General features: G+C 61.9%; 83 protein-coding genes and 2 pseudogenes (1 of these 85 running past the window's edge). 41 read left to right on the forward strand and 44 right to left on the reverse strand.

Features of this window, described 5'->3' with window-relative positions; genetic code table 11:
• From NTA49_RS14800 to NTA49_RS14835, 8 genes are all read left to right on the forward strand, one after another.
• Positions 1-391: the end of a sugar ABC transporter substrate-binding protein gene (locus tag NTA49_RS14800; RefSeq protein WP_258295578.1), read on the forward strand. Its footprint begins 557 nt before the window's first position; the window shows 391 of its 948 coding nt (coding positions 558-948); its start codon lies off the left edge, out of view; its stop codon occupies positions 389-391.
• A gap of 88 nt (positions 392-479) precedes the next feature.
• Positions 480-1,277 (forward strand): SDR family NAD(P)-dependent oxidoreductase, encoded by a 798-nt coding sequence (locus NTA49_RS14805; protein ID WP_258295579.1) that lies wholly within the window; start codon positions 480-482, stop codon positions 1,275-1,277.
• A gap of 64 nt (positions 1,278-1,341) precedes the next feature.
• A complete protein-coding gene (locus NTA49_RS14810) occupies positions 1,342-2,316 on the forward strand; it encodes an ABC transporter permease (protein WP_258295580.1) in 975 nt (324 codons plus the stop codon).
• Positions 2,317-2,329: 13 nt separating this feature from the next.
• Entirely contained in the window at positions 2,330-3,331 is a 1,002-nt protein-coding gene (locus tag NTA49_RS14815) for an ABC transporter permease (RefSeq protein ID WP_258295581.1), read from the forward strand.
• Positions 3,328-4,839 (forward strand): sugar ABC transporter ATP-binding protein, encoded by a 1,512-nt coding sequence (locus NTA49_RS14820; protein ID WP_258295582.1) that lies wholly within the window; start codon positions 3,328-3,330, stop codon positions 4,837-4,839. The genes NTA49_RS14815 and NTA49_RS14820 overlap by 4 nt, the downstream gene beginning before the upstream one ends.
• A 59-nt stretch (positions 4,840-4,898) precedes the next feature.
• Positions 4,899-5,759: a fumarylacetoacetate hydrolase family protein gene (locus NTA49_RS14825; RefSeq protein ID WP_258295583.1), complete on the forward strand. Its 861-nt coding sequence runs from the start codon at positions 4,899-4,901 to the stop codon at positions 5,757-5,759.
• 377 nt (positions 5,760-6,136) lie between these two features.
• The gene (locus NTA49_RS14830; RefSeq protein ID WP_258295584.1) at positions 6,137-7,051 is read left to right on the forward strand and encodes a ketopantoate reductase family protein; all 915 of its coding nucleotides are present in this window, start codon (positions 6,137-6,139) and stop codon (positions 7,049-7,051) included.
• Between the two features lie 749 nt (positions 7,052-7,800).
• Positions 7,801-9,483, forward strand: a complete 1,683-nt coding sequence (locus tag NTA49_RS14835) for a Na/Pi cotransporter family protein (RefSeq protein ID WP_258295585.1) — start codon at positions 7,801-7,803, stop codon at positions 9,481-9,483.
• 98 nt (positions 9,484-9,581) lie between these two features.
• Here the strand turns inward: NTA49_RS14835 and NTA49_RS14840 are convergent.
• Positions 9,582-9,800: pseudogene (locus NTA49_RS14840) on the reverse strand (transposase domain-containing protein); the annotation flags it as partial.
• Between the two features lie 543 nt (positions 9,801-10,343).
• Between NTA49_RS14840 and NTA49_RS14845 the strand changes: the two are divergent.
• Both NTA49_RS14845 and NTA49_RS14850 read left to right on the forward strand, forming a co-directional pair.
• The gene (locus NTA49_RS14845) at positions 10,344-10,886 is read left to right on the forward strand and encodes a CHAP domain-containing protein (protein WP_258295587.1); all 543 of its coding nucleotides are present in this window, start codon (positions 10,344-10,346) and stop codon (positions 10,884-10,886) included.
• Positions 10,887-11,151: 265 nt separating this feature from the next.
• Positions 11,152-11,931, forward strand: coding sequence for a C45 family autoproteolytic acyltransferase/hydolase (locus NTA49_RS14850; protein ID WP_258295588.1), 780 nt, complete (start codon positions 11,152-11,154; stop codon positions 11,929-11,931).
• A 24-nt stretch (positions 11,932-11,955) separates the two neighbouring features.
• Here NTA49_RS14850 and NTA49_RS14855 read toward each other — a convergent pair whose 3' ends face one another.
• From NTA49_RS14855 to NTA49_RS14865, 3 genes are all read right to left on the reverse strand, one after another.
• Positions 11,956-13,203 carry a multidrug effflux MFS transporter gene (locus tag NTA49_RS14855; RefSeq protein WP_258295589.1) on the reverse strand — a complete coding sequence of 416 codons (1,248 nt, stop codon included), beginning with the start codon at positions 13,201-13,203 and terminating at the stop codon, positions 11,956-11,958.
• Positions 13,204-13,220: 17 nt separating this feature from the next.
• The gene (locus tag NTA49_RS14860; protein WP_258295590.1) at positions 13,221-13,721 is read right to left on the reverse strand and encodes a MarR family winged helix-turn-helix transcriptional regulator; all 501 of its coding nucleotides are present in this window, start codon (positions 13,719-13,721) and stop codon (positions 13,221-13,223) included.
• A gap of 144 nt (positions 13,722-13,865) precedes the next feature.
• Positions 13,866-15,017: an ROK family transcriptional regulator gene (locus NTA49_RS14865; protein ID WP_258295591.1), complete on the reverse strand. Its 1,152-nt coding sequence runs from the start codon at positions 15,015-15,017 to the stop codon at positions 13,866-13,868.
• A 143-nt stretch (positions 15,018-15,160) separates the two neighbouring features.
• Between NTA49_RS14865 and NTA49_RS14870 the strand changes: the two genes are divergently transcribed.
• The gene (locus NTA49_RS14870; protein WP_258295592.1) at positions 15,161-16,123 is read left to right on the forward strand and encodes a carbohydrate kinase family protein; all 963 of its coding nucleotides are present in this window, start codon (positions 15,161-15,163) and stop codon (positions 16,121-16,123) included.
• On the opposite strand, the gene NTA49_RS14875 is transcribed toward NTA49_RS14870, so the two are convergent.
• From NTA49_RS14875 to NTA49_RS14885, 3 genes are all read right to left on the reverse strand, one after another.
• Entirely contained in the window at positions 16,120-17,394 is a 1,275-nt protein-coding gene (locus tag NTA49_RS14875) for a flavin-dependent oxidoreductase (protein WP_258295593.1), read from the reverse strand. The genes NTA49_RS14870 and NTA49_RS14875 overlap by 4 nt on opposite strands.
• Positions 17,391-18,569 (reverse strand): cytochrome P450, encoded by a 1,179-nt coding sequence (locus NTA49_RS14880; protein WP_258295594.1) that lies wholly within the window; start codon positions 18,567-18,569, stop codon positions 17,391-17,393. The genes NTA49_RS14875 and NTA49_RS14880 overlap by 4 nt, the downstream gene beginning before the upstream one ends.
• Positions 18,570-18,653: 84 nt before the next feature.
• Positions 18,654-19,541: an amidohydrolase family protein gene (locus NTA49_RS14885; RefSeq protein WP_258295595.1), complete on the reverse strand. Its 888-nt coding sequence runs from the start codon at positions 19,539-19,541 to the stop codon at positions 18,654-18,656.
• A gap of 112 nt (positions 19,542-19,653) precedes the next feature.
• On the opposite strand from NTA49_RS14885, the gene NTA49_RS14890 reads away from it, so the two are divergent.
• The 4 genes from NTA49_RS14890 (at position 19,654) to NTA49_RS14905 (ending at position 23,442) form a co-directional block, all read left to right on the forward strand.
• Positions 19,654-20,442, forward strand: a complete 789-nt coding sequence (locus NTA49_RS14890; protein ID WP_258295596.1) for a crotonase/enoyl-CoA hydratase family protein — start codon at positions 19,654-19,656, stop codon at positions 20,440-20,442.
• Positions 20,443-20,487: 45 nt separating this feature from the next.
• Entirely contained in the window at positions 20,488-21,516 is a 1,029-nt protein-coding gene (locus tag NTA49_RS14895; protein WP_258295597.1) for a TRAP transporter substrate-binding protein, read from the forward strand.
• Positions 21,517-21,577: 61 nt separating this feature from the next.
• The gene (locus tag NTA49_RS14900) at positions 21,578-22,111 is read left to right on the forward strand and encodes a TRAP transporter small permease (RefSeq protein ID WP_258295598.1); all 534 of its coding nucleotides are present in this window, start codon (positions 21,578-21,580) and stop codon (positions 22,109-22,111) included.
• On the forward strand, positions 22,108-23,442 hold the full coding sequence (locus tag NTA49_RS14905; protein ID WP_258295599.1) for a TRAP transporter large permease: 1,335 nt from the start codon (positions 22,108-22,110) through the stop codon (positions 23,440-23,442). Before NTA49_RS14900 ends, NTA49_RS14905 begins: the two co-directional genes overlap by 4 nt.
• Positions 23,443-23,489: 47 nt before the next feature.
• On the opposite strand, the gene NTA49_RS14910 is transcribed toward NTA49_RS14905, so the two are convergent.
• The 3 genes from NTA49_RS14910 to NTA49_RS14920 are packed head-to-tail and all read right to left on the reverse strand — an operon-like array spanning position 23,490 to position 26,514.
• Positions 23,490-25,259: a feruloyl-CoA synthase gene (locus tag NTA49_RS14910; protein ID WP_258295600.1), complete on the reverse strand. Its 1,770-nt coding sequence runs from the start codon at positions 25,257-25,259 to the stop codon at positions 23,490-23,492.
• A gap of 12 nt (positions 25,260-25,271) precedes the next feature.
• Entirely contained in the window at positions 25,272-26,039 is a 768-nt protein-coding gene (locus NTA49_RS14915) for an SDR family NAD(P)-dependent oxidoreductase (RefSeq protein WP_258295601.1), read from the reverse strand.
• Positions 26,040-26,043: 4 nt separating this feature from the next.
• Positions 26,044-26,514, reverse strand: coding sequence for a MarR family winged helix-turn-helix transcriptional regulator (locus tag NTA49_RS14920; RefSeq protein ID WP_258295602.1), 471 nt, complete (start codon positions 26,512-26,514; stop codon positions 26,044-26,046).
• Between the two features lie 95 nt (positions 26,515-26,609).
• Here NTA49_RS14920 and NTA49_RS14925 point away from each other — a divergent pair, with 95 nt between their 5' ends.
• Positions 26,610-27,074 (forward strand): DUF3237 domain-containing protein, encoded by a 465-nt coding sequence (locus NTA49_RS14925; protein ID WP_258295603.1) that lies wholly within the window; start codon positions 26,610-26,612, stop codon positions 27,072-27,074.
• Here the strand turns inward: NTA49_RS14925 and NTA49_RS14930 are convergent.
• The gene (locus NTA49_RS14930) at positions 27,071-27,547 is read right to left on the reverse strand and encodes an SH3 domain-containing protein (protein WP_258295604.1); all 477 of its coding nucleotides are present in this window, start codon (positions 27,545-27,547) and stop codon (positions 27,071-27,073) included. The two genes, NTA49_RS14925 and NTA49_RS14930, sit on opposite strands and share 4 nt — an antisense overlap.
• Before the next feature lie 152 nt (positions 27,548-27,699).
• On the opposite strand from NTA49_RS14930, the gene NTA49_RS14935 reads away from it, so the two are divergent.
• From NTA49_RS14935 to NTA49_RS14945, 3 genes are read left to right on the forward strand one after another with little or no spacing between them, the layout of a single operon-like run.
• The gene (locus tag NTA49_RS14935) at positions 27,700-28,686 is read left to right on the forward strand and encodes a 2-hydroxyacid dehydrogenase (RefSeq protein ID WP_258295605.1); all 987 of its coding nucleotides are present in this window, start codon (positions 27,700-27,702) and stop codon (positions 28,684-28,686) included.
• 20 nt (positions 28,687-28,706) lie between these two features.
• The gene (gene ggt, locus NTA49_RS14940; protein WP_258295606.1) at positions 28,707-30,488 is read left to right on the forward strand and encodes a gamma-glutamyltransferase; all 1,782 of its coding nucleotides are present in this window, start codon (positions 28,707-28,709) and stop codon (positions 30,486-30,488) included.
• A 2-nt stretch (positions 30,489-30,490) separates the two neighbouring features.
• Positions 30,491-31,894, forward strand: coding sequence for an FAD-binding oxidoreductase (locus tag NTA49_RS14945; protein ID WP_258295607.1), 1,404 nt, complete (start codon positions 30,491-30,493; stop codon positions 31,892-31,894).
• On the opposite strand, the gene NTA49_RS14950 is transcribed toward NTA49_RS14945, so the two are convergent.
• The 4 genes from NTA49_RS14950 to NTA49_RS14965 all read right to left on the reverse strand — a co-directional run bounded on the left by NTA49_RS14950 (position 31,895) and on the right by NTA49_RS14965 (position 35,369).
• Positions 31,895-32,686 carry a glycoside hydrolase family 25 protein gene (locus NTA49_RS14950; RefSeq protein ID WP_258295608.1) on the reverse strand — a complete coding sequence of 264 codons (792 nt, stop codon included), beginning with the start codon at positions 32,684-32,686 and terminating at the stop codon, positions 31,895-31,897.
• 19 nt (positions 32,687-32,705) lie between these two features.
• Positions 32,706-33,770, reverse strand: a complete 1,065-nt coding sequence (locus tag NTA49_RS14955) for an NAD(P)/FAD-dependent oxidoreductase (RefSeq protein ID WP_258295609.1) — start codon at positions 33,768-33,770, stop codon at positions 32,706-32,708.
• On the reverse strand, positions 33,767-34,699 hold the full coding sequence (locus tag NTA49_RS14960; protein ID WP_258295610.1) for an aldo/keto reductase: 933 nt from the start codon (positions 34,697-34,699) through the stop codon (positions 33,767-33,769). The genes NTA49_RS14955 and NTA49_RS14960 overlap by 4 nt, the downstream gene beginning before the upstream one ends.
• Positions 34,700-34,760: 61 nt before the next feature.
• Positions 34,761-35,369, reverse strand: coding sequence for a glutathione S-transferase family protein (locus NTA49_RS14965; protein WP_258295611.1), 609 nt, complete (start codon positions 35,367-35,369; stop codon positions 34,761-34,763).
• Between the two features lie 202 nt (positions 35,370-35,571).
• On the opposite strand from NTA49_RS14965, the gene NTA49_RS14970 reads away from it, so the two are divergent.
• On the forward strand, positions 35,572-36,261 hold the full coding sequence (locus tag NTA49_RS14970; RefSeq protein WP_258295612.1) for a ZinT family metal-binding protein: 690 nt from the start codon (positions 35,572-35,574) through the stop codon (positions 36,259-36,261).
• Between the two features lie 73 nt (positions 36,262-36,334).
• Here the strand turns inward: NTA49_RS14970 and NTA49_RS14975 are convergent, their stop codons facing one another.
• The 7 genes from NTA49_RS14975 to xdhA form a co-directional block, all read right to left on the reverse strand.
• On the reverse strand, positions 36,335-37,408 hold the full coding sequence (locus NTA49_RS14975; protein ID WP_258295613.1) for a BMP family ABC transporter substrate-binding protein: 1,074 nt from the start codon (positions 37,406-37,408) through the stop codon (positions 36,335-36,337).
• 28 nt (positions 37,409-37,436) lie between these two features.
• Positions 37,437-38,357 carry an ABC transporter permease gene (locus NTA49_RS14980; RefSeq protein WP_258295614.1) on the reverse strand — a complete coding sequence of 307 codons (921 nt, stop codon included), beginning with the start codon at positions 38,355-38,357 and terminating at the stop codon, positions 37,437-37,439.
• Positions 38,357-39,439, reverse strand: a complete 1,083-nt coding sequence (locus NTA49_RS14985) for an ABC transporter permease (RefSeq protein WP_258295615.1) — start codon at positions 39,437-39,439, stop codon at positions 38,357-38,359. The genes NTA49_RS14980 and NTA49_RS14985 overlap by 1 nt, the downstream gene beginning before the upstream one ends.
• 69 nt (positions 39,440-39,508) lie before the next feature.
• Positions 39,509-41,023, reverse strand: a complete 1,515-nt coding sequence (locus NTA49_RS14990) for an ABC transporter ATP-binding protein (RefSeq protein WP_258295616.1) — start codon at positions 41,021-41,023, stop codon at positions 39,509-39,511.
• Positions 41,020-41,970 (reverse strand): xanthine dehydrogenase accessory protein XdhC, encoded by a 951-nt coding sequence (xdhC, locus tag NTA49_RS14995; protein WP_258295617.1) that lies wholly within the window; start codon positions 41,968-41,970, stop codon positions 41,020-41,022. Before xdhC ends, NTA49_RS14990 begins: the two co-directional genes overlap by 4 nt.
• Positions 41,967-44,264: a xanthine dehydrogenase molybdopterin binding subunit gene (gene xdhB / locus NTA49_RS15000; protein WP_258295618.1), complete on the reverse strand. Its 2,298-nt coding sequence runs from the start codon at positions 44,262-44,264 to the stop codon at positions 41,967-41,969. Before xdhB ends, xdhC begins: the two co-directional genes overlap by 4 nt.
• Complete coding sequence (gene xdhA, locus NTA49_RS15005; RefSeq protein WP_258295619.1) at positions 44,261-45,664, reverse strand: xanthine dehydrogenase small subunit; 1,404 nt, start codon at positions 45,662-45,664, stop codon at positions 44,261-44,263. The genes xdhB and xdhA overlap by 4 nt, the downstream gene beginning before the upstream one ends.
• Positions 45,665-45,874: 210 nt before the next feature.
• Between xdhA and dnaE the strand changes: the two genes are divergently transcribed.
• Positions 45,875-49,390: a DNA polymerase III subunit alpha gene (gene dnaE, locus NTA49_RS15010; protein WP_258295620.1), complete on the forward strand. Its 3,516-nt coding sequence runs from the start codon at positions 45,875-45,877 to the stop codon at positions 49,388-49,390.
• 104 nt (positions 49,391-49,494) lie between these two features.
• A complete protein-coding gene (locus NTA49_RS15015; RefSeq protein WP_258295621.1) occupies positions 49,495-50,361 on the forward strand; it encodes a hypothetical protein in 867 nt (288 codons plus the stop codon).
• 75 nt (positions 50,362-50,436) lie between these two features.
• On the opposite strand, the gene NTA49_RS15020 is transcribed toward NTA49_RS15015, so the two are convergent.
• Positions 50,437-50,631 (reverse strand): SlyX family protein, encoded by a 195-nt coding sequence (locus NTA49_RS15020; protein ID WP_258295622.1) that lies wholly within the window; start codon positions 50,629-50,631, stop codon positions 50,437-50,439.
• A 133-nt stretch (positions 50,632-50,764) separates the two neighbouring features.
• Between NTA49_RS15020 and hisS the strand changes: the two genes are divergently transcribed.
• The 3 genes from hisS to hisG are packed head-to-tail and all read left to right on the forward strand — an operon-like array spanning position 50,765 to position 54,038.
• A complete protein-coding gene (hisS, locus tag NTA49_RS15025) occupies positions 50,765-52,276 on the forward strand; it encodes a histidine--tRNA ligase (RefSeq protein WP_258295623.1) in 1,512 nt (503 codons plus the stop codon).
• Positions 52,273-53,355, forward strand: coding sequence for an ATP phosphoribosyltransferase regulatory subunit (locus NTA49_RS15030; RefSeq protein ID WP_258295624.1), 1,083 nt, complete (start codon positions 52,273-52,275; stop codon positions 53,353-53,355). The genes hisS and NTA49_RS15030 overlap by 4 nt, the downstream gene beginning before the upstream one ends.
• Positions 53,352-54,038: an ATP phosphoribosyltransferase gene (gene hisG / locus NTA49_RS15035; protein WP_258295625.1), complete on the forward strand. Its 687-nt coding sequence runs from the start codon at positions 53,352-53,354 to the stop codon at positions 54,036-54,038. The genes NTA49_RS15030 and hisG overlap by 4 nt, the downstream gene beginning before the upstream one ends.
• A 65-nt stretch (positions 54,039-54,103) precedes the next feature.
• On the opposite strand, the gene NTA49_RS15040 is transcribed toward hisG, so the two are convergent.
• Positions 54,104-54,538, reverse strand: a complete 435-nt coding sequence (locus NTA49_RS15040) for a DUF1489 family protein (RefSeq protein ID WP_258295626.1) — start codon at positions 54,536-54,538, stop codon at positions 54,104-54,106.
• A 130-nt stretch (positions 54,539-54,668) separates the two neighbouring features.
• On the opposite strand from NTA49_RS15040, the gene NTA49_RS15045 reads away from it, so the two are divergent.
• The 4 genes from NTA49_RS15045 (at position 54,669) to NTA49_RS15060 (ending at position 59,867) form a co-directional block, all read left to right on the forward strand.
• Complete coding sequence (locus NTA49_RS15045; RefSeq protein ID WP_258295627.1) at positions 54,669-56,963, forward strand: adenosylcobalamin-dependent ribonucleoside-diphosphate reductase; 2,295 nt, start codon at positions 54,669-54,671, stop codon at positions 56,961-56,963.
• A gap of 321 nt (positions 56,964-57,284) precedes the next feature.
• Complete coding sequence (locus NTA49_RS15050) at positions 57,285-58,334, forward strand: AAA family ATPase (protein ID WP_258295628.1); 1,050 nt, start codon at positions 57,285-57,287, stop codon at positions 58,332-58,334.
• A 91-nt stretch (positions 58,335-58,425) separates the two neighbouring features.
• Complete coding sequence (locus NTA49_RS15055) at positions 58,426-58,869, forward strand: DUF6634 family protein (protein WP_258295629.1); 444 nt, start codon at positions 58,426-58,428, stop codon at positions 58,867-58,869.
• Positions 58,870-58,979: 110 nt separating this feature from the next.
• A complete protein-coding gene (locus NTA49_RS15060) occupies positions 58,980-59,867 on the forward strand; it encodes a metallophosphoesterase (RefSeq protein WP_258295630.1) in 888 nt (295 codons plus the stop codon).
• Here NTA49_RS15060 and NTA49_RS15065 read toward each other — a convergent pair.
• Together NTA49_RS15065 and NTA49_RS15070 are read right to left on the reverse strand one after the other, a co-directional pair.
• Entirely contained in the window at positions 59,806-60,465 is a 660-nt protein-coding gene (locus tag NTA49_RS15065) for a class I SAM-dependent methyltransferase (RefSeq protein ID WP_332844294.1), read from the reverse strand. The genes NTA49_RS15060 and NTA49_RS15065 overlap by 62 nt on opposite strands.
• Positions 60,466-60,833: 368 nt before the next feature.
• Entirely contained in the window at positions 60,834-61,754 is a 921-nt protein-coding gene (locus NTA49_RS15070) for a LysR substrate-binding domain-containing protein (RefSeq protein ID WP_258295631.1), read from the reverse strand.
• A gap of 172 nt (positions 61,755-61,926) precedes the next feature.
• Here NTA49_RS15070 and NTA49_RS15075 point away from each other — a divergent pair, with 172 nt between their 5' ends.
• The 3 genes from NTA49_RS15075 (at position 61,927) to NTA49_RS15085 (ending at position 63,501) form a co-directional block, all read left to right on the forward strand.
• Positions 61,927-62,142, forward strand: a complete 216-nt coding sequence (locus tag NTA49_RS15075) for a hypothetical protein (RefSeq protein WP_258295632.1) — start codon at positions 61,927-61,929, stop codon at positions 62,140-62,142.
• A gap of 18 nt (positions 62,143-62,160) precedes the next feature.
• The gene (locus tag NTA49_RS15080) at positions 62,161-63,087 is read left to right on the forward strand and encodes a PhzF family phenazine biosynthesis protein (RefSeq protein ID WP_258295633.1); all 927 of its coding nucleotides are present in this window, start codon (positions 62,161-62,163) and stop codon (positions 63,085-63,087) included.
• 96 nt (positions 63,088-63,183) lie between these two features.
• Positions 63,184-63,501 (forward strand): hypothetical protein, encoded by a 318-nt coding sequence (locus tag NTA49_RS15085; protein WP_258295634.1) that lies wholly within the window; start codon positions 63,184-63,186, stop codon positions 63,499-63,501.
• A 1-nt stretch (position 63,502) separates the two neighbouring features.
• Here NTA49_RS15085 and NTA49_RS15090 read toward each other — a convergent pair whose 3' ends face one another.
• The 3 genes from NTA49_RS15090 to NTA49_RS15100 all read right to left on the reverse strand — a co-directional run bounded on the left by NTA49_RS15090 (position 63,503) and on the right by NTA49_RS15100 (position 65,170).
• Positions 63,503-63,820, reverse strand: coding sequence for a hypothetical protein (locus tag NTA49_RS15090; RefSeq protein ID WP_258295635.1), 318 nt, complete (start codon positions 63,818-63,820; stop codon positions 63,503-63,505).
• Positions 63,821-63,901: 81 nt separating this feature from the next.
• Positions 63,902-64,327: a carboxymuconolactone decarboxylase family protein gene (locus NTA49_RS15095; protein ID WP_258295636.1), complete on the reverse strand. Its 426-nt coding sequence runs from the start codon at positions 64,325-64,327 to the stop codon at positions 63,902-63,904.
• Positions 64,328-64,549: 222 nt separating this feature from the next.
• Positions 64,550-65,170: a TetR/AcrR family transcriptional regulator gene (locus tag NTA49_RS15100; RefSeq protein ID WP_258295637.1), complete on the reverse strand. Its 621-nt coding sequence runs from the start codon at positions 65,168-65,170 to the stop codon at positions 64,550-64,552.
• Positions 65,171-65,392: 222 nt separating this feature from the next.
• Between NTA49_RS15100 and NTA49_RS15105 the strand changes: the two genes are divergently transcribed.
• From NTA49_RS15105 to NTA49_RS15125, 5 genes are all read left to right on the forward strand, one after another.
• Positions 65,393-65,590, forward strand: a complete 198-nt coding sequence (locus NTA49_RS15105) for a hypothetical protein (RefSeq protein WP_258295638.1) — start codon at positions 65,393-65,395, stop codon at positions 65,588-65,590.
• Between the two features lie 10 nt (positions 65,591-65,600).
• Positions 65,601-66,548 (forward strand): homocysteine S-methyltransferase family protein, encoded by a 948-nt coding sequence (locus tag NTA49_RS15110; RefSeq protein ID WP_258295639.1) that lies wholly within the window; start codon positions 65,601-65,603, stop codon positions 66,546-66,548.
• Entirely contained in the window at positions 66,545-67,738 is a 1,194-nt protein-coding gene (locus tag NTA49_RS15115) for an aminotransferase class V-fold PLP-dependent enzyme (protein ID WP_258295640.1), read from the forward strand. The genes NTA49_RS15110 and NTA49_RS15115 overlap by 4 nt, the downstream gene beginning before the upstream one ends.
• Positions 67,739-67,784: 46 nt before the next feature.
• Positions 67,785-68,105: a hypothetical protein gene (locus NTA49_RS15120; protein WP_258295641.1), complete on the forward strand. Its 321-nt coding sequence runs from the start codon at positions 67,785-67,787 to the stop codon at positions 68,103-68,105.
• 87 nt (positions 68,106-68,192) lie between these two features.
• Positions 68,193-68,765 (forward strand): sensor histidine kinase, encoded by a 573-nt coding sequence (locus NTA49_RS15125; protein ID WP_258295642.1) that lies wholly within the window; start codon positions 68,193-68,195, stop codon positions 68,763-68,765.
• A 551-nt stretch (positions 68,766-69,316) separates the two neighbouring features.
• Here the strand turns inward: NTA49_RS15125 and NTA49_RS15130 are convergent.
• The 4 genes from NTA49_RS15130 to NTA49_RS15145 are packed head-to-tail and all read right to left on the reverse strand — an operon-like array spanning position 69,317 to position 73,108.
• On the reverse strand, positions 69,317-70,252 hold the full coding sequence (locus NTA49_RS15130; RefSeq protein WP_258295643.1) for an ornithine cyclodeaminase family protein: 936 nt from the start codon (positions 70,250-70,252) through the stop codon (positions 69,317-69,319).
• Positions 70,252-70,764 carry a TRAP transporter small permease gene (locus tag NTA49_RS15135; RefSeq protein WP_258295644.1) on the reverse strand — a complete coding sequence of 171 codons (513 nt, stop codon included), beginning with the start codon at positions 70,762-70,764 and terminating at the stop codon, positions 70,252-70,254. Before NTA49_RS15135 ends, NTA49_RS15130 begins: the two co-directional genes overlap by 1 nt.
• Before the next feature lie 3 nt (positions 70,765-70,767).
• Positions 70,768-71,760, reverse strand: coding sequence for a TRAP transporter substrate-binding protein (locus NTA49_RS15140; protein WP_258295645.1), 993 nt, complete (start codon positions 71,758-71,760; stop codon positions 70,768-70,770).
• Between the two features lie 28 nt (positions 71,761-71,788).
• Complete coding sequence (locus NTA49_RS15145; protein ID WP_258295646.1) at positions 71,789-73,108, reverse strand: TRAP transporter large permease; 1,320 nt, start codon at positions 73,106-73,108, stop codon at positions 71,789-71,791.
• 75 nt (positions 73,109-73,183) lie between these two features.
• Here NTA49_RS15145 and NTA49_RS15150 point away from each other — a divergent pair, with 75 nt between their 5' ends.
• Both NTA49_RS15150 and NTA49_RS15155 read left to right on the forward strand, forming a co-directional pair.
• The gene (locus NTA49_RS15150) at positions 73,184-73,816 is read left to right on the forward strand and encodes a helix-turn-helix domain-containing protein (RefSeq protein WP_258295647.1); all 633 of its coding nucleotides are present in this window, start codon (positions 73,184-73,186) and stop codon (positions 73,814-73,816) included.
• 2 nt (positions 73,817-73,818) lie between these two features.
• Positions 73,819-75,243, forward strand: coding sequence for an amidase (locus NTA49_RS15155; protein WP_258295648.1), 1,425 nt, complete (start codon positions 73,819-73,821; stop codon positions 75,241-75,243).
• Between the two features lie 234 nt (positions 75,244-75,477).
• Here the strand turns inward: NTA49_RS15155 and NTA49_RS15160 are convergent, their stop codons facing one another.
• Together NTA49_RS15160 and NTA49_RS15165 are read right to left on the reverse strand one after the other, a co-directional pair.
• Positions 75,478-75,900: a VOC family protein gene (locus NTA49_RS15160; RefSeq protein ID WP_258295649.1), complete on the reverse strand. Its 423-nt coding sequence runs from the start codon at positions 75,898-75,900 to the stop codon at positions 75,478-75,480.
• Positions 75,901-76,285: 385 nt separating this feature from the next.
• The gene (locus tag NTA49_RS15165; RefSeq protein ID WP_258295650.1) at positions 76,286-76,963 is read right to left on the reverse strand and encodes an FMN-dependent NADH-azoreductase; all 678 of its coding nucleotides are present in this window, start codon (positions 76,961-76,963) and stop codon (positions 76,286-76,288) included.
• 123 nt (positions 76,964-77,086) lie between these two features.
• On the opposite strand from NTA49_RS15165, the gene NTA49_RS15170 reads away from it, so the two are divergent.
• Positions 77,087-77,965: a LysR family transcriptional regulator gene (locus NTA49_RS15170; protein WP_258295651.1), complete on the forward strand. Its 879-nt coding sequence runs from the start codon at positions 77,087-77,089 to the stop codon at positions 77,963-77,965.
• A 1-nt stretch (position 77,966) separates the two neighbouring features.
• Here NTA49_RS15170 and NTA49_RS15175 read toward each other — a convergent pair whose 3' ends face one another.
• The 7 genes from NTA49_RS15175 to NTA49_RS15205 all read right to left on the reverse strand — a co-directional run bounded on the left by NTA49_RS15175 (position 77,967) and on the right by NTA49_RS15205 (position 83,887).
• Positions 77,967-78,662, reverse strand: a complete 696-nt coding sequence (locus tag NTA49_RS15175) for an urea carboxylase-associated family protein (protein WP_258295652.1) — start codon at positions 78,660-78,662, stop codon at positions 77,967-77,969.
• Positions 78,659-79,558, reverse strand: a complete 900-nt coding sequence (locus NTA49_RS15180) for a polysaccharide deacetylase family protein (protein ID WP_258295653.1) — start codon at positions 79,556-79,558, stop codon at positions 78,659-78,661. The genes NTA49_RS15175 and NTA49_RS15180 overlap by 4 nt, the downstream gene beginning before the upstream one ends.
• The gene (locus tag NTA49_RS15185) at positions 79,555-80,799 is read right to left on the reverse strand and encodes an amidase family protein (protein ID WP_332844295.1); all 1,245 of its coding nucleotides are present in this window, start codon (positions 80,797-80,799) and stop codon (positions 79,555-79,557) included. The genes NTA49_RS15180 and NTA49_RS15185 overlap by 4 nt, the downstream gene beginning before the upstream one ends.
• Positions 80,800-81,625: 826 nt before the next feature.
• On the reverse strand, positions 81,626-82,024 hold the full coding sequence (locus NTA49_RS15190; RefSeq protein ID WP_258295654.1) for a hypothetical protein: 399 nt from the start codon (positions 82,022-82,024) through the stop codon (positions 81,626-81,628).
• Positions 82,014-82,364, reverse strand: coding sequence for a hypothetical protein (locus NTA49_RS15195; protein ID WP_258295655.1), 351 nt, complete (start codon positions 82,362-82,364; stop codon positions 82,014-82,016). Before NTA49_RS15195 ends, NTA49_RS15190 begins: the two co-directional genes overlap by 11 nt.
• A gap of 252 nt (positions 82,365-82,616) precedes the next feature.
• On the reverse strand, positions 82,617-83,114 hold the full coding sequence (locus tag NTA49_RS15200) for a hypothetical protein (RefSeq protein WP_258295656.1): 498 nt from the start codon (positions 83,112-83,114) through the stop codon (positions 82,617-82,619).
• A 380-nt stretch (positions 83,115-83,494) separates the two neighbouring features.
• Positions 83,495-83,887 (reverse strand): hypothetical protein, encoded by a 393-nt coding sequence (locus NTA49_RS15205; protein ID WP_258295657.1) that lies wholly within the window; start codon positions 83,885-83,887, stop codon positions 83,495-83,497.
• A 355-nt stretch (positions 83,888-84,242) separates the two neighbouring features.
• On the opposite strand from NTA49_RS15205, the gene NTA49_RS15210 reads away from it, so the two are divergent.
• Positions 84,243-84,863: a hypothetical protein gene (locus NTA49_RS15210; protein WP_258295658.1), complete on the forward strand. Its 621-nt coding sequence runs from the start codon at positions 84,243-84,245 to the stop codon at positions 84,861-84,863.
• A 143-nt stretch (positions 84,864-85,006) separates the two neighbouring features.
• On the opposite strand, the gene NTA49_RS15215 is transcribed toward NTA49_RS15210, so the two are convergent.
• Positions 85,007-86,094, reverse strand: a protein-coding gene (locus NTA49_RS15215; RefSeq protein ID WP_258295659.1) for an IS3 family transposase whose coding sequence is annotated in 2 segments (ribosomal slippage) — positions 85,007-85,833 and positions 85,833-86,094 — 1,089 coding nt in all. Because the reading frame shifts where the segments join, the coding sequence is not laid out codon by codon here.
• 33 nt (positions 86,095-86,127) lie between these two features.
• Positions 86,128-86,475: pseudogene (locus NTA49_RS15220) on the reverse strand (transposase); the annotation flags it as partial.
• Positions 86,476-86,875 lie beyond the last annotated feature (400 nt).

Below are 86,875 nucleotides of genomic sequence, written 5' to 3' on the forward strand. Positions count from 1 at the left end.
GGACGTGTCGATCGTCGACACCCAGCCGGGCGACTGGAACCGCGAGAAATCGCAGCAGGTGATGGAAGCGTTCCTGGTCAAATATGACGACATCGATGGTGTCTATTCGGGCGATGACAACATGGGTGTCGGTGCACTGAACGCAGCCAAGGCTGCGGGGCGCGAAGGCATCATCTTTGTCGGCGCGACCAACTTTGCAGTCGGCTACGAGGCCATGGCCGCCGGTGACTACTGGGGTTCAATCTACCAATCCCCCGTAGACGATGCCGAAGCGGCCCTGAAAACCGCCACCGACATCCTCGAAGGCAAGGAACTGCCGTTCCTGAACTACTTCGACACGCCGAAGATAACCCAAGACAACATGGGCGATTATACCAAGCCTGTGTTCTAAAGGGTTCCTCCCCGTCCGGGGCGCTGCACAACTGCGCAGGCGCCCCGGATGCACTTTGTTTTTTAAAATCATTCCGGGAGTAAGTGACGTGGGACGTCTTCAGCAGAGAGCCTGCATCGTAACCGGTGCCGCACAGGGAATTGGCCGCGCCGTCGGTGAAGCGCTGCTCGATCAGGGGGCCAGGGTCTGCTTTGCCGACCTGAACGGCGAGAAGGTGGCGCAGGTCGCTGATGCCAACCGCAGCCGGTTGAACGGCGACAACGCTGCCGTCACCTCGTGTCAGGTCGACGTCACCGACCGCGAACAGGTCCGCGCGATGATCGCGCACACCGTCGAGAAGTTCGGCAGGCTGGATGTAAAATTCAACAACGCCGGTGTGAACAAGCCGATGAACTTCATGGACGTAACCGAGGACAACTGGCACTTCATCATGGATGTCAACGGCCTTGGCTGCATGATCGGCATACAGGAGGCCGCCCGCCAGATGATCGCGCAAGGTGGTGGCGGCAAGATCATCAACACAGCGTCGGTCGCAAGCAGGCAGGGGTACGACAATGTCGCCCCCTACTGTGCATCGAAATTCGCGGTCGTCTCGCTGACCCAATCGGCGGCGCGAAACCTTGCAAAGCATGATATCACGGTGACTGGGTTCGCTCCGGGCGTGGTGGCGACCGAGATGTGGGAACAGGTGGACAAGGATCTGATGGAGATCGGGGCTGCCGAGCGTCCCGGACAGGCCATGGAGGAATTCGCAGCCGAAATCCTGAAGGGCAGGGTTGCGACTTTACACGACATTACCGGAACGACGACGTTTCTGGCATCACCAGACAGCGACTACATGACCGGCCAGATCATCATGATCGACGGCGGAATGGTCCTGGTCTGAGGATACGATCGGTAGGTTTCCTGCCGTGTGCGCCGATGCAGGCTAATGCCTTTGGGAGGGGACCATGGCAGATATTACCAGACAGCAGATCGGGAGCCTTCTGGCGAAACAGGGCATCCTGATCGCCTTCGTGGCGTTTCTGATCGGCTTTACCATCGCCAACCCCAAGTTTCTGACCCCCGACAACGTCCTGAGCGTGATCCGCTCGTCGGCAATCCTAGGGGTGATGGCGCTGGGCGTGACGTTCGTCGTCATCAGCGGAAACCTGGATCTGTCGGTGGGGTCGATGATGTCCTTCTCCACCATCGTCGTGCTGGACCTGCATGACAAGATAGGGCCCGCGCTGGCCATACCCGCAATGTTCGCGATGACCTTGGCCCTGGGTGCGCTGATCGGGTTTCTGGTGGGGTATCTCAAGCTTAATTCCCTGATCGTGACGCTTGGCATGTTGTCCGCGATCCACGGTCTGACGCTGACCTATTCGGGCGGCAAGAACATGGATATCGTCGACAAGGAAGGCACCTGGTTCAGCGTATTCGGTCAGGGCACCGCGCTGGGCCTGCCGATACCGATCTTGATGTTCATCGGGGTTGCGGCCCTGTTGGGCCTGATCCTGAGCAGGACCAGTTTCGGGCGCAAGGTCTACGCGGTGGGCGGGAATGGCACCGCGGCGACATTTTCAGGCATCCCACGGGCGCGCACCGTGTTCATGTGCTACCTGATTTCAGCCGCCTGTGTGGCAACGGCGGGTCTTATCCAGGCCAGCCGCTCGTTGGGGTCGCAAAACACTGTGGGGCAGGGGCTCGAGCTTGAAGTGCTCGCCGCTGTCATCCTGGGCGGTGCGTCGCTTCTGGGTGGTTCCGGGACTATCTTCAAGACCGTGATCGGCGTTCTGATCCTTGGGTTCATCCAGAACGGGCTGCTGCTGATCGGGTTGCAATTTTACGTCCAGTTCATCGTGACATGGGTGATCATCATCCTTGCCGTCTGGCTCGACATCGCGGCCAAGCGCGGCAAGCTCTGGTCGCCGATCGCGTGAGGGAGAAAACATCATGAAACCGGGTACCCTGTCGACCGCACTTAAAAGCGGCGCAATCTGGGGCTTCATCATATTGGAGCTGATCTTCTTCAGCGTCGCGGGCGAGTTCCTGTCCCTGTCGGACAAGGCCTTCATGGACTGGGACAACATGCTGTTGTTGCTGAAACAATCGGCCCCCATCGGTATCATCGCGATGGGCATGACCATCGTCATGGTCAACGGCAACATTGATCTCAGCGTCGGTGCCACCTTCGCCATCGCCGCGATCGTCCTTCTGGACAGCATGACCTGGCCCATCTTCGCGGGCTTGGGCGACTGGGTGATACCGGTCGCGTGGTTGCTTGCACTTGTGGTGGGCACGCTTTTGGGCGCGCTGAACGGTCTGATCGTCTGGAAGACCGGAGTGGACGCATTCATCGTGACGCTGGGGGCCATGCTGGGGTATCGCGGCATCGTGTTCATGTTCAACGGCGAGCAGCCTACAAGCCACCTGAACTGGACGCTGGTCGATTTTGCCGAAGCCGAGTTACTCGGCCTCGCGACGGCGTCGTGGTTCCTGCTGGCGGCGACCCTCGTGATCTGGTTCGTGATGGCCAAGACCGTACATGGTCGCAACGCCTATGCCATCGGCGACAACCGTGAGGCGGCGGTGAACGCGGGCATCCGCGTGGGGCCGCACATGATGATCAACTTTGCCATAATAGGCTTTCTCGCGGCCCTGTCGGCGGTGGTCTTTTATTCCGAGAGTGGGTCGGTGAACCCCAATGACGGTCAGTTGTACGAGCTGTGGGTGATCACCGCCGTCGTGCTTGGCGGCACCAAGATCACGGGCGGTGCAGGCAATGTCATCGGCACCTTCGGCGGCGTCATCGCGATCCAGCTGCTGCGCAAGGGGCTGGGCCACATCGGAGCCGATACATCGACCGTGAACCTTGTCATCGGTCTGATCCTTGTCGCGGTGCTGGTTCTGGACAGACAGCTGAATATGAAGGGCAAAGAGGAGTTGAAGGTATGACGGATGCAAAACCTGTCCTGCGCCTTGAGAATATCGTCAAGACGTTTCCGGGGGTGCGCGCGCTCGACGGTGTCTCTTTCTCGGTGATGCCGGGCGAGGTTCACGCCCTGATGGGCGAGAACGGTGCCGGCAAATCCACGCTGATGAAGGTGCTCGGCGGCATTCACCAACCCGACGGCGGCACGATCTTCATGGGCGACGATGCGGTGGTGATGGCCGGTCCGCTCGAGGCAAAGGCAAAGGGCATCGTCTTCATCCACCAGGAACTGAGCCTGGCCGAAGAGCTGAGCGTGGCCGAAAATATCTATCTTGGCGAATTGCCCACGAAAAGTCTGGGCCGTGTGGACTGGACCCGATTGTCCGACCAGACCAACGCGATCCTGCAAAAGCTGAACGTGGGCTTTGACGCCAACACGCGGGTGGGGGATCTCTCCATCGCCAATCAGCAGATGGTCGAAATCGCGCGTGCGCTGACGGTCGACGCCAAGGCGGTGATCTTCGACGAGCCCACGGCGTCGCTGACGGATTCGGAAAAAGTGGTGCTGTTCGACGTGATCGCTGACCTGCAGGCGACGAATGTGGGCATCATCTACATCTCGCACCGGATGGAGGAGATTTTCAAGATCACCGACCGCATCACGGTTCTGCGCGATGGCCAGTATCAGGGCACCGTCGAGACCGCCGACAGCACCGAAGAGTCCGTCACCCAGATGATGATCGGCCGCACGCTTGATCTTAGCCGCAACGCATCGCATCACGCGCTTGGCGATGTGGCACTGGAAGTGCGCGGGCTCAGCTGCGGCAAGCACTACCGCGATGTCAGTTTCGAGGTGCGCAGAGGCGAGGTCGTGGGCTTTTACGGTCTTGTCGGTGCCGGACGGACCGAGATTGCCGAAACACTCTTTGGCCTGCGCGACCCGTCTGCGGGCCAAATATTGCTGGACGGTGAAGTGGTCCGGATCAATTCGCCCGCCGATGCGATCGCGCGGGGCATCTCGCTGGTGCCAGAAGACCGAAAAGGGCAGGGGCTGGTCCTGGGCATGAACTGTCGCGACAACATGACCTTGCCCCAGATCGACAGGCTCAAGGCAGGCCCCTTCGTGGCCCAGGGCGCCGAGATGGAAATCTTCGACAAGTATCACAAGCAACTCGATATCCGCACGCCGGGCTGGAAGCAGCGGGTCGGCAACCTGTCGGGCGGCAACCAGCAAAAGATCGTCATCGGCAAATGGCTGTCGATGCACCCAAAGGTGCTGATCGTGGACGAGCCCACGCGCGGAATCGACGTGGGCAGCAAATCCGAAATCCACAAGCTGCTGCGCGAACTGGCGGCCCAGGGCTATGCCGTGATGGTCATCAGCTCCGAAATGCCCGAGGTCCTGCATGTCTCAGACCGCATCGTCGCGATGTACTCGGGCCGCGTCATGCGCACCTTCAGTTCCGAGGACGTGACCGAAGACAACCTGATCCAGGCGATTTCGGGCATGACATCCGAACAGGTGGCCTGACGCAGGCAGGGCTTGCGGGAACAGCTGCCACACCCCTTCGACAGACCAAGGAAATTGCTATGAAACTACTTCGCCATGGTGCCCCCGGAGCCGAAAAACCCGGTATGCTTGATGCGTCAGGCCGCGTGCGAGACCTCTCGCATATGGTGGATGACATTGGCGGTGCGGCGTTGCTGCCCGAAGCTCTGGAAAAGCTGCGAGATATTGATGTGGATACGCTACCCCTTGTTGATGGCATTCCGCAGGACGACCTGCGCCTTGGCGCTTGCGTGGCGGGCATCGGCAAATTCATCTGCATCGGCTTGAACTACGCCGACCATGCCGAAGAGGCCGGGATGCCGATCCCGCCCGAGCCGGTGATTTTCAACAAGTGGACCTCGTCCGTCGTCGGTCCGAACGATCCGATCCAGATTCCGAAAGAGTCGGAAAAAACCGATTGGGAGGTCGAACTAGGCGTCGTGATCGGCAAGCCCGGCGTGTACATCGACGAGGCAGATGCCATGCGCCATGTCGCAGGCTTTTGCGTCATAAATGATGTCTCAGAGCGCGAGTTCCAGATCGAGCGTGCCGGAACCTGGGACAAGGGCAAGGGCTGCGACACCTTTGGACCGACTGGCCCTTGGCTCGTTACCCCTGACGAGTTGGCCGATATCGACAATCTTGAGATGTGGCTGGATGTCGACGGCGAACGGCAGCAATCGGGCTCTACCGCTACGATGATCTACAAGGTGCCGCATCTGATCGCCTATTGCAGTCGCTTCATGAGCCTTCAGTCGGGAGATGTCATTTCGACAGGCACACCACCCGGCGTAGGCATGGGGCAGTCCCCGCAGCGCTACTTGAAGGGGGGAGAGACGGTGAGCTTGGGTATCGCAGGTTTGGGTCGGCAGTCGGCATCGGTGCTGCCGCGCAATTGTTGAAGGCCCTCTGAGTTAACTCAGACTACGGGAAGCGACCCGAGATACTTGGTAACCGCTCGATTGAGACCGCAGAATATTTTTGAAGCATAGGTGCGATCAAGATGATCGCCATCCCGGTGAGGCGAGATGTCCGCAGTGGCTCGCCAGCTGACTTAGTCACCCCCAGGCGCCGGGCCGACCTTCTTTGCAGGTGTCTAATAACTACGTGTGTCCCGCTAACATCGACATCGGGACAGATCGTCACTACGCTTCTCTTGCGTTTATTTGGATCGCTTCGGATCCTTTCGGAGCGGTGTTTTGCGGTTGAGCAGATACTGACGCTCAGCAACTTTGTGCAAAAGCGTTAAGATCGGGAGAATGAAATGCGAATTGCTACGATGGCCACAGGAGGAATCGGTGGGTTTCTTGCGGTCAAGCTTGCGAACAGCGGACATCAAGTTGCTACCATCGCCCGCGGGAACCATCTGGCCGAGATCATTAAAAATGGCCTGATCTTGGAGGGCACATCCGGCATTGAGGTCGCCCAGCCTTGGATTGCGACCGACGACACCTCGAAAGTTGGTGAAGTCGACGCAATCATCTTCGGCGTGAAGGGAGACGCATTGGAGACAGCGGCGCGCGCATGCCTGCCCATGTTGACTGCTGACACTGTGGTCGTGCCGTTATTGAACGGAGTGGAAGCCTCCGACAGATTGATCAATATTCTGCCTGAGAGGAATGTTGCAAACGGCGTGGCTCAAATTTCGACCACAATTGCATCTCCCGGTGTCATCAAGAAAATCGGGGATTTCGATGTATTTACTTTCGCGGAGCGTGACAGCAAACCTTCAGAAAGGATTGCCAACTTACAGCAGGCGATCAAGGACGCCGGTTCTTCGGCACCAGCGACAGAGGACATCGAGAGAGATGTTTGGTCGAAGTTTGTCTTTTTCTCTGCCGTATCTGGTTTGACTGCTGCAGGCCGGTGCACCATGGGGGACATCTTGTCCACACCAGAACTCAGTGTCCTATTTCGGCGTGTTGTGTCGGAGACCGCCGATATCGGGCGCGCATTGGGCATCTCTCTGGGGTCGGATATTGAAAGTCGGATTTGGGAGGCGGCAAGCGCGTTACCGAAGAGCATGCGTGCGTCTACCGCTATCGACCTGGAAAACCGTCGACCTCTCGAAATTGAATGGGTATCAGGCGCTGCGGCCAGGCTGGCGAAAAAGGCCGGGACAACAGCGGCGATCAACGAGGCACTCTACGCGCTCCTTTTGCCTTATAAACACGGGGGCAATAGCTCGGCTTAATCGTCGTCTCACCGCTGCGGATATCCTGTCGAGCGAGCACTTCTATAGCGACTTGACCCAAAGTCCTGACTTCGCTCCGGCAATCTGGTAGGGAGCGGTTCCGAAAGGATCGGCAGACGTTCCAGCGAATAAAAAAGAAGGCGCCTTCGCAAATGGTTCCAAATCGGCACACCGCTCGAGGTTTAAGAACACCCTCAGACCTTTTTTGCGGCGCAGTTCATCGGCAGTCCGTCGATGAATGTGCTGGACGGCGAGTTGCAAGATGGCAGCCTTCGTATTGGCAATTCGGCATTGCAAACTCGAACAGTTGCATCGGGCAAGTTCAATGTTGGCATCAGACCTGAATACGTCACGACTGATCCAGAGGGCCCGCTTTACATCGTGCAGATGGGTGAGCCCCTGGGGGCCAATACGCTCTTGCATGGTCGCTCGAGGAAAGCTCGGAGGCCTTCACCATCAGCCTTCCCGGCGTCCACCATGCCAAGCCTGGTGAGGTATTCGCCTTTCGCGTCGACCCCAAGAAGTTACATTTTTCTGACCCGAATACCGGTGCACGCATTGGCTGAATAGCCTGATTTTCCATTACTGCGTGCAGTAACCTTGAGGTGTGAGTGTCCGCATGACCCAAAAGATTTCTCGCGAGTTGCTGCGCAAGATGCTTTGCTTCGGTGGTGAGGAACCCTTATAGATCATCTTTGGTTTTGTCATCTTTGAGTTTGTGGATGCTACTCCAACAAAGGATCAGTGGCTTGGCCGATAGCAACATCATTCTGTTCTTCCTTCACATCGCCGGTGCCTCCGCCCTGTTGATCTGGTCGGTGCGCTTGGTGCGCACCGGCGTCGAGCGCGCCTTTTCCGTGCAACTGCGCAAATGGCTCAGACGGTCCTCCGACAACCGGATCGTCGCGACCGCCACCGGCCTCATTTCGGCTGTGCTGCTGCAAAGCTCGACCGCGGTCGCGATCATGACCTCGAATTTCGTGGCAGCAGGCAGCATCGCGGCGGTGGTCGGCCTTGCCATGCTTCTCGGCGCGGATATCGGCTCTGCCGTGGTGGTGCAGGTCTTGCTGGCACGACAGGATTTCCTGGTGCCCCTGCTGTTGCTCTTCGGCGTCGGCCTGTTCCTGAAGGGCGAACAAAGGAAAGTCCGACAATCGGGTCGCATCCTGATCGGGCTTGCGCTGATCTTCGTCTCCCTCGACATGATCCGTGCCGCAACCACGCCGTTGATGGACGACGCGGGCACCGCCAGCGTCATGGCCTATCTGGGGCAGGACGTAATCACCGCCTTCGTGATCGGTGCCGGCTTCGCGTGGATCGTGCATTCCAGCGTAGCCGCAATCCTGCTGTTCGTCACGCTGGTCGCACAAGGGCTGATGCCGCAATCCGCCGCCGTCGCCTTGGTGTTGGGCGCAAATCTGGGGGGCGCGCTGATCGCCTATGTCCTGACGCTTTCGGCGGCCGTGGACGCGCGCCGCATGATTATGGCAAACCTCGTCCTGCGCGGCGGCGGTGCGGCGCTGACCCTTTTTGTCCTGGACGTGACCCAGACGCCGCTCACGTGGCTCGGCGGCAGCGAGGCCACCCAGGTGATTAACATGCACCTCGTCTTCAACGTGGCGCTGACGCTTCTGGCCGTGCCGGTCCTCGGCCCGATCGTGCGGCTAATATCCCTTTTCGTCAAACCCGCCCACGATCCCGGTGGCAGTCTTGGCAGGGCGAGCGCCCTCGACCCCGCGTCGCTGCAAACACCCGAGCGCGCGCAGATCTGCGCCACCCGCGAGATCATGCACATGGGGGAAATCATCGAGGCGATGCTGCGCGCCATCAACGCGCTCTACCTGAAATGGGATGACGCCACGGCCCGCGGCATCGCCGACAACCACCAGCAGGTGCGCAAGATGCACTTCGAGGTCAAGCTCTTCCTTGCCGAACTGGCACGCAACGGCGCGGGCGAGGTCAACGGGCGAAAGACCATGGAGCTGTCGAACATCTCCGTCAATTTCGAAGCGGCCTCGGACATGATCGCGCGCAGCATGGTCGACCTTGCCAAGCGTCTCGACCGTGGCTCGGTCCGCTTTTCCAGTGACGGGCAAAAGGAAATCGCCGATTTCCACGACCGTGTGCTGGCAAACGTGCAACTGGCGCTGCACGTCGTCATGACGCAGAATCCAGATGAGGCGCGCGAGCTTGTCGCCGAAAAGGAAGATATCCGCGGGCTCGAACAGGATCTTCAGCGCAAGCACCTGACACGGCTGCGCGACGGGCTGGCCGAAAGCATCGCGACCAGCAACATCCACCAAGAAACGCTTCGGGCGCTGAAACAGATCAACACCTCGTTTTCGATGGTCGCCCATCCAATTCTTGAGGAAACAGGTGACCTGCTGGAAAGCCGCCTGACCAATGCGGGCGAAAACGGGTCAGCCCCATAGCGATGCGGCCGGAATCGTCACGCTAAGTTTTTTTAAGGCTGCGAGGGTTCACAGTGCGGGTGGTGGTGCGTAAACAGTGTCTGAACAGTACCTGGACTTCAGTTTGACGATTGGAAATTCCTGGCAAGCAACTCGTCGATGCGTTGTTGTGGATGTCCGGCCGCGATGGCGTCGAGCGAAGCCTTGAGATAGGCGAACGGTTCGCCGTTTTTGATCTTGGCGGTCTCAATCAGGGATGCGACGCGGCCCCAGGCTTTGCCATCCTCGTCATGATCGGCGAACGATGCGTTTTTTCTGTTCAAAGCAATCGGCCTGATCGCTTGCAGGGGAAGGCAGTTCATACATGCTCCCCTGAAAAGTCCGCGATTTCTGGTTAGTCGAGTTGAATGTCAGCTATCTATCACGCTGCACGCCGATGCCGCACATGTTTGCAAAGATCGGCATCTGAGGCGCCATACAGGATGTGATACAAAACTAAATTTTGCACTTCCTTCGCTTGACGCCATATTCTAATATTTCCTTCATAAATAAAATATATCAATAACTTAACTCAAGATTCTATCATCCCAGCCACTTTCTTCTTGAAACAGCCTGTACCGCTTCGGTCGACTGTGCGCGCAGCGTGCTGCCTTCACCGGTTCGATTCTGGCGGCGTGCGATGACGGCTGCGTGCTAACCCAAAGCTGACCATAGGCGACCACCGGTGTGGGCCGCTGGCTGTAATTGCCCATAAAATGCAATTTGTTAGCGCCGGTTCAGACCCGCCGCACCCGCCTGTGCAGAACTCCGCCTATGCGATTTGCCAGAATTGAAAACCCGCGCTAATGAAAACGGACGCAACGGGGCAGGCAATTCAAAAAATGTATAAAAGCATGGTTCGCGGGTATTCCGGGCTGGTGTTGGGTTTGGGTATGTTGGTTTCCGGCTGTGCCCAGCAGCCCGCTGAGACGGGCAACTTTATCGACGAAGGCCGGATGCAGTTCGCACTGCACGAGGTAGCGGCAAAGCACCAAAGCGGAACCCGCGTGTGGTGTGTGCCCTTTGCCCGTGATCTGAGCGGCATCGAGATTTACGGCAACGCGAACCAGTGGTGGGAAAAGGCCAAGGGCGCCTACCATCGCAGTCAGGCGCCTGCGACCGGCTCGGTTCTGGCGTTCAAATCGACGTCGAAAAACCCGATGGGCCATGTGGCGGTTGTGTCCGGTGTTCTGTCAGAGCGGGTCATTCAACTGGATCACGCCAACTGGACGAAAAACCGTGTCAGCACCAAGATGGTTGCGATGGACGTCTCGCCCAAGAACGATTGGTCGGCCGTGCGCCTTGAGAGTGCTCCGGGCAATCTGGGCGCGACCTATCCGACGCACGGATTTATCTATCCGGTGCAACATCTCGCGGCCAATTAGGCAGCTCTGTCGGTTCTTAGAGCCGCACTGTACACCAGTCAGTCTGACTGTCGATGATTGTTCTCTTACCCGCTTGGCGCCAAACCGGCGCGGTATTGGGCAGCCTGCTATGTCGGCTGCTGTTGGACGCGTTCGCCCCGAGGGTAAGCCCTTGCGGATTCTTAGGTTTCCCTGATCCCGCTTATGGTCCCATAAGTTTGTCCCTGGAACGCGAAGCCCTCGATAAGACCCATCAAAGCGGACAGCGAAGATAACACTTAGCAACTTGAATGATAGTTTGCTCACAGCTCCGCCCCAGGCGTGCAGCCTGATCGTTCAGTCGGTGGAGGGCGGGCATGTGCTGACGCAGAACATGGACCTTCCCGCACATATGGTGGGATCGCAAATGGCGCTGCGCCTCGGCGGTGACGGTATGACGCCAACCGTCGTGCTCAGCGCTGCCGGGATGATCGGGCTGACCGGTGCCACTGCGGCGGGCCTGGCGGTTGGGGTCAACACGCTGTTGATGCTGAACCACGCGGCGGACGGCCTGCCCGTGGCCTTTGCGATGCGCCACACCCTTGGCGCGCGCGACCGGGCAGAGGGCCACGCGCGTCTGTCCGCGGTCACCCATGCCAGCGGCCAGCATTATGCGCTTGCCACCCGGTCGGGCGCAACATCGCTGGAATGTTCCGCGAGCTTTTGTGCAGAGGTGCCGGTGCCCGACAGCGGCAGGCTGTTGCACAGCAATCATCCGCTGGTCAGCACGGACATAGATGCCTCCGCGCAGGCGCGACTGGGTGCGGGCGGGTTCAACGAAAGTTCGACGTCCCGGCTGGACTGGCTGGAGGCTCATCAAGGCGACATCGCGACTGCCGACGACGTTCAGGCGCTGTTCGACGATCCGCAAGCGCCGATCTGCATGCGTCCCGAGACCAACGGGGGATCAAGCACGTTCGCGACGGTTCTATACGCGATGACAGACCGGCCCAGTGTCCGCATGCGGCAGGGCGGTGCGGACAATGCGGCTTGGCAGGCGTTTGATTTGCCGGATGGCGGGCTCTGATATGGTGTCGATGCGTATCGTCGCCTAACGGTCCGGCGCTGCCAGTGCAGGCTCCGCAGAAACGGCGGGGCCAGACGCCGGATCCGGTGCAAGCTGCTCAGGCTCGAGCGGCGGCAGGCGTCGGTAGAGTGCATAGCACACGCACGCCACCGTCCCCATCACCGGTATCAAAAGGCCCATCGCGAACAACGTGTCGCCGATCAGCGCGCCGATGCTGCCGACCACCAGGCCCGATCCCATCTGGATGAACCCCAGCAGGGACGACGCCGCACCTGCCATCTTGCCGAACGGGGCAAGCGCTGCGGTCGACATGGCGGGCATGACAAAGGCGATGCCAAAGGAATAGACCGCAACAGGCAGCATCACGTGCAAAAAGCTGGGCGGCCAGATCAGCAAGGTCGCGACACCGGCACTGCCTGCGGCGATGAATACAAGGCCCGGCAGCACCAGCCGTTCGGACCCATAGGTCGTCATCAGCCGACGCACCAGCAGCGAGCCCAGAAAGAACGCGCCCGATTGCGCCAGCATTGACAGGCCGAACTGCGAGGGCGAAAGCCCGACATCCTGCATCAGGATGAACGGCAGAAAGGTCGCCTGCGCGTAGATCGCACCCAGGGCGCCGCCGATCACGAAGGCTGCGGTCAGAAAGCGGATGTTGGTCAGCAGCATCCGGTAAGACCCCGCCAGCGCGCGGATATTCAGACGGCTGGGATCGCGGACCACGGTTTCCTTCATGGCAAAGATCGTCACGCCGATCACGAATATCCCGATCGCTGCCATCAGCACAAAGATCGACCGCCAGCCAAAGACAGGCAGCATCAGCCCGCCGATGGTGGGCGACAGGGCCGGCCCCAGCGCCAGGATGATCCCGATCAGGTTCATGATCCGCGACGATTGTTCGCCGGTGAACAGATCGCGCACCAAGGCACGCGAAATCGCGACGCCGACCGAGGCGCCCACCCCTTGGGCGAAACGGGCAAGGATGAGCACCTCGACCGAGGGGGCCAGCATCGCCAGCACGCTTGCCGCGCAATAAAGCAACATGAACGCGATGGTGACTGGCCGCCGCCCCAAGGCATCCGACAGGGGCCCCGCGATCAACTGGGCAAAGGCGAAGCCGCCGAAATACAAGGTCAGCGTCAGTTTGACGACGGACTCACTGCTTTCGAAATGGCGCACCAATTCTGTCATCGCGGGCGTATAAAGCGCCATTGACACCGGACCGATGGCGACAAGAAGCGCGCCAAGATAGCCGACCCGGCGTTCGCTCATGACAGGGGCGCCTGTGGTCATGACGCAGCTTCGAGGCGTGATGCGGCCCGTTCGGTTGCAAGATTTGCGCGAATGGCAAGTGCTGCGGATTTGAACGCAACCACCTGATCGTCGCTCAGTCCGGCCTGTGCCAGTGTGCGCACCTGCCGACCTGCAATGGCGATGCGGTCCAGCAGTTCCTGCGCTGCGTCGGTCAGTGTCACGATCTTGGCGCGGCGGTCGGCCGGGTCAGGGGCGCGTGCGACCAGTCCGGCCTTTTCCAGCGTGTCCAGAAATCCGGTAACGCTCATCGGGGTCAGGCCCAAGTTCTCTGCCAGCACGTGCTGACGGGTGGCGCCACAACGCGCCATGTGCACCAATACCCGCGCTTCCGAAGTGGTGATCGGCACATTGGCCCTCTCGATTTCCCGCTCGAACGTCGCGCGCATCAACCGCGCCATGTCAGAGATCAGAAATCCTAGGCTGTCGGGGTCAATGCCATAGGGCGCGACTGTCTTGCTGTCGATAAAGGTCGTCATAACAATCCATTCTTTTTTATAAGATGGGCATACTATAAGTCTTACTTACTATTTAGCAGTCCAAGGTCAATGGGGGATGCAGGCCTTGTGAACTGCATCGGTGGTTGGTGAACGTGTATAACTCAAACAATTTCGCCTGTCGCATCAGGGCGGAGTGTCGATGCAAAAGCCAGCCTGAAATGGCAATATGCCGCTTCCCGTGACTCTCGCGGTGCTGCCTGCCGTGCCGGGCACGATGATGATGCGGTCCAGCCCGCGCACGTCCAGCCGCGCGATGGCCTGTTGCAGCGCAGTCAGCAACCGGTCCTTGAGCGGGGCCGCAAGGCTGGTGTCTATGACGATGGCCTGTGGGGCCAGGAAAGCCTGCGCGCTGACGCAGGCCGTGGCGATATTGTCGGCAGCGATGGCAAGCCATTCGTCGAAAACGGCTTCGGTCGCGGCATCAAGCGGGGCCGCGTCAAAATAGGCATCGGACGACAGGCCCGCCTCTGCCGTGCGCGCCTCGAGCATGTGCAGCGATGCGGTGTCGATCATCTGTTGCGCGGGCCCCGGTGCGGTGCGCACCGCAGGCAGGCTGCCGATGGCGCCCGCGTGCCCGCCACCGGTGAAGAGGCGCCCGCCCAGAGCGACGCCGCCGCCGATGAATGTGCCGACGTAGATATAGGCAAAACTGTCGTAGCCCTCAGGGTTGCCGGTCTCAAGTTCTGCCAGGCACGCAGATGCCGCGTCGTTCAGCACCATGGTCGGCACATCGAAATGTGCCGCGATCTCGGCGCGCAGATCGGTGTCGCGCCAATCGGCCATCGCACCTGCGGGCGCGCCGATGGTTTCTTCCCAATCGGCCAGCTGATCGGGCAGGGCCAGCCCGATGCCGGTCAGGCGCGCGCGCTGTACGGGCGTCATGGCGTCCATCAACGTTCCGATACCGCCCGTGATCTTGCCGCGCAGATCGTCCACCAGCGGAAAGGCATAGCGGTGGGCTACGCGGTCCAGGATCCGATAGTCGAAGGTCATGCTGACCACCTCGAGCGAGCGCCGCCCGACCTTGACGCCGATGGACATCGCGCCATCCGGGTTCAGCGCATAGGGGGTCGAGGGCTGCCCGATGCGCCCGCGCACCGTGTCGCCCGCACTCAGGAACCCCTGCGCCACCAGACGGTTCACGATGACCGTGGCAGACTGTGCCGAAAGACCCGACGCGCGGGTCAGTTCGGCCTTGCTCATCTGCCCGGCCTTGCGGATCAGATGGAGAAACAACCGATCGTTGTAAGGCCTGGGGCTGGTGTCAGCAGTCATTGCGCGGGTCCTTCGCTTGTGTGCGCCAAATGGCCAAAGTTGGGGACGCAAGTCAATAAATAAATCAAGTTGATTTAATTGTTGACATCTGGGGCGATTCTGCTGCTTTTCGGGGTCACGCAGTTTGACGAGGGATGTCCCAGATGCCGACCACAGCCAAAATCGCCATCGGCGGTGAAAACCTGATCGACTTTGTCCAAACCGGAGAGGAAGACGGTGCGCCCCTGTTCGATGCCAATCCCGGCGGCTCTCCGTTCAATGTGGCGGTGGGGCTGGCGCGCCAAGAGGTGCAGACCCATTACGTGACGCCGATTTCCACCGATGCGCTGGGCGATACGCTGGCCGAGCGGCTGACTGCATCCGGTGCGACTGTCGCGGCCCCGCGCAGCGCGGCACCCACGTCACGTGCGGTTGTGACGCTCGAGCAGGGCATACCGGCCTATGCCTTTCACCGGGACGGCACCGCCGAGCGGCAGGTGACTGAAAGCAGCCTGTGGGACAGCATTCCCGCGGATGTGTCGGCGCTGCATTGCGGCGGGCTGGCGCTGGTCGACGGTGTGGATGCGGATGCCTGGACTGCGGTGCTGGTGCAGGCGGCGACGCGGGGCATTTTCATTTCCTTCGATCCCAATGTACGTGCCTCGCTGATCCATGATCCTGCAGCCTACACGAAGCGGGTGGAGCGTGTCCTGCAGGTGGCGCACCTGGTCAAGCTCAGCGACGAGGATCTGCGCTGGCTCTATCCCGACAGGCCCGAGGCCGAGGCGGTCGCGGCGCTGCGTGCGGCGACCTCTGCGGGTCTGGTGGTGCTGACGCGGGGCCCTCTGGATACGTCGGCCTATGCGCGCGCGGCGCAGTCCACCGTGCCCGTGCCGAAGGTGACGCGGTTGGTCGACACAGTCGGCGCGGGCGACACGTTCATGGCGACGCTGCTGGCGGCACTGGCAGATCGCTCTGCTCTGTCGGCGGAGGTGCTGGACGGCATGGATCAGAGCGATCTGACGGCCCTGTTGACCCGCGCGGGGCAAGCGGCGGCGCTGAACTGCGAGCGGTCGGGGTGCAACCCGCCGTCGCGGTCAGAACTGGACGCAGCGCTGGCAGGCTAGACCCGTGCGCCTGGTGCTATGGTCGGCGGTGCCGCGTTCAGGGTCTCGATCGCGAACCCTGCTGCGGCCTTGTACTTGGCCATAAAGTCTTGTCGCTCAGCAGGCGGAATGACCGCGTCGATGTCGTTATAGACGCCCCCCGAGCGTTCGTTGAGCATGTTCAGCAGCCCGAAGGGCCCTGCGCCCCGGTTGCGCAGGATCAGGTCAGACACCGGCCCGCACAGTTGCGCGTCATAAGCCGCCAATGCCTGCGGTGTCACGCCATGCGCCAGGAATGCCGCCCCCAGCGTGCGCGCGTCGATCACCGCCTGGCTCGCGCCGTTCGATCCGGTGGGATACATCGCGTGCGCCGCGTCCCCCATCAGCGCCACTGGGCCATCGACCCATGTGGGCACCGGATCGCGGTCGATCATCGGGTTTTCGAAGGCGATATCAGACCCACGGATCAGCGCGGGCACGTCCAGCCAGTCATAGACCCAGTCGTCGAAGTGATGGGCAAAGTCGCTGATCGGCACCTCGCGGAACCAGCCGATATCGGCGCGTTTGCTTGGATCGTCCATCGTGACCTCGGCGATCCAGTTGATGAGCGCCAGCCCGGTGTCGGGATCGGGGTGCGAGATCGGATAGATCACCATGCGCTGACGGTGCGTGCCCAGACCCACGAAGGACGATCCCGTGCGGATCGGTTTCGCCAGCGTCGTGCCGCGCCACATCACCGCCCCGCCCCAGTGGATCGGCGGCTGGTCGGGGTGCATCTGTGCGCGCACGCGACTGTGGATGCCATCCGCACCGATGAGCAGCGTGCCATCCTCGCGCGACATGCTGCCGTCGGCGTGTTCGATTTGTGCCGTCACGGTGCCGTCCGGCTTGTGCTCGTAGCCAGTGACCCGCGCGCCCAGCCTTATCGCGTCCTTGCCAGCGCGGTCCTGAAACACCTGCGCCAGCAGCATGTGGAACGCGCCGCGGTGCATCGCGTATTGCGGCCAGTTGTACCCAGCCTCAAGCCCGCGGCTTTCGGCATGGATGTCCTGACCGTTCAGGCCCACCATCGCCCATTCGCGGGCAGGGACACCGACGCGGTCCAGATCATCCGCCGTAAGCCCCATGTCGAACAGCTCGCGCACCGCATTAGGCTGGATGTTGATACCCACGCCCAAGGGCCGCAGGCTGCTCACGCTTTCAAACACCGTGCAGGGCACGCCGATCTGGTGCAGGGTCAGCGCCAGTGCCAGCCCGCCGATGCCGCCGCCTGCGATCAGAACGCGGGTCAATTCAGCAGCACCGGGATCTGAATAGGTCCGCGAAAGCCGAATCCGCGCCAGATCACATCGTCGGTGTCGGGAATGCTCATGTTGGGGAAACGGTCGAACAGCAGTGGCAGCATCACTTGGCCCACCGCACGGCGCGCCACGTGAGTGCCCTGGCAGAAGTGCGGGCCATTGCCGAAGGCCTGATGCTGGTTCTTGTCGCGGTAGACGATAAAGTCCTCACCGTTCTCATAGAGTTCCTCGTCGCGACAAGCGCTGGCCTGAATGGTCATCACCGTGTCGCCCTTCGGGATGTGACAGCCGCGAATTTCGGTGTCTTCCAGCACCAGACGGGCCGAGACCTGAATGGGGGCGACCCAGCGCACGCCTTCCTCGAACGACTTGTCCCAGTCGGCGTTGCGCTTGACCTCTTCCAGCTGGTCGGGGTTTGTCAGAAGTCCGTAGAGGATGGTGTTCAGCGCGTCGCGCGGCTCGTTGATGCCGCCGCCGATGGCGATCTTGATGTTGGAATAGATTTGGCTCATCTCGATCGGATCGTCCGCGTTCAACATCACCGACATCGCTGAATTGTTCGGCTCGGCGCGGTGGCGGTCCTGCAGGCTGTCCATCAGCGCGTTCATCTCGGCGTTGGCCTGGTCCGAGATGGCAAAGGGCTCGTCTTTCCAGCCGAAGTTGCCCGCGCCGTTGATCAGGGCCTGCGACCAGTGCTGCATCTGGTCGTCCGTCGCCTCGTCCAGACCCAAAAGCACCGCCAGACCGCGCGCGGCATAGGGGCCGGAGAGAGCCGGGAACAGATCCACGATCTCGCCACGGGGCAGGCGGGCCACGTAGTCCTCGGCGATCTGCTTATAGCGCGGCATCCAGTCGTTCATGATGACCTTGGGTGCAAAGGCCGGTGCCATCGCCATACGCTCGCGTTTGTGCGCCTCGCCGTCCTTGCGCATCAGCGTGTGCGCCTGAAATGCCCGCTTCATCGGCGTGTTGGGGTCATTCGAGCTGAAGATCTCGGGCGTGTCCTTGACGTATTTGGTGTCCTCGGCGCGGGTCAGCAGGGTGCGGCCCACGGATTTGACGCGCAGCACGGGGGCTTCGGCGCGCAGGCGGCGATAGATCGGATAGGGGTCGCGATCCAGCTGGTCGAGGGTGATCGTCTCGTCGAGGGGGGCAAGGGCGCTCATGCGGTGTTCCCCCGACGTGCCAGTGCCGTTTCGTTCATTGCCATCTGTGGTTCCTCCCAAAACCTGCACCGATGTGCATTGCCGTCAGACGCTTTCGCCCAGCAGGCGCAGCGCGTTTTCCTTCAGGATCAGCGGGCGCACCTCGTCTTTGAACGGGGCTGCCTCGAAATCCGCAAGCCAGCGGTCGGGCGTGATCGCGGGCCAGTCCGATCCGAAGAGCATCTTCTTTTTCAGGATCGAGTTGGCGTAGCGGATAAATGTTTCAGGGAAGTATTTTGGCGACCAGCCTGACATGTCGTAATAAACGTTGGGTTTGTGCTGGGCGACGGCCAGACCTTCCTCGGTCCAGGGAAAGGACGGGTGCGCCAGGATGATCTTCATGTCGGGGAAGTCCACCGCCACATCGTCCAGATACATCGGGTTGGAATACTTCAGCCGCATGCCCATGCCGCCGCGCATGCCCGAGCCAACGCCCGTCTGGCCGGTGTGAAAGAGGGTAATCACGCCCTCTTCGGCACACGCCTCCAGTACGGTGTAACAGGCCTCGCGGTCATTGGGGTAAAAGCCCTGCATGGTTGGGTGAAACTTGAACCCGCGCACCCCGAAATCCCGGACCAGCCGACGCACTTCGCGTGCGCCCGCGCGGCCCTTGTGCGGATCGACCGAGGCGAAGGGGATCAGGATATCGTCGTTTTCGGCGCAGATGCCTGCGACCTCTTCGTTGGAATAGCGGCGAAAGCCCGTCTCGCGCTCGGCATCCACCGGAAAGATCACCGCCGCGATGTTGCGCTCGCGGTAATAATTGGCCGTGTCCTGAACCGTGGGCAGCATGCCCTTGGCGCCTGCCGGGTTCTTGAAATAGGCGGCCATGCCTGCCTGAAACTCGTTATAACCATCGTCACGGTGGTCGCAGCAGGGTTCCTCTGCGTGGGTGTGAAAGTCGATCGCGCGAACGGATGCAAAATCTACCAAGAATCAATCCTCCCTCGGGGCCTGTGCAAAGCGTATCATGAAAAACGCTATGCTGTGTAACAATTACAGTCTATAACACTTTTGACAATTTACGACAGGGAGGGGGATTCTCGTGGCCGACGGAACAGCCAAGACAGATGTGACCCGCATCGAGATCGAAGACGATATCGCAACCATCATCTTTGACCGCCCTGAAAAGCGCAACGCCATGAACGACGCGCTGGTGGCCGCCCTCGACACTTTCTTCGCGCATCCGCCCGAAGGCGTGCGCGCGGTGATCCTCTATGGCGAGGGCGGGCATTTCTGTTCGGGGCTGGACCTGTCCGAGCATGAACACCGCAACCCAGAAGAGACGGTCTATCATTCGCGTAATTGGCACCGTGTGGCCGATCTGATCGAATACGGCGGCCTGCCGGTGATCGCGGCGATGACCGGTGCCGTGATCGGCGGGGGCCTTGAGATCGCCACCTCGGCGCATGTGCGCATCGCGGAACCTTCGGTGCGGTTTCAACTGCCCGAGGGGCGGCGCGGTATCTTTGTCGGCGGCGGTGCTACCGTGCGCGTGGGCCGGATCATCGGTGCCGACCGGATGCGCGAGATGATGCTGACGGGCCGCAACTATGGCGCCGAAGACGGCCTGCGTCTGGGGCTTGCGCATTATTCCGTGGGCGAGGGCGAGGCGCTGCCGCTGGCCAAAAAGCTGGCGCGCGAGGTGGCGGACAATGCGCCCTTCTCGAATTACCTGATGATTCAGGCCATCGGGCGGATCGGGGATATGTCCCGCTCTGACGGTCTGTTCACCGAAAGCCTGTCCGCCGCGATGTCGCAGACATCGGCAGGCGCGCAGGAAGGTCTGCGTGCGTTCCTGGAGAAACGCCCGCCAGATTTCCACAAGAAATAAGCCGGGAAAAACCGGTTCAGCGATCATCTTTAGGGAGGAAACAAGATGAACAAACGGACACTACTGATCGGCGCTGCTGCGGCAGTCGTCATGTTACCGGGACTGGCCTTCGCGCAAGAAATTACGTTGCGCCTGCACCAGTTTCTGCCCCCGGTCGCCACCGTGCCTGCCAAGATCCTCAAGCCCTGGGGCGAAGAGATCACGGCCGCATCGGATGGCCGTATCGAGATCCAGCATTTTGACGCGATGGCACTGGGCGGGCGTCCGCCCGAACTGCTTGACCAGGCGCGCGATGGTGTGGTCGATCTGGCGATGACCGTGGTGGGCTATACCCCCGGACGCTATCCGCGCACCGAAGTGTTTGAACTACCGTTCATGATGAAAGACCCCGTCGGCACGTCGCTTGCGTTCTGGGAAATGGTCGAAAGCGACTTTCAGCAAAGCGAGTATCAGGATGTGAAAGTCCTTGGTGCCTGGGTGCATGGCCCCGGTGTGATTCACACCAAGGACCCGATGACCAAGCTGGAAGACATGCAGGGCAAGACCCTGCGCGGTCCGACCCGTGTGATTAACGATATGCTCTCCGAGCTGGGTGCCACACCCGTCGGCATGCCGCTGCCCGCCATTCCCGAGGCGCTGTCGAAGGGCGTCGTGAACGGCACCGTGATCCCGTGGGAAGTGACCCCGTCGATCCGTCTGGCGGAATTGGTCAGCCATCACGCCGAATTTTCCGGTGAAGAGGCGCTTTATACCGCGACCATCGTCCTGGTGATGAACCAGGCCAAATACGACGCGCTGCCGGACGACCTGAAAGCAATCCTGGACGAGAAATCTGGCGCCGCCCTGTCCACATTCGCAGCCGAGGTGATGTTTGAATACGACAAGCCCGGACGCGACATCGCGGTCGAGGCGGGCAACACGATCACCGTGCTGGACGAAGCCGAAGTGGCCCGCTGGAAGGATGCAGCACAGCCCGTCATCGCGCGCTGGGTCGCCGAGATGGACGCCAAGGGCATCGACGGTCAGGCTCTGATCGACCAGGCCGAGGGTCTGATCGACAAACACTCCAACTGAGGTTGAGCGCGGCGTGTCCCGTCAACGGGGCACGCCGGTCGCCGCCTGCGGGGCAGCATCAATGTATATGACAGCTTATAGAATAGCCGACGCACTGGCGCGGTGGATGGCGGTGCTGGCGGGGCTGGTCCTGCTGGTGGTCGTCGGTCTGACCTGTGTCTCCATCGCGGGGCGGGCGCTCTTGCCGCTCAACATCGGGGTCGGCCCGATCAAGGGCATCTATGACCTGACCGAGATCGGCGTTGGTGCCGCGATCTTCGGCTTTCTGCCGTGGTGCCAATTGCAGCGTAGCCATGCCGCTGTCGATCTGTTCAAGCCCGCTTACGGCACCACGCTGAACCGCGTACTGGACGTGATCGTCGATCTGGGGATGCTGGCCGTGGCCGTGCTGATCGCGTGGCGGCTGTATCTGGGGATGGCCGACAAGATGCGCTACGGAGAGACGACATTCATCATGCAACTGCCAGTCTGGTGGGGCTATGCCGCCAGCCTCGTCGGAGCCTTGGGCTTTGCCCTTGTCGCCCTGTTCTGCCTCACACGATCGCTGCGCGGGTTGACCGGACGTGACGATCCAACCGAGGAACTTGGCGCATGAGCAACTTCGAAATGGCCCTGTGGTCCTTCCCGGTGCTGCTGATTCTGATCTTTATCCGCATCCCGATCGCGCTGGCGATGCTGGCAGTGGGCTTTGGCGGGTCCTATATGGTCATCGGGTCGCCGATGATGATGATGAACCAACTCAAGACGCTGACCTATGGCACCTTCTCCAACTATTCCTATTCGATCATACCGCTGTTCCTGTTGATGGGGCAGTTCGCGACCCTGTCGGGCATGTCTGCATCGCTGTTTCGTGCCGCAGAGAGCTTTCTGGGCCATCGGCGCGGCGGTGTCGCAATGTCGGCGATCGGCGCCTGCGCAGGCTTCGGCGCGATTTGCGGGTCGTCGCTGGCGACGGCGGCCACGATGGGGCAGGTGGCCCTGCCCGAACTGCGCCGCTACGGCTACCCCGGATCGCTGTCCACCGGCGCGCTGGCGGCGGGAGGCACCTTGGGCATTCTGATCCCGCCCTCAGTCATACTAGTGATTTACGCGATCCTGGCCGAGCAGAACATTGAAAAGCTGTTCGTCGCTGCCCTGATCCCCGGCATCCTTGCGGCTGCGGGCTATATGATTGCCATTTCGATCTGGGTGCGTATGTCGCCGAATGCCGCAACTGTGCGCCCGCGCGTGCCGTGGGCGGAACGGATGGCCGCGCTGGGCAAGGTCTGGCCGGTGCTGACGATCTTTCTGGTGGTCGTGGGCGGTATCTATCTGGGCATCTTCACCCCGACCGAAGCGGCCGCCGTCGGTGCGGCAGGCACCGGGTTGATCAGCGTCGCGTCGGGGCAGATGTCCTGGGACAAGCTGAAACAGGCGATCCTGTCCACGGCATCGTCAACCGCGATGATCTTCCTGATCATCCTGGGCGCAGGGCTCTACAACAGCTTTCTCGCACTGACGCAACTGCCGCAACTGTCGTCCATCTGGGTGGCCGAGCAGGGGCTGAATCCTTGGCTGGTGCTGACGGCGGTGCTGGTGATGTACCTGGTCTTTGGCTGCATCATGGATTCGCTGTCGATGGTGCTGCTGACGGTGCCGATCATCTATCCGATCATGGTGGTGCTGGATTTCGGCATGTCGCCCAGCGATTTCGGCCTGTGGTTCGGCATTCTGGTGCTGATCGTGGTCGAGGTCGGGCTGATCACGCCGCCGGTTGGGATGAACCTGTTCATCATCAACTCGATGGCGCGCGATATTCCTATCGGGCAGACCTATCGCGGGGCCATGCCCTTCGTGTTGACCGACGTGATCCGCGTCGTGATCCTGACAGCGTTTCCGGCGGTCACCCTGTCGCTGGTCTGGCTGATCGACTATCTGGTGCCCTAGAACGCAAAACGCCGCGCCTTTGAGATGGCGCGGCGTTTTGGCTTTTTTCAGGCGATGATCACACCGTCTTCACCAGCGTAAAGCCGCGAAATCAACGCGGTCCGTCCCGCACGCAAGGCGCGCTGGTTGAGCGATCCCTTTTCGGTGATCTCACCCGCGTCGAGGCCCGGCGGCGTGTTCAGCACCACGGCGCGCCGGATGCGGCTGGCTGAGCCTGTGGCGTTGGACGCCGCCACGCGCAACCTGTCCTGCAACAGCGCGCTCAGATCGTCAGCATTCATCGCGGCAGCCTTGTCCGACAGCCAGAGCAAGGCACCCAGTTGCGCCTGATCCTCGCCGACGATCACTGCGTCGCGGATCAACCCGTCCATCGCATCGACCAGCGCCGCACGCACCGCACCGACGGCGACCCAGGTGCCTGTCGTCAGCTTGAAGTTCTCGGCCAGTCGCCCGTCGAAAAAGAACCCCTTCGAGAAATCATCGGGGTCGGCGGGGCGCAGGGCGTCGCCAAGGCAATAGAACCCTTCGTCATCGAAGACTTCGGCTGATTTGGCCACATCGCCGTAGTACCCCGGCATGATGCTGGGGCCTTTCAGGCGCGCCTCAAGTTTGCCCGCGTTGGGCACAAGCTTCAGCGTCAGACCGCGCGCGGGAACGCCGACGTTGCCGGACCGGTCCTGCACATCGGTGATTGCGAGCGCGAAGGGCGCGGTTTCCGTGGCCCCAAGGCCCGTGGCGAGCAAGACATCGCGCCCCGTGACCTTACGGCCGATGGCAGACAGGCGGTCCCATGTGCGCTGCGACATGCTGGCCCCGGCGTAGAACAGCATCCCCAGATCTGCAAAGAAGGTCCGCGCAAGGTGGTCGTCCGTCTCCAGCGCCTCGACCAGCATGTCGTAGCCGACAGGCACGTTAAAGTACCACGTGCACGAGATGTCGCGCAGATTGCGCAATGTCTCGGCGAACTTGCCGCCTGCCGGGCGGCCATCGTCGATATAGTAGGTGCCGCCGTTGGTCAGGACCAGATAGCTGACCTTGTTGCCTGCAGCGGTGTGGTTCCACGGGGCCCAGTCCAGCACCACGGGCGGCTGGTCGGTCAGGAACCGGTAGCAATCGCGCACCATCGCCTGACTGGAGCAGATCATCGCGTTGGTGTTGATCACGGCCTTTGGCGCGCCGGTAGAGCCTGAGGTAAAAAGGTATTTGGCCACCGTGTCAGGTGTCAGCGCCGCGCGGGCGGCATCAGCATCGTCGGGGGCATGGTCCAGCAGCGTGTCGAAAGACAAGGCACCCTCCGCCGGGTCGCGCGCATTGATCACCGCGCGCCCGTCGGCGGCGATTGCGGCCACAGCCCTGGCATAGGCCGCACCATCGTCGGCAAAGACAGCACCGGGGTTCAGCAGGGCCGCGATCTCGCGAATCTTGCCATGGTCTTCGGACACCAGAGAATAGGCGGTGGCCAGCGGCGCATAGGGCACTCCGACATAGACTGCCGCCAACCCCAGCAGGGCGTGCTCCAAGCTGTTTTCCGACAGGATCAGCAAAGGCCGGTCGTGACCAAGCCCAAGGTCCAGCAAGGCGGCCCCCAGCCTGCGCGCCTTGTCGCGCGCTTGGGCGTAGGACACCCGCTGCCAGTCGCCACCATCCTTGCGGCGGGCGATCCAGGTGCGGTCGGGCGCGACCGACGCCCAATGGTCCAGGTAATCGGCCAGCAGCTGCGGATGCGTCGGCAGCGGCTCTTGCTGGCGCATCAGGATCGTGCCGTCGGCGCGGGTTTCATAGTCGAAGGTCGGGGCCCAGAAACGCGGCGGGTTCATGGCCTGCGCCCCTTACCGGGGTGCCATGCGGATCGCGCCATCCAGGCGGATGACCTCGCCGTTCAGCATCGGGTTGTCGAGGATGTGGCACACAAGCTTGGCATATTCCGACGGGTGGCCCAGCCGCGATGGGAACGGCACTTGCTTGCCCAGCGATGCCTGTACGTCCTGCGGCAGCCCTTCCAACAGCGGGGTCATGAACAGACCGGGGGCGATGGTGCAGACGCGCACGCCCTTGTCGGCCAGATCGCGCGCCATCGGCAGGGTCATGCCGACGATGCCGCCCTTGGACGCGGCATATGCCACTTGCCCAACCTGCCCGTCATAGGCCGCGACCGACGCCGTGTTGACGATCACACCGCGTGCGCCGTCGGGCTCTGTCGGGTCAGAGGCCACCATGCGCGCTGCGACCTGGCTTGCGCAGTTGAACGAGCCGATGAGATTGACGCGGATGGTCTTGTCGAACAGCGCCGGATCGTGTGCCTCGCCGCGCGATACGGTCTTTGCGGCAGGGCCGATGCCCGCGCAGTTGACCAGAACACGTGGCGTGCCCAGCCCGGCTACGACCGCATCCAGACCTGCGGCGACGCTGGCCGGATCGGACACGTCGACGCTGTGGAACATGCCGCCCAATTCGGCGGCTAGCGCATCGCCTGCGTCCTTGTTCAGATCGAACAGGGCGACTTTCATGCCGATGTCGGCCAGTGCGCGCGCGGTCGCAGCCCCCAGTCCCGATGCGCCGCCTGTCACGATGGCGACGTTGTCCTTGTACATGCTCATTTGATCACTCTCCCGTTTCCCTGATCTTTTTCAGCAAATGTAAAAGCTGGTCGCGCTCCCCTGCGTCCAGCGTTTGCAGCATTCTGTCTTCGTGCGCGTGAACCAATGTCAGCGCTGCCTCATAGGCCTGTACGCCCGCATCGGTCGGCGACAGCGCCTGAACCCGACGGTCCTGCGGCACGGCCACGCGGCGCAGATAGCCGCGCCCTTCCAGCTCGTCTACGATGGCCACCAGCCCCGAACGCTCGATCCCGAGCCGTCGTGCCAGATCGCTTTGGGTCAGGTTCGGGGTCTCGACCACAAAAGTCAGCGCCGAGAACACCCGCGGGCTCAGCCCGTGCTCGCCCATGACCGCGCGATAGTCGTTCTGCAAGATTACATAGGCCCGCTTGAGATTGTATCCCACCAGCGATTCCAGTGCCATTTCGGAAGGCTCTGCCTCCGTGGCGAGGGCTTTTCGTGGCATCCCTGTCATGGCATCCTCCTGGCGTGTTGGCAGCGCTGACCGATATGGACAACTCGCAGATCGTTTACTAGGTTAACAATTATCGAATGCGGGAGGCGCTGTCCATGAAATTACTGCAACCGAAGCTTGAGCACGTCTGCACGCTGGATGTCGAACTGGGTCCGATCCGCGAGATGGGTCAGGGTCGCGCAGGGGCGCGGCGCATCATTCCGATCATCGGTGGCACCGTGACGGGCGCACGGCTGAACGGCAAGATCATGAATGTCGGCGCCGACTGGCAGACGATCTTTGGCAGTGGCATGGCCGAGCTGGACACGCGCTATGCGATGGAAACCGACGACGGGGCGGTGATCGAGATCATCAACTACGGATACCGCGACGGGCCCCCCGAGGTTCTGGCGGCGCTTGGCCGGGGCGAGGCGGTGCCGCCTGAAGACTACTACATGCGCACCCATGCGCGCCTGGAAACCGGCGATGCGCGCTATGACTGGGTGAACCGCACGCTGTTCGTGGGCACCGGCGCGCGCAACGCGGCGTCGGTCAGGGTTGCGCTTTACGCGCTGCGCTAGTCGCGGATTTCGTCGGGGGCCACGCCCCACAGCCGCGATTTGGGTGCCCAGCCGCGATAGCCCCCGGCCGTCAGCCAGCACCATTCCAGACTGCATTCGCCCAGTCGCGCGATTACGCCGTTTTCCAACACGGCCGAAGTCGGTGCTTCGGGGTCGGGGCGGGCGTGCAGGGCCAGCATGTCCTGTTCCACGATCACGGTGCGCGTGCCTGACAGCAGCGAATAATGCACCCAGCCGCCCAGACCATCTCGATCTTCGACGCGCCGCCAGTGGCCGTGCTCTGCGGTGACCTGCAAGGGCATGTCGCGGCGTTTGAACACCCAGTCGATCCGGTGCGTCAGCGAGGGCCCGCGCCGCACGTTGCCTTCGACGGCCTTCATCGACACAAAGCGCGGCACCGGCAGGTTGGTGACCTGCCCTCTTGCCGCTGCATCATCTGTCGCCTGCGCACCGCTGCCGATGATCAGCGGCATCAGGAAAGCTGCACAGACCAAACCCGTTTGAATTCTTTTCAGGAATCCTGCCATTGCTGCCTCATATAGTGGGCGCGGGTTCTTGTGCCTCGCGCTCTCATCGGCCACCATAGCGCGGCGCGATACTGTGCGCCAAGTCCGGGAGGTGCCGAATGGCAAAGGAACGTCTGAGTGTTGTCGTTACGCGACGGTTGCCAGAAGCGGTCGAAGCGCGGCTGAGCGAACTTTTTGACACCACATTGCGTGAAGACGACACGCCGATGACACGTGACGAGCTGTCCAAGGCGATGAAATCTGCGGATGTTCTGGTGCCGACCATCACCGACGAGATCGATGCCTCGCTGATCACGCAGGCGGGCGAACGGCTGAAGCTGATCGCGAACTATGGTGCCGGTGTGGACAATATCGACGTGGCCACTGCCCGCCAGCGCGGCGTTCTGGTGTCAAACACGCCCGGCGTGCTGACGGATGACACTGCCGACATGACGATGGGGTTGATTCTGGCCGTGACGCGGCGGATGCCCGAGGGGCTGGCGGCGATGCAGTCGGGCACATGGGAGGGCTGGGCCCCCACCGCGTTCCTGGGCGGGCGCATCGCGGGCCGTCGTCTGGGCATTCTGGGCATGGGCCGCATCGGTCAGGCCGTGGCGCGCCGTGCCGCTGCCTTCGGGATGCAGGTGCATTACCACAACCGCCGTCGTCTGCGCACCGAGATCGAAGATACCCTCCGGGCGACCTACTGGGACAGTCTGGACCAGATGGTCGCGCGCGTGGATGTGCTGTGCATCAACTGCCCCTCGACGCCGTCGACCTTTCATCTGATGAACGCGCGGCGTTTGAAGCTTATGAAGAAAGATGCCGTGCTGGTGAACACCTCACGCGGGGAAGTGGTGGACGAGAACGCCATGACGCGGATGCTGCGGGCCGGTGACATCGCCGGTGCGGGGCTGGACGTCTACGAGAACGGCACTGACATCAACCCGCGCCTGCGCGAGCTGCCCAATGTGGTGCTGTTGCCGCACATGGGGTCGGCGACGCTGGAGAGCCGGTTGGAGATGGGTGAAAAGGTCATCATCAACATCAAGACCTTCGACGATGGCCACCGTCCGCCGGATCAGGTCGTGCCGTCGATGCTCTGACGGATCTCGAGGGGGGACAGATGCACAAGACACTGACATTGATCGCCGTGATGGCGGCGGGGTCTGCGCTGGCTCAGCAAGCCGCCGACAGCGTACAACCCGAGGCCGCGACCACAGGTGGCTTTGCCGCCATGTCGCCGCAGGTGGCGGCAGCCTTGCAAGCCAAGGACGCAGGCCTGCCCGTGACGGGAAAGACCTGGATGGTGGCTGCAGCCAACCCGCACGCGGTTCAGGCAGGTGCGGATGTGCTGGCTGCGGGCGGCACGGCTGCGGATGCACTGGTGGCGGTGCAAACGGTTCTGGGTCTGGTTGAGCCGCAAAGCTCGGGACTGGGCGGCGGGGCGTTTCTGGTCTGGTACGATGCAAAGAGCGGGCAGTTGACCACGCTGGATGGGCGCGAAACAGCACCCTTGGCCGCAACACCAACCCGGTTTCAGGATGACAAGGGAGAGCCCGTGCAATTCTACGATGCGGTCGTCGGCGGTCTGTCGGTCGGCGTGCCCGGCACGCCCGCGCTGCTGGCGTCTGCGCATGACACGTGGGGCAACCGTGACTGGGCCACGCTGTTGCAGCCCGCGATCACATTGGCACAGGACGGCTTTGACGTCTCGCCCCGACTGGCAGGTCTGGTCGCCGCCGACGCCGAACGTCTGGCGCGGTTCGAGAGCACCGCAAGCTATTTCCTGCCCGACGGCCAGCCGTTGCAGGCAGGCGCGCGGCTGACTAACCTCGGCTATGCCGACACGTTGCAGATGCTCGCGCAGGATCCGTCGGCGTTCTATACCGGCGAGATTGCCCAGGACATCATCGACACAGTGAACGGTGCCGTGCCTGCGGGCGGGTTGCTGACGCCGCTGGATTTCAGCCTCTATTCAACCCGCGAACGTCCTGCTGTCTGTGCGCCGTTTCGCGGGCACGATATCTGCGGCATGGGCCCGCCTTCATCCGGTGCGCTGACCGTGGGGCAAATCCTGGGCATGCTTGACAGCTATGATCTTGAAGCGCTCGGCCCCGCCGATCCGCAGGCATGGCGGCTGATCGGGGATGCCTCGCGTCTGGCCTTTGCGGACCGCGGGCGGTACATGGCAGACAGCGATTTTGTCCCGATGCCGACCAAGGGGCTGGTCGATCCCGCCTATCTGGCCGACCGGGCCAAATTGCTGGCGGGCGACGATGCATTGCCCGAGGTGAGCCCCGGAACGCCCGCTTGGGATCATGCGATGCTCTGGGCTGATGACGAGAGCATCGAGTTGCCCTCGACCTCGCATATCTCGATCGCGGACAGCTATGGCAATGTGGCGTCGATGACGACGACGATCGAAAACGGCTTTGGCTCGCGGTTGATGGTGCGGGGGTTCCTGCTGAACAACGAACTGACCGATTTCAGCTTTCGCACCCATGCCGACGGCGTTCCAATCGCCAACCGGCTTGAGCCGGGCAAGCGGCCACGCTCTTCGATGGCGCCGACCATCGTGATGAGGGACGGCGCCCCCGTTCTGGCCATCGGCAGCCCCGGCGGCAGCCGCATCATCGGCTACGTGGCGCAGGCGATTGTCGCGCATCTGGCCTGGGGCATGGATGTGCAACAGGCCGTCGCGATGCCCCATGCGGTGAACCGCTTTGGCAACTATGATCTTGAGGCAGGGACCGCCGCCGCCGACCTGCAAGGGCCGCTTGAGGCCATGGGCTTCGAGGTCGAGACGCGCGATTTGAACTCGGGCCTGCATGCAATTGAAATCGGCGATGGCCTGCAAGGTGGCGCAGATCCGCGCCGCGAAGGCATCGCGTTAGGGGACGACTAGACATGGTGCAAGCGATTGATTTGCCGCGCAATGACAGCGGCATCGAAACCGTCATGGGTGTTCTGAAACAGCAATTCGGCGACCGGTTCCAGACCAGCGCCGCGCTGCGCGAACAGCACGGGCACACAACGACCTGGATCAAGAACCAGATGCCCGATGGCGTCGTCTTTGCGCAGTCGACCCAAGAGGTGTCTGACATCGTCAAGGTTTGCGCGGCGCACAAGGTGCCGGTCATCGCCTTCGGCACCGGCACCTCGCTTGAGGGGCACGTGAATGCGCCTGCGGGCGGGATTTCCATCGATCTGATGCAGATGAACAAGATCATCGACGTTCATGCCGAAGATCTGGACTGCGTGATCCAGCCCGGCGTGACGCGCGAGGATCTGAACATGCATCTGCGCGATCAGGGCCTGTTCTTTCCGATCGACCCCGGTGCCAATGCGTCGCTGGGTGGCATGGCGGCGACGCGGGCCTCGGGCACCAACGCGGTGCGCTATGGCACGATGAAGGACAATGTGCTGGCGCTTGAGGCGGTGATGGCCGACGGGCGGGTCATACGCACTGCTCAGCGGGCCAAGAAATCATCGGCAGGCTATGACCTCACACGCCTTTTAATCGGGTCTGAGGGCACATTGGGCATCATCACCGAAATCACCCTCAAATTGCAGGGCATCCCCGAGGCGATCAGCTCGGCGCGCTGTTCGTTCCCATCGGTGGATGCCGCCTGCCGGACCGTGATGCAGGTAATCCAGTTCGGCATCCCTGTGGCGCGGATCGAACTGCTGGACGCTTTGCAGGTCAAGGCATGCAACGCCTATTCCGGGCTGGACCTTCCGGAAACGCCGCTGCTGCTGCTCGAGTTCCACGGCTCGGACGCGGGCGTGGTCGAGCAGGCCGAGACCTTCGGCACGATTGCCGACGAGTTCGGCGGCACAGGCTATACCGCGACCACCAGCACCGAAGAGCGCAACGCGCTGTGGAAGGCGCGGCACAACGCCTATTGGGCATCGCTGGGTCTGCGTCCCGGTGCCAAGGGGATATCGACCGACGTTTGCGTGCCGATTTCACGGCTGGCCGAAATCGTCGGTGCCACGCAGGACAAGCTGGCCGGGCTGAGCTTGATGGCGCCCATCGTGGGTCATGTGGGCGACGGCAATTTCCATTCGCTGGTGCTGGTCGATGAAGACAGCCCCGAAGAGATGAAGAAAGCGGCGGGCTTTGTCAGCTGGCTGGCCGAGAAGGCCATCGAGATGGACGGCACGTGCACCGGCGAACACGGGATCGGGCAGGGCAAGATGGCCTATCTGGTCAAGGAACTGGGCGACGCGACCGAGGTCATGATCGCGATCAAACGCGCGCTTGACCCCGACAACATCCTGAACCCCGGCAAGGTCGTTACCGTCTGATCACAGCTTGTGGGCGGCCAGCCAGGTCACCCATTGCTGACGGCTTCCGTTAAAGACGTTCAGGTCCACCTTGCCGACGATGCCGGGAATGATGCCGGTGGCCGAATACTGCCAGAACCGCCAGCGCTGGCCCGGATAGGCCTCGGAGACACTTATGGCGGTCGAGCGCAGCCAGAAATCATAGCCGCGCAAGGCGCTCAGATCGTTTTCCTCAAAGAACTTTGGCGTGGTGTAGATGATCGGGCGCATGCCGTAGTGCGCTTCGACGATTTTGATCCAGCGGCGCATCTGCGCGCGCACCTCGCGTGCGGGCGGACGGATATGGGCGCAGGTGGGCGAAAACGGGTTCCATTCCATGTCGAGCACGGGCGGCAGCATCCCCGGCGTGCGCGGCACGTTGCGGATGAACCAGCGCGCCTGATCTTCGGGCGAGGTGCAGAAGTAATAGAAGTGATAGGCCCCGCGTTCGACGCCTGCGCGGCCTGCGTCGCGCCAGTGACCGCCAAAGGCGGGGTCCAGCAGGTCGCCGCCTTCGGTCGCCTTGAGAAAGGCGAAGTTCACGCCGTTTCGCCGCGCCTCGTTCCAGTTGATCGACGTCTGGAAACGGGCGGCATCAATGCCCTGCACCGGATAGTTCTGCGGCGCGCGACCGCGAAATTCGACCGGGTGCACATCGGCAAAGTTGGGCGCAAAGATCACGCCGTCGGGTGCGGGCGGCGGTCCGGATCGCGGCGCGCCGCAGGCGGCCAGTGCCATCAGACTCAGAAGGGCAATGCGGCGGGTCAGGGACATGGTGCGGCCTCCGAAAGGCTTAGCGGTGAAAGCGGGCAGGCGACAGGGACGCGACGGTTTCCGCGTCGATCTGCGGCTGTTGTCCCGTGATCAGATCAGCCAGCAGTTGCGAGGCGGCGGGCGCTGTCTGAAAGCCATAGCCGCCCTGACCCGCGCACCAGACAAAAGCGGGGTTCACCGGATCGCGACCCAGCACCAGCGTGCGGTCGGGCGCAAAGCTGCGCAACCCTGCCCATGATGCCTCAAGCCGTGTGACCTCGGGTGTGACGTGCTGGCTGTAGCGGTCCAGCCCCTCGGCCAGCACCATGTCGTCGGGCCAGGCATCGTGGGGCGTGGTCGCGTGTTCCTCGGCGGGCGAGACCAGCAGCGATCCGGCGTCGGGCTTGGCGTACCATGTCTCGTTTACGCCGAAGAAGATCGGCCAGCGGCTGACGTCATGGCCATCGGGCGCAGGGATGCGCGCCATTGACCGGCGAAACGGCGTCAGGCCGATGGGCGTGATACCGGCCAGCTTGGCTATGTTATCGGCCCAGGCACCGGCTGCGTTTATCAACGTCGCGGCGTGGTGCGTTTCTCCGCCTGCAGTGACGGTCCATTCGCCATCCGCAAAGGCGATCTTGGATACGGGTGCCTTGGTCAGCACCTGTCCACCGTTGGCGCGCACCTGCTTGGCAAAGTCCTGGATCATCCGGTCGGTGTCGATGTCATAGGCTTCTTCGTGATAAGCGGCACGGGTGATCTGGTCGTTAAGGATCGGCACGATAGCGTGGGCCTCTTCCACCGAAATCTCGGGACATTTCAACTTGGCCGCATCCGTCTCGAACCCGGCATCCTCACCCGCCCGCGCCACCAGCATGAAACCGCGCGGACTGAGATAGGGCTGATGATAAGCGGCGCTGGCATTGTTCAGCGCCACGACAGAGGGCAGGCCATAATTCTTCTCGAACAGCGCCGCCGAGCGGCCCGAGGCGTGATAGCCAAGCGCCTCTTCGCTTTCCAGAACCTTCACCGTGCCATGTGCCGACAGCCGCGCTGCGGCGGAAATACCTGCGATGCCGCCGCCGATGATGATGAAGTCGCTCATCGGTCGTCCAGCCGGTCTGTGGCGGGGGGCGGCGTCTGCGACAGCGCGGTGATCCGGTCATAGAGGTCCGGTGTCATGTCGAAACCTTCTGCCGCCAGAGACGGCTGCAATTGTTCTACGCTACGGGCTGAAATGATCGGATGCGGACGCGCGGGATGTGCCGCCGCCCAGGCCACGGCCAGCGTGGCGGGATCTACACTCATCTCGGCTGCCAGTGCAGCCAGATCGCGCGCGGTTTCGTGCATCCACGGCACGCCGTAGCGCGTCGCATAACGCGCGTCCGTGCTCAGCCTGCCGGTGCCGCCAGAGGCATATTTGCCAGTCAGCAAGCCGCCGCCCAGCGGCGAATAGGGCACCACCGCGATGTGTTGGTCGACACACATCGGAATGATCTCGACCTCGGCCTGACGTTTTACCAGATTGTACATCGGCTGGATCACGTCAATGCGGGTCTCAAAGCGGGCGGCGATGGCCTGCGCCTTCATCACCTGCCACGCGGCAAAGTTCGACACGCCGATATAGCGGATTGCCCCCTGCGCCTGCAGATGCGCCAGCGTGTCGATGGTTTCTTCCAGCGGCGTGTCAGGGTCGAAGCGGTGGATATACAGCAGATCGACCGTGTCCAGTTGCAGCCGTTTGCGCGAGACATCGAACTGTTCGAGGATGTTGACCCGGCTGGCTCCGCCCGCATAGGCGACCTTGGTGGCGATCAGCAGGCTGTCGCGCTCGGTGGCGACCATGTCCGCCAGCAGGGTCTCTGACTGGCCTTCGGTATAGACATATGCGGTGTCGAAGTGGGTGATGCCCGCGCCGCGGCAGGCGCCGAACATGGCGCGCGACGCGTCCGCATCAGCGGTGCCGCCGAATTGCATCGCGCCAAAGGTCAGGCGGCTGGCCGGGGTGCCATCAGGCGAGGTAAGTTGTTTCATGGCGCAAAGGTGGCACGCCCGCGACAGCGGTGCAATGCCGGCTTTCGCCCGCGCTGCCGCTTCAGTCGGCCCCCGGCGCGGTGGCCCGCTGATAGGCCGGGCGTGCATGGATACGTTCGACAAAATCGGCCAGCCGCGGGAAATCCTTGGCCCGGCCCTGCATCATCGCGATCTCTGCGGGAAAGCTCAGCATGATGTCGGCGGCGGACAAATCGTCCAGCACGAAGTGGCCCGAGGGGCGCAGAACATCGTTCATATAGCCGTAGTGCGCATCCAGTTGCTGATGGATGCGCGGGTGCAGCGGGGCACCGGCCTCGCCCAGACGACCGACATAGAGGTTCAGCAGGATGGGTGTCATCGCCGAGCCTTCGGCAAAGTGCATCAACTCAAGATGCTGCACATAGGCCGGATCGTCGCGTGGCGGCACCATCGCGGGCGCGTGACGAGCGCAGATCAACTCGACGATTGCGGCACTTTCGGTAATCAGACGGCCGTCCATCTCGATCATCGGGGATTTTCCAAGGGGGTGAATCGCGGTTAGTTCCGGCGGCGCAAGGTTGGTCTTGGCATCGCGTTTGTAGTGTTTGACCGTGTAGTCCGCGCACGCCTCTTCCAGCAGCCACAGGATACGATGAGAGCGGGACCGGTTGAGGTGATGCAATGTGATCATGGGGCCACGTTGGCATGGCCGCTGCGCGTTGAAAACCTGTTCCGTGGCACCGTGACGTCAGGAGAGTTGTAAGGTGACGTGCCCAACCGGGGCATCCGACATCGCGACACAGGATTAAGTTTTACCTTTTTCACAATTTAATATGTTATAACTTAACACATAATGACATAGGGTGCCGCATCATCATGAAAGAGGAAAACTGATGCAAATTTCAATCACCGCCCAACTCACCGCCCAAATCGCCGCTGTCGCACTCGGGGCGCTTGTTCTGTGCGCGCCGCAGGCGCAGGCCGATACCAAGGCGCATTCGCATGACCATGGGGCGGAACCGCAAAGCCATGCGCATGCCCACAATGACGATGATATCTATCGCGGCCTTTTCGATGACAGCCAGATCGCACCGCGCACGCTGGCGGATTGGCAGGGCGACTGGCAGTCGGTCTATCCGCTGTTGCAGGACGGCACGCTTGATCCCGTGATGGCGCAAAAGGCCGAGGCGGGGGAGAAATCAGCCGCCGAGTATCGGGCCACATATGAGACAGGGTATCAAACTGAAGTTGATCGCATCGTGATCGAGGGCAAGACCGTAACCTTTACCCAAGGTGGAAGCAGTTATGGCGGTGCTTATGAAACCGATGGCTACGAAATCCTGACTTACAAGGCGGGCAATCGCGGCGTGCGCTACATCTTCGAAAAGGTCTCGGGCGATGCACTGGCGCCTGATGTGATCCAGTTCAGCGACCATGCCATCGCCCCACAGTCGGCAGGGCACTATCATCTGTATTGGGGTGATGATCGTGCGGCCCTGCTGGACGAGGTCACCAACTGGCCGACGTATTACCCCGCGGACAAGAGCGGCGAACAGATCGCAGCTGAGATGATGGCGCACTGATCTGCACCTTCACGCAAATTAAAAAGGCCCCGGACGGTGCCGGGGCCTTTCTGCATTTCAGTGAAACCTCCGCTTATTGCGGGATCTCTCCGGTCAGACCTTCGACGTAAAAGTTCATGCCGGCCAGCGTGCCGTCATCGGCCACTTCGCCCTCGGCCAGCCAATCGCTGCCGTCCTGCTTTTTCAGCGGGCCGGTGAAGGGGTGGTATTCACCCGACGCGATTGCGTCCTTCAACGCCAGCGCTTCGTCTTTCACGTCGGCGGGAACCGCGTCCGTGATCTCGCCGATGCCGACCATGCCCGGCCCAATGCCGTCCCATGTGTCGGTCGAGGTCCATGTGCCGTCCATCACCGCCTTGGTGCGGGCGATGTAGTAGGGGGCCCAGTCGTCGATGATTGACGACACACGCGGCAGCGGAGCGTACTGGAACATGTCGGATGCCTGACCAAAGGTGATCACGTCGCCCGCTTCCTGCGCGGCCGCTTGGGGCGCTGTCGAATCGGTGTGTTGCAGGATCACGTCGGCACCCTGTTCGATCAGAACCTTGGCGGCGTCTGCTTCCTTGGCAGGGTCAAACCATGTGTAGGCCCAGATGATCTTGAACTCTACGTCGGGGTTCACCTTCTTGGCGTGGATAAAGGCCGAGTTGATGCCCCGGATCACTTCGGGGATCGGGAAGGACCCGATATAGCCGATGATGTTGGATTCGGTCATCGAGCCTGCGATGTGGCCCTGGATGGCGCGGCCTTCGTAGAAACGTGCCGAATAGGTCGACACGTTGTCGGCGCGCTTGTATCCGGTGGCGTGCTCGAACTTCACATCGGGGAACTTGGCCGCGACGTTGATGGTCGGGTCCATATAGCCGAACGAGGTGGTAAAGATCAGATCCGCACCGTCCAGCGCCATCTGCGTCATCACGCGCTCGCTGTCGGGGCCTTCGGCCACGCTTTCGACAAAGACGGTTTCGACCTGGTCGCCGAATTCTTCTTCCACGGCCAGACGGGCCTGGTTGTGTTCATAGGTCCAGCCGCCGTCGCCCACAGGGCCGACAAAGACAAAGCCGACCTTGGTTTTATCCTGGGCGAATGCCCCGGTGGCAAGGCCCAGCGTCAATGCCGCCGTGGCCATCAGTTTCGTGAAAGACATGAGTGTGTTACTCCCCGGTTTTTTGGCCTCAGTGCGAGGCATGGAATATGCGCCCCAGAGAACCCGGAGCGCGTGATTTGTCAGCAGACAATGTCACCAGAACGATGATTGTCACGATGTACGGCGACATTGCCAGATACTCGACAGGAATGGCAACGCCCGCACCTTGCAGATTCAACTGCAGCTGGGTGATCCCGCCGAAAAGATAGGCGCCCAGCAGGACCCGCCAGGGCTTCCACGAGGCGAAGACCACCAGCGCCAGCGCGATCCAGCCGACGCCTGCGGTCATGCCTTCGGTCCATTGCGGCACGCGTATCAGGCTGATGTAGGCACCGCCCATCCCCGCGCACGCCCCGCCGAATAGGATTGCCAGCGCGCGGATGCGTTTGACCTTGTAGCCAAGGGCATGTGCCGCGTCGTGGTTTTCGCCCACCGCGCGCAGCACCAGACCGGCGCGGGTGTATTTCAGGGTGGTCCAGACGCCCGCCACGATCAGCAGGCCGATATAGACCATCGCATCGTGGCTGAACAGGATCGGCCCCAAAACGGGAATATCGCTCAGGGGGCCAAGGTTCAGATCACCCATGCGCGGCGGTTTGACACCGACATAGCTTTGACCCATCAGCGCCGACAGCCCCAGACCGAACAGCGTCAGCCCCAGGCCAGATGCGACCTGGTTGGCCAGCGCCACCTGCGTCAGGAACACGAACAGCAGCGACAGGACGGCCCCGCCTGCCGCCGCGCCGATGAACCCCAGCGCAGGCGACCCGGTGTTGACCGCGACGATGAAGCCCGCGATTGCGCCGACGATCATCATGCCCTCGACACCCAGGTTCAGAACACCCGCGCGTTCGACCACCAACTCGCCCGTGGCGGCCAGAAGGATGGGTGTGGCGGCGCTCATCAATGCCGCCAGCAGCAGGATCGGGTTGATAACAGACAGGTCCATCAGGCCACCTCTGCCGCGCCGAAGCGCAGCCTGTAATTGGTCAGCACGTCCAGTGCCAGAAGGAAGAACAGCAGCATGCCCTGGAACACCTGAATGGCGGCAGCGGGCAGGCCCAGTTGCGATTGCGCGATATCGCCGCCGATGTAGGTCAGCGCCATCAGCCCGCCCGCCAGCAGGATGCCGACAGGGTGCAAACGACCCAGAAACGCCACGATGATCGCGGTAAAGCCGTAGCCCACGTTAAAGTCGATGGTGATCTGCCCCGCAGGCCCCGCCACCTCGAACATGCCCGCAAGCCCGGCCAGCAGGCCCGAGGTTCCCAGGCAGAACAGCACCAGCCGCGCGGGGTTCACGCCGCCGAATTTCGCGGCACGCGGCGCTTCGCCGGTGACCCGAATGGCAAAGCCCAGACGGTGTCGGGTCAGCAGCACATAGGCAAAGATCACCGCGATGAACGCAGCGACAACGCCCCAGTGCATGCCGGTACCCGATACGATCTCGGCGTTGTGGGCAGAGGCATATTGCTGCAGGTTGCGCGACCCCGGAAAGCCGTATCCTTCGGGGTTCTTGAGCAATCCCAGCGACATCGACGACAGGAACTGCTCGGCCACATAGACCAGCATGAGGCTGACCAGAATTTCATTGGTCCCGAATTTCACCTTCAGCAGCCCCGGTATCATCGCCCACAGGAACCCGCCCAATCCCCCGCAGATCACCATCAGCGGAAATATCCACCACGCCTCGAGCGGATAGAACACCAGCGCCGCCGCAGCACCAAAGATCGCGCCCATGATGTACTGCCCTTCGGCCCCGATGTTCCAGATCCCTGCCCGAAACCCCAGCGCCAGCCCCATCGCGATCAGCACCAGTGGCGCGCCTTTGACCAGCAGTTGCGGGCGATAGTAGAACGCAAATTCGCCGAACAGCGGCTGCCAGAAAATCGTCAGGATCGACTGCACCGGGTCCTCGCCCAGCACCGCAAACAGCAGCCCGCCGAACACCATCGTCGCCAGCACCGCCAGCAGCGGCGTCGCCAGCGCCATCGCACGGCTCGGCTGTGGCCGCTTTTCCAGCCGCATCATTGGCCGCTCCCATCTTCATCTTGCAGGAAAAACTCTCCCCGAAGGGCCGGTCTGCCCCGCGTCCAGCCCTCAGACATGGGCCACCTCCATCCCATGCGCGCCGCCCATCATCTGGCCGATCTCGGCTACGGTCAGCCCTGCGGCGGGGCGTGCAGCACTCAGCCGTCCCTCGTTCAGGGCGGCAAAATTGTCCGAGATTTCCATCAGCTCGTCCAGATCCTGCGAAATCACGATCACCGCAGCGCCATTCTGGGCAAGATCCAGCAGCGCCTGCCGGATCGCCGCTGCCGCCGACGCATCGACCCCCCAGGTGGGCTGGTTCACCACCAGCACCTCGGGGCGCTGCAATATCTCGCGCCCGATCACGAATTTCTGCAGGTTCCCACCCGACAGCGACCGCGCGGCATTGCCGGGACCGGGCGTGCGCACGTCGAAATCGGCGATGATCCGGTTGGCAAAGCTGCGCGCGGCCTTCCAGTCCAGCATGCCGTTGCGCTCCAGCCCTTCGCGGGCGGCCCCCGTCAGCATCGCATTCTCGGTCAGTGACATATCCGGGGCGGCTGCATGGCCCAGCCGCTCCTCCGGTGCCGTCAATAGCCCTGCGGCACGGCGCGCATTCGGGTGTGCCCTTGCCATGTCGTCGCCCTTGAAAAAGACGGTTCCCACGGGCACCGGCACTTCGCCCGACAGGGCCGACAGCAGCTCGTCCTGCCCGTTGCCCGCGACGCCGCCGATGCCCAGAACCTCGCCCGCACGGACCGAGACTGAAATCTCGCGCAGCGGCATGCCAAAGGTCGACACGGGCGGCAACGACAGATCGCGCAGTTCCAGCAGCACATCGCCCGAGGCCCCGGCGGCCTTTTGCGGCGGCTTCAACGCGCTGCCGACCATCAGTTCCGCCATCTCGGCGGCAGAGGTGTCGCGCGGAATGCAATGCCCCACGACCTTGCCCAGCCGCAGGATTGTCGCCGCATCGCACAGGGCGCGGATCTCCTCCAGCTTGTGCGAGATATAAAGGATCGCGGTGCCCTCTGCCGACAGTTTCCGCAGGGTCTTGAACAGGATCTCGACCTCTTGTGGGGTCAGAACGCTGGTCGGTTCGTCCATGATCAGAAGCTTCGGCTCCTGCAGCAGGCAGCGGATGATCTCGACCCGCTGGCGTTCGCCCGCCGACAAGTCACCCACCAGCCGGTGCGGCGCTAACGGCAGGCCGTAGGTTTCCGAGACCGCCTTGATCTGTGTTGCAAGCTGCCGCATCGGCGGTGCGTTTTCCATTCCCAGTGCGATGTTTTCGGCCACCGTCAGTGCGTCAAAGAGCGAAAAGTGTTGAAACACCATGCCGATCCCAGCCGCCCGCGCGGCACGCGGATCACTCGGGGCAAAGCTCGCACCGTTCAGCGACATTTGCCCCGCGTCCGGTTTGACCAGCCCGTAGATCATCTTGACCAGCGTGGATTTTCCCGCGCCGTTCTCGCCCAAAAGCGCGTGCACCTCGCCGGGCTGGATGGTCAGGCTGACGCTGTCATTGGCCACGACACCGGGGTAGGCCTTGGTGACGCCGGATAGGTCCAGAAGGGCGGTCATGCGGTCTCTTTCGTCAGGGCTGGCAAGGGCTTGCGCATCATCAATAGCTGCGCCGCAGCCCCCACGGCAATGGCTTGGGGATGTTTTCCAAGGGCGGGATCCCCAATCGGGCAGGTAATGCGATCAATTCGGGCAGGGGCATGTCCCAGCGCCGCCAGGCGGCTGCGAAAGCGTGCCCATTTGGTCGCCGATCCGATCAGCCCCGCAAAGGCGAATTCGCGGTTCAGCAGGTGGTGGCACAGCTCCAGGTCAAGGTCGTGCTCAGGCGTCATGATGTAATGCGCCGCTGATCTCTGCGCAGCGGCCAGCACATCCGCTGGCTGTGCATCGGTGCGGGCAATATGCTCGGGCAGTTGCGTCAGTTCGCCCTGCCGCGTGTCGCTGACCAGCACATCATATTGCGGCAGCGCATCCAGTACGCCCGCCAGCGCCCGCCCCACATGGCCTGCGCCATGGATCACCACTTGTTGCCGCTCTTGCCAGAGCGCTTCGGCCAGCCAGCCCCCCTGATACATCGACCGCAAAGGCGCACCATGCGACGCCGCCCGCGCGCAGGCCCGCTTCATCGGCGCAGGCATGTCATCGGCCTCGCTGACCCGCCGCGCCCACACACCGTCGAAATCCGTCTTGATGGCCTCGAACCGCACCGCGTCGAACCACTCCAGCACCAGCACCACGGCCCCGCCGCAACATTGGTTCAGCGTCGGCCCCAGCGCCAGTTTCAGGGTGCGCGGCGGCGGTGCGTCCTGCTTCAGCATCGCTTTCGCGTGGCTCACCGCTTCCAGCTCCAGCCGTCCGCCGCCGATGGTGCCGGACAGCCCGCCGCTCCACACCAGCATCGACGTGCCCGCAGCCCGTGGGGCCGATCCACGCACATCCGCCAGCACGATCCGCACCACGCGGCCATGCGCCTTGATCGCAGCGCCCAGTGCGTTCAGGTCCATCATGCGCCGCGCGCCCGGTGAATGGCCGCCAGCACCTGCTCGGCCGTCGCGGGCGCGTGCAGGTCGGGATAGGCCGCGCCACAGGAGGCCACCGCATCCGACAGCGCAAGGAACGTGGCGATGCCCAGCATCAGGGGCGGCTCGCCCACGGCCTTGGATTTATAGATCGTATCGGCGCGGTTCTCGCCGTCCCACAGGGCCACGTTGAACACCTCGGGGCAGTCGCCGCAGGCAGGGATCTTGTAAGTTGACGGCGCGTGGGTGCGCAGCGCGCCCTTGTCGTCCCAGACCAATTCCTCGGTCGTCAGCCAGCCCGCGCCCTGCACAAAGCCGCCCTCGACCTGCCCGATGTCCAGAGCCGGGTTCAGTGATGCGCCCGCGTCATGCAGGATATCGGCGCGCAGCATCCGGTTCTCGCCAGTCAATGTGTCCACCGCCACCTCGACCGCCGCCATGCCGTATGCAAAGTAAAAGAACGGGCGGCCATGGCCCTTGACCCGGTCCCACGAAATCTCTGGCGTCTTGTAGAAGCCGGTGGACGACAGGCTGATGCGCGCCTGATGCGCGAGGGCCGCAACTTCGGCAAAGCTGTACTCGGCGCCGCCCGCCGTGACCCGGCCACCCTCAAAGACAACATCGCAGGGCCTGCACTGGTGCAACTGTGCCAGGTGCAATTCGATGCGTTCGCGGATCGTGTCGCAGGCATTGCGTACCGCCATTCCGTTCAGGTCCGATCCCGACGACGCCGCCGTGGCCGAGGTGTTGGGCACCTTGGCGGTATCGGTCGCGGTGATCCGAACCGCCTCCATCGGGACGCCAAAGCGGCTGGCCGCGACCTGCGCGACCTTCTGGAACAGACCCTGACCCATCTCGGTGCCGCCGTGGTTCAGGTGGATCGACCCATCGGCATAGACATGCACCAGCGCGCCTGCCTGATTAAGGTGTGTCAGCGTGAACGAGATCCCGAACTTCACCGGTGTCAGCGCCAGCCCCTTGCGGATCACACCGCCCCTGGCGTTCCAAGCATCCACCGAGGCGCGCCGTGCTGCATAGTCCGAAGTCTCTTCCAGCCGCGCCACCATTTCGTGGCCGATGAAATCATCCACCTCTTGCCCATAAGGCGTTGTCTGCTTCTTTTCGCCCGAAATATCCCCGCCGGAGGCATAAAAGTTTGCCCGGCGCACCGCAGTAGGATCGGCCCCAAGGGCGTGGGCCACGTGATCCACGATCCGCTCCATCCCCAGCATGCCCTGTGGCCCGCCAAAACCGCGAAAGGCGGTGGCCGACTGGTGGTTGGTCTTCCAGCGGTGGCTGGTGATGCGCACGGCAGGCAGGTGATAGGCGTTGTCGGCGTGCAGCATCGCGCGGTCTGCAACCGGCAGCGACAGGTCCATCGACCAGCCGCAGCGGGTGTCGTGGCGCACATCCAGCGCCAGAATGCGGCCCGCATCGTCATAGGCCACGTCATAAGTCACGCGGAAATCGTGGCGCTTGCCGGTGATGATCATGTCGTCATCACGATCATAGCGCATCTTGCAAGGGCGGCCCGTCGCCCGCGCGGCCACAGCGCAGGCCACGGCCAGCGCGTTGCCTTGGCTTTCCTTGCCGCCAAAGCCACCGCCCATGCGCCGTGTCTCGACGCGCACGGCGTGCATCGGCAGGCCGATGGCCTTGGCCACCTTGTGCTGAATTTCCGACGGGTGCTGGGTGGACGAATGCACATGCATGTCGCCGTTGTCGCCGGGAAGCGCGAGGGCGGCCTGACCTTCAAGATAGAAGTGTTCCTGCCCGCCAATTTCCAGCACCCCCGACAGGCGGTGCGGCGCTGCGGCAAAGCCCGCGTCCAGATCGCCGCGCCCATAGATGCGCGGCCCGTCCTCGAACCGGCTGTCTGCGGCTTCGGCCTGTGCGATGGTCAGGATCGGTGCGGTCTCATTGATCGTGGCCCGGCCCAGGCTAGCCGCGCGTCGCGCTGCTCCGTGGCTGGTGGCGATGACAAGAAACAGCGCTTGGCCCACGTAATGCACCTGGTCGGTCGCAAGCAGGGGCTCGTCATGGTTCGAGGGCGACACATCGTTCTCGAACGGAAGATCGGCGGCAGTCATCACCGCGATCACGCCGGGGGCCGCGCGCACGGCATCAAGGTCCAGCGCGTCGAGCGTGCCCGCAGCGGCGGGGCTTGTGCCGAAGGCCAGATGCAGCGTGTCGCGCGGCGTGGGGATGTCGTCGACATAGCGGGCGGCACCGGTCACGTGCAGGCGCGCCGCGTCGTGAGGCAGGGGCTGGGCGACGCTCATGCGCGGACCTCCAGCACCAATGTGGGCGCGCCCTGATCCTCGGTCCAGGCCCGCAGCAGCATGTTCTGCGCGGCTTCCATCCGGTAGGCAGCGCTGGCGCGCATGTCGCTGAGCGGGGTGAAATCTTCGGCCAGTTCCGCCATCGCCGCGCGCACGGTCTCTTCTGTCCAGGGCTTGCCGCTCAGGGCCGCCTCGGCATGCGATCCGCGTTTCGGGGTGCCCGCCATGCCGCCAAAGGCGAGGCGCGCGGTTTGCACCTTGCCGTCCGCGACGTCGATCCAGAATGCACCGCAAACCGCCGAGATGTCCTGATCGAAGCGTTTCGACAGCTTGTAGCAGCGCAGGTGGTCTGCGCTGCGCGGCAGGGTGATGTGGGTCAGGAATTCACCCTTGGCACGGTCTTGTTTGCCGTAGTCGATGAAGAAGTCCGCGATCGGCAGGCTGCGGCTTTTTGCGCCCTGCCGCAAATGTAGGGTCGCATCCAGCGCGATCAGCGCCGGAGGGCCGTCCCCGATGGGCGAGCCGTTGGCGACATTGCCGCCGATGGTCGCGGCATTGCGCACCTGCGCCGAGCCATACCGGCGGATCAATTCGGCAAAGGCCGGGTGGTGTTCGGCCATCACAGGGTGAAGGTCACTGAGTGTGGTGGTCGCACCGATGGTAATGGTGTCATCGGTCACCGTAATCCCGCGCAGGCCCTCGACGTGGCTCAGAAAAGCCGTCTGGCCCAGATCGCGCATCAGCTTGGTCACCCATAGGCCCACATCGGTGGCACCGGCGATCAGCGTCGTGTCGGGGTTGGCCGCGTACCAGTCGGCGAAACCGTCGAGGTTGGTGGGGTATTCGGTGGTGTATTCTGGGGGCGCTGCCCCCGCCTGCGGCTCCCCCGGGATATTTTTGGCCAAGAGAAGCGGGATGTCGTGCATATGTGCGGGGACAGGCGCGGTCTCGGCGGCCTTGGCGGCGCGGATGATCGGTGCATAGCCAGTGCAGCGGCACAGGTTGCCCGCAAGCGCGGTGTCGTGGTCGGTGCGCCCGTTCAGGTGGTTGGCAGCCATCGTCGTGATGAACCCCGGCGTGCAAAAGCCGCATTGCGATCCGTGGTGGTCGATCATCGCCTGCTGGACGGGGTGCAGGGTGCCGTCGGGGGCGCCGATGCCTTCGACGGTGCGGATCGCCTTGCCGCGCAGTTGCGGCAGGAACAGGATGCAGGCGTTCAGGGGCAGAGCGCCGGTGTCATCGGTCACGATCACCGAGCAGGCACCGCAGTCGCCTTCGTTGCAGCCTTCCTTGGTGCCGGTCAGGCCACGCGTTTCGCGCAGCCAGTCGAGGAGTGTCGTCGTGGGGGAGACATCTGTCGCCGTGACGTCCTCTCCGTTCAGACGAAAAGACACGTTCATGAGGTTATGACCTGCCACCCTACCATTGCCCGACAAGGCGCGGCGTCGATGTGGCGTAGACGGCGCGCGGGCGAATTGACGCTCAGACTAGGCGGGCGGCGCACCGCATTGCAAGGCTTTTGGCAGGTGGGCCGCGAGATGGTTTTGGAAAGTGGCGCGAAATGCGTCAACGCTCTGGCAGGGGGTGCGTGGCAGCGTTAGGAATGACGCATGTCAAATGATCCCCGATTCATCCACCTGCGCAGCCATTCCGAGTATTCCTTGCTGGAAGGGGCGTTGCGGCTGAAAAAGCTGCCTGATCTGTGCAAGAAGCACGACATGCCCGCGCTGGCGCTGACCGACACCAACAACATGTTCGCGGCACTTGAGTATTCCGTGACTCTGTCGGGGGCGGGCATCCAGCCGATCATCGGTTGCCAGGTCGATGTCACATGGGTCGAGACCCGCCCCGGCGACCGCCCGCGCCTGCCTGCGGGTCTGGTGCTTCTGGCGCAGAACGAGACGGGTTACGAAAACCTGATGAAGCTGAACTCGTGCCTCTATCTCAAGGGTGACGGGCAGTTGCCGCAGGTCACGCTGGACGAGCTGGAGACGCTGTCGGCGGGGTTGATCTGTCTGACCGGCGGGCCGGAGGGGCCGGTGGGCCAGCTGTTGCGCGCAGGCCAGCGTCCTGCGGCACAGGCGATGATGGACCGGTTGGCCGCGGCGTTTCCGCAGCGTCTGTACGTGGAGTTGCAGCGCCATCCCGGCCCTGACGGGCAGCCGGATGCGGAAAAGCTGACCGAGCGGCCCTTTGTCGAGATGGCCTATGCGATGAACCTGCCGCTGGTGGCGACCAATGACGTCTATTTTCCCGCCAGCGACATGTACGAGGCGCACGACGCGCTGATCTGCATTGCCGAGGGTGCCTATGTCGATCAGCAGCAGGATCGCCGCCGCCTGACCAACCAGCACTATTTCAAATCGCAATCCGAGATGGTGACGCTGTTTGCCGACCTGCCGGAGGCGGTTCAGAACACGGTCGAGATCGCGAGGCGCTGCGCCTTCATGGCCTATCGTCGCGATCCGATCCTGCCGAAGTTTGCCGACGACGAGGTGGTCGAGCTGCGCCGCCAGGCCAACGAGGGCCTGAAGGCACGGCTGGCGGTGATACCCCATGCCGCCCCGGTCGAGGACTATCAGAAGCGGCTGGATTTCGAGCTGGATATCATCGAGGGCATGGGCTTTCCCGGCTATTTCCTGATCGTTGCCGATTTCATCAAGTGGGCGAAGGACGAGAACATCCCCGTGGGCCCGGGCCGTGGGTCGGGGGCGGGCAGTCTGGTGGCCTATGCGCTGACCATCACCGATCTGGACCCGCTGCGCTATGCGCTGCTGTTCGAGCGGTTCCTCAATCCCGAACGGGTTAGCATGCCCGACTTTGACATCGACTTTTGCATGGACCGCCGCGAGGAAGTGATCCGCTATGTGCAAAAGAAATATGGCCGCGACAAGGTCGGGCAGATCATCACCTTTGGCGCACTGTTGTCCAAGGCGGCGGTGCGCGACATCGGGCGCGTGTTGCAGATGCCATACGGGCAGGTTGATCGGCTGTCGAAGCTGATCCCGGTGGAGGGCGTCAAACCCGTCAGCATCGCCAAGGCGCTGATCGACGAGCCGCGCCTGCGCGACGAGGCGCGCAACGAAGAGGTGGTGAAACGGCTGCTGGATTATGGCCAGCAGGTCGAGGGTCTGTTGCGCAACGCATCCACCCATGCCGCGGGTGTTGTGATCGGGGACCGCCCGCTGGACGCGCTTGTGCCGCTTTATCAGGACCCGCGGTCCGACATGCCCGCAACGCAGTTCAACATGAAGTGGGTCGAGCAGGCCGGATTGGTCAAGTTCGACTTTCTGGGTCTGAAGACCCTGACTGTGATCCAGAACGCGGTAGACCAGATCCGCGGCGCGGGGCGCGATCTGCATATCGGGGCGGACGGCACGCAACTGTATGAACCCGCACCGGGCACCGAGAACGACATCAACGCCATCCCGCTGGATGACGCGGCATCCTACAAGCTTTATGCCGCCGCCAAGACCGTCGCCGTGTTCCAGGTGGAATCCAGCGGCATGATGGATGCGCTGAAGCGGATGAAGCCGACCTGCATCGAGGATATCGTGGCCCTCGTAGCACTCTACCGTCCCGGCCCGATGGAGAACATCCCGACCTATTGCGAGGTCAAGAACGGGTTGCGAGCGCGGGAAAACCTGCACCCGACCATCGACCATATTCTGGACGAGACCCAAGGCATCATCGTCTACCAGGAACAGGTGATGCAGATCGCGCAGGACATGGCGGGCTACAGCCTCGGCGGGGCCGATCTGTTGCGTCGCGCGATGGGCAAGAAGATCCAGGAGGCGATGGACGCCGAGCGGCCCAAGTTCCTGCAAGGGTCCAAGGCCAATGGCGTGGACAAGGACAAGGCGATGGAGGTCTGGAACCTTCTCGACAAGTTCGCCAACTACGGGTTCAACAAATCCCACGCGGCGGCCTATGCGGTTGTCAGCTACCAGACTGCCTGGCTGAAGGCGAACCATCCCGTCGAGTTCATGGCCGGGGTGATGAACTGCGACATTCACCTGACCGACAAGCTGGCGATCTATTTCGAGGAGGTGCGCAAGGCGATGGACCTGCCGTGGGTGCCGCCTTGCGTGAACCGGTCTGACGCGATGTTCAAGGTGGTCGACGGCGCGCTTGTCTATGCGCTGGGTGCGCTGAAGAACGTGGGCGTCGAGGCGATGAAGCTGGTGACCGAAGGCCGCAAGGTTGACGGGGTGGACAAACCCTTTGCCACGCTTTTCGACCTCGCGCGCCGCGTCGATCTGAAACGGGTGGGCAAGCGACCGCTCGAGATGCTGGCGCGGTCGGGGGCGTTCGACCAACTCGACACCAACCGCCGCCGGGTCTTTGATGCGCTGGACGCACTTGTGCAATATTCTGCAGCGATCCACGAGCAGAAGAATTCGAACCAGGTGTCGCTGTTCGGCGAGGCGGGTGATGACCTGCCGGAGCCACGCATGATGCCGGGCGATGACTATCAGCCCGCCGAACGGCTGAGCGAAGAGTTCAAAGCCGTGGGCTTCTATCTGTCCGGTCATCCGCTGGACGATTATGCCGGTGCGCTGAAACGCAAGGGCGTGCAGACGCTGGACGAGGTGATCGCCGATGTTGAACGGCGCGGCGCCAAGAACGCCAAGATGGCGGGTGTGGTGGCAGGCTGCCAGATCCGCAAGTCGGCCAAGGGCAACCGCTTTGCCTTTGCCCAGCTGTCGGACACCACCGGCGCGTTCGAGGTTACACTATTCTCGGATGCGCTTGAGAAATCACAGGATTTCCTGGTCACCGGGGCCAAGGTGATCATCACCGCCGAGGCGACGATGGAAAGCGATCAGCTGAAGCTGCTGGCGCGCTCGGTCGCCCCTATCGACGCTGTGGTGGCCGATGTGGGCGGCATGGGGCTGCGCGTGTTCATCAACGATGCTGGGGCCGTGGGCTCTATTGCCTCGGTGCTGGACGGCGCGGCGCAGGGCACCCGCGTCATCGGTCGCGGGCCGGTGCAGCTGTGCCTGATGGGCGCTGGGCTGAATGGCGAGATCGACGTTGAACTGGGTGATGACTTTCCGGTCAATCCGCAGATCAAGGGCGCGATCAAAAGCCTGGGCGGCGTGGTCTCGGTCGAGGAGATCTGACACCTCGCATCGGCCACGCATCGCCGGGGCGCGGCGATCCAGTGGACAGCGGTGCAAGCCTTGCGTTACCACCGTTCCACTTCGGGGCGCATAAGGGGATTGGCGTGAAGGCTTTGACGGCATCGGTTCTGGCGCTTGCTCTGGCAGGCTGCGGCGACCCGCTGGACAAGGTCGAGCATATTCAGGACGTCGATCTGGCCGAAGATCAGCCCGCCGCCGCTGTCGTGACATCGCCCGAAGAGCTGGACCGCGAAGGTGGAATTCTGAGTGCTCTGTTCGCAGGGACGAAACCGGACCCTGATCCGCAGACTGCACCGGCACCCGACGCTGCAACGCCCCCGGCAGATCCTGAAAAACGGCGTGGCCTCCTTGGTCTTTTTCGGGAAAACGCCGTAGCCGATGACACTGTCGAGACCGCTTCGCTGACACCGGATGCCACAGGTCGCGGAATATTCGGCACCGCGCGCCTTGCGGGGATCGACATGCTTGATGTGCCCGTGGGCGCGGTTCTGCCCTATGGCAGCGTCGCGCGGGTCTGTGATGCGACACTCCGCAACATGGGCCGCAAGATCGACAAGGCCCCTGCAAGCGGCAGTGGCTTCACGCTTTATGACAGCGACCCGCAAAGCACCGGCGCGCGGACATTCTACGTCACCGGCTTTGCGGATGGCTGCGCGCGCCAGTTCACCGCAGCGCTGGCCATGTTCGGCGCGCCGTCGATGCATGAACAGTTGCGCTATGGCCGACCTGCGGAAGACTACCCCTACAGCGACACCGACGAGGCCTATGAAAAGGTCAAAAGGCAAATCTGCCGCGTCGGCAAACGCAAGCCCTGCGGCAGTGCCATCCGGCGGCTGGAACGGGACACGGTCTTTGTAAGCACCTACGAGAATTTCGGCAACAATGCGCGCTGGGCCGATATCCTGCTGCACGACGGGCAAGTGATCGCGGCGGCGATCAAGACACCCTGAGCGGAACCGGCAAGAGCTTCATCTTGCCAAATAAACTCTCCCCGAAGGGTCGGTTCGCCAAGACCTCAAGCGTCCTCAATAATGCGGTGGGCGTTCGTCCCCTATAACCGCGCCACCTGTGGTCTGGGATTCTCGTTCGCCTTCGCGCTGCATCAGCATGTGGACACGGCGGGTCAGGGTGGCAATCTCGCCTTCCTGACGGGCGACGACATCTGACAGGTCATCGACGGTGCGGATCAGATGGGCGATCTGTTCTTCGAGCTGTTCCATGCGAAGTCTCCTTTGCTGTCTGCTGACCATGTGGGCCATCGTGCCGCCGCTTGCAATGGGCCGCGAGGTGCTTGCCCCCATCTGGCCCATATCGTAAGCCCATGCGCGAACGCTGATCCCATTGGAGCCTGTCATGGCCAAGCCCAAGAAGACCCCACGCCCAAAGGCGGAAACGCCAAAGGGTTTCCGCGACTATTTCGGAGCAGAGGTGACCGCCCGCGCCGAGATGCTGCAAGCGATTGCCGGGGTCTATCATCGCTATGGCTTCGACGCGCTGGAAACCAGTGCTGTCGAGACGGTCGAGGCGCTGGGCAAGTTCCTGCCCGACGTGGACCGCCCCAACGCCGGGGTCTTCGCTTGGCAAGAGGACGGCGAGGGCGAGAAACCTGGCGACTGGCTGGCGCTGCGCTATGACATGACCGCGCCGCTGGCGCGGGTCTATGCGCAGCATCGCAACGATCTGCCCAATCCCTACCGCCGCTATGCTATGGGCCCCGTCTGGCGCAATGAAAAGCCGGGACCGGGACGGTTTCGCCAGTTCTATCAATGCGATGCCGACACTGTGGGCAGCGCCAGCATGGGCGCCGACGCCGAGATCTGCGCGATGCTGGCCGACACGCTGGAGGAGGTCGGCATCCCGCGCGGCGACTACATCATTCGTGTCAACAACCGAAAAGTGCTGAACGGGGTGATGGAGGTGGCCGGTGTGCTGGATCCCGCCAACCCCGATGCGATGGAGGCCGAGCGCGGCATCGTGCTGCGCGCCATCGACAAGCTGGACCGCTTGGGCGTGGATGGCGTGCGTGCGCTGCTGGGCGTGGGACGCAAGGACGACAGCGGCGACTTTACCGATGGTGCCGGGCTCAGCGATGCGCAGTCGGATGTCATCATGGGCTTCATGCAGGCCAAACGCGACAGCGGCGCCGCCACGGTGGCCCGCCTGCGCGAACTGGTGGCGGGATCGCAGACCGGCGAGGCGGGCGTGGACGAGCTGGAGGAGATCGCCGACTTGTTAGCGGCGGGCGGCTATGGCCCCGACCGGATCGAGATCGACCCCTCCGTCGTGCGCGGCCTTGGCTATTATACCGGCCCTGTCTACGAGGCCGAACTGACCTTCGAGATTTTCGATGAGAAAGGCCGCAAGCGGCAGTTCGGGTCGGTCGCGGGTGGCGGGCGCTATGACGATCTGGTCAGGCGGTTTACCGGGCAGGAAGTGCCCGCCACGGGCGTGTCGATCGGCGTTGATCGTTTGCTGGCCGCCCTGACCGCAAAGGGGCGCATGCAACAATCGGTGCAGGGCCCCGTGGTCGTCACCGTCATGGACCGCGCCCGCATGGCCGACTACCAGGCGATGGTGGCCGAGCTGCGGCAGGCGGGCATTCGCGCCGAGGTCTATCTGGGCAATCCCAAGAACTTCGGCAACCAGTTGAAATACGCCGACAAGCGCGGCAGCCCCGTGGCCATCATCGAAGGCGGCGACGAGAAAGAACGCGGCGTCGTGCAGATCAAGGATCTGATCCTGGGGGCCAAGATCGCCGAGACCGCCACCCACGAGGAATGGAAGGACCGGCCCAGCCAGTTCGAAGTGCCCCGCGACCAGATGCTGGACAAGGTGCGTGAGATACTCGAAGGACAGGGCAAATGATCACCCGCGAAGGCCGTGCCAAGGCGGCAAAGCTGCGTGACCGGTTCGAGGCGGCAGGCGCTCAGGTGGTCGAGCCGCCGATGCTGCAAAGCGCCGAGCTGCTGCTGGACCTTTATGGCGAAGATATCCGCGCGCGGGCCTATGTGACCAGCGACGCGCTGCGCGGCGAACAGATGCTGCGCCCCGATTTCACCGTGCCCGTGGTGCAGATGCACATGGCGCATGGGGCGGACCCGGCGCGCTATACCTACGCGGGCGAGGTGTTTCGCCGCCAGGAGGAAGACCCCGACCGCGCCAGTGAATTCCTGCAGGTCGGCTTCGAGGTGTTCGACCGGACCGATCCTGCGGCGGCGGATGCCGAAGTGTTCGCGTTGATGGCCGAGGCGGTTGCGGGCCTGAACCTGCGCGCGGCGACCGGCGACATCGGCATTCTGACGGCAGCGGTCAACGGACTGCGCACCAGCGAGGCACGCCGCGCCGCGCTGTTGCGCCACATCTGGCGGCCGCGCCGGTTCCGCGCCTTGCTGGACCGGTTTGCAGGGCGCGCGCCCGTGCCTGCCAGCCGCACGGCGCTGCTGGCCAACCCGCAGCCGCGTCTTGGGGCGGCGCCCCTGATCGGGGTGCGCACCGAGGCCGAGATCGAGGCGCGGATCAGCGCCCTGCATGCCGACGCCGCCGCCAAGCCGATCAGCGCGGCCGAGATGGAATTGCTCGACACGCTGATGGGCGTGCGCGAAACCGTGCCCTTTGCCTTGTCGCAACTGCGCGATCTGACCGTCGATATGCCGTCAATCTCGGGGGCCGTCGAAGGCTTGGCCGCGCGCGCCGACGCGTTGGTGGCGCGCGGTGTCGACGTGGACACGCTGGACTTCGAGGCAAGCTATGGGCGCACGTCGATGGAATATTACGACGGCTTCGTCTTTGGCTTTTATGCTGCGGGGCGCGCCGATCTGCCGGCGGTGGTCAGTGGCGGGCGCTATGACGCGCTGACGCGCAGGCTGGGCAAGGGCGCGGAAATTCCGGCGGTGGGCGCGGTGTTGCGCCCCGGCCTGTTGGCCGAACTGGAGGCAGGCGCATGATCAAGCTGGGTGTGCCGTCCAAGGGGCGGCTGATGGAAAAAACCTTTGACTGGTTCGCGACGCGCGACATCCGGCTGAGCCGCACAGGTTCGGATCGTGAATACGCCGGTGCCGTGACCGGCATCGACGGCGTGTCGCTGGTGCTGCTGAGTGCGGGGGAAATCCCGCGCGAACTTGCGGCGGGGCGCATCCATCTGGGCGTGACCGGCACCGATCTGGTGCAGGACAAGCTGCCGCTTTGGGAACAGCAGGTCGAGCCGCTGGAGGAAATGGGCTTTGGCGAGGCGGATCTGATCGTCGCCGTGCCGCAGGCCTGGGTCGATGTCGATACGCTGGACGATCTGGACGCGGCGGCGGCGGCATTTCGCGACACCCACGGATTCCGGCTGCGGATCGCGACAAAATATCACCGGCTGGTGCGCGAATTTCTGCGCGATGCGGGCGTGGCCGATTACGCCATCGTCGACAGCCAGGGCGCGACCGAAGGTACGGTCGCCAACGAGACCGCCGAGGCCATCGCCGACATCACATCAAGCGGCGAGACGCTGCGCGCGAACCACCTGAAAGTGTTGTCAGATGGGCTGATCCTGCGATCACAGGCGACGCTGTGGCGGTCGCGGGTCGCGGATGTTGCGGACGAGGACCGCGCCGCGATGACCGAGGTGCTTGCGCGCCTGGGCTGATGTTCGGGGGGAGTGGCTGGGGCAGGAGCCTCCGGCGGGGTTATTTCTGGCCAAGAGAATGGCAGTCAGAGCACGCCGATTTCCGCGAGGGCACGATTAAGCTCGACGGGCAGGGGCTCTTCCGCGACGCGGCCCTTGGGCAGGTCGGGGGGCGCGTCTGATGGCGTGAGGTAGCGCCAGCCCTGAAACGGGCGGCGCAGGCTGGTCTGGGTTCGGATCAGGTCGGGATCAAGCACGATTGCGCAGCGGCGGATGCCGTCGCCGCCGGTGACTTCGTCCAGCCGCAGGATGCGCTGGCGGGCCTGGATGACGCCCTTGATCACCCAGTAGATCGAGCCCCCGTTCAGGATTTCATCTGCCCGCTTGGGAAACATGCGGGTGACGTGCCGGGGCTGCCCCTTGTCGGTCTGGGCGCGTTTGCTGGACTGCCAGGCGAGCAGATCATCTACATTTTCGGTGCCGACGCTGAGCTTGATCAGGTTTACACATGGTTTGTTCACAGCTTTACCCACAGAATCATTTTCCCCACACCACATAAAGTAGTCGCTGCTGCACCGTCTTCAATGGGTTGTGATCTTGGGCCGGTTCGGGCATCTTGGATATCTTTCCACAAGCCAGAGAATCGACGCCATGACACGCTTTGCCGCCCCGATAGCCGAACAGATTTGGGATATGAAATACCGGTTCAAGGCGGCCGATGGCACGCCGAGGGACGTGACGGTCGAAGACACCTGGCGCCGCATCGCGCGTGACCTCGCGCAGGTCGAGAAAGACCCGGCCACATGGGAAGAGAATTTCTATGGCGCGCTGGAGGATTTCCAGTACCTGCCCGCAGGCAGGATCACCGCAGGAGCAGGCACCGCGCGCAAGGTGACGTTGTTCAACTGCTTTGTCATGGGCACCGTACCCGACAGCATGGGCGGCATTTTCGACATGCTGAAAGAGGCCGCGCTTACCATGCAGCAGGGCGGCGGCATCGGCTATGATTTCAGCACCATCCGCCCCAAGGGCGCAGATGTGCACGGCGTGGCGGCGGATGCATCCGGTCCTTTGTCTTTCATGGACGTCTGGGACGCGATGTGCCGCACCATTATGTCAGCGGGCAGCCGACGCGGTGCGATGATGGCCACAATGCGCTGCGATCATCCAGACATTGGCGATTTCATCACCGCCAAATCCGACGCGGCGCGCCTGCGCATGTTTAACGTCAGCGTGCTGATCACCGATGCGTTCATGGAGGCCGTGAAGGCCGACGCCTCGTGGGATCTTGTGTTCGACGGCAAGGTTTACCAGACCGTGCAGGCGCTGGACCTGTGGAACCAGATCATGCAGGCGACCTATGATTACGCCGAACCCGGTGTGATCTTTATCGACAGGATCAATGCGGCCAACAACCTGAGTTACTGCGAGACCATTGCGGCCACCAACCCCTGCGGCGAGCAGCCTCTGCCGCCCTATGGTGCGTGCCTGCTGGGCTCGATCAACATGGCGCGGCTGGTGGCTGATCCGTTCGGCGCTGGTGCCGGTCTGGACGAGGACAAGATGACCCGTCTGGTCGCCACCGCCATCCGCATGATGGACAATGTGGTCGACACGTCTAAATTCCCACTGCCCGAACAGGAGCGCGAAGCGCAGCAGAAACGCCGCATTGGTCTGGGTGTGACCGGTCTGGCCGATGCGCTGCTGATGGTCGGCCTGCGCTATGGTTCGGACGAGGCGGCGGCCCAGACCGAAGCCTGGCTGAAGGCGATTGCGCGCGCGTCCTATCTGGCGTCGGTCGAACTGGCCAAGGAAAAGGGCGCCTTCCCGCTGTTCGATGCCGATGCCTATCTGGCGTCGGGCAACATGATGAACATGGATGACGACGTGCGCGAGGCGATCCGCACCCACGGCATCCGCAACGCGCTTTTGACGTCGATTGCGCCCACCGGGACCATCTCGCTCTATGCCGGGAACGTCAGTTCGGGGATCGAGCCGGTCTTTGCCTATGCCTACACCCGCAAGGTGCTGCAAAAGGATGGATCGCGGACAGAGGAAGAGGTTGTGGACTATGCCGTGCAGATGTGGCGCGACTTGAAGGGCGATGCCGAACTACCTGACTATTTCGTCAATGCCCAGACGCTGGCGCCTGCCGATCACGTCAAGATGCAGGCTGCGGCGCAGAAGTGGATCGACAGTTCGATCTCCAAGACGATCAATTGCCCAGCAGACATAAGCTTTGACGCGTTCAAGAACGTCTACATGCAGGCCTGGGATACGGGCTGCAAAGGGTGCACCACGTACCGGCCCAACGACGTGACCGGGAGCGTGCTGAGCGTGTCGGAAGACAAGCAGGCGGCACCCGAGGTTATTGCAAACTCAGACGCCGAGCCGATGCAGCCGCATGGCGACGTCATCTATATGGCCGATCCGCTGGACCGTCCTGAAACGCTGGAGGGCAACACTTACAAGGTCAAATGGCCCGACAGCGAACACGCGATCTATATCACCATCAACGACGTGGTGATCGGTGGCCGCCGCCGTCCGTTCGAGGTGTTCATCAACTCCAAGAACATGGAGCATTTCGCCTGGACCGTCGCACTGACGCGGATGATCTCGGCCGTGTTCCGGCGCGGGGGGGATGTGTCTTTCGTGGTGGAAGAGCTGAAAGCGGTCTTTGACCCGCGTGGCGGGGCCTGGATGCAGGGGAAATACATTCCTTCCATACTCGCGGCGATCGGCGGCGTGATCGAGCAGCACATGGTCGTCACCGGCTTCATCGCGGGCGAGGGGCTGGGGCTGAAATCCGACCCCACGGCGCAGGTCGTCGGTCTGGACAACGCAGCCCCACGCGGCAAGGCGTGTTCGTCATGTGGCAGCTACGAATTGCGGATGGTCGAGGGCTGCATGACCTGCGCGTCGTGTGGATATAGCAAGTGCGGGTGAGGAGGATGTTTCAACTCCTGTTGTGACTGTTATGGGGGGCAATTGAGAGCCATTTGGCCCAAAAAAACGACCTTTGGGTGGGGCTTAAGTGACCACTGATAGCTAAGCCATTGAAATTGTTAAAACTGAGAAATGCCGATCCGAGAGGGTCGGCATTTTCGTTTCAGGGCTGAACTCCCGGCGCTGAGGTTGACCGACCCCGCAAAATGTTCTCATTACGTTCTCAAGGATCCGGATCCTCGTACTGAAACCCTTGGCAGCCCCACGCTGCCAAATGCTGGCCGCCAAAAGATGGGCAGGCCGGTTCAGAGAGGACACCATATGCCCCGTATTCAATTTGCCGACGTCAGTTTCCCGGATCACAACATCCCGTCAGCCCACGACATCGAAGTTCGTCTAAGGAAATTCCTGGATCGTTTCAGAGAAAAAATCGGGAGCCCAAAATTTGACTACGCGCTGTCCGAAGCCGACCGGCTAAAAGTACGGCGAAGGGCGGCAGCATATCTCAGCGCAGTTTCACGCCGATCAGGCATGGACCATCTTGACCCGAAGGAGCGTGCGCGACTCGAGGTGTTCCGCAATGGCGCACAGATACAACCAGTGGAGACCGAGCACCACGCCGACGAAATCGCCAGTTGTCTCCACACGGAGATGCCGTGGATGGCTCCTGCAACAGAGCGTCTTTGGCACGACATGCGGGCCTCGGTCCGCAATGGTGATCCTGCGCCCCTTGTCCGGCCAATGCTTCTCGTCGGTCCGCCCGGGATCGGTAAAAGCTACTGGTCTCGCCTACTGGGCGCGCAGCTCTCCGTGCCGACGACAATCATAGAGGCCACGAGTGAACCCGCTGCATTTGCGGTTACGGGGTCTCAAAAGGGATGGGGATCAGCGGGCCCGGGAAAGGTTCTGGAGGGGATCATGGCGTCTCAGATTGCGAATCCTGTGATCGTGGTCGACGAGATCGAGAAAGCAGGGGATGTCCAGTCCGCGGGCGGTCAGCGGTATTCTCTGACTGAGGGTTTGCTGCCCTTCCTTGAGAGGTCCACGGCGCGTCGCTGGTCATGCCCTTACTTCCGTATTGTTTTCGACATGTCCTGGATCACATGGATTCTTACAGCAAACAGCGTGAACGGTCTGCCAGCCCCGTTCCTGAGCCGATGCCCTCCCACCGAACTGCGCGCCCTGACGCAAGAACACCTGATTGGCTTTGCGGAACGGGAAGGGTTGCGACGTGACCTTCCCCCAGATGCCGTTGATGCCGTCAAGGACGTCATCATGGCAATCAAGAAGCCGCACAACGTCAGCCTGAGATCGGTCGTTCGAATGCTCGATGCCGTGGATCAGTTGATGAACCGGCCCGCCTTGCATTGAGCAGATGTCGGCTGGGCCGAGGGGCATCTCGTCCCGCCGGTCTCTCTGTCTGTCCTTCAACCTCACCATCAACTTTACTTTGGAGTTCCCCATGACCAATAAAGCCTTTTGGGCCCAGAAACTGCGTTCCGCCATCAAAGCTGCCGACAGTGGCCCTTCCGAAAACGACCTCGCCGGCGCACCAATCCTGAACTACTGGCGTCCCCATGTAACCCGTCATGGTGCCCCAATCTTGTGGGGGATGGCTTCGGGGCATCCGAGACTGGCTGAGGGCTGGATCACGACCTCACAGCTTGTCGCAATTGACGTCGACCGAGCTTGGGCGCGTACGGCGTCACGGTGGTATGTTCTGGCTCAACCCTTCTCTGCCTATGAGGCGAAGATCGCCAAGGGCCTCGGGATGGAGGAAGCCCCTTCGGGATTTGTACAGGTCGACTTGCCAGGGTATCGGCCACTTGATGACGTGTCGCTGCTTGGTCAACTTTTGATGGCTTGGCGGGACCGTATCCGGCAGGACGACACGGGAGGGGACTGAAATGTTCAATGAAAAGACCGCAGTTTGGGTTCGAGAAGGAGACCTGGTTCCGCCTACGGTTGACATCGCCCGGGGTCGCTACGAAGCTTCAACCAGAACGGACAATCAACATGCCCGATGGACTGAAAACCTTCAATTCCTTCTACTTGCCTTGGCGAGACCTTCCCGGGTCTCTTCCAGAAGACATCGATATCTTCGCAATTGGGGATGTTCACGGGCAGGCTGAGCTACTTGTGCAGGTACTCGGAGAAATCAAGAATACCCCACGCGAAGCGCCTAAACGGCATCTTGCCTTTTTGGGCGACCTCATAGATCGGGGACCTGCATCCATCCGCGCTGTTGATCTCGCCATGAATGCCGGTTGGCTTGCAGATGTTGACGATCTGCATGTCCTACCCGGTAATCATGATCTTGTTTTGATGCTGGCGCTCGAAGGTCCAAGATATCTCGACTTCTGGGGAAGGCTCGGCGGTGACAAAGTCATGGCCGAGCTTGGTCTGTCGGCAGAAACGCACAGCTGGGACGAGATAGCGGCAAAGCTGAAAGATAATCTGCACCCTGAATATCTGAGAGCAATGGCTTCGGGGCCGACACATCTCTATCTTGGCGACCTCCTGTTAGTGCATGCAGGTATACACCCATTTCAGAACCGCACAGCTTTTCTAGGGCTGTCCCGTCGCTTCATTAAAATGGAAGATCACTGGGCGAATATCCGTCAAACGTTTTTGACCCACCGCGGCGGGTGGGACGCCAACGATCCTGATCCGGAGCGGCGCGCACAAAAGCCGACCGTCGTCGTGCATGGCCACACGCCAGCGGTGCGCCAGGACCTTGTTGATGCCGGGGATTTGGATATCTGTGACGGCGTTGATGACTATCGAACGGTCGCCCTCGATATCGGTGCCGCGTACAGACCTCAATTGGCCTTTGCACATTTTAGGACGCGTGCAGGCCAAGCGGAGGTTCAGATCCGTGCGGTGAGTAAGCCAGTAGTTTGAAGCGAACGGCTCGAAGAGGACATTCGCTTGAAACAGACGCGCCGCTGTGTGGACCTGTCGCGGTTTGATGCCGCAGAGCCCTGATCTCCAGTCCTTGATCCATGAGGGCCGAGGCGATTTCGCCCAATCCGTGCATCCATGCGTAGACCCGGCTGTTTTTCAGAGTAGCACCAGCGTTGGAGTAATCCTGCGTTTCGTCCAACTCCAGCGGCTCGCGCTCGAAATAGGGAACAAACCAGCCAGGCTTGCCCGGGGTGCCGGTCACGCAATCGTCGAAGACGAGAGCTGAGGGATGCCCATCGGCCAGATAGAGCACGCCGCCCGGCTTCAGGCACGCCGTGACGACTGCCGCCCATTTTGTCACATCGGGCAGCCAGCCGATGCAACCCCAGGTGACGTAGACGAGATCGTAACAGCCGGTGTCGGGCAGGTGGTCGAGTGTGTCGTAGACATTGCATTCGATAAACGATGCGCGCTCGTTCCGCCCCAGTTCGGTGGCTAGCGCGGTGGCCGTCCGGATCGCCTCGGACGAGAAATCCACGCCGGTCACGATCGCGCCACGCTGTGCCAGCGCGAGGCTGGCTGTCGGCCCCGAAATGGCATTGCAGGTGGAGCACCCGCTTGCCGTCGAGCGGGCCGACCAGTTCGGGCAGTTCCCGCTCTTCCAGCGCGTCTAGGCGGCCGTGGCCGGCGCGCAGCCCGGTCAGGTCGAGGCCGCCGGGTGCAATATGCACCGCGACCCGCTCATCCCAGCTGGCGCGGTTCGCGTCAAAGATCGTGTCGAGGTTCATTTCGAGCACCCTCAGTCTCGGCTAAAGCATCGGACACCTCCGACAAACATCGGATGGTGCAAAATCATGCATGTGCAAAGTTGACCCCTGGTACAGTCACGGTGCTCCGATCAATCCTGCCCATGTTTCCCGGGGTAGATTGCTCGGGCAACGCGATGGCACGGCCCGTTCCCGTCTATCGAAGGGTCAGCCGTATCTGTTCCTTCAGCCAATCCCGCAGCAGCCGAACTCCTTGCGATTCCGCCAGCTCAGATGTTGTGACCAACCAGTAGGCTGACGACACACGAACCGTCCTTCCGACCGGCCTGAGAAGCCCGTGCCGGATGTCGTCCTCGATCAGCAGGCTTCTGCCGAGAGCGACGCCCAAGCCGCCGATGGCGCCCTGAAGCATGAGGTCTGCGCGGTCGAAATGTTGTGAAGGCTTAACACGACCGTCGTTCAGACCCAGAAGTTTCCAATAGTCCTCCCAAGTCGTTCCGGTTCGGAATTTCTCGGCGCCGCTATCCGCGAGGATGGGGACGCTTCCATCTCTCAGGGCGGCTTCCTGAAGCCGCCCTGCGCCGGGATAGGATGTTCCGATCACCGGCTGGATGTGGCATTTCGACAAACGTATGGCGTGCAGTCCAGGGTAGGGACCCGGGCCGAACCGGAAACCGGCATCGACGTCGCCCGTGTCGAAACCTGCGAGGCCTTCACGCACGTCCAGTGACAGGTCTATACCGGCGCGCTGCGCATCCGGCAGTCGTGCGATCAGCCATTTCATCGCAAGCGAAGAATGAACCGAAAGTCGGATCGCCTTTTCCGACTTCATCGCACGCGCGGCGACCAGCGCGCGCTCTACTTCGTCCAACGAACGGTTAGCGGCCTGACACAATATTTCGCCCGCACGATTGGGGCGCACGCGGCGTGTCGTTCGGTCAAAGAGGGCCAACCCGAGCGCCGCTTCCAGGGCGCGGATGCGATGGCTGACCGCGCTGGGATCCAGCCCGAGATCCTGCGCTGCCCCGGCAAAGCTGCCGCGACGAGAAACGGCAGTGAGCAATGTGATGGACTGAACCAGCTTCGTCAGCGCGTCACCACTCGGAGATCCAATCATGAGAAAATTTCACTGTTTCATGTTGGAGAGCATCTTGGTCGATATGCTTATATCCTCCACCAATATGACATCGGCGATCGGTGATCGTCGTGAGACCAAGTGAAAACTTCACACTAATCGGCGCGATTGTCCAGATGGAACGCCCAAGCCGACTGAAACCGGAGACCACCACATGCACACTGTCGATCACACTGGCCCGATGAAATCGGACTTCGAACGCATCCGAAAATCGGACACTTTCCGGGTTGCGTTGATCCTCGCGGTCTTTGCCGCCACGGCTATGGCGCTTTCGGCTCTCTCGAGCGATTTCGGCCTCGCGACGCAGCCCTCCGCTCAGGCGGCGGGCATCGAGGACTGGCACGGCAATGTCGCCCGGACAGGCAGATAGACAGGAATGGAGAGACCGATGTCAAAACATGACAAGCAAGCCAGACATGCCGTTGCCGTACACGTCGTCAATGCGTTCACCTTGAACGGCTCCGGCGGCAATCCGGCCGGTGTGGTCCTCGACGCCGACGCCTTAAACGAAGCCGCCATGCAGTCGATCGCCGCGCAAACGGGGCTGTCGGAGGCGGCCTTCGTGTCACGGTCGCCGACCGAAGGGGCCCGGCTCGACTTCTTCACGCCAACCCGGCGCATCGCGCATTGCGGGCATGCCACCATCGCGGCGTTCGCGTTGATGCGCGCCGACGGGCGCATTTCGGATGGACCCACGTCGAAACATACAGTCGACGGCCCCCGACGCATTCATGTCCGGGACGGTGCAGTATTCATGGAGCAACGGGCGCCCCGCTATCTGACGCAGGCCGACTGGGCCGGAACGGGGGTGGCACAGGTCGACGTTCTGGCGGCGATCGGGTTGAGTGCGGACCGTCTGGACCTGCGCGTCGCGCCCCAGGTCGTCGACACCGGCAACCGGTTCCTTCTGATCGGGGTGGCAAGTGAGGGGGACCTCGCCGGGCTCAGTGTGGACCAGGGGGCGGTGGCGCGGATCAGCGATGCGCTGGACCTCATCGGCTTCTATGTATTTGCCGTCACGGGCGATCGAGGCTTGTCCCATGCCACCACGCGCATGTTCGCACCTCGCTATGGCATCCCGGAGGAAAGCGCCACGGGCATGGCCGCCGGTCCGCTCGCCTGCCTGCTGCACGACGTCCTGGGCGACCGGCGGACGCATTTCGTCATCGAACAGGGACGCTTCATGCCCAGCCCGAGTGTCAGCCGGATTCTCGTCGATCTGGAAATCGAAGGCGGCGGGATCGCCAGTCTCATGGCCGGGGGCGAAGGACAGACGGCGCGAACCCTGCAAATCGAACCTTGTCAGCCTGTGTGAAACAGACATCGATAGCTGTCTGTCGCTCGGATCGGGCTGGTTGCCACGAGGACAAAGCCGGTCCGGCGTGCCACCTGTGCCGGGCCGGGTCAAGTCATGACCGAAATGCGTCTCTTCGTTGGCCTGGTTCCTGCACCGACCATGCGTGAGAACGTTCCAACAGCCAACAGATATTCGTTTTTTCCGTTTCGCATTACCAAATCCACCGCAACCACCCTCAGCGCGCGCCCCGCATGCCGACATCTGGCCTTGCTTGGCAGCAGATTCGCCTCGAGCGTGACCGAAACATGTTGCGTCGACGTGCGGTATTGCAACCCGATGACGCGGATGCTGACCTCGTCGCTCGCTTCATCATGCGATCGCCGGTCCGGTCGCGAAGCAATTGCCAAGGATTTTTCTGAACCGGGCGACTGATCTACAAGTTCAGAACAATGTGGCGGGCAATCCCGTAGATATAAAAGATCGCGAAGACGACGTTGATGTACTGCAATTGCCGTTCTGATCTGAGCCATCCGAAATAGATCCAGATTAGGCAAAATGGCAGGCTCGACGTCATCGCGGCCAGTTGCCAGCCCTGCACGACGCAAAGCGTGCTACCCAGTCCAAGCGCAAAAGTGATCCACTTGAGCGGCTGCTCAAACACAGTGAGGATCCGCAGGGCTGTGCCTGCGGCGCTTGCGGGATGTGTTTCGTCTTGAGGATACATCTTGTCACGTCGCAGATGTTGCTCCATCCCGCACTTCCGGCGCAGCGGACCCTCCGTCCTTCGGGGGAGGGTCCGCTCTTCGCCGTCTGCCCGGACCAGTAGCAGCTATCAGCCCCCCATCTCTTCGCGGAACTGGTCGAAGTCGATCTGCAGCCCGTTGAGGATCGTCGACCAGTGACGCGTCAACGCGGCCTGACCCACGGCCTCTTTGATCTCGCCTTCAGTGGCCCCGGCGGCGCGCGCCGCTTCTGTGTCGGCGAAGACGCAGTATTGGCATGGAATTTGCGCGCCCACGGCGATGTTGATGAGCGCCTTGACCTTGGGCGACAGTTCCGTCTTGTCGCTGAACTCCATGTCGCGGGTCATGATCCAGGCGCCGCGAATGCCATGCTCGGGGTATTCCTGCATGAACGTGGGCACGAAGCCGAACGCTTCCTTGATCTCGGAATAGGTTTCGGCGGCGGTTTCCTGCGCGGAAACGGGTGCCGAGAAGGCGGCCACCGCGACGACAGCGGCCATGAGATAAGTCTTCATTTCTGTTCTCCAGATTTGCTTGGGTGAGCGCCGCCGGACAGCGCGTCCGGGGCTGGCGGCTTTCTGGATCAAGCCGCGCCCGGAACCTAGTCAACCTCTGGTCCGCCCTCTTAAAATGCGGAGAACGTCAAGTATTTTCAAAACATTGAAGGGTTGCCGCGCCCACGCTTCACGCGCGGGAATCCGGTCCGACTTGACTTCCGGTACAGTCGCCCCGCGGGGTCAGCACGGGTTGGCGGGGCTGAACAGCAGCTTTATGTAGGACCGCAGAAGGACGATCTGCTCGGCCAATACCTTGGGTTCCCCGACCGCGCGCGACATCACGATGCCCCCCTCAACGGTGCTAGAGATCATGTCGGCGACCGTGCGAAGGTCCACGCCGTCGCGTGGCGGATAGATGGCCGCGATCTCCTGCAGCATGCCGAGGAAGCGTTCGCGCCAGATCAGGATGGCCTGCCGGTTCAGCGTTCGGACGTCCCGGTCGAACATCCGTTCGGAATAGGCTACCGTGGCGACCAGGCAGCCGGGGTGACCGTTCGGCAGATCGCCCATCATCTCGGACAGCATCTTGAGACCGATCAGGAAGGAGTGCAGCGGGTCGCCGTGCAGCTCTCGGGCGCGGGTGAACACGTCGTCGAGAATGGCTTCCTCGGTGTCAAGATAGCGTTGCAGCAAAGCGCGAGCGAGTTCGTTCTTGTCCTTGAAGTGGTAGAAGAACCCGCTCTTGGTGATCTCGGCCTCGGCGATGATCTCGTCGATGGAGGTCGCACCGAAGCCTTTCGACAGAATGCCGGACTCGGCGATGTCGAGGATAAGCTCCCGCTTCGATTTGACTTTCTCCATCGCAAGGCCCTCCGCCTGATCACCTGTACCGCAAGTGCAGTCTTCGCCCCGGCTTTATGAACGACCACACAGTTAGCGCTGACAGCCCTTTGACAAATATAGGTATTTCGCAAAGGCCCTACACCGCACCACAAGTATTCTATCGCGTTTGCGGGGACACGTCCATCTTGGCGCCATCAGAGCCGCTAGCCGGCTTGCCATCCCCTCGCAAGGATTCAAACCATGACCAAGATCCTTTTTGACCGGCCGCGGCGCCGATACATGGCCCCCTTCTACATGAGCCCGTTCTGGGTCTTCATCACGCGCGGCGGGCGGCCGTCGTCCTGCCCACCGCATCTCTCCGGATTGAGCGACCATATCCGGCGAGACATCGGGTTCGAGCCGCGCGAAACGCGCCGCCATTTCTCACATTATCTCTAGGACAAGACCAATGATCACGAAACAATTCCCCGCACCCGCTCCCGGCCGTTACTTCCTCACCGAAGGCGGCATCGAGACCGAGATTATGTACAAGTGGGGCTTCGATCTGCCCGAATTCGCGATGTTCCCGCTTCTGGAAAAGCGCGACTCGGCCGAAGCGATCCGCGGCATGTATCGTCGGTATCTCGACGTCGTCGCACGCCATGGCCATTCCGCGCTGATCGGCGGCTTCGACTATCGCGCCAGCCCTGATTGGGGGGCGAAGCTGGGCTATTCCCCCTCCGCGCTCGCCGAGGCCAATCTACGCTCTATCCAGTTCCTGCGCGATGTCGCCGCCGAATACGCCGGCCAGATCCCGTTGGCGCTGTTCTCGGGCTATGTCGGCCCACGCGGCGACGCCTACAGCCTGAACCGCAGCACCACGATCGACGAGGCCGAGGCCTATCACAGCGTCCAGTTGAAGACCCTGAAAAAGGCGAATGTCGATCTGGCCTGGGCAGTCACATTCAACAATCCGGCCGAGGCGATCGGCGTGGTCCAGGCGGCCCGCCGCATCGGCCTGCCCGTGGCCGTGTCCTTCTCACTCGACAGCTCGCACCGTCTTTCATCTGGAATCGCGCTGGCGGAAGCGATCGCCATCGTAGATGCCGCGACGGACAACTATCCTGCCTTCTTTTCGCTCAATTGCTCGCACCCGTTCGAGTTCGAGCCGGCGCTGGATGGCGGTGACTGGACCCGCCGCATCCGCTCGATCCGGCCGAACGCGGCGAAGATGGACAAGATCGCGCTCTGCAAGCTCGGCCACCTCGAGGAAGGCGACCCCGAAGAACTCGGCCGCCTGATGGCGGATGTCGGCCGGCGCTATCCGCGCATGGACATCTGGGGCGGCTGCTGCGGCACCGGGCATGTTCACCTGGAGGAGATCGCACGCCATCTTCCGCAGCCGGTGTCGGCATGAACGTCGAGATGCTGCGCGCCGACACGCCCTCGTGCCGGAGTTACGTCCACGCCAACAACGCTGGCGCATCGCCGGTGCCGGAACCTGTTCACCAGGCAGTGCTGCGGCATCTCGATCTAGAGCGGCGGATCGGCGGATATGCGGCGCAGGAGGCGGCGGCGCAGGATCTGACCGCCTTCTATACCGAGGCGGCGGCGCTGATCGGCGCCCTCCCGGAGGAGATCGCCTTCATCGAGAACGCGACCCGCGCCTGGGACATGGCGTTCTACGGCATGAGGCTTCAGCCCGGGGACCGGATTGTGACCCATGCCTCTGAATACGTCTCGAACGTGCTGGCCATGCTTCAGCGTGCTGAAGCGGCGGGGGTGCAAATCGACTTTGCCCCTAGCGACCCGTCCGGCCAGGTCGATGTAGCGGCGATGGAGCGGATGATCACGCCCCGCACGAAACTGATCGCCCTTACACATGTGCCGACGAGCGGAGGCTTAGTGAACCCGGCAGAGGACGCTGGAAGGCTCGCCCGGCAGCATGGCATCCACTTCCTGCTCGACGCCTGCCAGTCGGTCGGCCAGATCGACATCGACGTTGAAAGCATCGGCTGCGACATGCTCTGCGCGACGGGCCGCAAGTTCCTGCGCGGACCGCGCGGCACCGGATTCCTCTTTGTCCGGAAGACGATGATCGACCGACTGGAGCCTCCCTTCGTGGACCTATGGGCTGCCGACTGGACGGCGGCGGATGCCTACGAACTGCAGCCGAGCGCCCGCCGGTTTGAGACCTTCGAGCGGCATGTCGCCGGACAGATCGGCCTGTTGGAGGCGATCCGCTATGCCCGCGCCATCGGTCTGCCGCAGATCGAGGCCCGCATCACGGCGCTGGCCGAGGATCTGCGTCAGCGGCTCGCTGAGGTGCCGGGCATCCGCCTCCACGACACCGGCGCGCGGCGCTGCGGGATAGTCACCTTCACCCGCAAAGGGGAGGTAGCCGAGCAAACCGCCCTGCGCCTCAGGCACGCCGGCGTGATGGTCTCGTTCACGCCGCGCGCCTACGCGAGGATCGACTTCGAAGCACGTGGCCTCGACGCTGTGGTGCGCGCCTCGCTGCATTGCTTTAACGATTTGAACGACTTGGAAAGGCTGGTCGCCACCGTGGCGGGCGAGACGGGAGCAAGGAGCGTTCCCGATGTCTAAATCGAATTGTAAGATCCACCACAGACCAACCTCGTTGGAGGCAACCATGCTTGTGAGACTCTGGGAGACCCGCTTTGACCCGACGCGAAAAGCGGAACTGGTCGACTACGCGAACGACATCTCCTTGCCGGTTCTCGCCTCGCGCCCCGGATGCTGCGGTGTGCTGTTTTTCTCGCAAGGCGACCGCTGGATCACGCAGACTATCTGGAGCGATCAAAGGTCTCTGGAAGCCCTGGGCACGGACCCGGACTACACAAGGATCGTCGCGGGCATCCTGGCTCTGAATGTCCTCCAACTCGAACAGACAACCACGGTCTATGAGGTGAGCGGCGGCACCAACACGTTCTGCTCGGAGAAGCCCCAATGACACCTAGATCTGCTTCAGCAGCGTCATGTCGATGCAGGCCTTGTCCAAAGCAGCGTCAACGAGGTGTTGCAAACCGCAGATACAGCAATGGAAAAAATCGAACGATCGGGCGAACACCTGCTCTTCCTTGTTAACCAGTTGCTCGACTACGCCAAGATGGAGACAGGTCGGCTCGAGGTCGATCCAGAGATTTGTGACGTGCGAGAGGTCCTTGAGCCTGTCGTCGAGCAGATGAGAGTTCTTACAGAACAAAAGGACTTACAGCTGGAGATGCGGATACCGCCCTGCCTCATGTTGGCCGACGTGACGCGCACACGGCAGATCCTCATCAATCTGATGGGGAACGCCATCAAGTTTACAGATTCAGGCAAGGTTGCTGTCGTCGTCACCGAAACAGAAGACAAGGTTCACATAGATGTAAGCGACACTGGAGCAGGAATTGAGCCAGGTGAACTCGAAAAGATCTTTGAAGCGTTCCACCAAGCCGATCTCACGCTTTCCCGGAGCGCCGCCGGGACCGGCTTGGGCCTGTCTGTTGCGAAAGAACTTGCCCGCCTCGAAGGCGGAACCATCCGCGTGCGCAGCGAGGTCGGAGTTGGCAGTACCTTCACCCTTTCGCTGCCAAGAGAGACGCCGCCTGTCTTGGAAAAGGCCGCTTGATACTGGGTGCCAGATCTCAGCACCGAGAGGCTTGGTTCTTGATGCTGAAGGTATGACGGAAAGCTTCGTTGCTGCTTTCATGTCAAAAAAACTTTCGGGGGCAGCTCGGAGCGTATGTTTTCTTCCGAGGGCCCGTTTTACTTTGCACCCGCAGCGAAGGGTAGCGCTCCGCCCTTGGTGCAGGTCGGCACGAACGGCCCAGACCGGACCTTCGCCAAGATGGTCATCTCTGCAGCTCAGTTTCCCCAGAGCGGTCTTTCGGGGCACTTTACAGCATTAGACTGTCGAGTTTCTCATCGAATTGACCCTTCTTTTCATTCGACGCTGACCCTCCTGCAGCATTCTATCTCACGGAAAGCTTACGGAACTATTTGCAGCCAGTGGGCCACTGCATCGCGGAAAGCTGGGTCAATTTCTTGCATAATTCAACAGACTGGTCATGCTGCTTAGTGTCGCGACGAAAAATGCCTAAATCACCTGTAAAGCCTGTATTGCAGCTGGTCGAACGAGTCCCCCAAGCGGAAAACGTCGCCCTGACGAGGGGATAAAACTCACCCTAGCGTCTGCGCGATGTGCCAACCTGCGGCAAGATCCTGAACGATCAGGCCGTGGGACTTATACCCCGTGATCTGCGACGCGTCCGCGCGACCGGGCGCGTCGCCTGCCAGAACCATGCCCAGTTCCGTCACCACATAGTCATCGCCTATGACCCCGGCCGCCCTGGCCTCGAGGATCTCGCCAGATTCGCGGCCTGAGCTTTCCAGCGCGTCGGTGAACATGGCCAAACGTGCAACCCCGGCATCGTCGATCTCGCGTGCGTCGGCCAGGCTGGCCCCGACCAAGTTGACGTGCTGGCCCGGTTCAAGCGCCGCACCGGGCAGGAACGCGGTGCTTGCGGATGTGGCGGTGGTGATCACGTGGGCACCGGCGATCGCCTCCCCAAGGTCCTCGACGACGCGCATGGGCGCATCGGGGAAATGTGCGGCAAGCGCGCGGGCCGCTTCGGGCCGACGCGCCCAAAGACGGATTTCCTGCGGCGCAAAGCATTGCAGGATGCCCTGCAGGTGCAGTTCGGCCTGCTCTCCCGCGCCGCAGATGGTGAAGATTTCGGGGTCGGGCCGGGCCAGCGTCTTCGTGGCCAGCATCGACACGGCAGCGGTGCGCAGGGCCGTCAGCGCGTCGGCCTCGATCGCGGCGACGGGTCTACCCATCTCGCTCTCAAACAGCAGCACAAACCCCTGATGGCTGGACAGCCCGTGTTTCGGCGCGTCCGGGAACAGGCTGAGCACCTTGGCCCCGTGCATCGGCGGATTGCGCAACGCGCCGTACATAAGGCCCATCCGACCCGCGTCGCTGACCGGAATGGCAAAGCGCGGCGGGTGCAAGGCATGGCGAGCCGAAACGTCGCGCATGGCACTGTCCATCACGGGCACCAGTTCGGCCACGGTGATGCGCCCCAGAACCTGATCTGCAGTAATGACTTTCATCAGACCGAGCCTTTCGGTGACGCGAAGGGGCCGGTGACCCGCGCCGCGCAATGGATCATGATGACAAGGCATGTGACCGGAATAACGGCACCGACCAGCGCCATGTTCAGCCCCAGACCGGGCGAATTACGCCCCATGCCCCGCCAGAGAAAACCGCGTTCGATGTTCCAGCCCGGTCCGAAGACCGAATAGTGCAGCATCGGCAGCAGAAAGATGAGGACGGCAAGGGCGAGCATCGCGCGCCCCAGCCATTGACGTTTTGCGGAAGATGCGGACGTGACCGACAGGATCACGGGATCAAGCCCGCGTCGGAACGCGCAGGTGGCACCCAGCAGGCCGCTCCAGACCATGAGATACCGCGCCAGTTCCTCGGTCCAGGCAAAGGGGCTTTGCATGCCATAACGCACTGCCACCTGAAGCAGGATCACCAGCGCGATCCCGATCATCCCGACCTTGGCAAGCGCAAGGCAGACCCTGTCCAGCCCTGCGCTCAACTGCTCGATCCGCCGCATCCGTTACTCCTTGGACGCGTCGGCAAGAGCCTGCATCTCGGCGACCGATCCTGCGGGCATCAGCGTGTCCCAAGCCTCTTGGCTGCGGCGCTTGAATTCGGCCAGTGCCGCGTCGGATGGTGTGGTCACGGTGACGCCTGCCGCTTCCAGCTGCTCGATCTCGGTGGTTTCGGCGGCATAGGTCCATTCGCGGTTCTTGGCGTTGGCGGTCTCGACTGCTGTGTCAACCACGGCCTTGTCGTCATCCGACAGCCCGGCGTACCAGTCCGCCGACATCAGCGCGGCGCGAAACGGCGTGCCCGCCTTGAGGTCGGTAAAATGGGTCAGGAACTCCGTGTGCTTGAAGATCAGCGGCACGGCGGGCGGGTTGAAATAGCCGTCCACGATGCCCTGCTGCACGGCACCGGCGAACTCCGGCATGTCGACGACGACACCTTGGGTGCCCCAGGCTTCGAACAGTTTCACCTGGTTGGCGTCGATGGCGCGCAGGCGCAGGTCGGTCAGGTCATCGACCGAAGCCACGTCCTTGGCGTCGTTGAACAGGCCCATCTGCCCGCCAAGACCGGGCAAGCCCGCGACCTTGATCCCTTGGGCTTCCATGTTCTCGCGGATACCGTCCAGCAGCGGGCTGTCGGTTTCCTGCGTGGCGCGGAAGAACTGTTTGGAATCCTCGAATACGTAGGGCGCGAGAAAGCCCAGGATGCGCGGATCGACCTGTGCGATCATCACGAAGTTGGTAACGCCAAACTGCAGCAGGCCTTGCGACAGCTGATCGACGATTTCGGCATCCTTGCCCAGACTGGCACCCGCAAAAACGGTGGCCTCCATCCCTCCATCGCGCAAGGCGGTGGCGAAGTCCTCGGCATAGACCCAGTCCGAGCATGCGGGTACGGCGGGACACTGGACCGCGATGCGGACTTCTTGTGCCGCAGCCGGTGCGGCGATGGCCAGCCCAAGTGCAAGGCCGGGCAGAGTGTTGCGAAGTTTTGTAAACATTGTGGATCTCCCTTTTTTGGTTGGTCTTTCAGTTTATCAGTCCGACCATGCGCGGCAGCGCAAGCGTCAGTTCAGGCACGAGGATCAGCAACACCAGCAGCGCCACCTGCACCCCGAGGAATGGCAGAACGGCAAGCGACAGGCGCAGATAGGGCACGCGGCTTGCGGCCGATACCACCATCAGGATCCCGCCGAACGGCGGCGAGATAAGGCCAAGTGTCAGGTTGAGACAGCTGACCACGCCCACATGAACGGGTTCTGCACCCGCGGCGATGGCCGCGGGGATCAGCACCGGAACCATCAGCACAAGCGCCATGGTCACGTCCATCACCATGCCTGCGGCGAACATCACCAGGCTTGCGATCAGCAGATATCCGACCGCGCTCAGGTCCAGCGCGGTGACGGTCTCCGCGATCACCTGCGGCAGTTGCATGATGCCGACGAGATAGCCAAAGATCGCGGCGGCAAAGAGGATCATGAAGATCGAACCGGTCAGCATCACCGCGCTTTCCACCGCGCGTGACCCTTCCGTCCAGACGTGGCGCAGCGCTTCGCGCGGGGTGCCACGGTCCATCATGCGGTAGACGAACACAAGAATGACGGTGATCGCGACCGCCAGCGCCGCAGCCTCGGTCGGGGTGACGACGCCAAAGACGATACCGCCCACGATGACCATCGGGATCAGCAGGGCAGGGACCGCACGCACAAGCGTGGGCCAGACGGGCGGAAGTTCCACGCCCGCCCCACCCGGATGATCCTCGCGCCTTGCCGCCCAGAAGTTGTAGCCAAAGAGAAACAGCGCCATCAGCAGGCCGGGCACGATGCCGCCCGCAAACATCGCAGCGACCGACACGTTCATCAGCGCCCCGTAGAAAATCATCACGATAGAGGGCGGGATGATCGGCCCTATGACGCAGCTTGCCGCCGTCAAGGCAGCGGCAAAATCCGCACGGTAGCCTCGGTCGACCATCGCGGGCACCAGCGTCTTGGTCGTCGCCGCCGCATCCGCAACAGCTGATCCCGAAATGCCTGCCAGAAAGACCGAGGCCGCGATATTGACATAGCCCAGCCCGCCCTTCAGCCGCCCGACCATCAGCATCGCAAGGTCGATCAGCGCACGGGTCACGCCGCCGCGCGTCATCAGTTCCCCTGCAAGGATGAACAGTGGCATCGACAGGAAGGTGAACACGTCAATCTGGCTGAAAATCCGCTGCGGCATGATGGCAAGGTAGTTGCCGTATCCCGTGGCGATGAACGCCAGCACGGCGGCCGAGCCCGCGATATAGCTGATCGCCACTCCGCCCGCGATCGCAAGGGCAATGAAACCGAGAATGAGAGCGAAGGGCATACTTGTACTCCTTGCCGGGATCGTCGCTTTCGTATACGCATTATGTCAAGGAAAATGTTTCGTATAGGAAATCTGATGTCCGAAAGAACGGGCGACAAGGACACCGCGAAGGCCCTCAGCGCCTTTGGCCAGCGCGTGCGCGCCCTCCGGCAGGGCAAGGGGCTGACCCTGCAACAGGTGGCGACGCGGGCGGGCATGGCAAGTTCGACCATCTCGAAGATCGAGAACTCGAACCTGTCGCCCACCTTCGACGGATTGCTGAAACTGGCGCGCGGGCTTGAAGTCGACCTGTCCACCCTGCTCGACACTGACGAGGGAACCACGGTGGCATCGCCGTCGCCTTCCGTCGGGCGGTTGGACGTCACCCGTGCGGCGACCCGCACCGGCCATGATGCCAAGACCTATATCTACGAACCGCTGGCAATGGGGCTCAAGCAAAAGCTGATCGACGCCACCTTCGTGGTGGTCAAGGCGCGTGACGTGACAGCCTTCGACCAACTGGTGTCCCATCCGGGCGAAGAGCTGATCTATGTGCTGTCGGGCGAGGTCGAACTGCACACGGCACTCTATGCGCCGATCCGGCTGGGGCCGGGCGACAGCGTTTATTACGACGCAGGTATGGGGCATGCGCTGATATCGGTCAGCGAGGACGACGCGACATTGTTGAACATCGTGGCCGGTGGCGGCCTTATGGCACAGGAGGGGTGAACATGCTGACACGCGAGGAATGGATCGACCGGGACATGGTGGCGCTGGCCGCCTTGGTCGAACAGGGCGAGGTCAGCCCGCGCGACCTGCTGGAAACCGCGATCCGCGAAATCGAGGCGCAGAACCCGCGCGTGAATGCCGTTGTCGTCATGCAGTTCGAAGAGGCGCTTGCAGCGCTCGCGGCCCAAGAGGCTGCGGGGTACAGACCGCGTTTTCTCGGTATACCCTACCTGATCAAGGACCTGCACGCGCCGGTGAAGGGCCTGCCGCTCTCGAACGGCTCCGAACGGTTTCGCGGCACCGTCTTCGACTTTGACTCCACGCTTGTGGGACGGCTGCGTGCCGCCGGTTTCGGCTTTCTGGGACGCAGCGCCTCGCCCGAATTCGGGCTGACGCTGGAGACCGACAGTGCTGCCTGGGGCACGACACGGAATCCTTGGAACACGGATTTCGGGGCTGGCGGTTCCAGCGGTGGTGCCGGGGCAGCTGTCGCCTCGGGCATGATGCCCGCCGCCCATGCCACCGACAGCGCGGGGTCGATCCGCATTCCCGCCGCCTACAACGGGCTGGTCGGGTTCAAGCCGAGCCGCGCGCTAAACCCCTTTGGCCCGCACCGGGGCGACCCGAACCACGGGATCAGCCACGAGCACGCCGTGACAGTCAGCGTGCGCGACAGTGCCGCGATCCTCGACGTGACGGCGGGGCCTGATACCGGCGCGCCTTACTTTACCCCCAGACCGGCAGAGCCATTCGAGACGCTGATCAACCGCGTGCCCGAAAAGCTGCGGATCGGGCTGGTGACGACACGCTTTGACGGCGCGCCCGTCGATCCGGTCTGCGCGGAGGCCGCCGCGATGACGGGTCGTTTGCTGTCGGACCTGGGCCACGAAGTCGAAGAGGCGATGCCCGATTTCGACGTTCACGCCCTGACAGATGCGATGATCCGCGTGCTGCTCGCCTCGCTTGCGGGGCTGTTTCCCGGCGCGGGAGAGTTAAGCGACGCCGACCTTGCGGGGCTCGAGCCGATGACCCGCACCTCGCTGCGCTATTCGCGCACCGTGTCGCTGTCGGATCATTTCCAGCGGACCATAGTGATCAACCGCGAAGTGCGCCGCCTTGCTGCCTATTTCGATCGGTTCGACCTGATGATTACACCTGCGACATCCACCCCGCCACCGCCGCACAAATCGCTGCCGATGACGTCTACAGACCTCGACGCGTTTCTGGACAAGCTCTTCGCCATCAGCCCGTTTTCCGCCCCCTTCAACGCCAGCGGCATGCCTGCGATCGTCCTGCCGGTTCACCAGACACGAGAGGGCCTGCCGGTGGCGGCGCAGATTGTCGGGCGGCTGGCCGACGATGCGCTGGTATTGCAGGCTGCGCGGCAGGTGGAAGAAGCGCTACCGTTTCGTCGGCGTCCGCTATAACGAAGTGAGCCACGAAGCGAACGGCCCTTAACTGCCATTCGCCGTACCAAGCCACCGCTGCGGTGCAACCCGTCTTTGCGGACCTTCGCTGCAAGTGCAAATCCGAGCCTAAAGTGATGTGGCATTCTGCGGGACTGAGTGATGTCGCAAAATGGGTGCTGGATGCCTGATTTCAGATTAAGTGCTTAGGGCGAGCGACGCACCGGACACGTCGCTCAGCAGGCTTTCATCGCGTTACATTTGGAAGGCCACATGTCCGTCTTCGTCGATTGGCCATAGTGGGTTAAACGCGATTTCCCATACATGACCGTCCGGGTCCGCAATATATCCTCGGCGGCCGCCTTGGGGAGGCTCATCAGCTTCGCGAAGCACTACCGCCCCGGCGGCCACGAGCTGGTCGATGACAGTTTGAACATTGCTTTCTTTGGGCACATTGTGTGCAAGCGTTACAGCACCCGACCCCGATAGAACTTGCTGCTTCGTGTCGTCTTCAAGGGACGATTTTAGCCATGTTCCAAAGACAAAGCCGTTCATCTGGTAGAAGGCGATTTCCGCGTTCTCGAAGACCGGGGTCCAGCCGAACCCCTTCTGATAGAACGCCTTCGATCTTTCGAGGTCGGATATTCCAAGTGTTACCACTGCGATCTGTTGCTGCATTTCCATGTCCTTTGCTCGGCCCGCACGACATGTGCAGGCGTCTGGACCATGGGACGCAACTATCGGAACGCCGATGCACGTAAGGACCCGCTTGGAATTGGGGGCCGGGCCAACCGCACCGACCTAACCTGTTTCTGGTCGTTACAGCATAATTGAACACCGCAGAACGTCAATCATTTGAACGAACGACACCGGACCTTCGTGCATAATGCAGCATACGGTAACATTGGGCTCGATTTCGACTTTCGCCGCACATGCCACGAACGGCCGCTGTCGGACAAAAACCTGTGGTCACAATCCGCGGGCCAGAAACGGTCCTTTCCGCCGGTGACAAAAACGCATGAGTTTTTGCACATCCTGCACTGCAAAAAAGGTCAGGCATGGGCTACCCCACAGAGAAATTCTGTTCAGCGCCCTGTTCAGACCGCACAGCAAGATCGCGTGTTGCCTCTTTTGCCGCGATTACCGAACGGTCGTGTCGCGCGTCCTTGAACTCCTGATACTCGATCGCAATTGTTTCGATGTCTGCCGCATCAACACCAAGGTAATGTGCGCAGGCGGCGATTGCGGGGTCCAGCGCATTCATATGCGCGCGTGGCCCGCCGGGTTCAAACCCGAACTCGCCGCGCGATGACAGGACGACCAATTGCTTGCCCTTCAGGATCGGCTCAATCGGCACATCGCCGCGGGCCAGGTCGAAAGAAAAGGTCCGCCCGATCCGGGCGATGTGATCAATCCAACCCTTCAGGGCAGCGGGCATCCCGTAGTTGTACATCGGTGCGCCCAGCACGATGATATCTGCGGCCTCGACCTCGTCGATCAGCCGGTCTGACAATGCCAGCCGCTCGGCCATCCAGTCTTCGCGGGCCTCAAGCGGTGTAAAAGCTGCATGGATAAACCGGTGATCAATCGCCGGAACCGGGTCTTTCCCGATGTCGCGGGTGATCACTTTGGCGTCCGGGTTGGCCGCCAGAAATTCGGTCGTGAACAGTGTCGTCAGCATACGCGTTAACGAGCGGTCTTCCAGCTGTGCGCTGGCGTCAATACGAAGCAAGGTGGTCATGGCGTTCTCCTGGGTTGGGGCCGGTGTGGCCCCGTCGCAGCAGGAGGTAGCAATGGCCAAAACCTTTGGCCAAAGCGAATATTTCAGGCATAAGATGAATGAAATCCATCCTGCGGGACACCCATGCGGAAACTGCCACCTTTACATGCCTTGCGCGCTTTCGAGGCTGCCGCCCGGCATCTGCATTTTGCCGACGCGGCAGAGGAACTGGGTCTGACGCCGACCGCGATCAGCCATCAGGTGCGGCAATTGGAAGAGATTTTGGGGGTGACATTGTTCCACCGCTTTCCCCGGCCCGTGCGTCTGACGGCCGCGGGGCAAAAGCTGTTTCCGGTGCTGCGTCAGGCGCTGGACCAGATTGCAGGCACAATCGACCAGCTGTCTGTTACCACAGCCGAGACTCCGCTGCGCCTCTCGGTGACCATGGCCTTTGCCAGCCGCTGGCTGATGGCGCGCCTGCCAGGTCTGCGTGCAGAAACGGGGCTGAAAATCACGGTAGAGGCTGCCGATTTGCCCGTCGACTTGCATGCGTCGGATATCGACATGGCAATCCGCTATGCGGGTCAGCCCGATGACCGGGCAGAATGGCACCGGCTGTTTGACGATGCGATTATTCCGGTCTGTGCGCCGGATCTGGTGAACCTGTCGCTGACACCTGAGAGCATCATGGCGCTACCCTTGCTGGACTACCGTTGGAAATCCGCCTCGCAGAATGCGCCCAACTGGCAACGCTGGCACGCCCGCGCCGCCGTCAGAGCATCTCTGCCTGCTGTGGCCCAGACCTTCTCCGAAGAGATCCACGCGATTGACGCCGCGGTGTCGGGGCAGGGCGCGGTGCTGGCCTCGCAGCTTCTGGTTGCGGATCTGCTCAACGCCGGTCAGCTCGTGCAACTTTCCGACATCGCCTTGCCGGGCCTGACCTATTGGGCGATGTTCCTGTCCACTCATCCGGATCAGGACAGGCTGACGCAACTGTTGGACTGGTTGCGCCAGCAAAGCTGAATCAGGCGGCTGACACGGAAACGGACAGGCTGCGCGGCACCGCATCTGCACCATTGATCGGCAATAAATCCATCGGGCAGGCGGAGACCACGGCGATCAGGTCCATCTCGGCCCGAAACATCACCGCGTCATCGGCCCGCGAAACCGGCGGTAGCCAGACCATCTCGCCCGCTGCGCGGGTGGGCGTATTCATCCACAGGTTGAATGGGCAGGGCACCTGCGGCAGGGCCACGCCAATCGCTGCCAGGGCCATGCGCAGGTTGTCGGTGCAATTGTCGTGATATCCCTGATGGCCCAGTTGGTGATACCGGTGAATGTCGCAAGAAGCGACAAGCGTGTCATGCACCCCCTCGGAACTGTCAGACAGCAGCGTCAGGATCGCTCGCCTGCGGTTGGTCACCATCGCATCACCGGCAGATGGACAGAGTTTGCGCAGGTTCGGGCGCATATGCTCCATCGACAGATACTCACCGGGGTCGGCGGCGCTGAAGGCCCAGAAATCCGCGACCTGACTGCCGTGGGTGTTTGTGACGGTCAGCGTTTGCCCTTGTTTCACATGGACGGCGCGGCCCTGACGTGCGGGAACGCAATAGACAACGTCCAGACTCGGCCAGCCCCGATCACCCAAAGTCTCAATGGCTGAAGGGTTGCTGCCATCGGGGCGGGCGGGGTCAAAGGCAAGGGGAAAATCGCTCATCTTGATACTCCTTGAAAGACGGCTGAGGGATAGGGCGCTGCCGGTTCCACATGCGGTGTCCAGCCGCCACTATCGCGCAAGTGCCGGACATGTGCGGCGATGTCTTCCAGCGGGGCGAACCAGACGTCGGGGCGGGCCAAAACCGTTTCCAGCCAGCGTTCAACCACGCGCCAGCGCGCCAGCCGCCCGGTCAGAAACGGATGCCAGATCCCGACCCACAATCCGCCCGCTTCATATTGCGCCTCGAACTCGGCAAAGGAGGCTTCCAGCCCCTGCTCAGGGCTCATCAAGGGCATCATATAGCCGATCTCGGCATAATGGGCGAAGGGGGGCCAGTCGTCGCTGCCCCAGTGGACGGGCACTTCGATCAGATCCCCTTTGTCTGCGGACAGGAAATAGGGCAGGTCGTCGGCCATCATGGATGAGTCATAGGCCAGCCCATGGGCGATGGCCAGGTCGATGACCCGTGGCGTGACGTTGTAGACCGGCGCGCGGTAGCCGCGCGGGGTCTGGCCGGTGGCGCGGTTGTGAACGTCGAGCGAGCGTTCGAACCAATAGGTCTGATCGGCATCGGACATCTCGGCAGGGTCCTCGTGCAGATAGCCGTGCAGCCCGATTTCATGGCCGTCTTTCAGGATCGCCTCGACGGTTTCGGGATAGGTTTCCATCACCCATCCGGGCATGAAAAACGACTGTTTCAATCCCAGCCTACGATAGGTTTCCAGAATGCGCGGCACCCCTGCGTTGGGACCATAACGGCCCATGCTGATGGGGTACAACCGCCGGTGGCTGTCGCTCGGGCGGGCGATGTGAATCAGGCTGTCGGCATCGACGTCAAAGGTGATGGCGCAGGCGCAGCGGGCGCCATTGGGCCAGGGGATCGGGTTGCGGATCATGGGCAATGTCCTTTCAGGTCAAGGGAGCGTTCCAGCTTGCAGGCGGCCATCAACAGCGCGCGGTCACAGTGGTGCGCTCCGACCAGTTGCAAGCCGATCCATTGCCCCGCAGCGGTCTGACCGACTGGCAGTGTGACAGCAGGCAGGTCCAGCAGGCTGGCGGGCATGGTCAGACTCAGAGCCTGCTGATTGATGTGCTCATAGGGTTCGGGATCGGACAGCAAGGGTTCAGCCAATGGTGCGCCAAAAGGCACAGTTGGCAGTGCAATGATGACATCGGGTGCAGGCCAGAGCCCGCGCAGATCGACCGCACTGGTACGGAGCTTTGCCATGGCGTCAGGTGACAGCCGCGCCGCCCTCTGCAGCCGCGCGGCCACCAGCGGGTCGACCAGAGCAAAAGCCTTCGATTGGATCAGGTCGTGGTAACGCGCTGCGGCATCCGCCCCACCGGGCCAGCCGTGCTGGGCAATCAGGTCCTTCGCATCCGACAACAGGCTGCGTGGCTTGTGTGCAGTGGAAAACGCCTGGCTGCGCGCAGCTTCTACCGCGTTGCGCACCGTATCGGCGACCTCGGAGGTGGTTTGCGCCGTCGCACATTGGTCCAGCCAGATTTGTGGCGTGGTGTCAGGCTCATCCGCTTCGCCACTCAGCACCGCGTCCAGATCAAGCAGATCGTGGGCCGTTCCGGTGATCAGCCCGACAGTGTCATAATTCGGCGCCAGCGGCAGCACGCCGGTCATCGGATAGCGGCCGCGCGTGGGGCGAAAGCCGAACAGCCCGTGAAACGCCGCCGGAACGCGGCAGGACCCGGCGGTATCGGTCCCCACCGCCAGCCGGACCACGCCCCGCGCCACCGATGCCGCTGCCCCAGATGAGGACCCGCCCGGCACCCGCCCCGCGATCAGGGGGGTGCCAAAATGCGGGTTCTGGCCGATGCCGGAGAAGGCGAATTCGGACAGGTTTGTGGTGCCGATGGTGATCAACCCCGCCGCCGTCGCGCGGCGCACAACCTCGGCGTCCTCGGGTGCGGCGGAAGTATTCAGGCGGGTTTTCGACCCCGCTGTGGTCACAACTCCAGCCACCGCGATCATGTCCTTCCACGACACGGTGGCCCCATAAAGCGCCCCTTGTTGGCTTGCTGGTGCAAGGCGACCAGCTTCGCGCCTTGCACGCTCCCCAGTGACCGCCAGAAAGACATCAGGCGCGGCCCGGGCCGCCGTCAGCGCGCGATCAAGCGGCAGTTATGGGGATGACAGAAGAAATTTCCGGCTGAAATCCCCAAAAATTGGTCGTCTGGATCTTAAAATACTGAAAAAAAAGATAAAAATAAGCCTGTGGGCTCGCTGATTGTCATGTTTGCAAGGACAGGATCATCATTTGGTCAGCGGGTGCGTCGATTTCTGAAAGACCCCGTTTTGGGCCGACGACATTTTTGTCAGCCGGCGCTGCAAGAACTACCTGCTCGTCAGCTGCCGTCACATACACCCTGAGCGAGACCGCCAAGCTCGATGGTGTGGGCGCGCCAGGATGGCTCGCCGATGCGCTTGCGCGCACCGGCGACTACAGGGGATGATCTCCTGCTGTGGTTCTGCTGAAAACACGCGGCCTGACCGGACGCTTACCTCGTTTCAAAGGACCGAGAAGGACATTTGTCGATCCGAAGACGGCAGAAGGAAAATGGAAGGTGCGAGTGAAGAAAATGATCGTACCACACGTAAAATGCTGTCTTTAATACATGATAAGTGGTCAAGCAGATCATTTGTACTGCCGTAAAGCAGTTGCCTTGGACTCGTGCTATCCAGCTCACGCTGTTTATCGTCGCGCGGCCTGAACACTGCCTGACGCCTGCATGATCTCATGGTGCGTATGTCCGACAATGCATGCCGGATAGGCGGAGACTTCGGCACCTGCGTGCAAAAATTTCTTTCCGGTCCAGTTGGACGCGTGGCAGCCAAAAATTTCCGGCACGAATGCACATGGATCTGGAATACTAACCGCATCCATATTTCTCACGCATGAAAAGAAGGGCGGCTTGCGCCGCCCTTTGATCGTGTTTTTATTGATGTGCTACAGTGACCGCCAACTGCGCAGTACGCTCTCAATCCGACCGAAAGCATGAATGGCTTCGTGCCTCGAATGAAAGCCGTCGCAGGGCGGATGTCCGTAGATATCCGCGCCAGTGTCCTCGATGTCGTAACCGAGCGCGAGGAACGCCTCACGTGCCGCTGTGGTAAGCGGATCAGGAAGGGCGGGCGACAATATGACTGTAACGCCGGAGATATCCTTCCCGCGGTGCACATAGTGCCTGTCGACCCAGACATGCACCGAGGGCAGCCGGAATTTCTGGCGGATCCACAGCGTGACATCGCAGATGTCCAGCTTGAGGCCGAATTCGTCGGGGTACACGCTCAGGCGACGGTCCCGTGCCTCCTGAAGTACGCAGCGCGCCGCAGTCTCATTCGGCATCGTGGAACCTCGCGAGAAGCTCGCTGACGCGTGCGCCATGCCAGCGCGTCATGTCCGACGCCGGGATTTTCCGTTCGTACCCAATGCGGTCGAGCGTTGACGGAGCCTGGTCCGCCAGGATGTTGTGGATATCGCGCAGGGCGGCCTGGACGGCGTCGGCTTCCGGGACCGGTCGACCAAAGGCGCTGTGCAGGTCGCAGAAAGTGGAAAAGCCGGTCTCGCCGTCGAGCGCATCGAGCAGATCACACAGAGCCGCGCCGTGGTAGCGAAGATGGTCCTCTGTTGCAGCCGTCGCGTCGAAGCGGGCCTGGCTGATGTCGCGTGTATTTGTGTTGAGCATGATGATCTCCTTTGCATGCAGAAACGGTGCTGTTTGCCTGATTCATCGGCGTCATGTCCGTGCATTGCGGGAAGGCGACTTGGGCGGCTGGTCACTTTCGGCAGGTTTCGTCAGATGGTCTTCGGTGCTGGTGATAAGGATGTTGGTCGTTTTTGAAGGAAACGAAGAAGAAATCTGCTGCCTGCCGAAATTTTCCGGGTAGGACGGTGGCCCACGCCGCCGCACACACGCTGCGGCGGCGTGGGCCAAGCATTAGGCCACCCCTTCGTCCGACATGGACAAAACCCCGGCGCCACGCAGTGCCTCATCGAAACCATCGGCAAGCAGGCAAAGCTCATCTACGATCGGATGCTCGGGATCCAGCGTCGCAAAGCAAGCCGTGTCGTCCCAATCATCGCCGTGAGCATTTTCGAGCAACAGCAACGCGCGTAGCTCGAGCAACAGGCGATGCATCCGGCGCGTCAGCGGCCCGGGCTGGTCGAGGCCCTCGCGGATCGCATTCAATAGCCGTGCGCCGCGCCTGGCTGCCTTTAGAATGTGTTGCGAGTGGCCGGTATGGATGGGTTCGATGCGATTTACGTGGACCCGGTTGAAACCAAGGCGGCCGTTTCGGAGATCTTGACGGGCTTGTCGTCGGCGGAAGCGTTTGCCCTGCTTCGTATTCCCGTCGCATCTGGCTGGGAATTGGTTCGGAAGCGGCTTCTGCCGTCGCGTGAAATCCGATCCGATGACGGAGATCATGTCATCCATCGTTTTCAGCCCGAAGATGTCGATGGGTTTCTCTCAGAATTCACGGCGGAGGTGCACATCGGAGAAGACCTCGGCATAGGCGTGAAAGACCTGAAGCCGGAGATGAAGGCGGCAGGCGCGAAGCCGATGCTGCGGAAGTCGGACATCGGTGTGCGGATTTTCCGACGAAGCGATCTGCCACAACGCTTCCGCGTGTGGGGGGAGGCTCGGGTTGTTCTCTGCTCCTTTGGCAGTTCTGACGCAGGATTCTCGGTGCCGGTAGCAAGGACATTGGCCAGTCTTTTCGAAGACGAAAAAGAAAGTTGCCGAAAGCTGCAATTTTTGGGAAAGGAGGCCACCCGCACCGCCGCAGAGCACGGGCGGCGATGCGGACCATTCCATCACCCTGCCAAGACATCTGCCGGGACGATCAGCCCCGCGGAGAGCAACGCGTCGTTTATGCCGTCAGCGAGCAGACAGATTTCCGATACGGCCAGATCGTCCGGTTCGAGCAGCGCCAAACACGCATCGTCTTCCCAAGCCTCATTGCCGAGATGCTCGAGAAACAGGATGTCGCGCAACTCGAGCAGGCGTTGGCGCAGACGGCGCGTGAGCGGCCCGGGCTGATCGAGCCCGTCCATGATGGCATTGATGAGCCTGGCGCCCCTGCGGCCCGACAACAGCACGGCAGCATGGCCGAGCGCATCGGCATTCGACGCAAGGAATGTCCGCAGCCCGGCTTCGCTGGACCTGAACGCGTCTGTCCCGTTGGGGATAATTCTTCCGTGATACATGGTGATACCTCCGATGGTGGTTGATTGAGTAATCCGGGTTTCGTCCCGGGGCGGTCAAAAAGGCTCGGAGGTGTTTTTCATCGTTGGCCGCTGCGTCTCGCGCCTCCCAAAAAAGGCGCGCAGACCAGCGGATCGTCATTTGTCCTTTCTTCAATCGGATTTCTTGTTTGCTTGCTTGTCGAAAAAGAGATTGGCCAACTTGAGCAGACGCGAAGCATTTTCTTGAATTTTTTTCCCTATTATCCACGAGAAAAAGCAGGGGGCACCCCGAACTTGCGTTCGACAGCTTCGCGGGACATTGCTGCCGTTCTGGCATTCCGCCATTCTGTGCTTTCGGTGATTTGAGGGACTGCCAGTGAGCGATTTACTTTCGAAAGCTATTCGGGCCGCAGCAAAAGGCAGCGGCTGGTCCGTGAAGCTGGATATCCTCTCAAGGCGGATGGGAGAATACTTTCTCGCCGTGCATCCACGCAGAGGATCAAAGGGACGCATCGAATTCCGGGCAAAGCCCGCCGCTTGGGACCATATGTTATGGTCAATACTTCAGATTGAAGGAAATGAGACCCAACCAGTGAGCTTTCGTTTCACCGGGGCTTTCACTTGCGACAGTCCTGCGCTACTCCAGCATGATCTGGAACTCACTGCGTCACATGAAGAAATTGCTCGCGACATGGTCCAGCTTTCCAAGCGAATTACGCACATGCCAGAAGTTTGGCAAGAATATGATCTGGCCCGCGCTATAGCTGACGAAAGACCGCAGGAGCCATACCGCTACCATATGACCCGTGTTGTGGAGCGGATCTGTCGCGGAGATCGGCAAGCTGCTCGCGAGATATGTGATGCCGCATTGTGCGGAAAATTGGACCTGCGCCGCATTTTCTCGTCGTCAGACCAGCTTTCACCAACGGATGCGAATGGACGCCGACAAAGCCTGTCGTTCTTCCACCTGGCGCAGCTATGGATAAGCCGTCACTGATCGCTCTTGGGCTCTCAGCGGACCTTCGCAACGACGGGGTCATGGCCACCGAAGACCCCACGACGGTGTGCGTCTCATCTGGCGGCCGACGGCTCCGCAGAGGAGGTAATCCTCCCATTTCTAACGGGACGTTGTCGTAGAACTTAGGCAGCCATTTTCAGTTTCATTGCGGGTGTGATGCCACCGATGCCCATGTTCGGTCGGTCATTGTTGTAAGTCCAGAGCCACTGGGTTGCAAAATGCTGGGCTTCCTCGATGCTGTTGATGATGTATTGGTCCAGCCATTCGTGCCTGACCGTGCGATTGTAGCGCTCGATGTAGGCGTTCTGTTGCGGCTGGCCCGGCTGGATGTGCGCGAGGGCGATGCCGTGTTTCTCAGCCCATTCCAGCAGCGCATGGCTGATGTATTCAGGGCCGTTATCCACGCGGATGGTCCTGGGCTTGCCGCGCCATTCGATGATGTTGTTGAGACTCCGGATGACCCGCTCTGCGGGCAGGGAAAAGTCCACCTCAATGCCCAAGCCTTCCCGGTTGAAGTCATCCAGGACGTTCAGCAGCCGGAAGGCACGACCGTCAGCCAGTCGATCTGCCATGAAATCCATCGACCAGGTCACATTCGGCCTCTCCGGCACAGCCAGAGCGTCCGGCACCTCCCGCTTCAGCCTTTTGCGCGGCTTGATCCGCAGGTTCAGTTCCAAGGCGCAGTAGATGCGATAGACACGTTTGTGATTCCACGGGTGCCCTTTGACGTTGCGCAGATGCAGAAAACACAGCCCAAATCCCCACGTCTTGCGGGCGTCGGTCAGGCCGACCAGCAGGTCAGCGATCAGCTCGTTCTCGTCGCTGAGCAACGGGCTGTAGCGATAGCACGTCTCGCTCACCCCGAACGCCCGACAGGCGAGTGCGATGCTGACCCCTCGATGTTCCACGGCCTTGGCGGCCATCTCGCGACGCTGAGACGGCCGATCTACTTTTTTCCAAGAGCTTCCTTCAGCAGATCGGCCTGCATGCTCAGGTCCGCAAACATGCGCTTCAATCGCCTGTTCTCGTCCTCCAGGCTCTTCATCTGGCTGATCATGGACGCATCCATACCGCCATACTTTGCCCGCCATTTGTAGAAGGACGCTGAGCTCATGCCGTGCTCGCGGCACAGCTCAGCCACCGGCACACCGCCCTCGGCCTGGCGTAGGATCGCAAGGATCTGGGGTTCGCTAAATCTCGTCATCTTCATCAGATTCTCCTCAGGTATCTTGCTGAGAAAATTCTACGTCCGCATCCCCTTAGTTTTGGGGAGGATTACCAGGAGGCCTCGCATCTGGTCCACAACCGGGATCGGCCTCCATACAGTCGTGGTCTCGGCGGTTGAGAGACCCGATAAAGACTTCCGCTTCCGCACTTTGCTCTCCGGGGTCCTGTGGTTCCACCGCCAGATGATCTCGTCCAGGTATCGCTGTAAGTGCTTCCGTCCGAGACGGTGATAAACGCCGATCAGAGCGCGCTGCACGACCGCATTCACTGCCTCGACGGTGTTGCTGTGCGCCCCGGTCTTCGTATTCGCATACTGGCGCTTGTTGTGCTGGATTGTATGGTGACTGGCAAAAGATGTCCCGACTCAAACCATCAATTCAGATGGATCACAAAAATATGACGGAATTGACTCTGACGGAAACCCGGTCTTCTATACATGCGATCGAAACAATAATTGCTACTGACTATCGACTTTTGGAGCCAAGAAGTTCCAATCTACTTCATCCGTTTTGGGCATACTCCGCAACATTGATGTCAGATTTTGCGGATATTCCCCATCTGTTCGAACCGCAAAATCCGGCAACTTGACAAAGCGGACCTGCTAACACAACGGTAGGGAAGCAGCCGACACATCCCATTAGCAGACCTTCAAGATACTCTTAATGAATGACTGATACTCGCTCATCGGAAAAGCCTTAAGCTCTTGCCACACTCGCCAAGAAATAACATCGAGAAGTAGCATCTCACTGTTTGTCCTGATGCGT

This window comes from Pseudosulfitobacter koreensis (assembly GCF_024733015.1).
In the GTDB taxonomy this organism is placed as follows: Bacteria; Pseudomonadota; Alphaproteobacteria; order Rhodobacterales; family Rhodobacteraceae; genus Pseudosulfitobacter; species Pseudosulfitobacter koreensis.

Bases quoted from the DNA above. Each gene is read 5' to 3' on its own strand.
- NTA49_RS14810 (WP_258295580.1), top strand. From the start codon at position 1,342: ATGGCAGATATTACCAGACAGCAGATCGGGAGCCTTCTGGCGAAACAG.
- NTA49_RS14815 (WP_258295581.1), top strand. From the start codon at position 2,330: ATGAAACCGGGTACCCTGTCGACCGCACTTAAAAGCGGCGCAATCTGG.
- NTA49_RS14820 (WP_258295582.1), top strand. From the start codon at position 3,328: ATGACGGATGCAAAACCTGTCCTGCGCCTTGAGAATATCGTCAAGACG.
- NTA49_RS14825 (WP_258295583.1), top strand. From the start codon at position 4,899: ATGAAACTACTTCGCCATGGTGCCCCCGGAGCCGAAAAACCCGGTATG.
- NTA49_RS14830 (WP_258295584.1), top strand. From the start codon at position 6,137: ATGGCCACAGGAGGAATCGGTGGGTTTCTTGCGGTCAAGCTTGCGAAC.
- NTA49_RS14845 (WP_258295587.1), top strand. From the start codon at position 10,344: ATGTATAAAAGCATGGTTCGCGGGTATTCCGGGCTGGTGTTGGGTTTG.
- NTA49_RS14855 (WP_258295589.1), bottom strand. From the start codon at position 13,203: ATGAGCGAACGCCGGGTCGGCTATCTTGGCGCGCTTCTTGTCGCCATC.
- NTA49_RS14860 (WP_258295590.1), bottom strand. From the start codon at position 13,721: ATGACGACCTTTATCGACAGCAAGACAGTCGCGCCCTATGGCATTGAC.
- NTA49_RS14865 (WP_258295591.1), bottom strand. From the start codon at position 15,017: ATGACTGCTGACACCAGCCCCAGGCCTTACAACGATCGGTTGTTTCTC.
- NTA49_RS14870 (WP_258295592.1), top strand. From the start codon at position 15,161: ATGCCGACCACAGCCAAAATCGCCATCGGCGGTGAAAACCTGATCGAC.
- NTA49_RS14880 (WP_258295594.1), bottom strand. From the start codon at position 18,569: ATGAGCGCCCTTGCCCCCCTCGACGAGACGATCACCCTCGACCAGCTG.
- NTA49_RS14895 (WP_258295597.1), top strand. From the start codon at position 20,488: ATGAACAAACGGACACTACTGATCGGCGCTGCTGCGGCAGTCGTCATG.
- NTA49_RS14900 (WP_258295598.1), top strand. From the start codon at position 21,578: ATGTATATGACAGCTTATAGAATAGCCGACGCACTGGCGCGGTGGATG.
- NTA49_RS14905 (WP_258295599.1), top strand. From the start codon at position 22,108: ATGAGCAACTTCGAAATGGCCCTGTGGTCCTTCCCGGTGCTGCTGATT.
- NTA49_RS14910 (WP_258295600.1), bottom strand. From the start codon at position 25,259: ATGAACCCGCCGCGTTTCTGGGCCCCGACCTTCGACTATGAAACCCGC.
- NTA49_RS14915 (WP_258295601.1), bottom strand. From the start codon at position 26,039: ATGAGCATGTACAAGGACAACGTCGCCATCGTGACAGGCGGCGCATCG.
- NTA49_RS14920 (WP_258295602.1), bottom strand. From the start codon at position 26,514: ATGACAGGGATGCCACGAAAAGCCCTCGCCACGGAGGCAGAGCCTTCC.
- NTA49_RS14925 (WP_258295603.1), top strand. From the start codon at position 26,610: ATGAAATTACTGCAACCGAAGCTTGAGCACGTCTGCACGCTGGATGTC.
- NTA49_RS14930 (WP_258295604.1), bottom strand. From the start codon at position 27,547: ATGCCGCTGATCATCGGCAGCGGTGCGCAGGCGACAGATGATGCAGCG.
- NTA49_RS14935 (WP_258295605.1), top strand. From the start codon at position 27,700: ATGGCAAAGGAACGTCTGAGTGTTGTCGTTACGCGACGGTTGCCAGAA.
- ggt (WP_258295606.1), top strand. From the start codon at position 28,707: ATGCACAAGACACTGACATTGATCGCCGTGATGGCGGCGGGGTCTGCG.
- NTA49_RS14945 (WP_258295607.1), top strand. From the start codon at position 30,491: ATGGTGCAAGCGATTGATTTGCCGCGCAATGACAGCGGCATCGAAACC.
- NTA49_RS14950 (WP_258295608.1), bottom strand. From the start codon at position 32,686: ATGTCCCTGACCCGCCGCATTGCCCTTCTGAGTCTGATGGCACTGGCC.
- NTA49_RS14955 (WP_258295609.1), bottom strand. From the start codon at position 33,770: ATGAGCGACTTCATCATCATCGGCGGCGGCATCGCAGGTATTTCCGCC.
- NTA49_RS14960 (WP_258295610.1), bottom strand. From the start codon at position 34,699: ATGAAACAACTTACCTCGCCTGATGGCACCCCGGCCAGCCGCCTGACC.
- NTA49_RS14965 (WP_258295611.1), bottom strand. From the start codon at position 35,369: ATGATCACATTGCATCACCTCAACCGGTCCCGCTCTCATCGTATCCTG.
- NTA49_RS14970 (WP_258295612.1), top strand. From the start codon at position 35,572: ATGCAAATTTCAATCACCGCCCAACTCACCGCCCAAATCGCCGCTGTC.
- NTA49_RS14975 (WP_258295613.1), bottom strand. From the start codon at position 37,408: ATGTCTTTCACGAAACTGATGGCCACGGCGGCATTGACGCTGGGCCTT.
- NTA49_RS14980 (WP_258295614.1), bottom strand. From the start codon at position 38,357: ATGGACCTGTCTGTTATCAACCCGATCCTGCTGCTGGCGGCATTGATG.
- NTA49_RS14985 (WP_258295615.1), bottom strand. From the start codon at position 39,439: ATGATGCGGCTGGAAAAGCGGCCACAGCCGAGCCGTGCGATGGCGCTG.
- NTA49_RS14990 (WP_258295616.1), bottom strand. From the start codon at position 41,023: ATGACCGCCCTTCTGGACCTATCCGGCGTCACCAAGGCCTACCCCGGT.
- xdhC (WP_258295617.1), bottom strand. From the start codon at position 41,970: ATGATGGACCTGAACGCACTGGGCGCTGCGATCAAGGCGCATGGCCGC.
- xdhB (WP_258295618.1), bottom strand. From the start codon at position 44,264: ATGAGCGTCGCCCAGCCCCTGCCTCACGACGCGGCGCGCCTGCACGTG.
- xdhA (WP_258295619.1), bottom strand. From the start codon at position 45,664: ATGAACGTGTCTTTTCGTCTGAACGGAGAGGACGTCACGGCGACAGAT.
- dnaE (WP_258295620.1), top strand. From the start codon at position 45,875: ATGTCAAATGATCCCCGATTCATCCACCTGCGCAGCCATTCCGAGTAT.
- NTA49_RS15020 (WP_258295622.1), bottom strand. From the start codon at position 50,631: ATGGAACAGCTCGAAGAACAGATCGCCCATCTGATCCGCACCGTCGAT.
- hisS (WP_258295623.1), top strand. From the start codon at position 50,765: ATGGCCAAGCCCAAGAAGACCCCACGCCCAAAGGCGGAAACGCCAAAG.
- NTA49_RS15030 (WP_258295624.1), top strand. From the start codon at position 52,273: ATGATCACCCGCGAAGGCCGTGCCAAGGCGGCAAAGCTGCGTGACCGG.
- hisG (WP_258295625.1), top strand. From the start codon at position 53,352: ATGATCAAGCTGGGTGTGCCGTCCAAGGGGCGGCTGATGGAAAAAACC.
- NTA49_RS15045 (WP_258295627.1), top strand. From the start codon at position 54,669: ATGACACGCTTTGCCGCCCCGATAGCCGAACAGATTTGGGATATGAAA.
- NTA49_RS15050 (WP_258295628.1), top strand. From the start codon at position 57,285: ATGCCCCGTATTCAATTTGCCGACGTCAGTTTCCCGGATCACAACATC.
- NTA49_RS15055 (WP_258295629.1), top strand. From the start codon at position 58,426: ATGACCAATAAAGCCTTTTGGGCCCAGAAACTGCGTTCCGCCATCAAA.
- NTA49_RS15060 (WP_258295630.1), top strand. From the start codon at position 58,980: ATGCCCGATGGACTGAAAACCTTCAATTCCTTCTACTTGCCTTGGCGA.
- NTA49_RS15070 (WP_258295631.1), bottom strand. From the start codon at position 61,754: ATGATTGGATCTCCGAGTGGTGACGCGCTGACGAAGCTGGTTCAGTCC.
- NTA49_RS15075 (WP_258295632.1), top strand. From the start codon at position 61,927: ATGCACACTGTCGATCACACTGGCCCGATGAAATCGGACTTCGAACGC.
- NTA49_RS15080 (WP_258295633.1), top strand. From the start codon at position 62,161: ATGTCAAAACATGACAAGCAAGCCAGACATGCCGTTGCCGTACACGTC.
- NTA49_RS15085 (WP_258295634.1), top strand. From the start codon at position 63,184: ATGACCGAAATGCGTCTCTTCGTTGGCCTGGTTCCTGCACCGACCATG.
- NTA49_RS15090 (WP_258295635.1), bottom strand. From the start codon at position 63,820: ATGGAGCAACATCTGCGACGTGACAAGATGTATCCTCAAGACGAAACA.
- NTA49_RS15095 (WP_258295636.1), bottom strand. From the start codon at position 64,327: ATGAAGACTTATCTCATGGCCGCTGTCGTCGCGGTGGCCGCCTTCTCG.
- NTA49_RS15100 (WP_258295637.1), bottom strand. From the start codon at position 65,170: ATGGAGAAAGTCAAATCGAAGCGGGAGCTTATCCTCGACATCGCCGAG.
- NTA49_RS15105 (WP_258295638.1), top strand. From the start codon at position 65,393: ATGACCAAGATCCTTTTTGACCGGCCGCGGCGCCGATACATGGCCCCC.
- NTA49_RS15110 (WP_258295639.1), top strand. From the start codon at position 65,601: ATGATCACGAAACAATTCCCCGCACCCGCTCCCGGCCGTTACTTCCTC.
- NTA49_RS15115 (WP_258295640.1), top strand. From the start codon at position 66,545: ATGAACGTCGAGATGCTGCGCGCCGACACGCCCTCGTGCCGGAGTTAC.
- NTA49_RS15120 (WP_258295641.1), top strand. From the start codon at position 67,785: ATGCTTGTGAGACTCTGGGAGACCCGCTTTGACCCGACGCGAAAAGCG.
- NTA49_RS15125 (WP_258295642.1), top strand. From the start codon at position 68,193: ATGGAAAAAATCGAACGATCGGGCGAACACCTGCTCTTCCTTGTTAAC.
- NTA49_RS15130 (WP_258295643.1), bottom strand. From the start codon at position 70,252: ATGAAAGTCATTACTGCAGATCAGGTTCTGGGGCGCATCACCGTGGCC.
- NTA49_RS15135 (WP_258295644.1), bottom strand. From the start codon at position 70,764: ATGCGGCGGATCGAGCAGTTGAGCGCAGGGCTGGACAGGGTCTGCCTT.
- NTA49_RS15140 (WP_258295645.1), bottom strand. From the start codon at position 71,760: ATGTTTACAAAACTTCGCAACACTCTGCCCGGCCTTGCACTTGGGCTG.
- NTA49_RS15145 (WP_258295646.1), bottom strand. From the start codon at position 73,108: ATGCCCTTCGCTCTCATTCTCGGTTTCATTGCCCTTGCGATCGCGGGC.
- NTA49_RS15150 (WP_258295647.1), top strand. From the start codon at position 73,184: ATGTCCGAAAGAACGGGCGACAAGGACACCGCGAAGGCCCTCAGCGCC.
- NTA49_RS15155 (WP_258295648.1), top strand. From the start codon at position 73,819: ATGCTGACACGCGAGGAATGGATCGACCGGGACATGGTGGCGCTGGCC.
- NTA49_RS15160 (WP_258295649.1), bottom strand. From the start codon at position 75,900: ATGCAGCAACAGATCGCAGTGGTAACACTTGGAATATCCGACCTCGAA.
- NTA49_RS15165 (WP_258295650.1), bottom strand. From the start codon at position 76,963: ATGACCACCTTGCTTCGTATTGACGCCAGCGCACAGCTGGAAGACCGC.
- NTA49_RS15170 (WP_258295651.1), top strand. From the start codon at position 77,087: ATGCGGAAACTGCCACCTTTACATGCCTTGCGCGCTTTCGAGGCTGCC.
- NTA49_RS15175 (WP_258295652.1), bottom strand. From the start codon at position 78,662: ATGAGCGATTTTCCCCTTGCCTTTGACCCCGCCCGCCCCGATGGCAGC.
- NTA49_RS15180 (WP_258295653.1), bottom strand. From the start codon at position 79,558: ATGATCCGCAACCCGATCCCCTGGCCCAATGGCGCCCGCTGCGCCTGC.
- NTA49_RS15190 (WP_258295654.1), bottom strand. From the start codon at position 82,024: ATGCCGAATGAGACTGCGGCGCGCTGCGTACTTCAGGAGGCACGGGAC.
- NTA49_RS15195 (WP_258295655.1), bottom strand. From the start codon at position 82,364: ATGCTCAACACAAATACACGCGACATCAGCCAGGCCCGCTTCGACGCG.
- NTA49_RS15200 (WP_258295656.1), bottom strand. From the start codon at position 83,114: ATGGATGACATGATCTCCGTCATCGGATCGGATTTCACGCGACGGCAG.
- NTA49_RS15205 (WP_258295657.1), bottom strand. From the start codon at position 83,887: ATGTATCACGGAAGAATTATCCCCAACGGGACAGACGCGTTCAGGTCC.